Raw genomic sequence first — 98,689 nt, 5'->3', positions numbered from 1 at the left:
CGCTGCATGCGTTGCCGGACTTTTTTGCGTTGCCGGACTTTACTGGGCCGCACTTGTTTACCGGGCCGGACTTGTCTACTGGACCGGAGGCTGCCGTCACATCCGCGCTTTGGTCCTGGCCGTAGCCGGCGCGCTCCAGGGATCCTCCGGCCAGGGATGCCGTGGATACCGTCCGCGCATCTCGGCCCTCACCTGCGCGTAGGGACCGGACCAGAAGGACGCCAGATCATCCGTCACAGCCAGCGGGCGTCCGGCAGGTGAGAGCAGGTGGAACTGCACCCGGATGCGGCCTCCCGCCAGCAGCGGTGATTCCGCCCAGCCAAAGCACTTCTGAAGTTTGACTGCCAGAACCGGAGGTGCGGCGTCGTCCTCTGGCTCCGGGTAGCTGATACGTTCCTGCGTGCCGCTGGGTACCAGGATCTTTTCCGGGGCCAGTTCATCCAGTTTGGCTGCCTCCGGCCAGGGCAGCAGGCGGCGGAGCGGATCCAGCAGACTGATGTCTGCCGCCCGCATTCCTCCGGCCAGCGCTTCCAGCTCCGGTCCCAGCCAGTCCTGAAGATGCTGCAGCAGAGCTGCTTCGGAAACGTCAGGCCAGGGCTGGCCAAGCAGCCGGTGGAGCAGCGCCATCCGGCGGCGGAGACTGTCAGCGGCCCCTGACCAGCCGACGGCACCAAGACCCTGCTCGGCCAGCGCGTGCGCAACGGCCGTGCGCCCCTCAGCGGCGGCCGGGCGGACGGGTGTCGAGGAGAGTTCTATCGCGCCCAGCCGGCGTACCCGGCGGGCGGTGACCTTGCCGCCGTCGAACGCTGCAGCGACCTCCTCGGTGAGCAGGCGGGAAGCTGCCGTTTCGGCGGTCTCCGGCTGCACCGGGGCCGCTGCGCGAATCACCGCACCGGTTCCTGCCGCTGCCTTTCCGGCGGCACGGGAAACGTCCGCGACCGCGAGCCATGCATGCCCCCGGAGCGGACTGTCAGCAGGCAGCCCGGCACGGGTACCCGAAGCCAGCAGGTATTGCTCCCCTGCAGCTCCGTCCACTCGCCGCGCCACCCTGTCCGGAAAGGCCAGCGCCACCAGGGTGCCCACGGCTTCTTCAGTCCCCGGAGTTCCGGCCGGCGCCTTGGCGGGGGCCGGTCTGCCTTCGGGTTGGGCGAGCCGCTCAAGACGCCGGGCCTCTCGGGCGAAGGCATTCGAGCCGGGGTCACGTCCTGAACGAAGCGCGGCCAGGAGCCGGACCAGGTCAGCTCCGGCTGGGCGCCGGTCGCCGGACAGCATGGCGGTGATCTCCGCAGCGGTGCGTGGACCGAGGAGGAGGGATCCCTCCACCAATGCCCGGGCAAGGCGTGGATCTACCGGGATGCTCACCAGCCGATGCCCCGTTTCAGTGGCTTTTCCTTCATCGTCCACCGCGCCGATGCTGCGCAGGACTGCTTCAGCGTCCGCCAGCGCAGCAGCGGGAAGTGCCTGCGGCAAGGGCAGGCCCCGGCCTCCGGGAGTTCCCCAGCAGGCCAGGATCAAGGCGGCGGCAGTTAGGTCAGCCGCGGCTGCCTCCGGCGTGGGATGGGCCGGAGCTGCGGCGTAGGCCGCTTCCGTATAGGCGCGGATTACGGTTCCGGGTCCCTGGCGGGCTGCACGTCCGGCACGCTGCTGTGCTGCTGCGCGGGAGGCACTGACGGTGACCAGACCGCTCATGCCTCGGGCGGCGTCGCGCCTTGGTTCGCGCGCCAGCCCGGAGTCGATGACCAGCCGCACGCCCGGAACGGTGAGGGAGGATTCAGCCAGTGAGGTGGAGACGATGATGCGCGGCTTGTCCCCCGGCGCCCGGCCGGAAACCGCGCGGTCCTGCTCGGACGGCGGGGCCTGGCCGTGCAGCTCCAGCACCTCGGTGCCCGGACCGGCCTCCTGCCGCAGGACCCGGGCCACATGGGCCACTTCCCGCACGCCCGGTGCAAACACCAGCGCGTCAATCGAAGGATCTTCAGCCAGTGCGCGGGCATGGCTCTGGGCTGCCAGCCGCGCCAGGGCGTCCAGGAAACCGGGCGTCACGCCGCGTTCATCCAGCCGCGCGGCTGCCGGCGGCTGCCAGAGGACCTGGAGCGGATGGAGCGCCGAAGGGCAGTCGACGACGGGTGCGGGAGACCCCGGCACGCCCAGCAGTTCGGCGAAGCGCGGCGTGTCCAGGGTGGCGGACATGGCTACGAGGAGCAGGTCCGGGCGGAGCTGGCGCACTTCAGCCAGCATGCCTAGGAGCAGGTCGGTTTCCAGCCCTCGTTCGTGCACTTCGTCCAGTATGACGGCGGAGGCGCTCTCCAGCCCGGGATCGGCCAGCAGCCGGCGCAGCAGAATGCCCGGGGTAACGAACTCGATCAGGGTGTGTGCGCCGGCACGGCTTTCGCCGCGGACCGTAAAACCGGTGCGCTCCCCCACTGCCGTACCGTCCAGCGCGGCAAGCCTGCGGGCAGCGGCCCGCGCTGCCACCCGGCGCGGCTGGGTCACCAGGACGCGTCCTGCCGTGCCTGTCTCTGGCGAACCGGATGAGCCGCGGGCGGCCAGGTTGGCAACCAGCGGCGGTACCAGCGTGGTCTTGCCGGTTCCCGGCGGTGCCTGTACGACGGCGGCCCCGGCGGAGGGCGGGGCGGAGGGCGCGGCGCCCCGGGCATCGTCCGCACTGGCTGCGCCGTCCCAGTTCCCGCCAGGCTCCAAAGCTCTCGCTGCAGCCGGCAGTGACGCAGCAAAAACCAGGCCCCTGCCAAGCGCAGCAAGGTCAAAGGGGCCCGCGGGCAGCGTGCCTTGGGGATTAACAGAGCTCACAGGTCCATTCTCTCCCGGGATTCTCCTGGCGGTTCCCAAGACCGTCCTGTATGAGGAAAGGTTGGGTGCAACCGGGACTACGCCCGCCTGCGCAGTGAGCCCACCGACGCGAAAGAGGAACGAATGACCCCCGAAACGGGAACTGGACCCCAGCCGGGCCCCGAGGAAGTCTGTGCCATCGCCGAGTCGCACGGACTTCAGCTGGATCCCGCTGGCGTGGAGTTCAACGAAGCCGGCCTCGATTACCGGGTGGCGTTCGCTGTCGAGCAGGGAACGAAAAGGAAATGGGTGCTCCGGCTTCCCCGACGCCCCGATGTCGCTGCCAACCAGCCGAGCGAGCAGGCCATCCTGGACTTCGTCCGGCCGCAGCTGCGAGTCGCTGTACCGGACTGGCAGATCCAGGAAGCAGATCTGGTTGCTTACCCGCTCCTTCCGGGAAGGCCGGGACTGACCATCGGTGAAGGCAACCAGCCGGACTGGCACTTCGACCCGTCCTCCGGAGAATACCTCGCCTCACTGGCCCGATTGATTGCCTCCCTGCACAGCTTGGACACGGCTGCGGCAGCAGCCGCCGGCATCCGGTCCGAATCTCCGCAGCAGGTGCGCAGTTACTGGGCCGAGGGGTTGGAAGCGGTGCTGGCGGAGTTCGAGGTCGACGGCGGGCTGCTCGCGGGATGGCGCCGCTGGCTGGACGACGACGGTCTCTGGCCGCAGCGCACCGTCCTCACACATGGTGAGCTGTACCCGGCGCATCTGCTGCTTGATGAGGCGGACCGGATCGTCTCCGTACTGGACTGGACTACTGCGAAGATCAGCGATCCGGCCCTGGAGTTTATGTACGTCCACCTCATCTCGCCTGATTCCTTCGATGAGGTGGTGCGGCTCTACCAGGACGCGACCGGCACTGCCGAGCCGCGTCTGGCAGATCGCTGCACCGCCCTGCTTGCCGCCGGGCCACTGAACTACGCACGGTTTGCGCTGACCACCGGAGAAGCCGAACACCGGGAGGCCGCGCAGGCTCAGCTGCTGGCCGTCTAGGGACTCTGCCTAGCTTTATGCGGGTGCGTCCTCAGCGGGTTCGTCCTCAGCAAGGGCGTTCTCAGCAGGGGCGTCCGCTTCGCTGTCCGGGTGGCCGTGGCGGTGGCCGTCGTCGCCGCGTTCCCCGCGGCGGTCCTTGTAGGACTCACCCTTGCCGGACTCACCCTTGCCGGACTCACCCTTGCCGGGTTTGCCCTCACGGTCAGGCCCGCCGTCGTGGTCCGGCCGGTCCGGCCGAACCTCGTCGGTACCCTCCCCGCCGTCGTTGTTCTGTGAGTCCTTCTCCTGAGCGTCCTTCTCCTGTGAGTCCTTGTCCTGAGCGTCCTTGTCCTGCCTCTCACTGTCCTGGGGCAGGTTCCCGTGATCCCCGTGGTCGGGGCGCTCGCCGTCGAGTTCCGACGTAACCGAGGCGGGCTGAGAGTTATCCGCAACTGCCATGCCCGTGAAGAAAGTGCCGGTCAGCAGTCCGGCAGCTGCCAGACCACTGGCACTCCAGACAATGATCTTCTTGGCTTTGCTGCCAATCTCCATGGTTTTCACCTCGCAAAAAGAGTGTGGATACCTACGCTTTCTATCCAACGCCGTCTTTCTTCGAAGTTTCTTAGAAGCCACGCTCAGTCCAGCGGAAGGCGAACCGTCAGGGATGCACCCCTGCCGTGGCTCGGTTCGGCCTCCACGGTGCCGCCGAACCGATTGGCTATTTCAGCAACCAGTGCCAGACCCAGACCATAGTGGCGGGTGTGACCGCCGGAGGTTTCCCGCGCCGAGGAAAAGCGTTCAAACATCCGTCCACGCAGTTCCTTGGGAAGTCCCGGGCCGTCATCGTAGACGCGGAGGACCCCGTTGCGGCCGCCCGCTGATACCTGCACCCACACTGTGGACCGGGCGTAGTCGGACGCGTTGGCCAGCAACGCAGTAACCACCCGCTGGACTGCTGCCGGGGAGGCACGGACCCACACCGGCGCGCCGGGAACATCAAGCCTGAGCTCGAGGCCGCGGTCCCGCATGGTGGTGCCAAAGGCCTGGGCAGCCTGACGCGCGGCGGCGCCCAGATCAACGGGTTCCGGAGGCCCTGCACGGCGCGGATCGGCGGATTCCAGGAGGTCCTCCAGGATTCCGGTCAGCACGCCCGTGTCCGCAATGATTTCATCCAGGCCGGACTCCACGAACTTCTGCGGACCGGACTGCTCATCTGCTCCTGCCTCCCCAGCCCGGGCATTCAGACGGCGCCGGAGCAGCTGTGCCCGGGTGCTCAGCAGGGTCAGCGGGGTGCGCAGTTCATGGCTCGCATCGGAGACAAACCTGCGCTGAAGCGCCAGCGCCTCCACCAGGGGACGCATCGCAGCCCTCGCTGCCAGGACGGAGAACAGTGCAGCAGCCACCGCAGAGAGCAGCACGGCAGACACGAGGGCCAGCACCAGCCGGTCCAGCTGCCCGCGGGTTTCGGAAGTATCGATGGCAGCCTGGACTATGTCCCTGCCGTCTTTGCGCGTCAACACGCGGAAAGTGGTGCCGGACGCCTCAACGGTTTCCTCAACTTCCCGTCCTCCAGCAGCCACTGAAGCCAGTGACTCCTCGACCGGCAGGCCTTCGGGCATGTCTCTGGACACTGTGAGCCGGCCCCTGTCGTAAACGGCCAGAAAGATGTCCAGCGGCGCATCGCGCGGGTTGTCCAGTGCGGCCGCGGAATCCAGACGATCCTGCAGTGCCCGTTCGGCACCGGCCGCCGCGAGATAGTAAACAACAACTCCGGCCAGCGAGAGAAGCACCACGGTAAGTGCTGTGAACTGCACCGCCAGCCGCCGCGCCGCCCGCCGCGGCTCGGCGTCGTTCCCCCCACCAGCCCCGAAACCAGTCCCGAACCAGCGACGCCTCACGCGAGCTTGCCCAGCCGGTAGCCGATCCCGCGGACCGTCAGGACCGAGGGCCTGCCGAGTTTGCGGCGCAGGTAGTGGACGTAGGTGTCCACGACGCCGGCGTCGTCAGCGTCCGGGAACACAATGTGGTGGAGATCCTCACGGGGAAACACCTGCAGCGGACGGCGTGCCAGCTCCTCCAGCAGCGCTGACTCCCGCTCAGACAGCACCACCACCGCTCCGCCGGGCTGGGTCACGGTCCGGCCGGTGGTATCGAAGACACCGCCGGGTACGGGCAGCACCGGTACCTCCTGTACGGTTCGGCGCCGGAGCGCCCGAAGCCGGGCCAGGAGTTCCTCGACGTCGAACGGCTTGGCCATGTAGTCCTCCGCGCCGCGGTCCAGCCCTTCCACCCGGTCAGAGGGATTACCCAGCGCGGAAAGCACCAGAGCGGGCACCGCGACCCCCTTGCTCCGCAGACGGGCCAGGACATCCAGCCCTTCGATTGCGGGCAGCCCGCGGTCCAGGAGAAGGACGTCGAAGTTCCGGGTGAGGCCCTCGTGCAGGGCGCGCTGCCCGTCATAGGCGCTGGTCACCGAATATCCCTCGGATTCAAGGACCTCCGCCAGCATCTGCGCCAGGCGCAGGTCGTCTTCCACCACCAGGATCCGCGGTTGGGCCTCCATCTTCGCGAGTATAGAAGCGGGCGTAACCATATGTGCGCGGGGAGGCAGGTTTACACTGTAAACGAGACCGGATTCAGCTGTGGTTCCGGCAACACCGTTTGGAGGCATTCCGTGGGCGCACACCAGCCGCTTGGCCCGGCAGCGATTGCCCGGACTGCTGCCCAAATCGCCGACAGCGAAGGGCTGGAAGCGGTCAGCATGCGCCGGGTCGCCGGAGACCTGGGGGTTTCGGCGATGGCGCTGTACCGCCACGTGGCCGGCCGGCGGGAACTGCTCCTGCTAATGGCCGACGCCGTGAGGAGCCCCTCCATGCTGCCGGAGGGGAAACACCGGTGGCAGGACATGCTGGCGCACATGGCCGACACTCTGTGGCAGACCTTCTCTGCCCATCCCTGGCTGCTGGGGATCGTCCTGAGTCCACGTCGCCTGCTCAACCTGGCCGCCCCGGCAGATGTGGAACGCCTGCTCTCCAGCCTCTCGGCCGCCGGCCTGACGGAAGACGAGGGGTTCGACTGCCTGCTCGGGGTCTCGGCCGCCGTCATCGGCACGGTATCCATCGCGGCGGCGGCGGATCCGGTCCCGGCGAATCCGGCGCCGGCGAATCCAGTGGCGGCGGATTCCGTGCCGGCCGGTTCACGGCCGCAGCCAGGCACACCGCGGCTGCACGGCACAGACGACTATCCGCGGGCAGAACGCTTCTCGGGCCGCAGCGTCGATTACGAGTTCGCCCGCCAGTCGCTGGACTATCTGGTGGCCAACTTCATCCGCGGCATCGAATCCACCCACAACCAAACACCGGATCCTTCCAAGGACCCGGGCCTACGGAAGGAAGAACATGCAACTGCAGAATAAGACCGCGATCGTCACCGGCGGCGCAGGCGGCATTGGCCAGGGGATCGTCCGGCGGTTCCTTGCCGAAGGGGCGAAGGTCGCCATCGTCGACATTGACCAGGCGCAGGGCGAGGAGCTGCTGGCCGAACTGGACGGCGAGGCGATTTTCATTGCCAAGGACATCTCCGTCGAGGCGAATGCAGCTGAGATCGTTGCCGAAACCGTGGAGCGCTTCGGCGGTCTGGACGTCCTGGTGAACAACGCGCATGCCTCCAGGCAGGCGTCCATCCTGGAAACCACCAAAGAGATCTGGGACCTGTCCTTCAGCACCGGAACGATGGCCACGTTCTATCTGATGCGTGCTGCATATCCGGAACTAAAGAAGACCCGGGGCAGCATCATCAACTTTGCCTCCGGAGCCGGCATAAAAGGCCTCCCCAACCAGGTTGCCTACTCTGCCGCAAAGGAAGCCATTCGAGCCATCACCCGCACGGCGGCCACCGAGTGGGCAGCTGACGGCATTCGGGTAAATGTGGTCTCCCCTGTGGCTCTAACCCCGGGAATCGTGCAGTGGAGCAAGGCATTCCCGGACGCTTACCAGGAAGTGGTCGACGGCATCCCGCTGGGCCGGCTCGGTGATCCGGAAACCGATATTGCCCCCGTGGTCGTGTTCCTGGCCAGCGAAAACTCCCGCTATGTGACGGGCCAGACCCTGATGGCCGACGGCGGCTCCATCAAGCTGTACTAGACCTGCTGCACTAACCCGGTACTCCCGCAGCCGCATAGCTGGTCACTGCGGAGCTATCGAGAACGAACTCCACCGGCTCGCCGATGCTCAGGGACAGCTCGGCTGCGGCAGCGGGACTAATGTCTGCAGCCAGGCCGGCGCCCCGGACCCGAATCCGGTCACCCTGGGGTTCCAGATCCGTCACGGTAACGCTCAGGATTTCCCGGCCCGGGTCCGCCATGCCGGCTGCGCCTGACCGGCGGACCGCAACGGCCGACGGCGGGAACACCGCCAGGGCGGCCCCGCCGTCCACTACGGCGAGATCCCCGTCCGGCACCGCAAGCTGCAGTCCGCCGGAAATGACCAGACGGCCCCCGCTCAACCTTCCACGGACCAGGTTCAGTCCGGCAAGGCTGGCAGTGAACGGGTTCCTGGGCCGGCGGAGCACCTCGGCGGGCGGGCCGGATTCAACTATCCGCCCTTCCTGCATCACCAGGACCCGGTCTGCGAGGGTGAGAGCATCAAGGACGTCGTGAGTGACGATCAGTGCGCTGCGCCCGGCAAGGACACGCTTAAGCAGCCTGCGCATCAACGGAACCGTTTCCACGTCCAGGGCAGCCATGGGCTCATCCAGCAGCAGCAGGTCCGGTTCCGCGGCGAGGGCGCGGGCAAGGGCAACCCGCTGTGCCTGGCCGCCGGAGAGCTCCCCCGGCCGCTTGGAGGCTAGGCCTGAGGCATCCGTTTCCGCGAGCCAGTGTCTGGCCGCCGTACGGGCTGCCTTTCGGTTAGCTCCCGTGCTGCGCGGGCCGAAGGCAACATTGTCCTCCGCACTCAGGTGTGGGAAGAGCAGTGCTTCCTGGGCCAGGAGGGACGTTCCCCGGCGGTACGCCGGGAGGGATTCCCCTTTGGCGGTATCAAAGAGCGTGGTGCCGTTCAGATTGGCGCGGCCGCTCTGTGCCTGGACCAGGCCGGCGAGCAGTGAAATAACCGTCGATTTCCCGGCCCCGTTGGGTCCCAGCAGAGCCACCGTCTCGCCGTCGCCGACTTCAAAGGCGACGTCGATCCCCCGTTCCGGAATTTCCGCCTGGATCCGCAGCACCATCAGCCCGCTCCCGGGGCCGGGACTGCACGCCTGGCTGCAGACCTGGCGGACGCCGACCGTCCCGGCACGGATCGGTAGGAGAGCCCGACCACGACCACAGCCACCACCACCAGCACAAGCGAGAGCGCCACCGCTGCGTCGGCGTCTCCCTCGCGCTGCAGGTAGATCTCCAGCGGAAGGGTCCGGGTGACGCCCTGCAGGCTGCCGGCGAAGGCCAGGGTTGCACCGAATTCTCCGAGGCAGCGGGCAAAGGAGAGCACCGCTCCGCTGGCCATCCCGGGCAGGACCAGCGGCACGGTAACCCGGCGCAGCACCGTCCAAGGGCGGGCGCCCAGCGTCGCGGCCACGGCTTCGTAGCGGGTTCCGGCGGTCCGCAGTGTTCCCTCGAGGGTCAGGACCAGGAACGGCAGTGCCACAAAGGTCTGGGCCAGGACCACCGCCGCGGTCGAGAAAGCGACCTGGACACCCAGGAATTCGAGCGCTCCGCCCAGCAGCCCCTGCCGCCCAAAGGTATACAGCAGGGCTATGCCTCCGACTACCGGAGGCAGTACCAGGGGAAGCAGCACCAGGGACCGAACCAGCCGCTTCCCCGGGAACCGCAGCCTGGCCAGAACCAGCGCCAACGGAACTCCGAAAAGGATGCAGAGCAGGGTGCTCACCGTTGCGGTGCGCAGGCTTAGAGACAGCGCAGCGAGTGATGATTCCGACGTCACCAGCGGGATGAACTCTGCCCAGTTGACCTCCACCGTGACGGCGGCCAAGGGCAGCAGGAGGAACAGCGCTCCGACGACGGCGCCGGCCAGCACCCAGCGCGGCAGCGGTACCGAACTGTTAGGGGACGCCAAAACCGGCCTCCTGCAGAACTGCCTGTCCTTCTGCGCCCCGGATGAACCCGACAAAGGCAGCTGCCAGCCCTGCATCAGCGGGCCCGGCCAGCCGGACCAGCGGATACCGGTTTACGGCCTGCTGCGCCTCGGGAATCGGTACTTCCCGGACGCTGTCTCCAGCGGCACGTACGTCAGTGACGTAGACCAGACCGGCGTCGGCTTCTCCGGAGACCACCTTGCCCATTACTCCGGCCACCGAGGTTTCTTCGCTTACCGGCGAGAGGTCGACTCCGGCGGCTTCTTCCAGCTTTGCGGCTGCAGCACCGCAGGGAACCTGCACGGCGCAGACCACCACTTGCGGCCCGGCGCCGGCCAGGTCTGCAAAACCCCTGATGCCTGCCGGGTTTCCGGGCGGGACGGCGATGGTCAGGGTATTCGTTGCAATATCCTCGGGTTCTCCGGCTGTCATCCCTCCGTCCACCACCTTGGCCATGTTGGCCTCATCCGCGGATGCGAAAACGTCGGCGGGCGCACCCGCAAGGATCTGGGCCGCGAGGTCCGCGGACCCGGCAAGGTTAAGCCGGACCGCTGTGCCCGGATTCGCCGCCTCGAAGTCCTCCGCCAGCACGGTGAAGGGCACGGCCAGCGACGCCGCAGCAAAGACAGTCAGTTCCCCGCCTTCTCCCTGCGGCTGCGCGGCCTGGTTGGAGCACCCTGCCAGCCAGAGCATGCCTGTCAGCAGCGCAGCCGTGAGAACCTTGCCGGAGCGGCACCGGTTCACGGATGCTTCTTTCCCGGCGGCATCTCAACGATGACGTTGGTCGCCTTGACCACCGCTGTGGCCGTCGAACCGGGTTCCAGGCCGAGCTCCCGCACCGCCTCAGAGCTCATGAGCGAAACCACCCGGAACGGACCGCACTGCAGCTCCACCTGGGCCATGACTTTGTCCATAACGATTTCCGTCACGAGTCCCACGAACCGGTTCCGGGCTGAGCTGGAAATTTCGGTGGGATCATCCGGCAGCTGCGCCTGCCGGCGGGCCAGCTGGGCCAGTTCCAGGCTGTCGATGATCTGCCGCCCGCTGGCGTCCCGGCGCCCGGTCAGGGTACCGTTCTCAATCCAACGGCGCACGGTGTCATCGCTGACGCCAAGGAACCGTGCCGCTTCGGCAACTCTCAGGCTAGGCATGCAACGACCATAAACCGCAGATGCGTTCATTTCCACCGGATCCGGAGATGTTTGCGGTATTTCTCCCGCTGGAGAGCAGGAATCAGGCTTGCGGACAGGGAAGGAGCGGCGGCATGGACGCCGACCAGCAGCTTCTGGGGCGCTTCACCGCCCGGCTGCAGGGCGCGGGCTGTGTCTTCGCGCTGGAAGAAGCGGAATTGCTTCTTCGCGGTGCTCGCTCCGCAGCAGAGGCGGAAGTCCTGCTCCAGCGGCGGCTTACCGGCGAACCGCTCGAGTATGTCCTTGGCTGGGCAGAGTTCCTCGGCCGGCGGGTGAAGGTGGTTCCGGGTGTCTTCATTCCGCGCCGGCGCACCGAGTTTCTCGCCGCTGCAGCACTCGAGTCCGCCAGCGGCCGAAACGCCCCGGTCATCCTGGACCTTTGCTGCGGCAGCGGTGCCCTGAGCACCGTCTTTGCAGCGGCACTCTCCAAGGCAGAGCTGCACGCGGCGGATCTCGCGCCCGATGCCGTCGCCGCCGCGCGCTCAAATTTGGGTGACCAGGCTCAGGTTTACCAGGGAGACCTGTTCGATGCCCTGCCGCGGCAGCTGCGCGGGAGGATCGACGTCGTTGCCGCCAATGCCCCCTACGTCCCTACGGAACAGCTGCCGTTCCTCCCCCGCGAAGCCCGCATCCACGAACCTGCTGGCGCGCTGGACGGCGGCCGGGAGGGGTTGGAACTTCTCAGGCGCATCACGGCCGAGGCGTCGGAATGGCTAAGCCGGGACGGGGAACTGCTCGTCGAGTGCAGCAGCGGACAGGCACCCGGCCTGGCTGAGGATTTCGACGCCGCGGGTTTCCGCACCGCAACCCGCACGGACACGGACACCGGTACAGCGGTGGTGTCCGGCACCCTCAAGGACCGTTCTGCCTAGGCTGCGGAAGCGGACCTTCCGGCCGTGGCAGCGCCGGCACCGGGCTCAGTCCCGGCGTCGGCCGTTGCTTCGCCTTCGGGAGCCGGCTGCCTGTGCCCTGCGAGATACTCCGCGATCCGGTTCACGGCGTCGCGGATGTCTTCCTCCGCCGGCAGGATCACAAACCGGAAGTGGTCCGGTTCCGGCCAGTGGAACGCGGTTCCCTGCGAGACCAGGATCTTCTGTTCCTCGAGCAGGTCCAGGACGAACTGCTCGTCGTCATCGAAGGGGTACAGTGCACGGTCGAGCTTCGGGAAAAGATACATGGCCCCGGAGGCAGGCACACAGCTGACGCCGGGGATCTCGTTGAGCAGCCGGCAGGCCAGGTCGCTCTGCTCCGCCAGCCGTCCGCCGGGCTTCACTAGGTCGTTGATGCTCTGGTACCCGCCCAGCGAAGTCTGGATGGCGTGCTGGGCCGGCACGTTGGGGCACAGGCGCAGCGACGCGAGCAGGTCCAGTGATTCGCGGTAGCCGGCAGTGTCCGCCCGTTTGCCGGTCAGCGCCACCCATCCTGCACGGTAGCCGGGCATCCGGTAGGCCTTTGAGAGTCCGGAGAAGGTCAGCACCGGCAGGTCACCTGCCACGGACGCGGTGTGGATGTGTTCTGCTCCCCGGTAAACGATCTTTTCGTAGATCTCATCGGAGAAGAGCACCAGGTTGTGGCGCCGGGCCAGGTCTGCGAACTGTTCCAGGATCTCCCGGGGATAAACCGCGCCGGTGGGGTTGTTCGGGTTGATGATCACTATTGCGCGGGTGCGGTCGGTGATCTTGTCTTCGACGTCCGCCATGTCCGGCCACCAGTGGTTGTCCTCATCACAGGCGTAGTGCACGGCTTCGCCGCCGGAGAGCATCACCGATGCGGTCCAGAGCGGGTAGTCCGGTGCCGGAATGAGTACCTGGTCGCCGGCCTCCAGGAACGCCTGCAGCGTCATGGAGATCAGCTCGCTGACGCCGTTGCCGACCCAGATGTCCTCTACGCCGATCTGCATGAGGCCGCGGGTCTGGTAGTACTGCGAGATCGCAGTCCGGGCCGAGTAGATGCCCTTGGAGTCGCTGTAGCCCTGCGCTCCGCGCAGATGGTGGATCATGTCCACCACGATCGATTCCGGAGCCTCTAGCCCGAAGGGTGCCGGATCCCCCAGATTCATCTTCAGGATCCGCTGCCCCGCCGCCTCCATTTGCTTGGCGACCGCCTGCACCGGCCCCCTCAGGTCGTAACGGATGTTCTGCAAACGGCTGGAATTCTGCATCGGGGGCATGTTCGGATTTTCCCACCGCGGAGGCCCGCGGCCAAACCGGCCCCCCGAATCTACAGTTTCCGGGTGTGCGCGGACGGCATCCTACGCCGCGCGGGCTGCTGTCTTTTCTACGTCTGCCGCCGCCTCGCGGATACCGCGGATCCGGTCGTACAGGACGGAGAACAGCAGGCCCAGCACTACCGCAATGAGGATAATGACGCCCATGCCGATCAGGCCGGCCTGCAGGCCTGCGGAACCTTCGGCGTCGTAGTAGAGAATCGCCTTGTTGGCGATCGTCATCTGGTACAGCGGTTCGCCCCTGGCAATAAACGCGAAGAAGCCCGGCAGGGTCTCCAGCGGCACCACGCCGGTGGCGGCCGGCAGACCCATGAACACCACGTAGATCAGAGACAGCACCATGCCTGCGCTGCCAAAGATGGTGATGAGCGCGAACGTCACCGCGGATACCGTCACGATGGACAGCCAGGTGCTGAAGAAGAACCAGCCGCCGTGCGGAATGGGCATGCCCACGGCGTTCGCCACCCACATCATCAGCCCGGCGGTTGGCAGTCCGGCGACGACGGCGATCCCCCACTTGAGCAGGAAGTCCACCCAGCGTGCCGGGAGCAGTTTCGGACCCAGGACGTAGCGCGGACCCAGCTCTACAGGCAGCACGCCCACGCGGGAGTCCACGAGGAAATGCAGTGTGACGGAACCGCTCAGGCCCACCACCATCAGCAGGACGGAGTAGAAGAAGGCACCCATGCCCAGCGCGGCGCCGTCGGGCGGTTTCTGGAAGGCTGTTTCGGTGATTTGGATCGGATCGCGCAGCACCTCGGCGGAGGTTCCGTCGATCTTTGGCGCCAGCTGTTCCTGCACCTGTGCGGGGACTCCTGCCTCGGTCAGTTCGGCGTCCTGGCGTTCGGTTGCCTCGCCCTGGGCCTGGCGGGCGGTTTCGTCCAGCTGTTCGCCCACGCTGGTGCTGGCCTGTTTCAGCGCCGGTTCGACGGCCTCGGCCGCGAGCTGGCTCGCCAGCGGACTTGCCAGCGGATTGGTATAGAGCGTGATCTGCGGCCGGCTGGCGTTGCCGTCGGTAAGCGACGATGAAACCAACGAAACAGCAGCTTCAGAGAAGTCCTCGTCCACCACCACTGCGGCAAAAACCTGGCCGGTGCGCAGCTGGTGCTGCGCGTCGTCCCAGCTCAGCGGGCGCAGCTCAATTTCGTCCGACGAGGAGAAACCATCCTCCATGGTCCTGGTGAGGTTCTCGCCGAAGTTCTCCTGGCCGGCGGGGGTGTCCGCACCCTGGTCCCGGTTCACGACGGCGACCGGCAGGTGGTTGAGGTTGCTTTCCGGACTACCCAGCCCGCCGATGTACAGTGCCGAGCCGGCACCGCCGAGGACCAGCAGGACCAGCAGCGGAAGCAGCCAGGTTCGGGGTGAGAAATAGGCTCCCGCGCGGCTGCCGTTGTACTGGGGGCCTGCGCTGGGTTCTGTGCCGCGGCCTGAGCGTGGTTCGTGTGCGGGCATGGGAACTACCTCCCGGGATGCCGCGCGGTGTCACCGCACGTGCCGAACGTTGGGGGAAGCACTGTCCCTATGAACGGTACGTGCAGCCGGGTCAGACGCACAGGCTCGGCACCTCCGGGACCGCTTGTCCGGCAGAAGTTTTCCCTGCCTGGTTGCTGCTTAGTCCGTGCCGCGCGGGCCGTGGCGGTGCGGGTTTTCCTCCGCCAGCTTGGCCAGGATGCGTTCGAGTTCGGTGCGGTCTTCGTCGGAGAGGACGGCGAAGTACTCATCTGCCTGCCGTGCACGGTCTTCCCGCACCTCGGAGCGCATAGTCGCGCCCTGCTCCGTCAGGGTGATGAGGGTGGCACGGCGGTCGGACGGGTCAGGTCCGCGCTGCACCAGGTTCTTAGCTTCAAGCTGGTCCACGACTTCCGTAGCCGACCGGGGTGCAATGCGGAGCGTTTCTGCCAGGTCCTTGAGCCGCAGTCCGCCGTCGTCCCCGCTCCGGGCCACTGCGTTCAGCGCCCTGAACTGGTGGGGCGTCAGGTCGAACGGTGCCAGCTGCTTGATCCAGCGGCCCCTCAGCGCACGGAAGGCGGCGTGCATCAACTCGCCCAGGGTGGCGGAGTCTACGGACTGTTGCGGCATGCTCCCCAGTCTAACCATTCGGTGTGCAGCCACACTGTGAGGTTGCCACGGTACTGCGGTAGAGCGTGGCATGGGTAGGTCCGCGGTTCTGCTGCCAGTTCGCTTTCTGCGCCCTGCTTAGTGGCACAGTCAGCCTGAATGGCCACCCTTGGGGGCCTGCGGATCGGCCGGCACTGGAATCGCCAGGCTCAAATAGACGCTGTTCGGATCCTCCTTGTACCCACCAAAGGGAGGGCACGCCACGAATCCGGCACTTTCATAGAGCCGGCGAGCCGGAGCGAAGAACTCCATGCTTCCGGTCTCCAGCGAGATCCGCTGCACGGAACGGCCAGCTGCATCCTCCAGCAGATGCTCCAGCATCAGCCGGCCGATGCCGCGGCCGCGCGCTGCGGGGGCTGTTCGCATCGACTTGAGCTCCTCGTGCCCCGGCTCGAGGACGGAAAGGGCACCTGTCCCAGCGATGTACTCGCCATCCCAGGCCACCAAAGTCGAACGGACGGCTGGTGGAGAGCACCCAGATCCAGGGCATGCCGGCTTTCAGGAGGTGCAGTGGGACGCAGTTCGTCAAGGTGGGCCTGTAGGAAAGCGGACAGACGCGGATCAGCAAAGTCCGCACGGCGCAGGGAAATCGTCATGCCGTTCAAACTACGGGCCGGCACGCGGCTTTCGCCTTCTGTGACAAACAGCTCACATGTACCCATAAACCACATAATGAGGTAACCTCTACATATCCGGTCGAACGAGCCACCGCCGCGGCGCCCGGAAAAGCACAAGGAGGAACCTTTTGGCCCTACACAACACCCGCGAACGCCCAGGCGGCGGAATGCCCGACGAACCCGGAGCAGTGCCCGGCACCTCCGGACCGGGAGGCCCCGGAGGAGGCGGCGGCGGACGCGGACCTGCCCGACTGAACCCGGCAGATAAGAAACAGCTCAAGCGCCATCCGGTCAGCCTGCGCCGCATCGCCGCACTGTTCGCTCCGCACAAGCGGACCATCGCCGTCGTTATCGCCCTGATTTCCGCAGCGTCCGTGGTCAACCTTGCCCAGCCGTTCCTGGTCCGAGCAGTCATCGATGACGCCCTGCCCAACCAGAACCTCCGGCTGCTGGTCTTCCTCACGGCGTCCATGGTGGGCGTCGCCGCCGTGACGAGCGCGATCGGCGTCGTGCAGACCTGGCTGGCCACCAAAATGGGCCAGCGCGTGATGCACACCCTGAGGGTGAAGCTCTTTACCCACCTGCAGGCGCAGTCGCTGGGTTTCTTCACCCGCACCCGGGGCGGCGAAGTCCAGTCCCGGCTCACACACGACATCTCCGGCATGCAGTCCGTGGTCACCACGACGGCGACAGGCGTGGCAGCGAACCTCACCGCCACGGTCGCCACGGCCGCTGCCATGGTCGCCCTCTCCCCCGGGCTCAGCCTGATTTCCCTGGTTGTCCTGCCGCCCGCCATCTGGCTCTCCCGGAAGGTCGCGAAGCTGCGGCGCACGGTCACCGACGAACGCCAGCGTGAACTGGCTGCCCTGCACACCCAGGTCGAAGAGGGACTGTCCGTCTCCGGCGTCCGCCTCGCCAAGACGCTGGGCACCATCCCGCGCGACGCCGAACGCTTCACCGCCCGCTCGGAAAACCTGGTGGGACTGGAACTGCGCAGCCAGCTGGCCGGACGCTGGCGCATGGCCACGATGCAGGTGGTTTTCGCTGCGATTCCCGCCGTGATTTATCTGGCCGCAGGCTTCCCCGCCACCAGCGGGGGCATGACGATCGGAACGCTGGTCGCCTTCACCGGCCTGCAGGCCGCGGTCTTCCGGCCCGTGATGGGCCTGCTGGACATCGGCGTCCAGTGGGTCACAGCCCTGGCCTTCTTCAGCCGGATCTTTGAGTATCTCGACCTTGAGCCGCAGCTAAAGGCCCCAAAGCATCCTGTGCGGCTGGATCCAGAGCGGGTGCGCGGCGAGGTCCGCTTTGAGGACGTGGAGTTTGCGTACGACGGCGGCGCCCCGGTTCTGCGCGGCGTTCACCTGACGCTGGCACCGGGAACAACCACCGCCGTGGTGGGAGCGACCGGTTCCGGCAAGTCCACGCTTGCCTCGCTGGTTCCGCGGCTGAATGATCCCAGCCACGGGCGGGTCACCATCGACGGCGTGAATGTGGCTCAGCTGGAGCCGGCGGACCTGTCCCGAATTGTGGGGGTGGTCTCCCAGGAGACCTACCTGATCCATGCCTCGGTGCGGGAGAACCTGCTGCTTGCCAAACCTGATGCCTCAGACGAGGAACTGCTGCAGGCACTGGCGGCAGCCCAAATTGCTGACGCCATCGGCGCACTCCCCGAAGGCTTGGACACGCTGGTCGGAGCCCGCGGACACCGCTTCTCCGGCGGTGAGCAGCAGCGGCTCGCGATCGCGCGGACCATTCTGCGCAATCCCCCGGTCCTGGTGCTGGACGAAGCCACTTCAGCCCTGGACAACACCACTGAAGCCCAGGTTCAGCTGGCACTGGAAAGACTCTCTGCCGGACGGACCACGCTCACCATTGCTCACCGGCTCTCCACAGTGCAGAACGCTGACCAAGTGGTGGTGCTGGACGCCGGGCAGATTGTGGAACGCGGCACTCCCGCCGAACTGGCTGCCGCGAACGGGCCCTTCGCCCGGCTGGCCGCACGGCGGTCCGAAGCCGGCGCCCGGGGCGAGGGCGCCGGCGTCGGGCTCTGCGCATCCTGCCGGGGCACGGAGTCACTGGGTCCTGGACGTCCGCCGCTGAGCCGGGCAAGATAACCGGCAAACCGGTGCAGGTCCTCGGTGGACCAGGAGCCCAGCACGGACTCGTCGAGCATGATCCCGGTCTGCACTGCCGTGACCCGCTCACTCGCGGCCGGGGTCAGCACCAGTACCCGGGCCCGCCCGTCGGCAGGATCAGGCTGGACCTCGATCAGTCCCAGTGCCTCCAGCTGACGCGACTGCCGGCTGATGACGCTTTTGTCCGCCATGAGCAGTTCAGCCACTGCACCTGAGTGCAGCGGCCCGGACCGCTTGAGCAGCTGGAGCACTTTCAGTCCGAACAGGGACAGGGCCGGATCCACAGACCGGGCCGCCTCACGCATCCTCGCCCTAACAACCTCGGTGAGCAGGCGCAGGTTTGATTCAACCTCGCGCTGCGCCTGCTCACGGGAGAGCTCCTGGGAAGTCACTTTCCAGCGCGTTCCCCGCCCGGCTGCCCGGCCGGTGAGGACGGGTCAACCAGGCCAACAGATCCCGTAGCGGCAGCAGAGAGAGCATGTTCGGCTGACTCCACCTCCGCAGCGGCGGGTCCTCCGGCGGCTGCCTTGGCAGCAGCAGCCTTCTTGAGCTGAACGGCGTTCTGGCGGCCCAGTTTGGCGTTCGGCAGGAAGATCACGGCGATCAGGGTCACGACGGCCAGGGGCACGCTGTACATAAACACGTGTCCGACGCCGACTCCGTAGGCGCTTTCCACGAGGGCGGCGATGGCAGCGGGCAGTTCGGAGATCTTGGGAATAGTGCCGCTGCCAAGGGCGACGGCTGCGGCAGCCTGGTCCGCAGGAGCCAGGGCGCTGATGCCGTCCTTGATGTGGGTGGACACGATGGTGCCCAGCACCGAACCGAGCACCGACACGCCCACGGTGCCGCCGAGGCTGCGGAAGAAGGTCACGGCGCTGGTTGCGACGCCCAGGTTCTTCACCTCGATGGAGTTCTGTACCACCAGCACCAGGTTCTGCATCAGCATGCCCAGGCCTGCACCGAGCACTGCCATGTAGACGCCCACCAGCATCAGGCTGGTTTCGTAGGTAAGGGTGCCCAGCAGGATCGTTCCGAGGACGGTGAGGACCCCGCCGGAAACCATGATGGCCTTCCACTTGCCCGTCCGGCTGATGACACCGCCAAACAGGGTGGAGGCGATAAGAAGGCCGGCCATCATGGGGATCGTCAGGAGGCCGGACTGAGTGGGCGTGGCACCGCGGGCCAGCTGCATGTACTGGGCCAGGAACACCGAGGTGCCGAACATTGAAACGCCCACGGAGATGCTGGCCACCACGGCAAGCGTGAACGTGCGGTTCTTGAACATGGACAGCGGGATGATCGGTTCCGGGGACTTGAACTCCACCAGTACGGCCGCGATCAGCAGGACCGCGGAGCCGGCGACCATCAGGAAGGACGCCAGGGATGCCCAGCCAAACTGGTTGCCGGCAAGGGTCACCCAGATCATCAGCAGCGATACGCCGCCGGCGATCAGGACTGCACCGAGGTAGTCGATGTGGACCTTGCGCTTGGCGTGCTGGGGCAGGTGCAGGGTGAGCTGCAGCAGGATGATGGCGGCGATCGCCACGGGAAGGGCGATAAAGAAGTTCCAGCGCCAGCCGAAGGCATCAGTGACGACGCCGCCGAGCAGCGGTCCGCCGACAGTACCGACAGCCATCACGGCACCGAACAGGCCGGCGTACTTGCCGCGGTCACGGGGGCTGATGATGTCCGCCATGATGATCTGGCTCAGCGCGGCGAGGCCGCCGGCGCCCAGGCCCTGGAGCACCCGGAAGATGATGAGCGTGCCGGTGTCCTGGGAGAAACCGGCCAGTGCAGAACCGAGTACAAAGATGCCCAGCGCAAGCTGGATGAGCAGCTTCCGGTTAAACAGGTCCGCAAACTTGCCCCACAGCGGCGTCGAAACTGTCGTCGCGAGCAGTGTTCCGGTGACCACCCAGGTGTAGGCGGACTGGTCGCCGTCGAGGTCCGAGATGATCAGCGGCAGCGAGGTGGACACCACGGTGCCCGCGAGGATGGAAACGAACATGCCCAGAAGCAGCCCGGACAGGGACTCCAGCACCTGGCGGTGAGTCATGGTTCCATCGGGCGAAACCGTCCTTCTGGGCGATTTGGCCTTTCCGGGCTTCTTGGGCGGGATGGCGGCGGTTTTAGCTGCGGCGGGCATCGGACTCCTGCTGATAGTTGATTTAAGTCAACTATACAAGTGGTTGCCTTAGACAACTACTTTCGTGCGGAAAAACACAGTGCCGCACTAGGATTCTGCTGTGCAGAACATTCGAATCGTCAAGAAGCCCGGTTATGCCGTCGACTCGGTGGACCGCGCACTGCAGCTGATCCTGTTGCTGCAGGAGAACAGCTGGCTCCGGATCGCCGACGCAGCCCGTGCCCTCGACGTAGCCCCGTCCACCGCCCACCGACTAATGTCCACGCTGGTCTACCGGGGATTCGCCCTCCAGGACGACCAGCGGCGGTACTGCGCCGGCCCGGCCCTGCGCAGCGGGACAGCAGCCGGACCCGGCCGCGCACTCATCGCCGCCGCTCGTCCGCACCTTGAAGAACTGGCCCTCGACATCCAGGAAACGGTCAACCTCGTGGAACGCGTTGGCACTACCGCCAGATACCTCTTCAGCGCAGAGGGACCGCAACTGCTCCGGGTCGGGAACCGTGCGGGAACAGTCCTTCCGGCCCATTTGTCCTCGGCCGGGAAAGCGATCCTGTCCACCCTGGCCGACTCCGCCGTCGGCCACCTCTACACCCGCCAGCCACAGCCCGGGACATCGGGTGCCGTCCGGCTGCCGGAACTGCTGTCCGAACTTCAGGAGGTCCGCAGACTCGGCTACGCCGTAAACATGGGAGGCACGGAGGCGGGACTTGCCGCCGTCGGGGTTCCCGTCTCTGCATCCCAGCGGCACCAGGCATCGCTGGGCATCTCGGTCAGCGCTCCCCTGGACCGCGCCGAACGAATCCGGGATGCGGCCACGCTCAAATCACTCAGGACCGCGGCCAAGGCGCTGGCGCGCAGCCTCGACACGGCAGGACTGGTCCCCGGCGCCTAGTAACATTCTGCTGCGCAGAATCCTTTACCCCACGTGTTCCCTGCGTCACTAATGTTGGCCGGGGCGCCCCGCGGCGCCAGCAACATTTCCGGTCCCCGCAGCGGGTCCGCCAACCGCAGGAGCAAAAGTGCAGTTCTATTCCGACGGCTACCGTCCCGGCGACCCCGATGTCCGCCCACCCGCCCCCGGCCGAGAAAACGGGCAGGGCCCACTGCCCGAAGAAGTCGACGTGCTTGTGGTGGGAACCGGACCGGCGGGTGTGGTCCTTGCAGCCCAGCTCGCCGAGTTCTCCGGCATCACCACACGCGTCGTCGAACGCCGGGAAGGCCCGTTGGCGAAGGGCCAGGCCGACGGCGTCGCCTGCCGGACCGTGGAAATGTTCGAGGCCTTCGGCCTAGCGGACAAGCTGGTCCGGGAAGCGTACTGGGTCAATGAGACGACATTCTGGGGGCCGGCAGCTGCCGGAACCGGAATCGAGCGCACGGGCAGGGTCCAGGACGTCGCCGACGGGCTCTCCGAATACCCCCACGTCATCGTTAACCAGGCCCGGATGCAGGCCTACCTGCTCGAACACATGCGCAACTCCCCCGCACGCCTGGAACCGGACTACGGGCTGGAAGCCACTGGCGTCGTCGTCGGGGACGAGGGCGAGTATCCCGTCACCGTGACGCTGCGCCGCACCGAGGGACCGGACGCCGGTGAGGAAGTGACGGTGCGCGCCAAGTATGTGGTTGGCTGCGACGGCGCCCGCTCGGCTGTTCGCAAGTCCCTCGGCATCCAGCTCCACGGCGACGCCCGGAACCATGCCTGGGGGGTCATGGACGTCCTCGCTGTCACTGACTTCCCGGATATCCGGCTCAAGTCGGCTATCCAGTCCGCAACAGGCGGCAGCATCCTCATCATTCCGCGAGAGGGCGGGTACCTCGTCCGGTTCTACGTTGATCTGGGGGACGTTGACCCCGCTGACCGCGGTGCGCGCGACCGCTTTACGCCGGAAGCCATCATCGACGCAGCGCGGAAAATCCTGGACCCCTACACCCTCGAGGTCCAGGACATCGTCTGGTGGTCGGTCTATGAGGTGGGCCAGCGCCTGGCTGACCGGTTCGACGACGTCCTGCCCGCTGAACGCGGCAGCCGCTCCCCGCGCGTCTTCATTGCCGGCGACGCCTGCCATACCCACTCTGCCAAGGCCGGCCAGGGCATGAATGTCTCGATGCAGGACGGCTTTAACCTGGGCTGGAAACTCGGTGCCGTATTGGAAGGCCGCAGCCCCGCGTCGCTGCTGGACACCTATACCGCTGAACGGCAGGTGATCGCCCAGCAGCTGATCGACTTTGACCTGCTGTGGTCCTCCGCAATGGCAGCCAAGCCAAAGGATCCCGCCAACCCGGACGCCGGAGGGATGGATGCCGCAGAGCGCCAGGCGGTGTTTACGCAGGGGGGCAGGTTTACAGCCGGTTTCGCCACCGAATACGCCGAGAATATGATTACCGGCAGCGCTGCGCACCAGCACCTGGCCAAGGGATTCCCTGTGGGTGAGCGCTTCCACTCGGCTCCGGTCGTCCGCCTGGCCGATGCCAAGCCGGTGGAACTTGGCCACCAGGCCCAAGCCGACGGACGCTGGCGCCTGTACGCCTTTGCAGACGCCGCAGGGCCCTCGGATGCCGAATCAGCTATGGCGGCATTTCTCCGGTTCCTGGAAAGCGATCCGGCGTCCCCCGTGCTGCGGTACACCCCGGAGGGTGCCGATCCGGACGCCGTCTTCGACATCCGCGGCGTCTATCAGCAGGGCCACCGGTTCTTCAGCGTCGCCGACCTGCCCGCCTTCCTGCTGCCGCGGAAGGGACCGTTTGGGCTGACCGACTACGAGAAGGTGTTCGCGCCGGACCCGAAGGCACCTGACATCTTCGATGAACGGGGCATCGACCGGGCCGCCGGCGCGCTGGTGGTGGTTCGTCCGGACCAGTACGTCGCTCACGTACTGGGACTGAACTCCCACGCTGAGCTGGCGGAGTTCTTCGAGGGAATCATGCTGCCGGCACGGCCCTAGGGGTTGGCGTCCCGGGGACGCAGCGGCCAGGCGCGGGTAGTGTCGTAATACCCCGCGCCCGAGGAAAGGACCCCGCCCGTGGTCTCCATCGCCTGGCTCCGCGACGACCTGCGCACTGCGGATAATCCAGCCCTGCTGGCCGCTGCCCACGAAGGCAGCGCCGTCGCTCTCTACGTCCTGGACGGGGAATCACCGGGGATCCGCCCGCTCGGCTCCGCCGCGAAATGGTGGCTCCATCACGCTCTGGTGTCCCTGCGGCAGGACCTTGAGGCACTGGGGATTCCCCTGGTACTCATGCAGGGTGCTGCGGCCGGCACCGTTGCTGAGTTCGTCCGGGAGACCGGTGCTGAACACATCTTCTGGAACCGGCGCTACGGGGGTCCGGAGCGTGAGGTGGACACGGCGGTCAAGGAATGGGCGGCGGAGAAAAGCGTCCATGCCGAGAGTTTCCAGGCGTCGCTGCTGCATGAGCCGTGGACGGTCCGCACCGGCGGGGGCGGCCCGTACCGTGTTTTCACCCCGTTCTGGCGCACGGTATCCGCCATGGATTTCCGGGCGCCGCTGGAGGCGCCGGAGAAAACAAGCCCGCCCAAGAGCGTGCCCGCCGGGGAGAACCTGGCGGACTGGCACCTCCTGCCGGCCAATCCGGACTGGTCCGCTGGTCTGGCCGAAGCCTGGACCCCGGGCGAAGCGGCCGGACTGAGTGCGCTTGAGGACTTTCTGGCCGGACCGGTCCAGGATTACGACGACGGCCGCGACCGTCCGGCGAAACCGGGAACCAGCAGGCTCTCCCCCTATCTGAGGTGGGGGCATGTGAGCCCGTTCCAGGTCTGGCATGCGCTGGCGCGGGTCCGCGGAAAGGGACCGGGGCCGGACGTGTTCGGCACCGAAATCGGCTGGCGTGAGTTCTGCTGGCACCAGCTTTTCCATAACCCGGACCTGGCCACCCAAAACCTGCGGCCCGCCTTCGACGGCTTTCCCTGGGTGTACCCCGAAGGCGCCGGGCAAACCCCGCCCGTGCTGCGCAGCGTAAAAACGGAGCAATCGCCGTCGGAATCCCGGCCGGATGACCTGGACCCGCTGGACGCGTGGAAGGCCGGGCTGACCGGAATTCCCCTGGTCGACGCCGGCCAGCGCCAGCTTTGGCACATGGGCTGGATGCACAACCGGGTGCGGATGGTCACCGCTAGCTTCCTGATCAAGAACCTGGGCATCCACTGGCGGGTGGGTGAGGAATGGTTCTGGGAAACCCTCGTGGACGCAGATCCCGCGAGCAACCCGGCCAACTGGCAGTGGGTCGCAGGATCCGGTGCGGACGCGGCGCCGTTCTTCCGGATCTTCAACCCCGCGACGCAGGCGAAGCGCTTTGATCCCGACAGCGCCTACATTTCCCGCTGGGTGCCCGACGCCCTGACCCCCGCATATCCCGAGCCGCTGGTGGACCTGAAGGAATCCCGCCGGCACGCGCTGGACGCGTACGAGAGCATCCGCTGACTCACTCCCCCAGGGCAGCGATCACGGCGTCGGTGATTTCCTGCGTGCCGGCCGTGCCGCCGACGTCGCGTGTCTTAACGCCCGACGCCGCCACGGCCCCGATCGCTGCCTCCAGCCTGCGGGCCTCACCGGGAAGCCCCAGGTGGTCCAGCATCAGGGCGGCGCTGGCAATCGCCCCGACCGGATTGCTGATGCCGCGTCCGGCGATGTCCGGGGCGGATCCGTGGACCGGTTCGAACATGGACGGAAACCGGCGCTCCGGGTTCAGGTTGGCACTGGCGGCCAGGCCCAGACTGCCGGCCAGTGCTGAGCCCAGGTCGGAGAGGATATCCGCGAACAGGTTCGAGGCGACCACCACGGACAGGCTCTGCGGAGCCAGCACAAACCGGGCGCTCATGGCATCGACGAGCACACTCTCGGTTTCGACCTCCGGATAATCGGCGGCGACCCGTCGGAACACTTCATCCCAGAGCACCATGCCGTACTACTGTGCGTTCGATTTGGTCACAGAGGAGACTTTCGGAACGTCGCGGGTCAGTGCCAGGTCAAAGGCGAACCGGATGATCCGCTCGCAGCCGGTTTCAGTAAAGAGAGCTGTCTGGACCGCCACCTCATTGCCGGGTCCGCGGCCGGAAAGGTTGCGTCCGCCCAGCCCGGCGTACTCCCCCTCGGAGTTCTCCCGCACCACAATCCAGTCCAGCGCCGAGGTGTCCATGCGCAGCGGTGATTCGATGCCGGGCAGGAACTTCACCGGACGGATGTTCGCCCACTGGTCGAAGTTCTGGGTGATGTTCAGGCGCAGGCCCCAGAGGCTGGTGTGGTCCGGAACGTTTTCCCAGCCCACTGCCCCGAAGTAGATGGCGTCCGATTCCTGCAGCATTTCCAGCCCCTTGGGATCCATCATCACCCCATGCTCGGCATAGTACGCACTGCCCCACGGGTAATGGATCCACTCAAATCCGTAGCCGCGCGAACCGTTGGCCATTGCTTCCAACACCTGCTGCCCGGCGGCGATCACCTCGGCTCCAATTCCGTCACCCGGAATCACTGCTATCCGAAATCTGCGTTCCATCTGCACTCTCCCTTCATCCGCACACCCACGCGCGATGCCCATCCCCTGGACCCGGGAGCCTAATCGAATCAGCGTTCCAGCAGAGAAGTTCCCATCTCCATGCCGGGATGCGGCGCGCTGCCCTTCCGGCCCGGACGGGGACGGAACTACCTTTGGCTGCACATCACCCCCGCCGGCCATGGAGGCAAGGATGTCCCAGGATCTCTCTCCCTCGCGGACAGGCGGCGGGCAGCCCCCGGCCCGCACCGACGTCGAAGCGGCACTGCTCGGCGGCCGCACCTTCCGGACCCTGAGTGAACAGACGCTGTCGCCGCGCGAAGAGCGGTTCGAACGGGCCCGGCAGACCATCGGGTTTTTACTTGCCCCGGCGGTGACCATCATCTTTGCCCTCTGGCCGTCTGACATGGACTCCACGCAGCAGCTGCTGGCAGCCATCCTGCTCGGAGTCATAGTCCTGTGGATCTGCGAGCCGGTGCCGATTCCCATTGGCGGACTGATCGGAGTTGCCGCCGTCGTCATTTTGGGCGTGGCGCCCTCGACGGCGGTGCTGGCACCGTTCGGTTCAACCACCATCTTTACCTTCATCGGCGCGTTTATCCTGGCACAGGCGATGCTCAAGCACGGCCTGGCGCAGCGCCTGGCCTTCGCGGTGCTTTCGCTGCCCGGCGTCGGGCGTTCAACATACCGGGTGATCATCGCGTTCGGTGCGATTACCTGTCTGCTGTCGGCGTTCGTGTCCAACACGGCCACCGTTGCCATGCTGCTTCCGACGGCGCTGGGCATCCTGGTGGTGATCGCCAAGCTGATGCAGGACCGCGGTGAGGTCAAACCTGACTTCGACCCGCTGCGGCTGCGCGTGGGGGCGGCACTGATGCTGATGCTGGCCTACGGAGCGAGCGTGGGCGGGCTGCTGACCCCGGTCGGCTCGCCGCCGAACCTGATTGGCCGGGGCCTGATCGAAGAGGCCACCGGGGAACGCATCTCCTTCGCTCAGTGGATGGCCGCGGCCGCACCTCTCTGCCTGGGAATGTTCGTGATCCTCGCACTGGTCATGTTCCTGCTGAACCGCCCGGAAGTGCGCCGGATCGAGGGTGTGGAGGAGTACATCCGGGAGCAGAAGGCCGAGCACGGAAAGATGAGCCGGGCCGAAATCAACACGCTCGTGGCGTTCGGAACAACCGTCGTGCTGTGGCTGACCCCGGCAGTGGCATCGCTGGTGGCCGGCACGGATTCCGAGGTCTACGCGTTCCTGGACGACCGCCTGGATGAAGGAATCGTGGCGGTGCTGGGCGCGTCTCTCCTTTTCATCCTGCCCACCAGCTGGAAGGAACGGAAAGCGACCCTGACGTGGACGGATGCCGCCAAGATTGACTGGGGAACCATCCTGCTCTTCGGCACCGGCATCATCTTCGGTGCCCTGCTGGCGGAGACCGGTTTGGCGGAAACCATTGGCGAAGCAGCGTCGAACAGCCTGGGCATCACCAGCATCTTCGCCATCACGGCCTTCTCCACGCTGCTGGCCATCCTGATTTCGGAGACCACCAGCAATACCGCCTCGGCCGCCGTCGTGGTTCCCATCGTCATACCACTGTGCACGGCCATGGGCCTGGACCCGTTTGTCCCGGCCCTGGCGGCGACCTTCGCTGCCTCGTTCGGGTTTATGCTTCCGGTCTCCACCCCGCAGAACGCCATTGTGTACGGCTCCGGTGCCGTGCCGATCACCCGGATGATCCGCACTGGCCTGGTCTTCGACATTCTTGGTGCGGCACTGATCATCGCACTGCTGCCGCTTATGGTTGGCCTGGTCGGGATCGGTGCATAAGCCAGCACAACGTACCCGCCGGGCTTCCCTCGAGGCCGGGGTTGACTGGGCCTTCTTCATCTTCGGCGGGGCAGCAGCCGTCTGGTTCGCCGCACTGCTCCTGGACGAAAGCCTGAATGTCCGGCGATGGTGGTTTCTGGTGTTCTTCTGGGCTGCACTTGCCTACCTCGTCCTCCCCCGCATCCACCGGATCCTGACCCGGATTTACCTGCCGGACTACTTCATGGGACGCACCCGGACCAGCGACGGACTCTTCGGCGATCCGGTGAACCTTGCCCTGAACGGGGAAACCGGGCAGGTACACACTGCCATGCGGACGGCCGGCTGGACCATGGCGGAGCCAGTCGACCTGGCCAGCAGCCGAAGGATCGTCACCGCCACGCTGCTGCGCCGCAGCTACGACGCGGCACCGGTTTCCCCGCTCTTCCTCTTCGAACGGCAACAGGACTTCGCCTACCAGCAGGAAGTGGACGGGAATCCGGGCAAGCGGCACCACATACGATTCTGGAAATGCCCGGACGGCTGGAAACTCCCCGGCGGCATCGCCGTGGACTGGCTGGCCGCTGCCTCCTATGACCGCGCCGTCGGCCTTTCCTACTTCACGCTGCAGATCACCCACCGGATCAGCGAAGACATCGACGGCGAACGCGACCACGTGGTGCAATCAGTGCTGGGCGCCTCCCCGGCCGCATCAGTCTCCGTGATCCGGGACTTCTCCTCCGGCTACCATTCCCGCAACGGCGGCGGAGACAGCATCCGAACGGACGGCAACCTGCCCGTCATCGACCTCACCCGGCTGCGGCCAACCCCGGTTGCGGCCGGCGCGCATGCGCGCCACCGGCTCCGGCACCCGGCCCCGGTGGTGTTGGGTGCCGTGCTTGTGCTGTTCCGCGTCTTGGCGGCGCTGGCCGTGGCGGGGCTGCTGTTTACCGGTTCGGCGGAACGCACGTGGGTGGCCGACCTGGCGGGAAGCGACCGGGAGCTGTTCAACAGTGCCGAGGTTTACGTTCCGGCCGGCGCCGCCCTGCTGGTCTTTTCTCTTTTCGAGGGCACTCTGGCTTTCCTGATCCTGCGCGGAACCAACTGGGCGCGGCTGACGGCCATGTCCCTGAGCTCGGTGTCCATCGTCCTGCAGGTAATGGCGTTCTTCGCCGGGCAAGCGGCTGAAGTCCCGCAGAGTGACCGGCCGGCTTATGCGCTGGACGTGCTGATCCTGCTGGCTCTCTCCAGCGACCGGGCGCGGAAGTTCTCCCACCTTAAACGAAAGGGGAGAAAACGCGCGGTTGAGCGTTTAAACGAGCCGGTTGTCCCCTTTAGGCGGGGAGAAGGGATCCCCGGACGGAACTAGCTGAGCTTGGAAGCCACCAGTGCGGTGAGATCCACCAGGCGGGAAGAGTAGCCCCACTCGTTGTCGTACCAACCGACGATCTTGACCTGGTTGCCCTGGACCTTGGTCAGGCCGGAGTCAAAGATGCAGGACGCCGGATCCCCGACAATGTCCGAGGAGACGATCGGATCCTCGGTGAACGTGAGGATGCCGGACCAGCGGTCGGAAGCGGCCGCGGCACGGAAGGCCTCATTCACTTCTTCGACCGTGGTTTCCCGGCTGACGGTAACCGTCAGGTCCGTGGCCGAACCGGTGGGGACCGGAACGCGCATGGCGTAGCCGTCCAGCTTGCCCTTCAGATCCGGAAGGACCTTGCCAATAGCCTTGGCTGCGCCGGTTGACGTGGGGATCACGTTCAGGGCCGCGGCACGGGCACGGCGCAGGTCGCGGTGCGGGGAGTCCTGCAGCTTCTGGTCTGCCGTGTAGGCGTGGATCGTGGTCATCAGGCCCTGCTCAATGCCGAATTCGCGGTTGAGCACATCTGCCATCGGGGCCAGGCAGTTGGTGGTGCAGGAAGCGTTGGAGATGATGTTGTGCTTCTCGGGATCGTAGTCGCCGTCGTTCACACCCATCACCACAGTGAAATCCTCGTCCTTGGCCGGGGCGGAGATCAGCACCTTGCGGGCGCCGGCAGCAATGTGCTTCTCGGCGTCGGCTGCCTTGGTGAACAGGCCGGTGGATTCGATCACGATGTCCACGCCGAGGTCGCGCCAGGGCAGGCTGCCGGGATCGCGCTCGGCCAGGACCTTGATGGTCTGGTTGCCCACCTGGAGGTCACCGTCGACGACGCGCACGTTTTCAGCGAGGCGGCCGGCAACCGAGTCGTACTTGAGCAGGTGTGCCAGCTGTTCCGGATCTGCCAGGTCATTGACGGCTACAACCTGGAAACCGTTCTCGCTGTGCAGGGCGGCGCGGAGGAAATTGCGCCCGATGCGGCCAAATCCGTTGATTCCGACTCGAATACTCACGTGAGCCTCCTGAAGGCTTGAGGATTAGATTTAGAGACTAAATATATGAACTAGTACAATTATGCTGTTATTCCCGCCACTCGTCAAAGGGGCCCTAACTTTGGACGTATCCGCCAGCACTCCACAGCTGCTGCGCCGCACCAATCTGCGCTCTGTCCTCGACGTGCTGCGCACTGTTCCCTCCGCCACGGGAACCGATCTCATCGAGGCCACCGGACTGACCCGCGCCACGGTGATTGCGGTCTGCGATGACCTAATTGCACGGGGCTGGGCCCGGGAGGCCCCCTCCCCCCGCCTCGGCGGACAAAAGGGCCGCCCCGCCCGGCGGTTCGAGTTCAACGAGAGTGCCGGATTTGTCCTGGGGCTCGACGTCGGCCTGGCCACCGTCCGCGTGGTGGTCTCCGACCTGGCCGGGAACGTGGTGGGCGGCACCGAGTCGCGCTTCCCGCACCACGGAGGCACTCCGGCCGACCGACGCTCCGCAGTCATCGCAGCGGCCCAGGCCGCGCTAGCCGACGCCGGTGTATCCGAACAGAGCGTCCTGGGCGTCGCCCTGGGCATTGCCGCGCAGGTCACCCCCGAGGGCACCATCGCCCCGGGGCAGGAGCTGGCTCCGATGTTCGACCTTGGGCTGACTCAGGAATTCGGGAACGGCTTCGGCTGGCCCGTGATCGTTGAAAATGACGCCAAGCTGGCTGCCCTCGCCGAGCGGTGGCGCGGAACCGGTGCGGATGAGAGCAACCTCGCCGTGATTCTGGCCGGCGAACGCCTGGGCACCGGGGTGATTGAATGCGGCCGGCTGGTCCACGGGGCACTGGGACGTGCCGGAACCATGGGCGGCCTGGAACTGGTGGAGGGCGTTGGCAACCAGGACGGCATCGCCAAGCTCGCCCGGCTCTGGGGCACTGCTGCGCTGGATGCCGGCCACGAGGGAATGATCCGCCAGCTGGTCGGCACCCACACCAACCGTGTTTCAGCCCGCTACGTCTTCGAAGCAGCAGCGGCCGGCGACAAGACAGCAGCGGAGATCCTGGAACGGATCGGCAAACGCATGGCCCGGGTCCTGGCGCTGGTTTCGACATTCTTCGATCCCCGCCTCATCGTCATCGGCGGTGCCGTTGCCGCCTCCGCCACAGCACTGCTTCCGGTCATGACCGACGAACTGGCCCGGTATGTGCCGGACCCGCCCCGGCTGGCGGTCTCTGAGCTGGGCGAAATGCTGGTTGCCACCGGCGCCGTCCGGCTGGCGCTTGATCATGTGGAAGCCAGGCTGCTTGACCTGAGGCCCGGAGGCGGAGTGCCAGCGGGTCCAGCCCCTGTAGGAGACGGTCCGGCCTAGACTTGCGGTGCACTGGCACCGGCACGCGGAGGACGGATGGAAACGATTGGGCGCACGGAGCTGCTTCGCCGCCGCGCCCACAGCCACGCGCTGAGCAGGCAGGCCCGGCTCGACGGCGCGCCGGCCGCTGCCGAGCGTCTCTTCGCGCTGCAGGGCCAGGACCTCCCCGGAGTGCTTTGGTCACTGGGCGTCCGCACGGGAGCCACCCAGGACGAGGTACGGGACGCGTTCAATGACGCCACACTGGTCCGAACCTGGCCGTTCCGCGGCACCCTGCACGTCCTGGCGGCCGAGGACGTGCACTGGGTCCTGGCGCTGACAGCCGAGCGGACAATTCGTTCCGCTGCCCGGCGGCATGCAGAACTTGAACTCGACGAGCGGACCCTGGCACGGGCCAGGGACGTCGTCGAACAGGTGCTGGCCGGGCGCCGCGCACTCGGCCGCAAGGACCTCCTGGCAAGTTTGGAGTCCGCCGGCATCTCGACCGCCGGGCAGCGGGGCTACCACCTCCTGTGGCACCTTTCAATTACGGGAACCACCGTCCTGGGCCCCTTCGACGGCGCCGAGCAGCAGTTTGTCCTCCTTGAGGAGTGGGTGCCCCGGCGCAGGAAACTCGACGGTGATGAGGCCCTGGCCGAGCTGGCGCGGCGCTACCTGGCCGGCCGGTCTCCCGCCACAACGGCGGACCTCGCCTGGTGGACCAAACTCCCATTGACCGCTATCCGGCGCGGGCTTGCTGCCTGCGGCGCTGAGGTGGAAGAGGTGGAACACGACGGAGCGGCCTACTGGCAGCCTGTGCACCCCATCGAGGGCGCGGACTCGGCACGGATTCAAGCCGCCATCCTGCTCCCGGGGTTTGATGAGTACCTTCTGGGATACACCGGCCGGACCGCTGCGCTGGCTTCTGAACATGCTCCGCTGACCGTCCCCGGCAAAAACGGGGTCTTCAAACCCACTCTTGTGCTTCGCGGTCGTGTCGCCGGAGTGTGGTCCCGGAAGACAATCCGGTCCGGCACGGCAGTCACCGTTAGTCCGTTCGCGCCGTTGGGCATCAGCGACTGGAATGCGGTTGAACGTGCGGCAGCGGGCTACGGCAGGTTTCTGGGCACTCGGGTCACGGTTGAAAAGTCCTGAGCCGGGTCCGGATTCCGGCACCCCTGTCCGGCAGAGCCGCCTCCAGCTAGCGTTGAACGGACCGATTCCGAAGCAGGACTGACCGGAGGGACCGCACCATGGGCAGTGGAGAAGATGGAACGGGAAAGGTCGCAGTCATCACCGGCGCTTCATCCGGCATTGGGGCGGCGACGGCACGGGCCCTGCACGCTGCGGGCTATCGGGTCGCACTCCTGGCCAGGCGGCTGGACCGGCTTCAGGCTCTGGCCTCCGAGCTGGGGCCTGGCGCCCTGGCGGTGGAAGCCGACGTTACCAGCCGCGATGATCTGGTGGCGGCTGCCCGGCGGGTGCGGGCCGAGCTGGGCGGCACGGATGTGCTGGTCAACAATGCCGGCGTGATGCTGCTGGGCCCGTTCGGACCGGAGCTCGACTCCGATTACCAGAGCATGGTCAACGTCAATCTCCTCGGCGCTATCACCACCACGGAAGTCTTCCTGGACCAGCTGCGTGAGCGCAGCGGTGACCTGGTCAATATTTCATCCGTCGCGGGCCGGACTTCCCGGCCCGGTGACGCAGTCTATGCCGCCACCAAATGGGGCCTGATCGGATTCTCCGACTGTCTGCGCAAGGAACTCCTGCCGGACGTGCGCGTCACCGTCATCGAGCCCGGCGCGGTCGCTACGGAACTGCCCGGTCACATCACGGACCCGGAGACCAGGGCACAGACCGAAGCCTCCTACGCCGAGGTCTCGATTACCGCCGAGGACGTCGCCGCAGTGGTGGCCTTCGCTGTCACGCAGCCGGAGGGCGTCGGACTCAACGAGATCACCGTCCGGCCCCGGAATCAGCTTCATTAGTCCAGTCTGGCCAGAAGGGCGTCCAGCACCTGGATCTGGCCTTTGACCAGTTTGGTCTTGGCTTCCTCGACGGTGAACCAGCCGGCGCGGTCAACTTCCGGAAAGTCTCGAAGGTTACCGGAGCCGGCAGGCCATTCAACAACAAATGTGTTGCTGCGGATTTCCCGGTCGGGGAAATCCGCAGCAGCCGCAAAAACCGTAATCGACTTCGCTGAGGACTGCCGGAAGGTTCCCAGCAGTTCGTACTCGACCCCGGGCGCCGGCCAGCCCATCTCTTCGGCGAACTCGCGGAGGGCTGCGGTGAGCGGCGGCTCCGGAGCAGTGAATTCGCCCTTGGGAACGGACCATGCGTGATCCTCTTTGCGCGCCCAGAAGGGGCCGCCCATATGTGCGATCCAAACCTCGACGGCGGCGTCGGCGGCTTCCTCCGGGGTGCGTCGGTAGAGCAGGATTCCGGCACTGGTGCGCATGCAGTTGTGCTCCTTATTCGTTCGATCAGCCAGGCAGGAACAGACAGGCCTGCTGGAGGACTTCCTGAACGTCTAAGCAGACGTGTGCCTATCATTCCAGCATGGCGACGGAACGGTTCCACAGGTCCAGCGCCAGCAGGTGGTCACCTGCCAGTTTGTTGGCCCGGGCAGGCTTGGACCGGACGAAGTACCTGCCGGTTGGGTAGTCAGCTCCCGGAGTGCCTTCAGCGAGGAACACCAGCGTCTTCGCCCCCTTCTCCGGACTCTGCAGGAACCGGCCAAGGATCCCCTGGTAAACCGAGCGCATGGCGGATCCCTCGGCACTGGAGAAACTCGAACCAATGACTCCCGGATGGAAGGCGGTGGAGGTTGCCCCTGCAGCGCGGTAGCGGCGGTCAAACTCCTCGGTGAAGAGGATCTGCTCCAGTTTCGAATTCCCGTAGGCCTTCTGCGGGGTGTAGTCCTTTTCCCCTTCCAGGTCGGTGATGTCCAGTTTGGCGAACAGGCGGTTCGCGGCGCTGGAGGTGTTGATCACCGTTCCCCTTGACTCGAGCAGCCGGTTGGTCAGCAGCCGGGTCAGCAGGAACGGAGCCAGATAGTTCACCTGGAACGTCATTTCATGGCCATCGGCGGTGACCTGCCGCTCCTTGCCGAAGATGGCTCCCGCATTGTTGGCCAGCACGTCGATCCGCGAGTAGCGCTGCAGCAGGTCAGATGCAAGGCTGCGGACCTGGCCGAGGTCGGCGAAGTCAGCGGTGAAGTATTCGCTGCCGATGTCCTGTGCAACAGCCGAGGTTTTCTCCAGGGAACGGCCCACGGGTACTACGTGGTGTCCGTCCCTGGCGAGCCTGCGTGCGGCAGCGGCCCCCACGCCGTCGGACGCGCCGGTGATCACGATGGTCTTGGGTGCCACGGTCCTGCTTTCACTGGATTGCCGGAACGGCCTCACCTTAGTCCCGCGCCTGGATAAAGGCTACAGCCCACCCAGCATGAGGGTGCTCACGGCCGACCGGCCTGTACCGCCCTCCGGGCGTGTAGATTGCCCGCCATGACCTACGAACCCTGGCTGAGGTACTTCCGCGGAAATCCCTCGCGGCAGCAGACCTTCGATGATGCGCTCGACTGGAGCCGGAAAACGCCCTTGACCCCCATCCAGGCCCGCATGATCGCCCGCTCACTCCAGCGGTTCGAGCTGGGCGAAGGCGGCGACGGCGAGAAGCTTCTGGCGAAGGCGGCCCAAGCCGGAGACCCTGTCTACACGGCGGCTCTGAAGCTGTTTGTGGTGGAGGAACAAAAACACTCTGCATTGTTTCTCCTAGCGCTGCAGTACTTGTCCGCCGAGCCGCTGGCGTCCCACTGGTCAGACCGGGCTTTTGTCCTCCTTCGACGGTCCCTCGGGCTGCGGATGGAGCTGATGCTCTTCCTGGTAGCCGAGTCCTTGGCACTTGAGTACTTCCGGGCCCTCCGGGACGGCGCGCCGGATCCGCTGATCCGGCTCTTAGGCGCACGTGTCTTCAGCGACGAGGTTGAACACATCCGCTTCCAGATCCACCGACTGGCCGAAGGGTATGCCGATACTCCGGCTGCGGTGCGCAGGATCGTCCATGCAGGGTGGTGGATTCTCGCGATTGGCGCCGCACTGGTTCTGTCCTGGGACCACCGCGGCGCCCTCCGGGTGTGCGGGGTGCCGCCGCGGCGCTTCCTGCCGGCCGCGCTTCGGGCATTTGCCACCGCTTCGTCGGCAGTTTTGTCTGCCGGGCAGAAGCTTGGTCCGTCTGCGGGCGCCTACACCGACCCCGATATTCCCCAAGCCGGTCCGGGTGCTGATACCGGGGGGGTGAGCCCCGCCGTTCCTGCCGGTCCGGTCTTTCAGGACGCCGGCCGCCGCCGCCAGTAGGCTGCCACCAGTGCACCGGAAACGTTGTGCCATACCGAGAAGACGGCCGCAGGGAGGGCGGCTTCAGGGCTGAAATACTCCCGGGCCAGACCGGCGGCAAGCCCGGAGTTCTGCATGCCCACCTCAACAGCCATGGTGCGCCGCGAAGGGACGGGCAGGTTGAAAAGCCGGGCGGCACCGTAACCCAGGCCCAGCCCCAAACCGTTGTGCAGGACTACTGCCAGAAGGATCAGCCAGCCTGCGGTCAGGATGGCCGCGGCACTTCCCGCCACTACGGCCACAACCACAAAAGTGATCGCCGCGACGGACACCCAGGGAAGGAGCGGAAGGACGCGGTCGACGGCACGTGGAATCAGGTAGCGGATCAGCAGCCCCAACAGCACCGGGATCAGCACAATCTGGACAATCGAGAGGGCCATGGAACCGGCATCGACTGCCATGTACCGTCCGGCGAGCCACAGAGCCAGCAACGGTGTAAACAGCGGTGCCAGAAGGGTGGAAACCGAGGTCATCGCAACGGAAAGGGCAACGTTTCCACGCGCCAGGTACGTCACTACGTTCGAAGCAGTACCGCCCGGAGCGCAGCCCACCAGGATCACACCGGCGGCAAGTTCAGGCGGGAGCTGCAGCGCCCACGCGATACCCAGCCCGAGCAGCGGCATGATGAGGAACTGCGCCACAACGCCTAGGAACACCGGTATCGGCTGGCGCACCACCATGGCGAAATCCGGCAGCGTCAGGGTCATCCCCATGCCGAACATGATCACCATCAGACCGGGGTTGATCAGCGGTGCCAGCGAGGTGAACGGATCCGGGAACGCCAGCGCCACTGCTCCCCCGGCGAGGATCAGCAGCGGAAACACAGTCACGGCTATCCGCGCGCTGCGCTCTTCGGCTGCCCGGACTGGTTTGGGGACGGTGGTTTTCTGGGTTCCAGCCATGGCTAACATGCTGGCACAGCGGCCAGTACCAGTTCCAAAGACTCGCCGCGGGCGGGTGGGTGAGGCTGATTCGTGGCAGGATCTGGATATGTCTGATCGCCTGATGCTCCTTGATACGGCTTCGCTTTACTTCCGCGCCTTCTACGGGCTGCCGGATTCCCTGCGCCGGGCAGACGGCACGCCGGTGAACGCCGTGCGCGGCCTGGCGGACATGATTGCGCGGCTGGTCACCGAGTTCGAACCCACGCATCTGGTTGCCTGCTGGGATGAGAACTGGCGTCCGCAGTGGCGGGTGGACCTGCTGCCGTCCTACAAAGAGCACCGGGTGGCCCGCGTGGTGAAGGACGGTTCCGACATTGAAGAGGTTCCGGATGCACTCGAGGCGCAGATCCCGATGATCCGGAAGGTTCTTGCCCTTGCCGGGATCGCCGTCGTCGGCTTCCCGGACCACGAGGCGGACGACGTGATCGGCAGCTACGCGTCGCAGGCGTCCATGCCCGTCGACGTCGTTACCGGAGACCGGGACCTGTTCCAGGTCATCGACGACGCCAAAGAGGTTCGTGTGCTGTACACCGCGGGCGGGATGAAGAACCTAAAGGTGATGGACGACGCCGCCGTGGTCGCCAAATACCGGGTACTCCCGGAGCAGTATGCGGACTACGCGACCCTGCGGGGCGACAGTTCGGACGGGTTGCCGGGCGTTTCCGGGATCGGTGAAAAGACTGCTTCATCCCTGCTGGCCGAGTTTGGAACCCTCGACTCGCTGCTGCAGGCGGCGGAAAGCGAGGACGGCGGCGTATCTGCGGCCGTCCGGGCGAAGCTGGCAGGCGCCCGGGAATACCTCGAGGCCGCGCCAACCGTTGTGCGGATTGTGCGCGGCCTCGAGCTGCCGTCTCTTGCCGGTGCCCGGCTTCAGCCTCCCGGAGAGGACGAACGGGCCGAACTGACGGAACTGGCAGGGGAATGGAACCTGGGCAGTTCGGCCAGCCGGCTGCTGAAGGCGCTGGGACCGGCGATCTGAGCCGGTTTAGTACTTCGCGATGAAACGCCCGACGACGCCGCCGGCGCGCAGCTTGTCGATCGCCTCCGGGATCTCGGCCTGGGTGATGATGTTCATCGGCGGGTTCAGCTTGCCGGACTTCATGAGTTCGTAAAGCGCTTCCAGGTCCTCCTTGGTGCCGGACTTGGATCCCTTGATGCTCAGCTGGTTAATGATGATCGGGTAGGTGTTGATGGTCGCTTCGAGCCGGCCCATGCCCACCTGTACCAGGGTGCCGAACTCGGCGAGGGTCTCGACGGCCTGCGCCGTAGTGGTGCCGAAACCGGCGTAGTCGACGATCAGGTCCAGGCCCTTGTCCTTGAACTCGGTGATGGACTCTGCGACGCCGGCCAGGCCGATCTCATCCGCGAGCTTGCGGGTCTCGGCGTTGATCTCGGCACCGTAGACTTCGGCGCCGGAAAGGACCGCTACGCGGGCGCCAATGTAGCCCAGTCCGCCAAGGCCAATGACGCCGACCTTCATGCCGGCCTTGGCCCCGCCAACAGCCATGATCGCGTGGTACGCCGTCAGGCCCGCGTCAGTTGCCATTGCGGCAAGGTCGAACGGTACCTCGTCGGGGAGCTTCACCAGGTTGTCATCGGTGGCAACCAGCTTGGGGGCGAAACCGCCGTCCCATTTGCCGTAGCCCAGGGCATCGCCGTCGCTCATGACCGGGGCGAGGCCTACCCGGTCGCCAACTTTCCAGTGCTCCATGCCGGGGCCTACTTCGGTGATGACACCGGCGTTCTCATGACCCATGGTCCGCGGGAGTTCAAAGAACAGCGGCATCCATCCCGGGTCATCCAGTGCGGTGACATCCGAGTGGCAGACGCCTGCTGCCTTCACCTCCACGACCACCTGTCCGGGGCCTGCGTGGGGTTCGGGGACTTCGTTGAGTTCGAGCGGCTTGTTGGTGCCTGTGAACTGCCATGCCTTCATGGGGCATCTCCTTCTCAGTAGCTGTGGTGGAGTCCCTGATCCAGGTACGCTCCACAATTTCACCCTACTCCCGCAGGAGGACCCGAAAAGGCGGTCCGGGATGTGAAGACGAGCACGTCGGGGCCGCTTTCGGGTCAGCCGCCGGGATATCCTGCGGGAAAGGCAACCATGCGCGAACGGGGAGTAATGCACAGACACCGGAGGACGTCCGACGGCAGTTCCCAGATACCCGTTCTTCCAAGCCAGCGCCGGGTGCTATCGGTGCTGGTGGCCGGACAGATCCTCGGCGGCATCGGGATGGGTGCCACGCTCTCACTCGGAGCACTGCTGGCTGCCGCCCTGTCCGGCTCCCCCGCCTGGTCCGGAATGGCAGCGACGATGAGCACCCTCGGTGCCGCGGCCGCAGCCGTACCTCTGGCGCGCCTTGCCCAGGTGCGCGGACGCCGAATCTCACTCTCCGTGGGCGCCCTGATCTCCGCAGCCGGTGCGGTCACCGCTGTGTCCTCGGCCGTGCTCGGAGTTTTTCCGCTGCTGCTGGCGGGCCTGGCACTGCTCGGTGCAGGCAGCGCGGTCAGCCTGCAGGCACGCTTTGCGGCCGCTGACCTGGCCGGACCAGGAACACGCGGGCGGGACCTGTCCATTGTCCTGTGGTCAACCACCATCGGAGCCGTGCTCGGACCGAACCTGTTCGGACCGGGTGAAATCCTTGGAGCCGCACTTGGGCTTCCGCCGCTAACGGGAGCTTTTGTCTTCTCCCTGGCAGCCCAGCTGGGCGCAGCCGCCGTCTACCTGACCGGGCTGCGCCCGGACCCGCTGCTTGCCCTGAAGGCGATCCGTGCGGCGGCGGATGAGTCCGGAGGCACGGCCCCCGCGCCGCGGCGTTCCGGGCTGGCGGTCCTGCGAAGCAACGGCCTGGCCCGGTACGCCGTCGGTGTTATTGCCCTGAGCCATGCAGTAATGGTTGCCCTGATGTCGATGACTCCGGTGCATCTGAGCAGCCATGGAGCGGCGATCAGCGTGGTCGGGTTCACGATCAGCCTGCATATTGCCGGGATGTATGCGCTGTCCCCGGTGTTCGGCTGGCTGTCCGACCGCGCGGGCCGGGTCAAGGTGATTCTCCTGGGCCAGCTGCTGCTGCTTGCCGCACTGATCCTCGCCGGAACCGGATCGGACACCACTGCAGGCGTGACTGCCAGCCTGATCCTGCTGGGACTGGGCTGGTCTGCCTCGGTAGTCTCGGGGTCGGCTCTTCTCTCCGAGTCCGTGCCCGTCGATGAGCGCCCGGCAATCCAGGGGATCTCAGACCTGGGCATGAACACGGCAGGTGCATTGGGCGGTGCATTGGCCGGACCCGTCCTGGCGGCCGCCGGCTACTCAGGCCTGGGCTACGCGGCCGTGGCACTCGTGGCAGTGGTTCTTGCCTGGAGTGCTGTTGGTGCCCGAAGTGGGACTCGAACCCACACACCTTTCGATACTGCATTTTGAGTGCAGCGCGTCTGCCAATTCCGCCATTCGGGCAGGCCCTGTGACGTTGATCAAGCGGATTGATTCCCCGTGTTGGGCGCGAAACCACTCTACATGCAGATAGGCTGTTTTCGTGAACTACCGGCAGCCACCGGTAGTGCTGTCGTCTTTCAAGGAGCATCTGTGTCTGAGTCATCCGAGTCCGTACCGTCCAACACTCCGGCGCGGCGCGTCCTCGTAGCGGAGGACGAGACGCTGATCCGCCTGGACATCGTCGAGATCCTTACCGGTGAGGGCTACGAAGTCGTCGGCGAGGCAGACAATGGCGAGAAGGCCGTGCAGATGGCCAACGAACTGAAGCCCGATCTGGTGCTGATGGACGTGAAGATGCCCGTCATGGACGGCATCAGCGCCGCCGAGTCGATCGTAAAGGCCCGGATTGCCCCCGTAGTTCTGCTGACCGCATTCAGCCAGAAAGAACTCGTGGAGCGCGCCCGCGAAGCCGGCGCCATGGCCTACGTGGTCAAGCCCTTCACCCCGGCAGACCTGATTCCCGCGATCGAGATCGCCCTGTCCCGGCACGAGGAGATCAAGGCACTGGAGAACGAGGTCACCGACCTCAAGGAGCAGTTCGCCACCCGCAAGCTGGTGGAGCGTGCCAAGTCGCTGCTGACCACCAAGATGGGCCTGACCGAACCCGAAGCGTTCCGCTGGATCCAGAAGACCTCCATGGACCGCCGCCTAAGCATGCGCGAGGTCGCCGAAACCATCATCAACCAGGTCAACTAAGCCAGCCGTCCCGGGGACGCCCAAAGTCCCGGGACGGCAAGAAGCCCCCCCCCCGGAGGGGGGGGGCTTCTGTGTGCCCGGCGGGTCCTAGATGGACTTGGCCTTGCCCTTGTTGGATTCCTTGACCGGCCAGGGGCCGACCTTTTCCTTCTCGCGGCGGCGGCCGTCACCAAGCTGGCCGGTATCCGCGGCGTCGCCGACGCGGTGCACCTTGATCAGGTTGGTGGAGCCTGCCTGTCCGGGAGGCGAACCGGCGGCGATGACCACCATGGCGTCCTCCTGCACAATGCCCTTTTCAAGCAGGGTCTGGTCCACCTGGGCCGTCATCTTGTCCGTGTGCTCGACGAACGGCACCAGCATGGGCTGGATGCCCCAGAACAGGGACATGTAGTTCAGCGTGGACTCCACCGGCGTGAATGCGAAGACCGGCTTCTTCGGCCGCAGGCGGGAGAGCCGGCGGGCCGAGTCGCCGGACTGGGTGAACGTGCAGATGCACGCAGCGTCCAGCTGGTCAGCGATTTCGACGGCGGCACGGGTGATGGCGCCGCCCCGGGTGCGGGGCTTGCTGCCCAGCGGGGGCACGCGGTTCAGGCCGTGCTCTTCGGTGGATTCGATGATCCGGGCCATGGTCTTGACCGTGTCGATCGGGTACTTGCCCACCGAGGTTTCGCCGGAGAGCATAACGGCATCGGCGCCGTCGAGCACGGCGTTGGCACAGTCGGAAGCCTCAGCACGGGTCGGGCGGGGGCTGTCGATCATGGACTCAAGGACCTGGGTGGCCACAATGACCGGCTTGGCCCAGCGGCGGGCCAGCTCAATGGCGTTCTTCTGGACCAGCGGAACGTCTTCGAGCGGGAGCTCCACGCCCAAGTCACCGCGCGCGACCATGATGGCGTCGAACGCGTCGATGATCTCTTCAATTGCTGCCACGGCCTGGGGCTTCTCGATCTTGGCGATGACCGGGATTCGGCGGCCTTCTTCGTCCATGATTTCGTGGACACGGGAAACGTCTACCGCGTTCCGGACGAAGGAAAGGGCAACCATATCCACGCCGCGGCGGATGGCCCAGCGGAGGTCTGCTTCGTCCTTCTCGCTCATGGCGGGAACGTTCACGGCAACTCCGGGCAGGTTGATTCCCTTGTTGTTGGAAACCGGACCGGGCACGGTCACCTCGGTGACTACCTTGGTGTCATCGACGTAGGTGGCCCGCAGGCCAACCTTGCCGTCGTCGATCAGCAGGGTGTCGCCGACGTTCACGTCACCAGGCAGACCCTTGTACGTCGTCGAGCAGAGGGAGGCCGTGCCCGGCACGTCCTCGATGGTGATGGTGAACTCGTCACCGCGGTTCAGGTGGTGCGGCCCGTCCGCGAAGCGGCCCAGCCGGATCTTGGGACCCTGGAGGTCAGCGAAGATGCCCACGGGCTTCCCGAGTTCCTCGGAGGCCCGACGCACGTTCTCGTAGGTGTTGTTATGGACCGAGTGGTCGCCGTGGCTCATGTTCATGCGGGCAACATCCACTCCGGCACGGAGCACGGCTACGGTGTTCTCGTAACTGGCTATGGCAGGACCAAAGGTGGCAACGATCTTTGCGCGTCTCATATTTCCTAGCCTAGTCTCCTGTGGGTCTTTATGCAGTCCGGGACGGTCCCGGGCCGCCTGCAGCAGAGGCGCCGGACGAATGTGTCTGGCGCCTCTGCGCGTTTGCTTTCTTACAACGGTGCTATTGCCCGGTCGCTGGGTGCAACGGGTGCCGGCAGGCGGGTGGAACCTTCCAGCCACTTGTCCACTGCGGCTGCGCAGGCCCTGCCTTCGGCGATGGCCCAGACGATCAGCGACTGTCCCCGGCCTGCATCTCCGGCTGCGAACACGCCGGGCGTGGCGGTCATGTAGTAGCCGTCGCGCTTGACGTTGGAGCGCTCATCGAATTCGGTGTGAACCTGCTCGGCCAGCCCTGCCGGTTCCGGGCCGGTGAAGCCCAGGGAGAGGAACACGAGGTCCGCGGGGATGATCCGTTCCGTTCCGGCTTTGGGAAGGCGCTTGCCGTCCACGAACTCGGTTTCGGCGACCTTGACTCCGGTAAGGCGGCCGTCCTCCCCCACAAATTCAACGGTGGACGCCAGGTAAGTCCGCTCGCCGCCTTCCTCGTGGGCGCTGGCCACTTCGAAGAGTGTCGGGAACATCGGCCACGGCTGGTGGGCTGCGCGCTCGGCCGGCGGCTGCTTGCCGATCGCCAGCGTGGTCACGGAGGCAGCCTGCTGGCGGTGTGCGGTGCCGATGCAGTCGGCACCGGTGTCGCCGCCGCCGAGGATCACCACGTGCTTGCCTTCGGCGTTGATCTGGTTCTTCACCTTTTCCCCGGCGACTGCGCGGTTGGACTGCACCAGGTAGTCCATGGCGAAGTGCACGCCGGAGAGTTCACGACCCGGGATGGGCAGGTCCCGGGGAACTGTGGCGCCGGTGGCGATGATGACGGCGTCGTACCGGCGGCGCAGCTGCTCCCAGGAGATGTCCTTGCCAACCTCGACGCCGGTGCGGAAACGGGTGCCCTCGGCACGCATCTGCTCCAGGCGGCGGTCCACCTGCATCTTCTCCATCTTGAAGTCGGGGATGCCGTAGCGCAGCAGCCCGCCGATCTTGTCATCCCGCTCGTACACGGCCACGGTGTGGCCGGCCCGGGTGAGCTGCTGCGCGGCAGCCAGCCCGGCGGGGCCGGAACCGACGACGGCGATCGTCTTGTCCGTGAGCCGCTCCGGTGCGTGCGGGTGGACCCAGTTCTCATCGAACGCCTGGTCGATGATGGAAACCTCAACCTGCTTGATGGTCACCGGCGGCTGGTTGATGCCCAGCACGCAGGACGCCTCGCAGGGTGCCGGGCAGAGCCGGCCGGTGAACTCGGGGAAGTTGTTCGTGGCGTGCAGCCGTTCGATCGCTTCCTGTCCCTTGTCCCGCCAGGTGAGGTCGTTCCACTCCGGGATCAGGTTGCCCAGCGGGCAGCCCTGGTGGCAGAACGGAATGCCGCAGTCCATGCAGCGGCCGGCCTGTTCCTTGAGTACGCCTTTTTCCTGGCGCTCATAGACTTCCTTGAAGTCCATGATGCGCACGGAAACGGGCCGGCGGGGCTGGGTTTCGCGCTCCCGTACTTTCAAAAATCCGCGTGGGTCAGCCACCGGTTACCTCCAGAATCTTGGTCCATGCTTCGGCGCCGTCGGGGTCCAGCCCCGCTTCGGCCGCGGAGGCGCGGGCGTCGAGCACAGCTGCGTAATCGCGCGGCAGTACCTTGGTGATGCGGGAAACCGTGGTCTCGAAGTCCTCCAGCAGGCTCGCTGCCAGGGGGGATCCGGTTTCTTCCGCGTGTTTGATCAGCAGGCCGCGGATGATGTCCGCGTCCTCGGCGTCGGGCTGCAGCAGCAGCAGTTCACCGTTGTCCAGCGCGTCCTTGTTCACCCGTGCCGGCAAGAGGTCCACCACAAACGCGGTGCCCCCGGACATGCCGGCGCCGAAGTTCCTGCCGGTGGAACCCAGGATCAGGGTCTGTCCGCCGGTCATGTATTCGCAGCCGTGGTCGCCGATGCCTTCGACGACGGCGGTAGCGCCGGAGTTGCGGACCATAAACCGCTCGCCCACCTGTCCGCGCAGGAACATTTCGCCGCTGGTGGCCCCGTAGCCAATAACGTTGCCGGCAATGACGTTCCGCTCCGCCGGGAAGACGTTGCTGCGGTCCGGGCGGACGATGATGCGTCCGCCGGAAAGCCCCTTGCCAACGTAGTCGTTGGAGTCGCCGTACAGCCGGAGCGTGATGCCCGCCGGCAGGAAGGCACCCAGGGACTGGCCCGCCTGGCCGGTGAGGGTGATGTCGATCGTGTCCGTGGCCAGGACGTCCGTGCCGAACGTCTTGGTAACCGTATGGCCGAGCATGGTGCCCACGGAACGGTCCGTGTTCACCACGTCCAGAGCGATCCGCACCGGCTGGCGACTGGACAGCGCGTCGGCGCTCATCTCGATCAGCTTGTTGTCGAAGTGCTGATCCAGCTCATGGTTCTGCGGCACCAGGCTGCGCAGCGGCGCACCCGGATCCACTTCATGGCCGCGCAGGATCGGCTCCAGGTCCAGTCCGTCTGCCTTCCAGTGGTCGACGGCGGCACGGGTGTCCAGCATTTCGCTGTGCCCGATCGCTTCCTCCAGGCTCCGGAACCCGAGTTCGGCGAGCAGCTCGCGTACTTCCTCGGCCAGGAACTCGAAGAAATTCACCACGAATTCCGGCTTGCCGGTGAATCGGGAGCGCAGCTCCGGGTTCTGCGTGGCGACGCCCACCGGGCAGGTGTCCAGATGGCAGACACGCATCATGATGCAGCCGGAGACCACCAGCGGTGCGGTGGCGAACCCGAACTCCTCGCCGCCGAGCAGCGCGGCGATAACGACGTCGCGGCCGGTCTTGAGCTGGCCGTCCACCTGCACCACCACGCGGTCGCGCAGGCCGTTGAGCATCAGGGTCTGCTGGGTTTCGGCCAGGCCGAGTTCCCAGGGTGCCCCGGCGTGCTTCAGCGAGTTCAGCGGAGAGGCGCCGGTGCCGCCGTCGTGCCCGGAGACCAGCACGACGTCGGCCTTTGCCTTGGTGACGCCCGCTGCCACGGTGCCGATGCCGGCCTCGGAGACCAGCTTCACATGGACCCGGGCGGACGGATTGGCCCGCTTCAGGTCGTAGATGAGCTGGGCGAGGTCCTCGATGGAGTAGATGTCATGGTGCGGCGGCGGGGAAATCAGGCCGACGCCGGGGGTGGAGTGCCGGGTACTGGCAACCCACGGGTACACCTTCTGGGCCATCAGCTGGCCACCCTCGCCGGGCTTGGCGCCCTGCGCCATCTTGATCTGCAGGTCATCCGCGTTGGTCAGGTACAGGCTGGTGACGCCGAAGCGGCCCGAGGCCACCTGTTTGATGGCCGAACGGCGCTCCGGATCCAGCAGCCGGTCCACGTCCTCGCCGCCTTCGCCGGTGTTGGACTTGGCGCCGAGCCGGTTCATGGCAATCGCGAGGGTCTCGTGGGCCTCCTTGGAGATGGACCCGTAGCTCATGGCACCGGTGGAGAACCGCTTGACGATCTCTGAGACCGGTTCGACTTCCTCCAGCGGAACCGGGGGACGTTCCCCGGTCTTGAAGTCCAGCAGACCGCGCAGGGTCATCAGGTTCTTCGCCTGGTCATCCACGCCCTGGGTGTAGGCCTTGAACACGTCGTAGCGGCGCTCACGGGTGGAGTGCTGCAGCCGGAACACGGTCTCCGGGTTGAACAGGTGCGGCGGTCCTTCGCGGCGCCACTGGTACTCGCCGCCGTTTTCAAGGCTGCGGTGCGGTTCCTCGATTTCATCCGCCGGGTAGGCGTGGGTGTGGCGGGCCGCCGCTTCGGCAGCGATCACGTCCAGCCCGACGCCGCCGAGCTGGGTCTGGGTCCCGTGGAAGAACTCATCCACCAGTTCCTGGCCCAGGCCGATGGCTTCGAAGGTCTGCGCGCCGCAGTAGGACGCCACGGTGGAGATGCCCATCTTGGACATGATCTTCAGGACACCCTTGCCCAGGCCCTTGATCAGGTTGGTCACGGCCTGTTCCCGGGTAACGCCGGTGATGTCGCCGTTGCGGACCAGTTCCTCGCAGCTTTCCATGGCCAGGTACGGGTTCACGGCGGAAGCGCCGTAGCCGATCAGCACTGCCACATGGTGGACTTCGCGGACGTCGCCTGCTTCCACGATCAGGGAGATCTTGGTGCGGTTGGCGCTCTTAAGCAGGTGGTGGTGAACGGCGGAGAGCAGCAGCAGCGACGGGATGGGCGCCCACTGCGCGTTGGAGTCGCGGTCCGAGAGCACAATGTACTGCACACCGCGGTTCACGGCGCCGGAGACCTTTTCACAGATCTCGCTGATGCGTGCCCGCAGTTCCGATTCGCCGCCGTCGGGCCGGTAAAGCCCGCGTACCTTCAGGGCGACCTTCTCGCCTTCCTCATTCTTGAGGTTGGCAATCTTGGCCAGCTCGTCATTGTTGATCACCGGGAATTTCAGCGCGATCTGGTGCGTCTTCACCTGGCCCAGGGCCAGCAGGTTGCCGTTCGGGCCGATCGAGCTCTGCAGCGAGGTAACCAGTTCTTCGCGGATGGCGTCCAGCGGCGGGTTGGTGACCTGGGCGAAGGACTGCACAAAGTAGTCAAAGAGCAGCCGGGGCCGCTTGGAGAGCACGGCGATGGGAGTGTCCGAGCCCATGGCACCCAGGGGCTCGGCACCGGTGCGGGCCATGGGGCCGAGCAGGATGCGCAGTTCTTCCTGGGTGTAGCCGAAGGTGCGCTGGCGCCGGTTGATGGACGCCTTGGTGTGCAGCACGTGCTCACGCTCGGGCAGTTCCTCCAGGGACACCTGGTTTTCCCGGACCCATTCGGCCCAGGGGTTGGCAGCGGCGATTTCGGCCTTGATCTCCGAGTCCTCCACCAGGCGGCCTTCGGCGGTGTCCACCAGGAACATCTTGCCCGGGGAGACACGGCCCTTGCGGACCACCTTGGCCGGATCGATGTCCACTACGCCCACCTCGGAGGCGAGGACAACCAGGCCGTCTTCGGTGATCCAGTAGCGGGCGGGGCGCAGGCCGTTGCGGTCCAGCACGGCACCGACCTGGTCGCCGTCGGTGAAGGAGACTGCTGCCGGTCCGTCCCACGGTTCCATGAGCATGGAGTGGTACTGGTAGAAGGCACGGCGGGCGGGATCCATGGTCGCGTGGTTTTCCCAGGCTTCCGGAATCATCATCATCACTGCATGGGTGATGGGACGCCCGGACAGCATCAGCAGCTCCGCGACCTCGTCAAAGGAGGCGGAGTCGGAGGCACCGGGAGTACAGATGGGGAAGAGTTCCTCGGGGGTCTCCCCCAGCAGCGGGCTCTTGAGCTGGGACTGGCGGGCACGCATCCAGTTGCGGTTGCCTTTGACCGTGTTGATCTCGCCGTTGTGCGCAATGGTGCGGAACGGCTGGGCCAGCGGCCAGGACGGGAACGTGTTGGTGGAGAAGCGCGAGTGCACGATGCCGAGCTTGGTCTTGAACCGCGGGTCGGAGAGGTCCGGGAAGAACGGCTCAAGCTGGGCCGTGGTGACCATGCCCTTGTAGACCATGGTCTTGGAGGACAGGGACGGGAAGTAGACGCCGAATTTGTTCTGGGAGCGCTTCCGGACGCGGAAGGCACGGGCATCCAGATCGGTGCAGCCGTCCTCTTCCGGAGCAAGGAAGACCTGGACGAAGTACGGCATGCAGGCCCGGGACATGGCACCGACCAGGTCGGCCTCCACGGGCACTTCGCGCCAGCCCAGGACCTTCAGTCCCTCGGACTCGGCGATTGCTTCGACGCCTGCGCGGGCAGTTTCCTGCTCGCGCTCTTCGGTGGGCAGGAATGCCGTGCCGACGGCGTAGCCGCCCGCAGCGGGAAGCTCGAAACCGGTGACGGCGCGGAAGAATTCGTCAGGAACCTGGGTGAGGATGCCGGCGCCGTCGCCGGTGCCTTCGTCTGCGCCTACGGCGCCGCGGTGTTCAAGGTTGCGCAGGGCGGTCAGTGCCGCATCCACGATGTCGTGTCCGGGTTCGCCGCGCAGCGTGGCAATAACAGCCAGGCCGCACGCGTCCTTCTCATTCTCGGCACGGTACAGGCCGGAATCTTCCGGGTAGGCCGCGAAGCGCTGGAACGGAGACACCACCTGGGCGGCCTGCGGGGACATTGCGTCAGTCATAGGGTAAGTCCTTCCCCCTGTTGAGCGTTGGGAGGGGACGACGTTGGCCCCACACCGCCGGCATCTACCGTCCGGTGTGTTAGATGATTTTACGGTCGCCTAGGTGTGAAAGCCCTGCATGCTTTGATGGGGCCGGCTCACAATACCTTGAACCGTCCGGTGTCCTGCCGGGGTTGTCCCCGGCACGGTTACCGCTAGCCGCCACCGCGGTGTGGCATCCGGACCGCCGGCGGGTGGTAACCCGCGCTAACCGGTCCTACGTGGCTGGGCCCGAATCTTCGGGCCGCTGAGGCTTGGCGGCCTCGCTTTTTGTCTCTGCGACATTAGCACGCGCGTCACGCGTTTGTGATCCAGATTTCACATTCGGGGAATCTGTTTCGCTCTTGTTATCAAGCGGTGAATTGTTACTGCGGTCAGCGGTTTCAGCGGCAGGAGAGGTGTGTCCCGGCAGCAGCAGGGACGGCTCGGGCTGCCGGCGTGCCCGCACGCTGAGGTAGATGAACATACCGATCGAAACCACCAGGATCAGGATGGAAGTCCATACGTTCAGGCGCTGGGTGACGCCCAGAATGGTGACCATTTCGGCATCGTCAATGCGCAGCATCTCGATCCAGACACGGCCGGCTGTGTAGAAGGCGGCGTAGAGCCAGAACAGGCGTCCGCCCCGCAGCCTGAACCGGCGGTCAAGGACCAGCAGCAGGCCCACTCCGGCAAGGTTCCAGAGCGATTCGTAGAGGAAGGTGGGATGGAACAGCGTTCCCGGGGCAGCGCCGTCGGGGAAGTTCGTGTTGTTGGGATCGATCTCGAGGCCCCACGGCTGATCCGTGGGCCCGCCGAAGAGTTCCTGGTTGAACCAGTTGCCCCAGCGGCCCACCGCCTGCGCCAGCAGGATTCCCGGCGCGGCGACGTCAGCGAAGGTGGAGAGCTTGATCCCCGCCCGCCGGCAGCCGATCCAGGCGCCCACGGCGCCCAGCGCGATGGCACCCCAGATGCCCAGGCCGCCCAGCCAGATCTGCGGAATCAGGGCAAGGTCGCCGTTCGGGCCGAAATACGCGTCCGGTGAGGAGATGACGTGGTAGAGCCGCCCGCCGATGATTCCAAACGGTATGGCCCAGATGGCGATGTCCCAGACCGAGTCAGGCGGCAGTCCGCGCCGTTTCCAGCGCACGGAGGTCATCCACAGTGCCAGGATGATTCCGGCCAGGATGCACAGCGCGTACGCGTGGATGGTCAGCGGCCCGAGGGAGAAGCTGCTGAACTCGGCGGGCGGGCTGGGGATTGCAGCCTGGACTGCCAGGGGCATCGGCATGGTCAGCTCTTTCGGGTTCCGGTACTAAGTTCGCGGGTAAGCGCACCGACTGCTGCCGGTCCGCCGTCGCGGAGGGCCGCGACCAGTGCGGTGCCAACAATCACACCGTCGGCGTAGGCACCGATTTCCCGCACGTGATCAGCTGTGGAGACGCCAAGGCCCACGCAGACGCGTTCGGCGCCGGCAGCGCGGGCGGCACGGACAACGCCTTCGGCGGCGTCGGAGACCTGGTTGCGGGTGCCCGTCACGCCCATGATGGACACGGCGTAGACAAAGCCGCGGCTGGCTTCGACCGTGGCCTTCATACGGTCAGTCGTCGAGGACGGTGCGACCAGGAAGACCCGGTCCAGCCCGTACTTGTCCGAGGCATTCATCCATTCACCGGCTTCATCCGGAATGAGGTCGGGCGTGATCAGGCCTGCTCCCCCGGCTTCGGCGAGGCGGCGGGAGAATTCGTCCACGCCCATGCGCATTACGGGGTTCCAGTAGGTCATCACCAGCACGGCGGCGTCGGTCTCGGCGGTGATGCCGGCGACGACGTCGAATACCTCGGCGACGCGGAAACCACCCTCAAGTGCCTGACTGGTTGCTGCCTGAATAACGGAGCCGTCCATAACGGGATCCGAGTACGGGATGCCGATTTCAATCAGGTCCGCACCGCCGCGGGCCAGCTCAATGCCGGCTGCGATGGTTTCCTGCACGGAGGGGAAGCCGGCCGGCAGGTAGCCGACCAGGGCGGCGCGGCCGTCGGCCCGTGCCCGGTCGATCGCGGCGGCGGACTTGCTGGCGGTCGAGACGCTCACAGCTGTTCTCCTTCTTTGCCGATTTCGGCTTCAGCTGACTTCTCATCCAGCAGGTTGAACCATTCAGCGGCGGTTGCTACGTCCTTGTCGCCGCGGCCTGAGAGGTTGACCATAACGATCTTCTCTGCAGGATCGCCCGCGGCTTCTGCCAGGCGCTGACCCACCTTGATGGCTCCGGCCAGGGCGTGGGAGGACTCGATGGCGGGAATAATGCCTTCGGTGCGGCAGAGCAGCTTGAAGGCTTCCATGGCCTCGGAATCGGTGATCGGTTCGTAGGTGACCCGGCCGATGTCTGCGAGGTAGGCGTGTTCGGGGCCCACTCCGGGGTAGTCCAGGCCGGCGGAGATCGAGTGCGACTCGATGGTCTGCCCGTCTTCGTCCTGCATCAGGTAAGTGCGTGCACCGTGCAGCACGCCGGGACGTCCCAGGGTGATGGTGGCTGCGTGGCGGGGGGTGTCCACACCGTCGCCGCCGGCCTCGAAGCCGTAGATGGCCACGGACGGATCGTCCAGGAAGCCGTGGAAGATGCCGATCGCGTTGGAGCCTCCGCCCACGCAGGCGCAGACGGCGTCGGGCAGTTTTCCGGCCTGTTCCAGGATCTGCCCGCGTGCCTCGTCACCAATGACTTCGTGGAAGTAGCGCACCATCGCGGGGAACGGATGGGCTCCCGCTGCCGTGCCCAGGAGGTAGTGGGTCGTGGAGACGTTGGCCACCCAGTCGCGCAGTGCTTCGTTGATGGCGTCCTTGAGCGTCTGCGAACCGTTGGTCACGGGAATGACGGTGGCGCCGAGCAGTTCCATGCGGGCAACGTTCAGGGCCTGCCGGCGGCAGTCCTCCGCACCCATGTAGACGACGCATTCCAGGCCCAGCAGGGCCGCCGCGGTGGCGCTGGCAACGCCGTGCTGGCCTGCACCGGTTTCGGCGATGATGCGGGTCTTGCCCATGCGCTTGGCAAGGAGTGCCTGGCCCAGGACGTTGTTGATCTTGTGCGAACCGGTGTGGTTCAGGTCCTCCCGCTTGAGGAAGATCCGCACTCCCCCGGCGTGCTCAGCGAAGCGCTTGGCTTCGGTGAGCAGGGACGGGCGCCCGGAGTAGTTCCGGTTCAGCTCAGCGATCTGGGCGGTGAACTCCGGATCGGCCTTGGCCTTCTCGAACGTGTCCGTGAGCTCATCCAGTGCCGAGATGAGGGATTCCGGCATCCAGCGGCCTCCGTATTCCCCGAAGTAGGGGCCGGCGGCGTGGCGCAGGGACGGCCCGCCTGCCAGGAAGGAGTCCGTCACCTGCCCGTCCACCGTCTGCTCTGGCGAACCTGCCGCGGTGGCTGGAGTGCTGTTATCCGGAATCCCGGTCATGGAGCTGTCCTGTCCTGCTCTAATCCGCGGGCCGCTGAGAGCGGTTTACGGAAGGTCTTATAAAAAGTTTGTCCTCAGCGTCCGCTGGCCTGCAGCCGGTCGGCGATTGCCCCGGCTCCGATTTCCATGAACTCCGCAATGGTGGCTGCAGGGTCATTGTGCTTTACGAGCGCTTCGCCCACGAGCACTGCATTGGCGCCGTGAGCTGCATAGTGTTCGACGTCGGCTGCGTCCCGGACTCCGGATTCCGCCACCACAACCGCGCCTGCGGGAATGGATTCGGAAAGCGCAGCGAAAACGGAACGGTCCACGTCGAGAGTCTTCAGGTTACGGACGTTCACGCCGATGATCCGTGCTCCGGCAGCGCCGGCCCGCTGGATCTCTTCGGCCGTGTGCGCCTCAACCAGCGCGTTCATGCCCAGTTCGTGGGTCAGGTCCAGGAATGAACGGAGGTCCTGGTCATCCAATGCAGCCACGATCAGCAGCACCAGGTCAGCGCCGTGTGCCCGTGCTTCCCAGATTTGGTAGGGATCGACGGTGAAGTCTTTGCGCAGCACCGGAATGCTGACGGCTGCGCGGACGGCGTCGAGGTCCGCGAGTGAGCCATTAAAGCGGCGCGCCTCGGTGAGGACGCTGATGACCGACGCGCCGCCCTGCTCATACCGGCGGGCCAGGTCAGCGGGGTCAGCGATCTCGGCCAGCGCACCCTTGGAGGGGCTGGACCGCTTGACCTCGGAAATCACGCGAAGGGTGGCACGGGGGCTGTCATTGCCGCCGAGGGCGGCATAGGCATCAAGTGCAGGAGCGGCCTTGGCGGCGCGCTCCTGCACCTTTTCCAGCGGCTGTTCCTGCTGCCGCTGGGCCATGTCCTCGCGGACACCGGCAATGATGTCGTCGAGAACGGACACTTAGTGTCCGCTGTTCTTCAGCTTCGAGCCGCCGACGCCGTATCCGGCCTTGCGCATGACGAAGCCAACGATCAGGCCGAGGACAATCACGCCAAGGCCGATGTTGAACCAGAGCCAGCTGGCAATGACGAAACCAATGCTGGAAACCAGGGCACCAGCCATCATGATCAGTACGCAGGTCCAGGCGGCGGGGGTGTTGCCGTGGCCGATGGTCTCGTCGTGGATGCTGGCGTGTGCCTCGGCGTCGTTCTCGGGCTTGGTGTCCTGCTGGTCAAGGGCGTTTGTGCTCATGGTAAATCTCCTCGTAAACGGGTCTGGCATCCATTCTGCCATTAGCTGGCAGAAACTCTCGTACTTGTTGCGCCGCGTGCTGCGCGGCCCAGGCTCCGCTTAGCGGAAGTTAGTGGGGTCTTCGCCCTTGGTCAGGCGGTCCCAGCTGTCGATCTCATCGATCGGCGGCTGCGTGGACTTCTCCGTGACTGCCGCGCCGGTGGCCGGCTGTGCTGCGTAGCGGCGGGAGACTGCCCAGCTGCGGGAGGCGAGGGCGAGCCACACGGCCGCGGCCGCGATCAGCACGCCCAGCGCGGCGGCAAGGTAGGGCACGGCGGTGAGGGTGATGTCCGCTCCGGCGCTGCCGCTGACGCCGATTGCCTTGCCGACGGCGCCGGCTGCACCCTGGGCCGGGTCGGTGATGACGGACACGCTGGCCGCGGTGATTCCGATACCGGCCACGAGGAGGACAACTGCGACGATCCAGCGGGCCACTTTCCCCGCAATGGAGGCGGCCAGGGCAGCAGCCAGGGCGACGACGGCGAACGCCGTCACCGCGGTGGCTGCTTCGCTGCCGGCTACGGCGATGTCAGGGGTTTCCACGGCGGCCTGCGGAAGGACGACGTCCAGCCACGTCTGGGTGGTGGTGCCGAACGCCGCGGCGCCCAGCAGGACGGTTCCCAGAACCACCGTGGACTTGCGCCGCCAGCGCGGGGCGGCGGCCGGTTTGGTGCTCACTTTAATTGTCCTGTCTGTTGAAGATCTGCCTGGCGACGGCCGGGGTCACCGGTTCCAGTCCCCCGGCGATCAGTGCGGCGCGCAGCGGTGCTGCGGCCTTGTTCACCGTCTCCAGTGCTTCTGCCTCAAGGTCCGAGTCTGCGACGATCCCGCCGCCGGCCTGCACGTAGGCCTTGCCGTCCCGCAGGAGGGCAGAACGGATGGCGATCGCCATATCCATGTCTCCGGCGAAGTCCAGGTAGCCGACCACGCCGCCGTAGATGCCGCGCCGGTGCGGTTCGAGTTCGTCCAGCAGGCTCAGTGCGCGCGGTTTCGGCGCGCCGGAGAGCGTACCTGCCGGGAAGGTGGCGGAAAGGACGTCGTACGCCGAGTTCTGCGGCGAGAGCTCCCCCACCACTGTGGACACCAGGTGCATGATGTGGCTGAAGCGCTCCACCTCCATGAACTGGGTAACGTCTACGCTGCCCGGGCGGCACACCTTGGAGAGGTCGTTGCGGGCCAGGTCCACGAGCATCAGGTGCTCGGCACGTTCCTTCTCGTCGCCCAGCAGTTCCTCGGCCAGGGCGCGGTCCAGCTCCTGGGTTTTCCCGCGCGGCCGGGATCCGGCGATCGGGTGCGTGATGACTTCGCTGCCGGTCACGGTGACCAGCGCTTCAGGCGAGGAGCCGACGACGGCGAACGGGTTTCCGCGGGCGTCCTCGAAGTTGAACAGGTACATGTACGGGCTGGGATTGGTGTTGCGCAGCACGCGGTACACGTCCAGCGCCTCGGCCCGGCAGTCCATTTCGAACCGGCGGGAAATGACCACCTGGAAGACCTCACCGTCCACGATGGCTTCCTTGCCCCGTTCCACCGCGCGCAGGTATTCAGGCTTGGGCCAGGATTCCTTGACACCGGCGGTGAGGGACGTAACGTCCACCGTGCCGCCGTCGAGCACTGTAACGGCCTGCGGCGACTGCGCGGCGAGGCGGTCCAGCATGCTGTGCAGGCGGGCGACGGCATCAAGCCAGGCATCATCCACCCGCTCGTCGGAGCCATCGAAGTTGATGGCGTTGGCCACCAGCAATACGGTGCCGTCCGAATTGTCATGAATCGCCATGTCCGAAACCAGGTTCATGGCAATTTCCGGCAGGTCCAGGTCATCCACCGGCGGGGACGGGAGTTTCTCCCAGTGCCGCACCGACTCCCAGCCCACAAAACCGACCAGCCCGGAGGTAAACGGCGGCAGGCCCTCAAACCGGTCGGTGGCCAGCAGCTGCAGCGTTGCGGCCATCGCTTCCACGGGGTTGCCGTCCACCGGCACCCCGGCCGGGGGCTCGCCCAGCCAGAAGGCTTCGCCGTCGCGGGTAGTCAGTGTTGCGCGGGAACGGGCACCAATAAAGGAGTAGCGGGACCAGACGCCGCCGGACGCTGCGGACTCCATAAGGAACGTGCCCGGTTCACCGCCGGTGAGCTTCCGGTAGATGCCGATGGGCGTATGCGCATCGGCCAGCACCTTGAGCCGGACCGGGACAACCCGCCGGTCAGCAGCCAGTGCGCGGAATTCCTCCAGGGAGGGAGAGATAACACCTAGATCCTGCATTTATTGGGCTTTCGGTTTGGAAGGGAAGTTTAAGAGGAGACCGGAAGGCCGCGGCCTTCGAAGCAGGTCCTGGTGCCGGTATGGCAGGCAGCGCCAACCTGGTCGACCCGCACAAGCAGCGCGTCGCCGTCGCAGTCCACTGCCACGGACTTCACATACTGCACGTGGCCGGAGGTATCGCCCTTGCGCCAGTACTCCTGCCGGGAGCGGGACCAGAAGGTCACCCTGCCGGTGGTCAGTGTGCGGTGCAGCGCTTCGTCGTCCATCCAGCCCAGCATCAGCACCTCGCCGGTGTCATGCTGCTGGATTACCGCTGCAACCAGGCCGGCGTCATCGCGCTTGAGCATTGCAGCCACGGCAGGGTCCAGTGCGGAGTCCGGGCGGGGGGTCTGGGGGGTGGTGTCTGTTGCCATCGCTACGATTCTAGTGGCTTTGGCCGCACCGGAGCCGAATGGCCGCGTTCAGCGGGCAATGCAGGGTGTTCCATGCTAGTTTCAGCAGTGATGCAATTCGTAGAACCCTCACGTGAAGTCCTGGCCGAAACACTGCTCGCGGCCGGTCCCCACGCGCCCACGCTCTGCGAGGGGTGGGAGACCAGGCATCTTGCTGCGCACCTATACCTGCGCGAGCACCGGCCTGCCTCAGCGCTCGGTTTTTTCGTTAAGCCATTCGCCGCGAAGACGGCGAAAGCCATGGACCACCTTGCTGCCAAGGGCTCAACCTCCGAGGGCTACGCCAAGCTGGTCAAGTCTTTCCGGTCGGGCCCGCCGCTGCTCTCCCCCATGCAGATCAAGTCGGTGGATAACAGTGCCAACCTCGTTGAGTACTTCGTGCACACCGAGGACATCCGCCGCGCCGGGGACCGCTGGGCACCGCGCGCTCTGGATTCTGAATACTCTGAAGCGCTCTGGTCTGAACTGCTCAAGCGCGCTGCACTGCTCTACCGCGGCGTCGACGTCGGCATTGTCCTGGTGCGCCCGGACGGGCCGCGCCATGTAGCCAAGCGGGCAGCCGTTTCGGTGGCGATCGTCGGGGAACCGTGCGAGCTGCTGCTCCACGCACACGGCCGTACCCAGCAGGCCCTGGTGATGTTCGAAGGCCAGCCCGACGCCGTCGCGCTGCTCGAGAGCGCTGAGATCGGCCTTTAGTTATTTCCGCGTCCACCCCTCCTGCCGGTGAAACAGATCGGGAACCGGCCGAGCGTGGCCGCGTCCTGCAGGTAATCCTGCTGGTTGCCGCCAATCTCGTGTTCCTGCTGCTGATCTATCCCATTTCCGCGCTGGCGGCCTTGGACCAGGATATTTCCGAGTTTAACGGGACAGAAGCTGCCCGCGGGTGGTTTCTCCTGTGGCCGGGCATGCTGATCGTGTGGGGTGCCGCATGGCTCGGATTCAGCGTCTTCGCGGCGAAGAGCCACATGCGCCGCGCACTGACCACGTTCAATGTGATTGCCGCCCTTTGGCTGGTACCCGTAACCGCGTACGTGCTGAGCCTCTTCGTCCGGGCTTAGGGACTCATCCGGGATATCCTTGGGAACCCGAACATTCCGCATCCGGCTGCCCGCCGCAGACCCCCATCTCAGTGCAAGGACTCCCACTTCGTGAACAGAAAGACCCTCAAGGACAGCGGTTTTGCCGGTTTTCGGCCGCTCCGGGATCTGGATATCAAAGAATCCCTCGCTGACCGAGGCTGAGCTTGCCGGCGAGTGGGTCACGGATGCGGACATCCTGTTTCTTGGCAAGGCAGACCCAGGCAGCAAAGGCACCGCGGGCTGCGGCGCCAGATCCAGGAATTGGTGGACTTCGGTCAAGGAAAGCCGCCGGGACACTGGGACGGCCGCCTCATCTGGCAGCTCGCGGTTCAGAGCGAGCTACGGGCGCCTGCCTTATGCGAACCTGGTTCCCGCCCGGGCCTGAGCGGCGCAGGCGGGAACACGAGAGTTACCTGACGGGATAGCCCGCGTCTGAGATTGCCTTCTTGACGTCCGCGATGGCGTTGTCCGGTCCGAAGTGAAAGATCGAAGCGGCCAGGACAGCATCCGCACCGGCTGCGATGGCCGGCGGGAAATGCTCGGGTACGCCGGCACCCCCGGAGGCAATCAGCGGCACCTGCACGGCAGCGCGGACTGCCCGGATCATTTCCAGGTCGAACCCGTCCCGGGTTCCGTCGGCGTCAATCGAGTTCAGCAGGATCTCCCCCACACCGCGGTCGGCTGCTTCCTTGGCCCAGGCAACGGCGTCGATCCCCGTGCCCTTGCGGCCGCCGTGGGTGGTGATTTCGAAGCCCGACGGCGTTGAACCGTCGTGCGTGCGGCGCGCGTCCACGGAGAGCACCAGCACCTGCGAACCGAAGTGCCGGGTGATCTCATCAATCACGTCCGGCCGGGCGACGGCGGCGGAGTTGATGGAGGCCTTGTCCGCGCCGTAGCGCAGCAGCCGGTCAACGTCCTCTACGGTGCGGACGCCGCCGCCGACGGTCAGCGGAATGAAGACTTCCTCGGCGGTGCGGGAGACGACGTCGAACACGGTTTCACGGGCCCCTGAGGACGCGGTGACGTCGAGGAACGTGAGTTCGTCGGCGCCGGCGCGGTCGTACCGGTGGGCCAGCTCAACCGGGTCACCGGCGTCGCGGAGGCCTTCGAAGTTGATGCCCTTGACCACGCGGCCGGCATCGACGTCGAGGCAGGGAATAACGCGGATCGCAACGGTCATGACTGCGCTCCCCTAGATCCGGCAGGCGTGGATGGTGCTGACCAGGATGGCGCGGGCGCCCAGGTCGTACAGCTCGTCCATGATGCGGTTGGTGTCCGACTTCTTGATCATGGAGCGCACGGCCACCCAGTCGGAGTCCCGCAGCGGGGAGACCGTCGGGGATTCAAGGCCCGGGGTGAGGGCTGCGGCTTCCTCGACCAGTTCCTTGCGGACGTCGTAGTCCATCATCACGTACTGGCGGGCCACCAGGACACCCTTGAGGCGGCGCTTGAGCACGTCGAGTCCGGCGGGGCTGGCACCCTTGCGGCCGATCAAGACTGCCTCGGACTTCAGGATGGGCTCACCGAAGATTTCCATGCCTGCCGCCCGGAGCGTGGTTCCGGTTTCAACGACGTCGGCGATAGCGTCCGCAACGCCGAGGCGCACGGAGGATTCGACGGCGCCGTCGAGGCGGACCACGGAGGCGTCCACACCGTGTTCGGCGAGGTAGTCGCGCAGCAGTCCGTCGTAGCTGGTAGCGACGCGCTTGCCGTTGAGCTCTTCGAGGGACGCGAAATCGCCTACCGGTCCGGCGAAACGGAACGTGGAAGCACCGAAGCCAAGGCTCATCAGCTCTTCGGCCTCCACCTGCGCGTCCAGGAACAGGTCGCGGCCGGTGAGTCCGACGTCGAGCGTTCCGGAGCCGACGTAGACGGCAATGTCACGGGGGCGGAGGAAGAAGAATTCAATGTCGTTGTCGGGATCGACCATCACCAGTTCGCGGCTGTCGCGGCGCTGGCGGTATCCGGCCTCGGAGAGCATGGCGGAGGCGGATTCGGAAAGGGCACCCTTGTTGGGCACTGCTACACGGAGCATTTTATTTTGGATCTTTCGCTGGAAGTCAGATAGGAACTGGGCCTGCCGGCGGGCCACACACTGTTTGAGCGGTGCTCAAACGAAGCGCGTGGCTAGAGATGCTTGTAGATGTCCTGCAGGGTGAGGCCTTTGGCCAGCATAAGGACCTGCAGGTGGTAGAGCAGCTGGGAAATCTCCTCTGCTGCGGCTTCATCAGACTCGTACTCGGCAGCCATCCAGACTTCTGCGGCCTCTTCGACTACCTTCTTGCCAATGCCGTGGACGCCGGACTCGAGTTCGGCGACGGTGCGTGAACCGGCTGGCCGGTTCTCCGCCTTCTCACTGAGTTCGGCAAATAGCTCTTCGAAGGTTTTCACAGATCAAGGGTACGCTCTGCGTCACAATCTGCCCCATTCCGGCCCGCGTGTGTGACGAAGGACGCTTCCGGCGGGGGTGTGGAGAAGCGGTTGTCCCACCCATGCCCGCGTTCACCGGGCTGCAACGGAGTTTGTACCCGTGGTTTCGACTGCGGGATCCCCCGAGGCATAGGTGATGCTGTTACTCTCCCCTTCGACGTCGATGTCACGGGTTTCCTCGACGCCGACAGTGTTCCCGGTCCCGTCGACGTCAATTTCGGGCACATTTATGAGGTTGGCCTCGTTGTTGTTGCCGTCAATATCGAGACTTTCCGCGTCTTCGCCGCTCACTGTATTGTCATTGCCGCGGATATCGATGTCTTCACACTGACCGGTCGTCTTCACATTTGTGCCATTCGTCTGAACGTCGATATCTCCACCGCCATTGCACGCAATGGTGATGCTGGTGTTCGGTTCAGTAATTCGGTGTTCCTCATCGCGGCTGAGCGTGACCGTCTCGTCGGAGTTTCCCGACGCCGCTGATGTGCCTGAGTCTGTCGGAGACGCGCTCACGCTCTCCGGCGTTCCATTGCTGGTTGAAGGAACACCGGTCTCGAGCGGTTCCGGCGTCGTATTGGTGCATCCGGTGATGAGTGCCAGGCCCGCGACTGCGGTGAGCACGGGCGCGGTGACACGGAAATTGCGGTACATGCGGGTTCTCCTCAGCTAGACGGGGCTGGGTGTTGTGCGGCCTGCCCCAAAGGGAAGCTGCGCTCTTCGGCGGTTCCGCTTCCGGGGCCTTTCCGCTTGCCTGTCCAGTCTCCAACACGTTGGCCGGGACGGCCATGTTGAGGCTCGCCATTCACCACATACTTGGCTGAATCGGACTGGCTTGGACGGAATGGCGCGGTGCGGGTGTTTGGGCACCGAGGTTCCCATCCCCAGGTGCCGGTGTTGCGGAATCGACCACGTAGGCCACAGGAACAACAGGGAGTGGGAACCTTGGCCTGTTTACCCGCGGCGATGGCCGCCCTCGCAGGCCGCCGCGGGGAATCGGACAACCGTTCCGTGAGCGAGCGTTATCGTTGCAGCGTGACGGACAAACGCATCGCCTGGCAGTTCACTGCGCTGACGTTCGTGATCGCCTATGGCTTCGCGGGCGCACTGATCATCGCTGCCCGGTTCGGGTATGAAGTGAACAATGTCGTCACAACGTTGCCCGAATTTCTCGCGAACGTGCCCTTCTCGATTTATATCCTCTCGCCGGCCATTGCTTCCTATCTCGTCCTGAGGAGGGCCGGGAAGGTTTCAGGTCCCGGCGCGTGGCTGAGGATGGTGTTCTTTGCCAAGGGCCGTCCGGCGGCCTATCTCTTGGTCTTCTCGGCACTCGGCGTGTACTTTTCGCTCCACCTGCTTATCTCGGGGCCCTCCGCATATGCACTCCCCTGGTTCATGTTTTTTCTCTCGCTGCCGGGCAACCTCATCATTGGCGGCATGGAAGAGGCCGGGTGGATGACGGCGCTGCAGCCGCAGCTCTACCGCCGGTGGGGCTATTTTGTTTCCTCCCTGGTGGTGGGAATTATCTGGCTGCTGTGGCACGTCCCGCTATTCTTCATACCGGGCACGAACCATGAGTCCGGCGTCATCGACTTCTGGATGTTCGCTGTTCAGATCATGGCGTTCCGCTTCCTCTACGGCGCGATTCTCACTCTGTCGCCCCGTAACGCGGTGTTCCTGTGCATCCTCTTCCACACCATGTTCAACGCTGCCAGCTTCACTCTGGGTGTCCCGCCGACAACGTGGGCGGGCACCGTCACGGCGAACGCAGCTGTGGTGGCTCTCGCCGTCGCCGCGGTGGTGTTCTCCCGCAGGAATGGGAAGAGGGCGCCAGGCAGGCGAACGGGATCCTGACGGTTCAGCGCCCGTTCGGCGCGCTATGCCCGCTGTCCTGGCGGTACACGTAGCTGCCGGAGACTCGAAAGCCCGCCCGGGCGTACAGCGCCTGCGCTTCAAGGTTCGCCGCAGTCACCTGCAGCCAAGAGTCTGTGGCGTTCGCCTCCTTGCCTGCCCCCAACAATTCCTCCAGGACCGCTGCTGCGAAGCCCTGGCGACGCGCTTCGGGGAGTGTAGCCATGCAGTAGATGCCGCCCCGGCCACTGCCTTCCGGCAACGCGAGGCGTCCGACGGCGGCGGGGCGGCCGTCATTGTTTCACACCAGGGCGTACACGGAGGGACAGCCTAAGAGGATTTGCCGGGCTATGCCCTGTTCCGCGTCGCCTCCGCGGCCGTCCACCTGCCACCAAACCTGCATCCAGTCATCCGAGGGCACCGATGACAGTTCCACCGCCGGCGCGCCAGGGAGCAATGCAGGATCAGGGAGATCCTTGGCACTCCGGGTCAGGACTCGGGTTGAGGACTGTCGTGTGAACTCCTCCGCGTCCAGAAGGTTGTGCAGGGCCGCCGCGTCGTCGGCGTCTTCGGAGATTTGGAATATCACCGGCAGCCGCGGCGGCCGTACCAGGACCGTGCCTCGCGAAGCAGACCGGAAAGTTCTTCACCGGAGCGTCCGTTGATTCCCCTCGGCCAGACAGAGTTGGCCCGCTGGGTTACTCCTCCCGCGGCGCGGAGAATCCAGCCGCCGGACTTGGTGCCGGTCCAGTGCCGGCCACGCGGCGTCCATGGCGGACTCCAGCGACAGAGGCAAGGGCTGCAAACACGTGGTGGGCCTACGGAGAGGCATGCTCTGCGTCCTTAGAGTCCATGATCAGGTCCAGGACGAGGGAAGTTACGGCGGTGATGACCGCCATCACGAGCCGCGGCCGGGCCGCTCCGCGACGCAGCAACCACGTTTCCATCCGCTCATCCACCACAAGGGTCAGCGCCAGAATCCCGCTCGAGGCAACGCCCACCGCGCCAGCCAGTGCTGTCAATGCGATCGTTGTTGTCCGTTGTGGACCCGCATTAGTACGCACATAGGAAGGAAGAGGTGCGGGGCAGTCTGCTCCGCCGTCGGAGTTGGCAGTTGCAGGCGTGACAAGATCCACTCTCCCGGCGGCAGCCAGCTCCCGTCCCTGCTGAGCGCCTCTTCGCAGGGCCGCGGCAACTATGACGCCAATTGCGGCGCCGGGGGCAAGAACGTAGGCACGGCGCACTCGCGGGGACCATTCGGCCGGGCTTTTTAGGGTGAGCGCACCAGATATAACGGCCAGCGTGAGCGACAGCGGAAGATTCTTCATGCCAACACGCTACATGCGCCTTTTGAGCCAGGTTTGCGGCCAGAGGCCAGCTCCAGCCACGGGGTGCCTGATCAGCAACTGTTCCGCCGCCGCACCCTGCCTGAGTGTCAGCGCTCCGCGCCGCACAGGCCCGGCGGGGAAACAGCGAGCCCCTGAAGCAGGAAATTGACCGTCTCCTCGCCGAAGTTGCCGAGCTCGGCCTGCAGATCGCGCTGCAGTTCAGTGGCCCATACGTCCAGGAGCGATTCAACGAGTGATACAGCAATGTGCAGCGGCATCCGGCGGAAGACTCCGGCATCCATTCCGGCGGACAGGATGCCACGCAGCAATGCCGAGTCCTCCTCGGTTCCCGCCAGATAGAGCGGCGTTCCGTCCTCGGTTCGGTGCGACACAACGATCTCGAATCCCGCCGTGATCTCGGCACGGTGTGAATCGACGTAGGCCAGGTAGGCACGTGCGTAGGCGCGGAGCTGCCCGGCAGGATCCTTTTCAGCCTGCACCGCCGGCACGATCTCTTCGTACTGGTTGCCAAACACCTCGTCGACGACGCCGAGCAGCAGCGCTTCCTTCGAGGCGAAGTAGTAGACGATCGCGCTTTTCCCGACACCGGCACGCACCGCGATCTCGGACAGTGACGCCCGGTGATAGCCAATCTCGTTGACGGTCGTGATGGCGGCACGAATGATCTGTGCGCGGCGCGCCGTTCCGGTAAAGGTACGCGAAGGATATTCGGGGGGTGTCACTTGGCCATTATCGTCGATGCCAGCGGGCGCCCCTGCTCGATGAAGTCGCAGAGCACACCCGGTGCCGCATCTGAGGCAAGCCCTGCAGCCTGGTCTGCCGGCACATCGGGGATCTCATACGTGGACCAGCCGGCGGCGGTCATCGCCGACACGGTAGCCAGTCCCAGCCTGCGCTGCAGCAATGACTGCCGCACAGCTACTGTGCTCACCGCGTCGCGCCGCAGCGCTGAGGTAGTGCGGCTTAAGAGCCCGGAGCGCACTACCACGTACTCGTCCGCGATGGCGTGGCCGAGCGCACGGTAGGCGACGACGGCGGCGAGCAGCGCGGGTGGCCATGCCGCCGCGGCGGCCCAGGGCATCCACCCCGGTATCACTCCCGTGAGGGCGGGAAGGAGCAGGGCTGCGGGGGCTGCAGCAGAGCCCGCGGTCCCCCACCAGAGACGACGCCGTAGTGCGGTTCGCGGGTGTTTCGTCAGCGTTGCCTCAAAAGGGTTCTCGGGTCCGAAGATCTTCCCTGCCACACGGTGTGACTCGGTTACGGGCCCCCGGGGAAGGATTGCAGTCGGCTCCTGCGGGTCCCATGCGTTGAGGCCCGTGGTGATGACATTGGTATCGGCCATGCGCATCCACCTCCATAGGAGGGGTTCACTGATGGACATGCCGCGCATCCGGAGCTCGTCGCGGAGAACCTCACGCGTACTCAGCAGGCCCCGCCGGGTCCGCAGATGGCTGTGGTCCCCCGTCCTGATACGCGCGAGCTCGAATTTCCAGTAGCTGAGGAGGAAGTTCACTCCGAGTCCTAGTGCTCCAAGAAGACCGGTAACCGCGAGCACCAGGATGGTGATGACGACCCAGCCGAGCGAATCCCAGTCCGCCATGTTGGCAACGACGCCAACAACATCTATTCCAAAGCTTGAAAGCAACCAGAAGCCGCCCCACAGCAGCCCCGCGGCCATGGCGTAGGCCCAGATGCTGAACATGTTGTAGACGGCCCACCAGGGCTTGAAAACGGCAAGGACCTCTGCGGCTCTGTCTCCGCCTTCCCTCTCCCCACGCTTGTCCGTGGTGTCCAGAACGTCGGCGGTGGTGGCGGTCGGCCAAGGTGAGGCCACGGTGGTGTTGAAAAGGTCTTCCCGCAGGGCATCGGCGTCTGCGGCTGACAGCGCGTCCAGGACAAGTGCCGCTTCACCCGCTCCGGCCTGCTGTCCTGCGCCCACCGTGACGATGCGGAGACCGGCAATCCGGTGGCGGAGCTTGGTGGCAATGTCTACGCTGCGCACCCGGTCACGGTGGAGGGTGCGGTGCCGCCGGACGAATACCCCGCTGCGCTGCTCGATGTCCGTGGCAGTAAGGCGGTAGGCAGTGAAGGCCCACCTCAGGATGTCGGCGGCGGCGCCGCTGAGGCCCGCAACAGCCACGAAGGCCAGCGGCCAGAGCGCGGTGAGCGATGGATCAGCGCCGAAAACCCAGATCGCTGCGACCCCGGGAAGCAGCGAGAGCACACTTACCAGGACGTCAACCCACACCACGCGGCTGCTCAGGCGCTGCCACTGCTCTGCCGCCGGCTCGCTCATGTAGCATCCCCTTCGGAGAGTTCGGCTATTACTGCCAGGCGTGCGGCGGCATCTTCGGCAACGCGGCGGTCGAGACCGCGTATGTTGACGGCGCCGGACGAGGACGCCGTTGTCACCCGGAGTGTGGCGAGACCGAAGACCTGCTCAAGGGGTCCGCGCAAAGCGTCGACCGTTTGAATCCGTGACGTCGGGGCCACCCGCCATTCCGTGACCAGCCAGCCGCTCGATGCGTAGGTGGCCCGGTCAGTAACCTCCCATCGGTGCACGCGCCGGCGCCACCACGGTTCTATAACCACGCGCGCCGCCAGGACCAGCGCTGCGGCGGCGATCGGTGCTGCCAGCCAGATTCTGGCCTGATCCCAGAGAACAGCGGCCGCTATCAACACCGCAAGCGGGATCCCGCACAGCAACAGGTTTCGTACCAGCCACCACGCCGTTGCGCGGGGGTCCACCTGATGGGCGGGCGGACGGACCTTTATATTGGGCTTCTCGACCTCCGGAATAGCTGTCATGCCCAGAGTCTAGACCGATCGGTCGAATAATCAACCGCTCGGTCGAAACTCATTCGAACATTTTTTCAGTCCCACGAACATTGCGGACGCGGACTGTCCTTAATGGGTGCCACGATGAGGGCCATGCGCATTCTCATCACGGGATCCACTGGGCAGGTCGGGCGTCACCTGGCCACTGAGCTGCTCGGAGCCGGCCACACTGTCCGCGCCCTTACACGGAGCCCCTCCAAAGCTGACCTGCCGAAAGGGATCGAGGTGGCCGCAGGCGACCTCACCAACACTGCCAGTCTCCTAACAGCATTTGAGGGCGTGGACGCCGTACACCTAATCACTTTTGGCGGGGACGACGGCGAAGATCTGACCAACGGGGCGGAGATCGTTAATCTCGCAGAGCGCGCCGGCATCAGCCGGGCAACTGTCCTTGGCGGCTGGTCCTCCACCTCTGTCGACAACGCACTGAAAGCCAGTTCCATCAGCTGGACCATCATTCAGCCTGCCGAGTTCATGGGTAACGCGCTGGAGCTCGCTCCCGAAATACGAGCCTCACGCACAGTCTCCATGCTCGCCGACTATCCCAGCGCCGTCGTGCATGAAGCTGACATCGCCGGTGTCGCTGCCGCAGCGCTCGCTACGGACCGGCACGCACAAAAGACCTACGGGCTGACCGGACCCGAGGCGCTCACACCGGCCGAGCGAACCAGCCTGCTCGCCGGTGCAATCGGAGAGCCGATCCAATTCGTGCAGCTGAGCGAGGACGAAGAGCGCGAACGGCTTCGCAACTACGGCTACGACGCGGACTACATCGAATTCGGCATCCAGCTGGCCACCCACGCCCCCAGGAACGCCGGCACCGTCCTGCACACCGTCAAGGAAGTCACCGGACGCCCAGCGCGGACCTTTAGGCAGTGGGCACACGAGCACCTCGATCAGTTCCGCGCCATGCACTGATCAGCCAGCCGCCCTTATATGCACAGGCGGCATACGCCGGCGGCCAGCCTGCGTCAGTCGTCGCCGATGTCCGTAAACAGGGCCATGAACGTTGTCCCGGTAGCCTTCAACTGATCCATGAAGTCCGCTGCTTCGGCCGTCGCCACCGCCGCGGAAGCGTCGTCATAGCTGTCGAAGTACAAGTCCACGGTCCGGTATGCCGGGGTGGGTGAGCCGTTCTCCTTGGGCCAGACCTTTCCCGCTTCGAACCGCTGCAGGCGCGGAAGCTCTCGCGCACTGCCTTCGAAACCCTTGTAGTCCGTTTCAAATGCCTCTGGGTCTGCCGGGTTGTCGATGATGAAGGTGATCTTGGTGGACACTGCGTTCTCCTCATTGGTAGGTCTGCGGTAACTGCGCGGATGAGGAGCCATTCTGTGGCATGAACGGGGAGTGCGCCACCGCTTTCCGGCAGAACTTCCTGGAAGGGCCGTCCCCAAGGCAGTGCTGTAAGGCGCAGTCCGGTGTGATGATGGGAGCAAAGACCGTCCTGTCCTGAAAGGGAGCACCACATGGCAGGAGCAGCTCCCGCCCCTGCAGGTAAGCGCAGCCGCCCGCTCGTCGTCGCAATTCTCGCCTCCTTCGTGGCGTTCCTGGACGGCAGCATTGTCACGGTAGCCCTCCCCGCGATCGGCGCGGAACTCGGCGGCGGGCTCGCCACCCAGCAGTGGACCGTCAACGCCTACCTGCTAACCCTCGGCGCGCTGATCCTGCTTGCCGGTTCGCTTTCGGATTCCTTCGGCCGGCTGCGGGTGCTCATCTGGGGGCTGATTGGATTCGGTGCCGCATCGATAGGCTGTGCCCTGGCCTGGGATCCGGAAGTCCTCGTCATCGCACGGGCGATCCAGGGCATGGCGGCCGCGTTGCTGGTCCCCAGCAGCCTGGCCCTGATTACGACGGCGTATGCCGGGCCGGCGCGCGCCCGCGCCATCGGAACGTGGACAGCCTGGACGGGCACCGCGGCGATCATCGGGCCGCTGCTGGGCGGCGTGCTGGTTGACTGGTTCAGCTGGCGCCTGATCTTCGCCGTCAATGTGCTGCCAGTGGCGCTGACCCTGGTCCTGATGCTGGGCCTGCAGGACAGCCCGCGCCGGCGTACGGCGCTGGACATTCCCGGCGCGCTGCTGGCCGTCACCGGGCTGGGCGGGTCGGTGTATGCGCTGATCGAACAGGAACGTCTGGGCTGGGGCGATCCTGCAGTCTACATACCCCTGGTGGCAGGTCTGGCGGCACTCGCACTGTTCGTTCTCCGCGAGTCACGGGCCAGGGCGCCGATGATGCCTCTATATCTGTTCCGTGTCCGCAACTTCCGCCACGGCAACCTGGTGACAGCCGCAGCTTACGGTGCGCTCTCCCTCGGCACGTTTGCGCTAACCGTTTTCGTCCAGGAAGCGGCAGGCTTCACTGCCATCCAAGCCGGCCTTATTTCCCTGCCGCTTCCGGTGGCCATGCTCCTGCTGTCCACTTACTTCGGAAACCTGGCCGGGAAGTATGGTCCACGGATCTTCATGACCTGCGGCCCGGCGGTTATGGGACTTGGTTTCCTGCTGATGCTCACGGTCAGCCCACCGCTGAACCTGCTGACCCAGCTGCTCCCGGGCCTGCTGCTCTTCAGCCTTGGGCTCGCGGTTATGGTAGCTCCGCTGACCGCCGCCGTGCTGGGTGCACTGAACGAGACCGACGCCGGAATTGGTTCCGCCGTGAACAATGCGGTCAGCCGGGTGGCCGGCCTCATTACGGTTGCCCTCATCGGCACCATCTCCGCCGGGTCCCTGGACTACGCAGGCTTCCAGCGGACGGCACTGGCGACGGCGCTGCTGATGTTCGCCGCGGCACTGATTGCGTTCCTGGGAATCCGTACGCCCAAACCCTCGAACTGAGTGCCCGGCTAAAGTCCGGAGTCCGCTTCGAGCCCCGCCCGCCCCCGGTTAGCCCGCCGGTAGCCGGATACCCCGCCCATGATGGCAGCGGCTCCGCCGATCATGCCGCCGACCACCGCACCCTGCGCCATCCCGCCAACGAACCCTTCACCAGGGGTGACGTCAAACTGCAGCGGGCTGATCAGCGGATGCCCCGCGAACACGGCGTAGGACATTGCCGCGAAAGTAAGCACCATACCGATGCCGAAGACGACGATGCCCACCATGGTGGACCTGGCACCGGCACTTTCCGCGAGCTTCTGCGGATTCACACCGCGCCGCTGCGCGTACCAAAGCGCGCAGAGCGACGGAAGCATCGACGTCAGCACCAACAGCGCCGTCGGCAGCAGAAACTGCCCAAAAGCTGCGGCAATGACGGCCCCCAGGAGGCCGGCATAGAGTCCCACCGTCAATCCGAAGGCATTGGACTCCATGAAAACGGACCGCTCCCGTTCGTCACCGTAGGCGGGGCTGTCCAAGTCCATGATTCTCTCAGCAGCTCGGTCAAGCCTGCTCGGCCTGCGTGTCATTTCCTGTCTCCCGCCTCATCGATGAAGAGTTCCTCGACAGTTCCGCCCAAGGCACGCGCAATCTTCAGGGCAAGATAAACAGAGGGGGCGTAATCGCCCTGCTCGACGGCGATAATCGTCTGCCGGCTTACCCCCACCAACTCGGACAGCTCAGCCTGGGTCATGCGCTTCTGCTTCCGGCTCTCCCGCACCGGACTCGCAAAGTCAGCCGTTCGAGGAACCATGCCGCAATGTTAGGAATCCTTGACATGGAAAGTCAAGGATTCCAGACTTTCTCTCGGCTATCCGTCAGGTGCGAGGTTGACGAGCGGTGCTGCCAGCGCGAGCACTATCCGCGCGCCTGCACCAAATTCGCGAACGGCAGCCGGCCGTGGAGCTGGCGGAACTGCCCGTGATACCCCGCGAGGGCAGCATTGAGCTCCTCCGACGGAAGCTCCTTCCAAGCCACCAGCAACTTCCCGGCGCCAGCCAGCTGCCAGACCAGCCGGCCGTCCCAGTGCCCCGGCGGCTTGCCCTTCCCGAAGTCCACGAACTCCTGGATCTGGCGGCGCAGCCCGCGGTTGCCCTTGCTACCGGAACCGGCCTTCCCAAAGAAGAGGACGTCCGCGTCCGGAACCCATTCCTCCGCCAGGACCGCCTGGGACAGGGAGGGGTTCTTCCGCTTGAAGGTGCCGGCGGTGCTCTGGTCGAGGAACACCGGTTCAAACCCTGCGGGACGCAGCACGGCAAAGATGCCCTGCCGCTGCGGGATGCGGTTTATTTCCAAGCCCGCGATGGGCCGGAAGCCGGTAAATCCGTCCGCCTGAAGCGCCTTCTTGTTCAAAACAGTACTCAAGCCCCCGCCCCGCGCAGCGCGTCCACGGTATTCACCGCAGCAGCAAACGCCTCGTAGCCCTTGTCCTCCGACGAACCCTCGAGACCGGCACGGTCCAGGGCCTGCTCCTCGGTGTCGCAGGTCAGCACCCCAAACCCGACCGGCGTTCCGGTCCGGACACTGACCTCGGTCAGCCCCTGAGTCGCCGACGAGCACACGTAATCAAAGTGCGGGGTTCCGCCGCGGATGACGACGCCGAGAGCCACGACGGCGTCGAAGTGCGGTGCCAGCCGCGCGGCAGCCACGGACAGCTCGAATGTGCCCGGGACCCGGATCACCTTGGGACCGAGCCCGGCGTCGGACGCCGCGCGGAGTGCCCCTTCGATAAGTCCGTTCATGACTTCGGTGTGCCAGCTGGCGGCAATAACCGCCACCTTGATGTCCAGGCCCTTGGCTTTGATGCCGCTGACGTCGTTTTCGGGGGCGCCGTGTCCGCTCATGTTTGATGTCCTTTGCTAGAAGAAAGAGTTAACTCTGCTTCACGGGATTGGCCCGGAGCAGGTTGAGGTGGTGGTTCATCCGGTCCCGCTTGGTCTGCAGGTACCGTTCGTTTTCGGCCCGTACCGGCACTTCGGAGGGCACCATCGCTTCCACGGTGACGCCAAACGCCTCCAGCCGCTCGCGTTTAACCGGGTTGTTGCTCAGCAGCCGGATGCGGCCCAGGCCCATTTGGAGCAGGATTTCCGCCGCAGCCTGGTAGTCGCGGGCATCCACCGGCAGGCCAAGCTGCTCGTTGGCCTCAACAGTGTCCGCACCTGCCTCCTGCAGCGCGTATGCCCGCAGTTTGTTCGCCAGCCCGATCCCCCGGCCCTCGTGTCCGCGCAGGTACAGCACGGTTCCGCCGTGCAGGCTGATCAAACCCAGCGCCTGTTCCAGCTGTTCACCGCAGTCGCACCGGTAGGACGCGAACACGTCTCCCGTCAGGCATTCGGAGTGCAGCCGTACCAGCGGCGTACCGTTTTCGGGAGAAGTCCCGGGAGCGGAGACGGCCAGATGTTCGGCACCTGTGCGCGTATCGGTCCACACCTGGGCAGTGAAGTCACCGAACGCCGTCGGCAGCTGGACCACGGGACCCGGGAAAACGTCTACTGCGTCCTTCACCGCCGACCTCCCGAAACTGCCGGGGCACCGGCGTCCAGGTACGCGACCAGCGCCTCGATCGAGACCAGCGGCAGACCATGCTCATCCGCGAATTCCCGCAGGGCGGGCAGCCGCATCATGGATCCGTCGTCGTGCACCAGCTCGGCGATCACACCCACCGGCGTGCAGCCGGCCAGCCGGGCGAGTTCCACCGCCGCCTCGGTGTGACCGCGGCGGCCGCGCACTCCGGCGTCGTGGGCGCGCAGCGGAAAGATGTGCCCGGGACGGTTCAGATCGCCGGCCAGGGACGCCGAATCCGCCAGCACCCTCGAAGTCAGCGCCCGGTCGGCCGCGCTGATTCCGGTGCTGGTGCCCGAGGCAGCGTCACAGGACACGGTGTAGGCGGTGCCCTTGGCGTCCTGGTTCACCGCGGTCATGGGCGGCAGGCCCAGCCGGTCAGCCCATTCCCCGGGCAGCGGAACGCAGACCACGCCCGAGGTGTAGCGCACGGTGAAACCCATCAGCTCGGGCGTCGCGTGCTGGGCTGCGAAGATGATGTCGCCTTCGTTCTCACGGTCCTCGTCATCGACGACGACGACGGCGCCGCCCGCGGCGATGGCCCGGGCTGCCGCTTCGATTGAGTCCAGCCGGATGCTCATGACTGCATCGTCCCTTCATCAGAGGCAGCGGCGGGCGCGGCGAAAGCGAGCAGCCGCTCTGCGTATTTCGCCAGCACGTCCACTTCCAGGTTCACTGCGGAGCCGGTTTCCAGTGCGCCCAGCCCGGTCTCGGCCAGAGTGGTGGGAATGAGGCCCACCTCGAACCAGTGCTTGGGATCCTGCGGCGAGCTGACCGCGGTAACGGTGAGGGAGACGCCGTCGACGGCGATCGACCCCTTCTCCGCGATGTAGCGTGCCAGCCGGGCAGACACACCAAACCGGAGCCGGTCCCAGCTGCCCAGGTCTTCGCGTTCAAGGAGAGTGCCGACGCCGTCGACGTGCCCCTGCACAACGTGACCGTCCAGCCGGCCACCGGCGGGGACACAGCGTTCGAGGTTCACCTTCCGGCCGGGGACCAGTTTTCCTGTGGTGGTGCGGTCCAGGGTTTCGCCCATCACGTCCAGCGAAATCCGCGTCCCATCGAGTGCTGTGGCGGTGAGGCAGACACCGTTGACTGCAATCGATCCGCCCAGGCCAAGCTCGGCGGAAGTGCCCGGAGCGTCAATGACCAGCACCTTGCCGGCGCCGGAACCGTCAGGATTCAGGGAAACAACGCTGCCCTGTTCAGCGACAATGCCGGTAAACACGTTCGGGTCCTTACTGTTGGTCATTCTTGGTTTCTGGCAGCGGTTCAAGGTGCAGGCGGAGGTCCGCTCCCACAGGAACGGCTGCACCTCCCCCGGCTGGATCCCAGCGCCAGCGCTGGGTCTGTGCCATGGACGTGATGCCGAGTCCGGCGAATGCCGGCGTGCCCGCGCCCAGCAGTGCCGGCGCGGTGTAGGCGAGCAGCTCATCGGCGAGCCCGGCACGCAGGAAGGCACCGGCAACCGTGCCGCCGCCCTCCACCATCAGGTGCCGCACACCGCGGGCATGCAGTTCCGCCAGTACGACGGCGGGATCATGCGTGGACAGCTGGAGGAACCTGCCGTCGGTTCCCCGGATGCGCGCACCGGCGGGAACCGTGGTGTGGCCCATAACCACGCGCAGGGGCTGAACCTCTGCATCGCTGCCGTCCGGGTGGCGGGCGGTCAGCTGCGGGTCGTCGGCCTGGATAGTTCCCGTTCCCGCCAGGATGGCGTCCACCCGCAGCCGCAGGTTCTGGGCATCGGTGCGGGCCTCGGGCGAGGTAATCCACTGGCTGGTGCCGTCTGCGGCGGCAGTGCGGCCGTCGAGTGTCTGTGCGGTCTTGACCGTCACGAACGGACGGTTCGCTGCAACGGCTGCTGCCCAGCGGTGGTTCAGGTCCTGGGTTTCTTCCGCGAGCAGACCGCCCAGGGTATTCACGCCGGCGGCGGCCAGCGTTCCTGCTCCCCCGGCGGCGTCGTCCGTAGTATCCGCTGCTGCATAAACCACCCGCGCGATTCCGGCGCGGAGAATGGCCTGCGAACAGGGACCCGTTCTCCCGGTGTGGTTGCACGGTTCAAGGGTGACTACCATGGTTGCCCCGGACACCTCGGTGCCGGCGGCCGCAGCGGCTGCGAGGGCGTCGGCTTCGGCATGCGGGGTTCCGGCGCCGCGGTGGAACCCGGTCGCCAGGACCTCTCCGGAAGGTGCCAGGATCACCGCGCCGACGAGCGGGTTCGCGCCGCGTACGCCCCGGCGGGCCAGCTGGAGCGCCTGCTCCATGGCTGCCAGTTCAGCTCTGGAAAAGTCCATGGTCAGCGCACCGTGGGGTCCGGCATTGAGACCTGCACCTGCGGCTTCTCATTGGCCTTGGCCCGCCACCAGACAAAGAAGCCGGTGAGCGTGAAGATACCGTAAAACAGGTACATAAATGCCGTTGCGTAATAGCCGGCACTGAACAGCAGCGGCACGCCGACAATGTCCACGGCCACCCAGATGAGCCAGAATTCCACCCAGCCCTTCGCCATGCCGTAGGTGGCCAGCAGCGATCCAACGAACGTCCACGCGTCCGCCCAGACCGGCTCGTAGGAACCCAGCATGCCGAACACCGGAGTGAGCGCCACCGTGCCCAGAATCAGGCCCGCAACCAGGCCCAGCCGTGCCCGTCCTGACGCCCACTGCGGTGTAACGGCGTCGGCACCGGAGTTTTTGCTGGCCTGCCAGCGGCGCCAGCCGTAGATGGCGACGGCGATGAACATGATCTGGCGCCCGGCCTGGCCAAGCAGGTTTGCGGTACTCGCGTCTCCGAAGATGGAGCCGAGGAACACGGTCAGCAGCAGGACGTTGCCGGCTATGCCCACCGGCCAGGCCCAGATTTTCCGGCGCATGCCGCCGAGGGCGCTGAGCAGCCCAAAGATGTTGCCAAGTACTTCGCGCACCAGCAGGGATGAGCTCCCCACGGGGATCTGCGCGTCAAAGAGCCACCGCAAAAAATCCAATGTCGTTCCTTATCCCGTAGCGGCGGCTCCGGGGGTACGACAGTGCGGTGCATCGACGCTGAGGGTACCCCTGCGGGTACGCCGAAGCGTCGGGACAACAAACTGTACGTGCTTCTCCCATCCAGACTTTAACTGTCGGTACCGGAATTTCACCGGTTCAACCGTCCGTCCTGCTGAGGGATCCCAGCCGGACGTGCGGGTCGCGGACTATAACCGCCGGTTCGGAATTACACCGACCCCGGAGCACGTTTGTGTATCCACATTCTTGCACAGGTTTAGGATGCAGATTCAAGTTTTTGGGGAGTATGTGACGGGCGTGAAATACGCCGTCATTTTTTGCCTTGCTGCGCGGACGCGTCAGGCCACGCGCAGGTCAACCTCGCCCGGCGCTCCCCCGCCGGTACCAAAGACCAGCTGCCGGTTGGCGACCTTGTCCGTGAAGAACCGGTCATGGCTGACCACCACCACGGCGCCCGGGAAATGCAGCAGGGCCTGTTCCATGACCTGCGTGCTGGAGAGGTCCAGGTGGTTGGTGGGTTCATCGAGCAACAGCACGGAGGCGCCCGAAAGCAGGCACTGGGCCATCGCCACCCGGGCCTTTTGACCGCCGGAGAGATTGCAGATCTTCTGTTTGAGGTCCGCTTCGGAGAACTGGAACATCGCCAGGAACCGGTTCACGGATTTCTTCGTCGCCTTCAGTGCCAGGCTGTCCGGCATCGCGTTCACGGCGTGGGTGACGGTGTCGGCGTCGTCCAGCTCGGCCAGGACCTGGTTGTAAGAGACCATCCCGGCCCCGTTCGCCCAGGTGACCTTACCGGAATCGGGTGTTTCCTCGCCGGTGAGCACGCGCAGCAGGGTGGTCTTGCCGCTGCCGTTGGCGCCCAGGACCACCAACCGGTCACCGCGCTGGATCTCGAAGGAGACGCCGCTGAACAGGGTCCGGTCGCCGTAGGACTTGGACACGTCCTGCACCCGGCACAGGTTGTCTTTCACGTGCAGGCCCGCGTAGATCTCGGTGATGATCTGGTCCACCGGGCGCGGGGCACGGGATCTCTTGATCTTCGCGAGCTTCGCACCCAGGGTCCGGCCGCCGGCCTTCGCCGCTTCCCGCCGGTCTGCGATTCCTTCGGCTTCGAAGGCCAGCAGTTCCGATTCGTGCACAAACTGGGAGGCCAGCGTCTTGAGCCGGAACTGCTTCTGGATGACGTATTCGGCGAAGTTCCCGGGGTATTCGTGCAGGTGGTAGTTCTCCACCTCGATAATCCGGGTCACCACCGCATCCAGGAACGCCCGGTCATGGGAGACGACGACGGCGGCACCGCGGAAGTCGCGGAACCAGCCTTCCAGCCACTGGACGCCCTCGACGTCGAGGTAGTTTGTCGGTTCATCCAGCAGCAGCACATCCGGTGCCTGCAGCAGGATCTTGGCCAGCGCGGCGCGGTTCCGCCAGCCGCCGGAGAGCGCGTCGATGGGACAGGTCCGGTGCGCTTCGCTGAACCCCAGGGTGGTCAGCGCGGCGTCGATCCGGCGCGGGTAGTCCCACCCGTCCTGGTGGTCCATGGCTTCGAAAAGCTCAGCCTGGCGGCGGATGAGCTTGTCCATGGTCTTCTCATCCGGGTCGGCTCCCAGTGCCTCGTCGATCGAAGCCAGCTCCGCCTCGATCCCCTGAATCTCAGTGAAGAGCCCGTTCAGGACTTCCGTGACGGTGGAGTCCCCGGCCAGTTCGGAGAACTGGGAAAAGTACCCGATCTTTAGGCCGTCGTCCACGCTGACGGTGCCGGAGTCCGGCTCCAGCTGCTGCAGGATGAGCTTGAGCAGGGTGGATTTGCCGGAGCCGTTCTTGCCGATCAGGCCCACCCGGTCCTTTGGCTCCAGCCGGAAGAACACCTCGCGGAGGATCTGGTTCTTTTCGAAGCCAACGTTGACGTCCTGCAGCCTGATCAGGCTCATTCGGGTGTGTCCTCTCGGGAAGTAAGCAAGCCACTAATCCTATCGGTCCGGGCCTGTGCCCTGTTCCCGCACAGGGCGGCCGACGCATACTGAAGGCGATACGACCGCTCTCTGGAGGTGCCTCAATGGTGCAGGCAACAACACTGGTTACCGGTCTGGGGATGGGGGAATCCGCGCGCTGGCACTCCGGTGAGTTCTACTTCGCGGACTGGACCGCCGGGACAATTTCCGCCCTGGATGCCGCCGGCAATGTCCGCCGGGTGGCGGGAGTCCCGTCATTTCCAATCACGTTCGACTGGCTGCCGGACGGACGCATGACCGTGGTCTCCGGTTCAGACGGCACAGTGCTGGTGGAGGTTCCACGGGCCGGGCTGGTTCCGATGGCCAGCCTGCGCAGCCTGTCTCCGCACCCGTGGAATGAGATTGCCGTGCACCCCTCCGGCAACATCTACGTCAACGGAATCGGCCAGGACTATGCCGGAGCACCGCAGGAGAACGGGCTAATCGCCCTGATCCGGCCGGACGGATCCATCCAGCCGGTGGCAGGCAACCTCGCGTTTCCCAATGGAATGCTGGTCTCTGCCGACGGACGGTCCCTGGTGGTGGCCGAGTCCAACGCCGGGCGGCTGACGTCCTTTGAGATCCTGCCGGACGGCACCCTTGCCCCGTCCCGGACGTGGGCCACCATCGAGGGCAGCGCTCCGGACGGAATCAGCTGGGACGGCAGCGGCGGCATCTGGTTCGCTGAGGTTCCCGGTGAGCGTTGCGTCCAGGTCCAGGAAGGCGGCGAAGTACTGCAGACAGTGCAGCTGGATGACGGCTGTTTCTCCTGCGCCGCCGGCGGGGACGACGGCGGCCTGCTGTTCATGATGACGGCGCAGTGGCCGCAGGCGATGGATCCCGGCTGGGAAAAGACCGGCCGGGTCATGGTGCAGCGGGTTCGGCCGCCGGTGGTTCCCTAGCCGGACTGGGTTACCGCGGCGGACTGGGTTACCGCGGCGGCCTGCGCGCGGAGCTTCGCGATCGCTTCGTTGGGGTCCGGTGTCCCGTAGACCGCTGATCCGGCTACAAAGACGTTGGCACCGGCCTCGGCGGCACGTTCGATCGTGTCCGGGGCAATCCCGCCGTCCACCTGGATGGCGATCGGCAGGCCGGATCCGCGGACAGCCTCAGCAGCCCGGCGGATCTTGGGCAGGGTCACGTCCAGGAACTTCTGCCCGCCGAAGCCGGGTTCAACCGTCATGATCAGCAGCATGTCCAGCTCGGGGAACATGTCCAGGTACGGTTCCACCGGCGTGGCCGGCTTCAGTGCCATTCCCGCCTTGGCTCCGCGGTCGCGCAGTTCCCTTGCAAGCCGGATCGGGGCGGCGGCCGCTTCAACATGGAAGGTCACGGAGGCCAGGCCGGCTTCGGCGTAGGCCGGAGCCCAGCGGTCGGCGTCGGCGATCATCAGGTGCGCGTCCAGCGGCAGCCTGCTGACTTCCTGGATCCGCTTCACCACGGGCAGCCCGATAGTCAGGTTCGGGACGAAGTGGTTATCCATAACGTCCACGTGCACGGCGTCGGCGCCGCTGATGCGTTCCAGCTCAGCTTCCAGGTTCACGAAGTCGGCGGACAGGATGCTCGGGTTGATGCAGCAGTTGCTCACGGTGCTCTCCTAGGTCAGATCTTCCGGCGGATCAGGGCCAGGAACATCGCATCGGTCTGGTGAATGTGCGGCCACAGCTGTGCTGTTGACTCATGGCCGGCTTCGAGGGAACCGGTCAGGCTGACCGCGTCCAGGGCGGCACCGGCGTCGAGCAGTTCCAAATCGTTGCGCTTGCGCAGCACGTCCGCAACTACGGCCTTGGTTTCGGCCGGGTGCGGCGAGCAGGTCACGTAGGCCACTACGCCCCCGGGCTTCACGGCATCCACGGCTGTGGTCAGCAGTTCGCGCTGCAGCGAACCCAGGTCCCCGACGTCGCCGGGCTGGCGGCGCCAGCGCGATTCCGGGCGGCGGCGCAGGGCGCCGAGGCCGGTACAGGGTGCGTCCACCAGAATGCGGTCGAATGTCTCCGGGTAATCTTCGGCCACGGTGCGGCCGTCTCCGGTGCGGACGTTCCAGGTCTCCCCCGGAACGGCTTCCAGTGCCTGGCGGACCAGCTGCGCCCGGTGCGGGGCCGGCTCATTTGCCAGGATGACCGCACCCTTTTCGTGCGCGAGGGCTGCCAGCAGGGCTGCCTTTCCACCGGGGCCGGCGCACATGTCCAGCCACTTCTCCACGCCGTCCTCGTCTGGTTCAACGCCGTCGAGGTCAAGCTCGGCCAGGGCACGGGCCACCAGCTGGGATCCGGCGTCCTGCACACGGGTGGTGCCGGCGCGCACGGATTCAAGGCGGCCCACATCCCCTGCGGCGAACAGTGCGGAGTCCCGGACCAGTTCGCCGTCGACTGCGCCGGCTTCACGCGCCTCGTCGAGGCTGCCGAGTCCGGGCAGTGCGACCAGGTTCACCACCGGTGCATCGTTGTCAGCCTGGAGCAGGTCGGTGATCTCGTCAACGCTGCGTCCGTGAGCCACGAGTGACTGGCGCAGGGCCCGCACAATCCACTCGGGGTGGCTGTATTCGATGGCCGACCGCTTCACGGCGTCCGGTTCGCCCTCCGTCAGCAGCGCGGTCCACTCGTCCAGGTTCCGCGCCGCAACCTTGCGCAGCACCGCGTTGATGAGCGCGGACGGGCCGGCGCCGATCACGGCACGGGCCAGGCCCACGGTCTGGTCAAGGGCTGCGTGGGCGGGCACGCGCATGGCCAGGAGCTGGTGCGCACCGATCCGCAGTGCATCCAGTACTGCCGGATCGAGTCTCTCAAGCGGGCGGTCCACGCAGCGGGCCAGGATGGCGTCGTAGATGCCCTGTCCGCGCAGTGCACCGTAGGCGAGCTCGGTGGCGAACCCGGCGTCGCGCTTGTCCAGCCGGTGTTTGCGGATGCTCTTGGGCAGCACGAGGTTGGCGTAGGCGTCCTCGCCGGAGACGGCGCGGAGCACTTCGAAGGCAACCAGGCGCGCCGGGTCAGCGGCGCGGGTGCGCTGCGACGGGGCAGCCGTTGTCCGGCTGCGGACGGACGGGCGGCTGCGCTGGTGCCCCTTGGCGTTGCGGTCGCTGCTGCTCACTTAAAAACCACGTCCTCACGCTGGCCCAGTCCGCGGGCCCAGTCGGCCCCGGACATCATTTTCTTTCCTGCGGGCTGGACCCGCTGCAGTTCCAGTGCACTGCTGCCCGTGCCCACCAGGGCAACGGCAGCGCTGCCGGATCCCAGCCGCACCTGGCCGGGTGCCAGATCGGTAACATCCGGACGCGGAACCGCCGCACCGATCTTGAACCGGGCTCCGTCCCACGTGGTCCAGGCACCCGGTTCCGGGGTGACCCCGTTGATCCGGCGGCGCAGGGCCAGTGCCGGCTGCTGCCAGTCCAGGTGACCGTCTTCGATGGTCAGCTTGGGCGCCAGGCTAACTTCCCCGCTCTGCGGAACCGGAACGGCACGGCCGGCCTGGATCGCCGCAAGGGTCTGGGCCAGCAGCACAGCCCCGCTGTGCGAGAGACGTTCCAGCAGTTCCCCGCTGGTCAGGGCAGGATCCACGCTCTCGGTGAGCTGTCCGAAGACCGGTCCGGTATCCAGGCCCTTTTCCAGCAGGAAGGTGCTGGCACCGGTGATCTCGTCCCCGGCAATAACGGAGTGCTGCACCGGTGCGGCGCCGCGCCAGGCCGGCAGCAGGGAGAAATGAAGGTTGATCCAGCCGTGGGCCGGAATGGAAAGCGCCCGTTCGGGGATCAGTGCACCGTAGGCCACGATCGCGGCAGCATCGGGGGCCAGGGCAGAGATGGCGGTGACGGCGTCGTCGTCAATCCTGTCCGCCTTGATAATCGGAAGACCCAGTTCCTCCGCCCGCGCCGCAACCGGCGACGGAGTCAGGATCCGTTTGCGGCCCAGCGGTGCGTCGGGCCGGGTCAGGACGCCGACGACGTCGAATCCTGCCTCCAGCAGGGCGTTCAGGGAGGGGACGGCGACGGCCGGGGTTCCGGCGAAGAGTACGCGCATGTGCTGTCGCTACGCTCCCGTGCTCTGTCCGAAGGTGCCGAAGCTGGAGCCCACGCTCTGGGCGCGCTGGGTGACAGTGCGCTCGGCAATTGCGTCGTAGTCGGCCATACGGATGGCACGGAGTGCGGCCTTGCGCTCCTCGCCCTTGAGCCGGTCGATGAACAGCACACCGTCCAGGTGATCGGTCTCGTGCTGGAACGCGCGGGCCAGCATGCCTTCGCCTTCCACCGTGACGGGGTTTCCGTCCTTGTCCTGGCCGGTGACGCGGGTCCAGCGGCGGCGCGGCACCGGGTAGCCCAGGCCGGGGATGGACAGGCAGCCTTCCACCTGGTCCTCCTGGAAGTCCTCGCTGAGCTCCAGCACAGGGTTCACCACGTGGCCGGACACGCCGTCGATCCGGTATGTGAACACACGGAGGCTGACACCTACCTGCGGGGCGGCCAGGCCGGCGCCTTCGACGTCGTCCATGGTCTCTTCCATGTCCGCTACCAGCTTGGCGAGTTCCGGACCGAAGTCCGTGACTTCCTCGGCACGGGTCCTCAGGACGGGGTCGCCGATGATCCGAATCGTCAGGATTGCCATCTGGAATGTGTTCCTTACTCTCGCGAAGTGCTAAGTCTGGGGCAGAAAGCCCGGTTACCAGTCTAGTTGGAAGCGGGCTGACCGGCAGCGACAGCGTGCGAACCGGCTGCCTGCACCGGCGGCGGGGCAATCGGAAGCAGCGCACGCCCGGCGGCAGCGGCGTCGTAGCTCCTCTGCCAGAGCCTGCGGAGCGCGCAGAACTTGTACCAGTGCTGCGGCAGGACTTCCGGGTTGGCGCGCATGGGACGCACTTCCGTCTGTCCCACGGCAACTCCCAGCAGGACCGGGCTCTGTCCGTAGGCCCACGGCTGCCACGTGCCCGCGGCGGCGTCAACAAGTGACTCCTCGGCCTTCATGCCGGCCACCAGCTGCATGACCACCTTGTCATCAAGCGGCTTGACCTGACCGTCGCGGTCCGTGTTCTTGGTCTTGTAGTCGATCAGGCAGAGCCGCCCGCCGATTTTGGCGACCAGGTCCAGGGTTCCGGCGTAGCCCAGCTCGTGGTTCCAGATGGTGATCTCTGCCGCGACCGGTTCCACCTGGTAAAGCTGCCACCACTCGTCGAAGCGGTCCGCGAACTGGTGTTCCCCGTGCTCGGCCAGCGCTGAGCGTGCCTCCGCGACCTGATGCGGCTGATCCAGTGCACGCAGGGCGACCTGCTCACAGTAGTAGTGCACGCGGGTTCCGCGTTCTGCCGCGGCGTCGCGGTAGCGCTCGGAGGCTCGGGAGGCTTCCTGGACAATGGTGCGCAGCTGTGAGGAGTTGCCGATCGCCGCCGGCAGGCCCGGGTGCTTAACGACGGCGCTGGCCGCCATATAGCTGTGCCAGCCGTCCAGTGAAGTGCTGCCCTGGGCAATGACCGTGGTGATGGACGGAACCGCCGGGGCTTCGGTGAGGGAGCGCGAGTACATGCGTCCGAACTCTGTTGCATGGGCCAGTGCTGGTGCAGTCATATAAACAGTCTGCCATCCGGCACTGACACCGGGGACGCACGGCGGCTGGCGCCCGGGTGTGTGCCGATGTGGACCTGCACTTTCACGACAGGGGGGCCGCGCCCGAGGACAATCTCCCGTACCGGCGCATCCGGTCGGGGGCGTGGGAACCGCTCCTTGCGGACAGTTCAGCAAACTGACCGCGTACCGCCTCGCCCAGCCGCCGGCAGAAGGCTTCCGCTTCCCGGGCGGCGTCAGGCAGTTCGGGCACCACAACGTCGACGATCCCTGCCGCAAGCAGGTCCGGTGCTGCGATGCGCTGCTGGTGTGCCATCTCGGCGGCCCGGGCCGGGGTGCGGTGCATGATCACGGAGGCGCCTTCCAGTGGCAGCGGTGAGAGCCACGCATGCTCGGCTGCTATGACCCGGTTGGCCGGCAGGAGCGCGAGGGCGCCTCCACCGCATCCCTGTCCCAGCAGCACGGCTACCGACGGAGCATCGAGGGTGAGAAGGTCCGCCACGCAGCGTGCTATCTCCCCCGCCAGGCCTCCCTCCTCCGCCTGCCGGGACAACGCGGCGCCCGGCGTGTCGATGACCGTCAGCAGGGGAAGTCCCAGCTCCTGGGCCAGACGCATGCCGCGCCGGGCGACCCGGAATGCCTCCGGACCCAGCGGGCGCCGCAGCTGTCCCAGCCGGTCCTGCCCCAGCACCACGCAGCCGGTACCGCCAACATTGGCCAGTGCAAGCAGGAGCCCGGACGCTGCTTCTCCCTGTCCGGTACCGTTCAGCGGCACCACATCGTCTGCCGCGTACTGCAGGAATCTGGCCGCCCCCGGCCGTCTACGGTCGCGGGATTTCAACACCGAGTCCCACGGGTCGGCCGGGGGCGGGATGAACCTTGCCTGCGGGACACGCTTAGTCGCGGGAGCGGGTGAGAGCACCCGCAGCGCCCGGTCCAGCAGCTCGGGGAGGTCCTTTGCCGGCACGACGCCGTCCACGATCCCGCGTTCAAAAAGGTGTTCGGCCGTCTGGACCCCGGCGGGAAAGGGTTCCCCGTGGAGCGCTTCGTAGACCTTGGGCCCTAGGAAACCGAGCAAGGCACCTGGCTCGGCTATAGTCAGGTGCCCCAGGGAACCCCAGGAGGCCATTACCCCTCCAGTGGTGGGGTTTCGCAGGTACACCAGATAGGGCAGGCCCGCCGCCTTGTGGCGGGTTACCGCCGCAGTAATCGCAACCATCTCCACGAAGGCAGGCGTTCCCTCCTGCATCCGCGTACCCCCGGAAGAAGGTGCCGCAAGCATGGGCAGCCCTTCCCGGGTGGCCCGCTCGAGTGCAGCCACCAGCCGCCCCGCGGCCGCTTGTCCAATCGATCCGCCCAGGAACCCGAACTCAGAAACGGCCACCGCGACACGCCGGCCGCGCACGGTCCCCTCACCGGTGAGCAGGGACTCATCCGTCCCGGAACGGACTGCCGCCTCGGCAAGTTGGCCAGCATAGGCCGCGGTCACATCACCCTGCGGCACCGCCTCATCCCATGATCGAAAGGATCCGTCGTCGAGCACCACCGCAATCAGATCGGCAGCCCTCAGCTTTTCCGCGGCGAGGATCATCGTTATGCAGCCCCTGAGCTGGTTGCCGTGACTGCCGGCTGCGTATTGCCGGTGATCTCACGGTGCAGCATGGTTTCCACCATGTGGGCACTCTTCCAGCCGTGCTCAGTCTGCACGAAGCGGTGATCGTAGTACCCGTAGTGGTGCGCGGTGCCCTCGACCCCGGGAAGGACGCAGGGGTTGTGGAAAAAAGCCCGCACCTGGCATTCGTCGCCTTCGAACCGGAAGCTGGTGTTGGTGATGTAGTGCTGCGTCCAGGAAATATCCCGGAACACGGGCTCGAAAGTCGCAACGATCTCCGCCGGAGTGCCGCGCAGCGGCAGGGAGGCGGTGTAGTCAATGTCTGCGTCCGCGGTGAAGACGGATTTGTAGAGTTCCCAGTCCCCGGAATCCACGCCATTGGCGTAGTTCGCCAGCTGCTGCTGGATTTCCAGCCGTGCAGAAGCTTCAGTCAGTTCCATCGGTGCACTCCTTTGTGTTTTGGCGCTGATTGGGGCAAACTTACTCAGCGGCGGCCCGGAGCACAATACCTTTGGACCAAATCTTTGTTCCGTGATTGTATATGTGGAGGACTACTCCAAAAACCTCCGGGCAGTTCACCGGCTACCCGTGAACTGCCTGGTCGTGCGATAAAATCTGCCCCAGGCATAAACAACCCAGCCGATGCCCACCCGGGTCCCGCTGTATCAAGGCGGGCATCCAACCTAGTGAGGACCCAGATGCCGAGCGAAGCCGCCACCAGCGACACCCACCAGCAGGTTAGCGCCCGTGCTGAGGAGATCCGGGCTGCCGCCGGGACGCTCTTCGCTTCTAAGGGCTACGCAGCAACCACGATGAATGACATTGGCAAGGCTGCAGGAATCCTGCCCGGCAGTGTCTACCACCATTTCGCAGCCAAAGAAGCGATCGCCATTGAGCTCTCCGAGGCCTTCCACGCTGCGCTGCTGGAAGTTGCGCTCCAGTCCCGGCGTCCCGAGCGTATGGCCCTGCCTCCCGAGGAACGCCTGCACCAGCTCGTGACCGACGTGGCCACCGTTGGCAGAGCGCATGCTCCGGCGTTGGGCCTGCGGGTGTTCGAAGCACCGACCGTTGGCTCCGAGCGGTTCCATGCAGCTGTCAACCGCCGTCCGGCCGCGCTCTACAAGGTGTGGCGCGCGGTAATCGATGAGGTCGGCGCACTGGCACCCGACGGTGCCATGGACCGCGAAATGCTCGCTTATGCGCTGCAGGGCCTCTCAGTCACACCCGGTTCCACCGCCGTCGACAACCGGGGCGTGGAGCAGACCTCCCGGACTCTGTGCGACCTGCTGCTTCACGGAGTAGTCCTGGACTGCCCGGACAATGCCACACTGGACGCTTCGGCCCCGCTGGCAGCCGTCAAGGGTGTCATAGCCCGGCAGGTCCAACCGGATTTCGGAGATGAAACCCGTACGGAGATCATCACCGCCGCACGCCACGAGTTTGCGCGGCGAGGTTACGATGCCACGACAATTCGGGATATAGCCGACGCTGCGGGCGTCAGGATGGGAACGCTGTACAGGCGGATCGATTCCAAGGCCTCGATCTTCGCCGAAATCGTGGACAACTACGATGATCGCCTCGATACCCTGCTGCGGACGGCGCTCACCACCCAGGCGCAGTCGGAAGCCGAAACCCTGGACGCCCTCGCCTTCGGCATTGCGCACGCAGCCCGGCAATACAAGGATGAGGCACGCATGATGTCCCTGATCTGGAACCGGCAGCAGGAGTCCCAGGACTCGGTGAGACTTTACCTCGCGCGTACGCAGGAACGCCTGCAGCTGCTTTCCAATACCCTTGGAGCGGGGCAGGAAGAGGACCGTATCCGGAAGCTGGCTTCCCCTGACGTCCTCGCCGGCTATGTGCGCAGCATTATGTGGAACGCACCGCGCTACGAACGCAGCAGCCGCCGCCGCATCCACTCATTCATTCGCGAGCACCTGCTCCGGGGTGCACTCACCACCAGGTGAACACACCCCGGGCAGGTCTCAGGCTCCGTAGCCAGCGAGGTCTGCCGCGAAATCCGCGGCTTCCAGGCGCTTTCGTATCACGCCCAGGAACCGCCCCGCGTCAGCTCCGTCGATCAAGCGGTGGTCATAGGTCAGCGGCAGGGAGCAGACCGAACGGATCTCAATCCGCTCCACCCCTGAGCTGTCCAGCACTGCCCGCGGCCGGCGGACGACGGCGCCGGTCCCCAGAATGGCAACCTCCGGATAATTGATGATCGGAGTGTCAGTGAGGGATCCTGCACCGCCTATGTTCGAGACCGTGATGGTGCTGCCCGTGAGATCGTCCGGGCCCGCCCGGCCGCCGCGGACCTTGGCCGCAGCTTCGGCAATACCGCGGGCAATCTCCGGAACGCTCATCCCTTGGACGTCCCGGAGGACCGGGACAACCAGCCCACGCGGGGTATCCACAGCGATCCCCACCTGTACGCCATCGTGGTACGTGACGTGGGTTCCAGACTCATCTATGGACGCGTTGAACTGCGGAAACTCCAGACACGCCTCCACCAGGGAGCGCACGAAGAAGGGAAGGTAAGAGAGCGAAATGCCCTCAGCTTCCCGGAACTGCCCCTTCACGCGGTTCCGCACCTCCGAGATCCCCGATACATCAACCTCCTGGACAGCTGTGAGCTGCGCACCGATGCGCAGTGATTCACTCATGCGGGCGGCGATAATCCGGCGCATCCGCGTGAGCTTCACGGTACTGCCGGGAAGCGGCGCCTCCGGCCCCCGAATCCGGTTGCCCGAAGCGCTTGCCTGTGCCGTCACCGGTTACTCGATCTCCGCTACGACCGTGCCCACCGGATACGTAGCCCCCTCCGCGGCTTTGATCCGCAGGATTCCGTCGATGGGCGACTCGACGTCAGTGGATGACTTGTCGCTTTCCAGCAGGTACAGCGGGTCGCCGGCCTTGACCTCGGCACCTTCCTCTGCAAACCATTCGGCTATCTCGCCCTCTTGCATGGTGACCCCCAGCTGCGGGATCTTTACCTCGGTTGCCATGTGCCTTCCTTCATTACTGGTAGATATTCGGGTGCCGCTAATCTCGTCCTGCGGGTGGCAGGTCAATCGGCGAGTGGTGCTTCGGGCAGCGGGTAACGGCTGGTAACGGCCAGGAGAAGTGCCTGATCCCCCGTTGCCGGATAGCCCATCAGCTGCTCCTCTGACCGGCGGACGCCCAGCAGCCGGAAGAGCTCCCAGTCACTGGGCAGCTCCACCTCGCACTTGACTTCCGGCCCGCCGAACAGCGCTTGGGATGTAGGAGTTTTCAGCAGCAGTCCCTCCTCGCCTACCAGCCCCAGGTACCGCACCCACGCAACCATGGCCGAAAGCGCCGCTTCGAGCCCGGCCGTGTGGTCCACATATTCGGCCCCCAGCGCCGCCCGCACATCGTGTTCGTGTGTCACCACATCCACCACGAGGGGCCCGGAGGGCTGGCCGGCAAACATTTGGGCCAGCGGCTCAAGCAGGTTTTCCCACTCAGCCGTGATCTCCTCGATCGTGTGGTCGGCCCGCGCGGCAACCTCCCGGTCGATGGTGGCCTGAACGTCATCCCCCCAGCCGAGCCGGTTGACCGAGATATGTGCAACGCTGGTCAGGTGAGCGACCACGTTCCGCACGCTCCAGGCCGGACTGGCCGGGACAATAACGTCTGCCCGGTCTTCCCCCGCCTTGCGCGCTACCGAGATGAGCCGGGCAGCTCCATCCAAATACGCCTGGAGCATTTCCTCGTTGCTCGGCGCCTTATCGAGCACCGGGTCCGGGAGTTGAACACTCATGTCGTGCCTTCCAATCGTTGGGGTCGGTGGGTCAGAACAGGGAACGAACGGCTTGTTCAATACGGCCGGCATGCGGCAGGTACTCCGCTTCCAGGTTCCGGGCATACGGCACCGGAGTTTCGGCGGCACCGACCCTGCGGACCGGTCCGGCAAGTTCGCCGAAGAGCTCTTCTGCAATGGTCGAGGCCAGCTCGGCGCCGTAGCCGCCGCGGCGCACGGCCTCATGCACAATGACAGCGCGCTTGGTGCCGGCCACAGCATTGAGCAGGCCTTCGCGGTCCAGCGGGACCAGGGTGCGAAGGTCAATGACTTCTGCGCTGATCCCGTCCGCCTCCAGCGTCTGGGCAACACCAAGGCAGTCATGCACCTGGCGCCCCCAGCTGACCAGGGTGACGTCGGTGCCTTCGCGGGCCCTCCGCAGCTTGCCCAGCGGAACCCGGTAGTCACCGGCGGGCACATGGCCCTTCTGGGTGTAGTAGAGCATGAACATCTCCACGAAGACGACCGGATCGTCGTCGAAGATCGAGGAGAGCAGCAGCCCCTTGGCATCCGCCGGAGTCGAAGGGATGACCACCTTGAGTCCCGGCGTATGCGTAAGCTGTCCTTCCAGCATGTCCGAATGCTGCGCGCCGAAACCGCCGCCGGCGCCGGTAGTCGTCCGAACCACCAGGGGGACCTTGGTCTGGCCGCCGGACATGTAGCGCAGTTTCGCGGCATGGTTGATCAGCTGGTCGGAGGCCACTGCCAGGAAGTTCATCAGCATGATCTCGGCTACGGGACGCATTCCCGTGATCGCGGCGCCAACGGCAGCACCCATGATGGCCTGCTCCGAGATCGGCGTCGGGCGGACCCGGTCCAGGCCAAACTTCGTGGACAGGCCCTTGTGGATCTTGAAGCCGCCGCCGGCCGGGTCCTGAATATCTTCGCCGAGCTCAAAGACGCTCTCGTCTATCGTCATCGCTACGTCGAGTGCTTCATTGATGGCCTGGACCATTCCGAGGATCCGCTCCTGCGGGGTATCGCCGGTAGTTTCTGGTGCCTGCGCTTGGGTGGTCATGTCTCCTCTTTCAGACGAGGTCGGTGTAGAGCTCGGACAGGTCGGGCTGGGGGCTGGCTTCGGCAAACGCAAAAGCGTCGTCGATCTCCGCACGGTGTTCCGCCTCAATGGCGGCAAGCTGCTCTTCCGTGGCAATGCCCTCAGCGAGCAGACGCTGCCGCAGGGCCGGCACCGGGTCCGCTGCTTCTGCCGCGGAGAACTCTTCCGCCGGCATGTAATCCATCGGGTCCTGCGGCGTGTGGCCGCGGAAACGGTAGGTGTTGGCTTCGATCAGCGTCGGTCCGCCGCCGGTGCGGGCTGCCGCTACCGCCTGGCGAGCGGCCTCATACATCTCCACCGGATCGTTGCCGTCCACATGGAACGCCCGCATGGAATACCCGATGGCGCGGTCGGTGACCTTGGCTGCTGAGGTGCCGAGCACGTATGCGGTGTATTCGGCGTACTGGTTGTTCTGGCAGACGAAGATGACCGGCAGGTTCCAGACCGACGCCAGGTTCATGGCTTCATGAAAGGCCCCGATATTCGTGGCACCGTCCCCGAAGTTCACAACCGTGACCTGGTCGGTGCCGCGCATCTGGGCCGAAAGGGCCACGCCGTTGGCGATCGGCAGCCCGGAACCGACGACGCCGGTGGTAACAATCAGTCCGGACTCCGGATGGGTAACGTGCATGGGTCCGCCCTTGCCCTTGCAGGTCCCTCCCACACGCCCAAAGAACTCGGCAGTAAGTTCGCGAAGCGGCACGCCTTTGGCAATCTGGTCATGGATCCCCCGGTAGATCGTGAGGACGTAGTCCTCCCGGGTGAGCACCTGGGCGATGGCAGAGGGGATGATTTCCTGACCGCGGGGAGAGTAGTACATTCCCGTGGCTTTGCCGGTATTGAGCATCATGATGTAGGTGTCGTCGTACATCTTGATTTTTGATGCTGTCTTGTAGATCTCCAAGAGGACCTTGGGATCAATGTCTGTGGACGGATCCACCTCAAGCGTTACGGTCATGGTCTGCCTGCTCCTGTCGAATTCTGCTCTGGCGCGGGTGCGCCCGTGGGACGTGTAGAGCTCTCCGCCCCGCCGGAGGCCGGCGGGACTCCCAGCCAACCGCAATGCGGAACAATTATTTGGTTTTCTGAACCTATTCGAGAGCCCGGTGTGTGTCAAGCATCACATTTGCCGGAAGCGGTCCGTGACGGCCCGCATACCGGTCAGACAGCAATGCCGATGAGCTTGGTATCGAGATACTCGTCGATGCCCTCGTAGCCGCCTTCTCGTCCCAACCCGCTGGCCTTCACACCGCCGAAGGGTGCGGAGGCGGAGGTCGGGTTGATGTCATTGACGCCCACCATGCCGAAGCGCAGCTTTTCCGTCACCCGAATCGCGGTCGAGAGGTCATTCGTGTAGACGTAGGCGGCCAGACCGTAGTCCGTGTCGTTTGCCTTGGCAATCACTTCATCTTCATCGTCGAACGGCATCACGGCCGCCACGGGCCCGAAGGTCTCCTCGTAGGAGATCAGCATCTCCGGCGTCACATCGGCCAGGACGGTGGGGGCAAAAAACGTCTTCCCGTCCAAGCCGTCCACCTCCATCCTTTTGCCGCCAACCGTCAGCCGGGCCCCTTTCTCCAGCGCGTCAAGGACCTGGGACTCCATTTTGGTGACTGCGCGCTCGTTGATCAGCGGACCTACAGAGACGCCGGGACTCTCACCGGCTCCCACCTTCAGTGCCCGAACCCGCTCGGTCAGCGTGTCCACGAATTTCTCGTAGTGCGAGCGGTGGACGTAGATGCGGTTCGGACTGATGCAGGCCTGCCCGGCGTTAAGGAACTTCACGAGTGCAGCTCCCTTGGCAGCCCGGACTGGGTCCGCATCAGCAAAAACAATGAACGGGGCGTGGCCGCCCAGTTCCATTGAGACCCGCTTCAGGCTTCCGGCGGCTTTGGCGGCAAGCTGCTTTCCAATGGCCGTGGATCCGGTGAAGGTCAGCTTCCGAACCTGAGGCGACTCCACCATGGTGTCCCCCACCGCGGCGGCGCGGCTGGAGGTCACCATGTTCAGCACCCCTGCCGGCACTCCGGCTTCTAGGAGGACTTCCATGGTTGCCACGGCGCAGAGCGGCGTAAGCGCCGCCGGCTTAAGCACAGAGGTGCAGCCGGCGGCCAGGGCAGGAGCCAGCTTGCGGGTGAGCATGGAAATCGGATAGTTCCACGGCGTAATGGCCGCCACCACTCCCACGGGCTGGCGCATGGTGATGAAGCGCTGATCGGCGCGGGCGGAAGGCACCGCCACTCCCCCGATCCGCTTGGCTTCCTCAGCAAACCAAGCCAGGAAGTCTGCCGCGTAGCCAACTTCGTTCATTGCTGCCTTGATCGGCTTGCCCTGCTCGCTGGTCATCAGGGCGGCCAGTTCCTTTTGCCTGATGCGCATGATCCGTTCCGCCTCGGCAAGAACCGCCGAACGCTGGTGCGCCGTTGTACCGGCCCAGGAATCGAAGGCGGCAGCGGCAGCAGCGATGGCCGCAGCGGTGTCCTCCGCGCCGCCGTCCGAAGCCCTGCCGATCACGGCTCCTGTCGCCGGATCGGTCACGGGGAACGTGGAGTGGCTGAGCGACTCGCGCCACTCACCGTCAATCAGGATGGTGCGGGCGGGGTTCTTGGTCACCAGGAGTGTCATCAGGCGTGGGTCCTTTCAGGAAGGGGCGCGGTTTCGGTTGCCAGGGGCGGTTCCTGGACCAGGCACAGCGCATCGACGGCCGCGAATCCGTGGTCCGTAACGACGAGTGGGTTAATATCCAAGGATCCGAGCCAGGCCGTACTGCCGGCGGCGAAGTCACCAACCCGCTTGATCAGCTGTGCAAGCTGGTCAAGATGCCAGGGCGGCTGTCCGCGGAATCCGTGCATCAGGCGGGCATCTTCGAATTCGGCGATGAGCTCCTCCGCTTCGGGCAGGGAAAAGGGCGCCATCCTGCCACCCACACGCTTCAGGACCTCGACCATCACACCGCCGATACCGAAGACCACCATCGGTCCCAGCTCGGTGACCTGGACTCCGATGAAGGCCTCTCCGCGGGCCTTGAGCATCGGCTGGACAGCTACCAGTCCGGGAAGCGCAGCGTTTTCCGCGATTTCCCGCATCCGCGCGACAGCCGCCGACAACTCGTTGGGTCCCACGCCGAGTTCCACAGCTCCGTGTTCGGTCCGGTGACCGACGTCGGCCAGCTTGACCACGTAGGGGCCGCTGAAGGCGGGAGCCGTGATGCAGGCGTCCACTGGCACCAGATGGTAGGGCGCCACTGGAATTCCCTGCGACCTGAGCAGCTCCATACCTGCAGCGAACGGCAGCATTGCCCCTTCAGGAGTGGCAATCGTCCCTGCTCCGGGCCGCGCGACGCTGACGACCTCGATCTCCGCGGCGTCCAGGCGAGCTCGGCGACGGGAAAACTCCCGCATGGTCTGCAGCCCGCGCAACGCGGCACGGGTTCCGTGGCCCACCGCGACGGCGTCGGAACCGGCAGTGATCTGCTGCGCCCAGTTCCCCAGCGCGCCCGAACAGTTCGAAAGCAGGAACGGCTTGCCGAACTTTTCCGCAGCGTCGACGTACTTCTGAAGGAAAGGCCCGGAATACGGGCTCTCGTCCTCATCCGCCATTGGGTGGATGTGCATCAGGGCATCCACCTCTTCGGACGTGGCATAGCGTTCCAGGATCTCATCCCAGTGCGGCATGCCCATCGGCGTAGCATCGAGCGGATTCGGCACGTGGACACCGGGAATCAGATCTTCAACCCAGCCGCGCAGGTGTTCCAGGGCCGGAACCTCGATCTGCTCATCCAGCGCAATGTCCATGGCCATGGACGCATAACCACCCGTCGACGTGATGATCGCAAGGTTGGACTCCGCCGCATGGTACTTCTCGCCCAGCTGGTCGATTACGGCCAGCCGGTCAATGAGCTCTTCAGGATCACGGGCCACACCGATACCGAGCTGGCGGAACGCTACGTCGTATACCCACGCATCACCGGTGAGGGCACCTGTGTGCGAGGCCGCCATTTCCTGGGTCCGCGGGCTCCTGGCCAGTTTCAGGGCGACGATTGGCTTGCCGGCCCTGATCGCCCGGCGCGCTGCGGCAAAGAAGGCCTCCGGCCGCCGGATCTTTTCGATCACAAGGCCGATCGCAGTCGTGTGCGGATCCTGCGCCAGGTAATCCACGTAGTCAGCCAGATCGGTAACCGCTTCATTCCCCGCGGAGATCACTACATTCAAGCCGACCTGCGGCCGGTCCCAGGCTGCCATAACGACGCCGCTGAGCAGTGCGCCGCTCTGGGACACCACTGACAGGCCGCCGGGACGTCGTTTGTGGTCGGCTGCAATCGTCAGGCTGATGCCCTTCGGCACGTTCGAATAGCCGAGGCCGTTGGGTCCGATCACGGGCATACCAGCGGATAATGCGGCGGTGCGGAGCCGCCCCTGAAGTCCGATTCCGGCCTCATCGCCCATTTCTGCGTATCCGCTGGAGACCAGCACAACGCCACCGACATCCAAAGCAGCTGCTTCCTCGACAACTCCTACCGCGATCGCCGCGCTGGTCACGCAGTAGACGGCATCCACCGGACCCTCAATATCCGAAAGTGACCGGAGCGTCGGGTGGCCCAGTACGGTGTCATGTTTCGGGTTGACAAAGTGGATTGTGACGTCCGCCTTCAGCGTGGGCAGGAACGATTTCATCAGCGGTGCGCCGTCGCGGAGCCCCACGACTGCCACATTGCGCGGATTGAGCAGGCGGCCAAGGGCCTCCGACTGGCTGGTCATCGCAGTCCCCCCTGACGGGATTCCTCGCGCGGGCCGCCCGGTACATCCCAGGTGGTCCAGCGGAACAGGGCTCCGTGCGTGGTGGCCGGATCGGTGATCATGGTGTGCTCATCCCGTGCCAGCACAGTGATTCCCTTAGATTCGAAATAGGCCTGGGTCGCGTCGAGGTCCTGCACCCGGAAGGCAGCGGCGTGGTGGATCTCCCCGTTGGCTTCCATATCGGCGGCAGCCAGCGTCCCGCTGGTATTCGGTGTCGAAAGCTGAACGACGGTGTCCCCCACCAGCACATACACGTCATCCGTTCCGGTGAGTTTGGAACTGGATTTGAAGAGCAGTTCCCCGCCGAGGACACCGGTGTAGATGCCGGTGGCGCGGTCAAGGTCCTTGGTTAGGACGGTGGTGTAGGCCAGCCCCGGGGTCTTCACAGGATGATTTTCGATCCACCACCCCGGGTCGAAGTCTGTGCCGTTTCGCCGCGGATCCATAGCACCAACCTGACTGCCCTCGGGGTTGAAGAACTCCAGCTGGGTAACGGTGTCCTTAGGATGCGTCATGATTGCAGAGTTGGGACCCGGGCGTTCGCTGGTCATTCGTCCCCCCTCGACGAAAACCCGGATGCCCGCATCGGTGCAGCGCTGCCAGATTTCACCCGCGTCATCGGTGTACCAGGCGATCGAATGCCAATGGCTTCCGAACCGGTTGTAGAAGCGGCCCAGGGGCATAGCGTCCCAGCCCTCGACGCGGAAGGCTGGCGCCAGCGGTTCAATGACCGTGTCCCCAAGCAGGACCAGGGAGGCATCCCGCTTCTCACCGGGCATGTAGTTGTGGTCCAAAAACCCCCGCCGGACGCCAAAAACGTCGTCGTACCATGCCTCAAGTGCGGGGAGGTCGTCGGTCATATGAATGATGTGGAAGATCTGGCCGATGGCCATAAAGCCATCCCCTTTCTGAATAAATGAATAACCCGAAACAAATATTCGTTCCGCTATTGAAGAAACCTGCCCTGATCGGCGAGAGTTGTCAAGAACCCGCCAAGCCAGGCCACCTACAACCGCAAAGGAACCAGACAGCTATGAGCTCACTCATTACCGCCGAGATGCAGGCGGCCGTCGGGACGCAGATCGGACAGCAGGTGTCCTATCCCGTTTCGGCCTCGGACATACGCCGCTGGGCAACGGCCATCTACTGGCCTTCAGCACCGCCCGCAAAATACCTGAACACCGACGAAGCCGGACTCACCGCACCGGAAGACATGAACCCCTTCGCATGGGCAGCGCTTTCCACCGTCGCTCCCCCACAGGCCTCAGCAGTGCGGGGCCACGACCCCGACCGTACGGAGAAAAGCATCGGGATCAGCGGACCCGGCCTGAAGAAACAGCTCAACGGCGGCGTCAAGATCCGTTACGGCACGCCCATGCGTACCGGCGACACAATCACGTCGGTTCGCATCCTTGCCGGCTACGAGGAGCGGGAAGGCCGGCTGGGCCGGATGTTGTTTACGACCATGGCCGACACCTGGACAAACCAGGAGCAGCAACTGGTCAAGCGCACTGAACTCACCCTGATCCGATACTGACCCGAAGCGAGGAACAATGACCACCACGCCCTTACGCAATCCCGAGCTGCTCCCCGGACTCCAGATTCCGGAGTGGTCCAAGGACACCGGCTTGGACACCTGGAACCGATTCGCGGCCGTAAACGACGAGTTCGTAGCGATCCACATGGACGACGACGCCGGCAGAGCAGCCGGCATGCCGGGAGCCTTCGGCCAGGGGAATCTGCTGATTTCCTATCTCCACGCCGCAGTGCGTGACTGGATGGGCGATGCCGGCCGGATTCTGGAACTGTCAGCACAGTTTCGTAAACCCAACACGAGGGGCCCTATTACTTGCGGAGGGGTAATCACGGACGTAACCGAAACCGGTGCCGGCACCGAAGTACAGCTGCAGCTGTGGCTCAAGGACGCTGAGGGTACGGACCTTGCACCTGCAACCGCTTCGGTCCTCTTCCCCTAGAACGGGAACCGGAAGAAACGGCCGGCAGGATTCCCGGCCGGCCGTTCTTTCGTGCCCCGTCTCGACTCAGTCAGGTATTAGGGCAAGATGCGTCCAGCGCCGCTGTGCCCAATGCGGTTCGCCATTGACGTAGATCCGCTTGACCTGTCCGGGGCCAAAGCCGCTGAAACCTGGCTGCGCCGACACCCACCCCCCGGTTTCGAGGGGTTCAACCTCCAGCTGGAAACCCTTGTCATCCGCATCCGTTGTTACTGTCACAATTGGCATAATCTTCCTACCCGCCTCTCGCTGTGTTTCGTTTCTTTCCTTTGCTTTTGCCTGCCATAAGAAGCTCTCTCCCGGGCAGGCCCCCGGTTGCCCGGGCTACGCACCAGGCAGCCGCTCCCCACGGAATACGAGCTGCTGGACAGTGACGTCACCGGCAAGCTCGATCTGGCAGGCCAGACGGATTCCTTCGGCATCATTGTCATAGGAACGCTGAGCCACTCGCTTCAGCACCCGCTCTTCCTGCAGCCCCGGGACGGCTGGTGAGACGTGCTCTGCACCCGCCAAGATCCTTACGTGGCATCTGGAACAGGTCCCCTGACCGGCACAGACCGTGGGCCAGTCGTAACCTTCCCGATACGCAGCATCAAAAATCGTCTCGTTGTCACGGACTTCGATGACAACCCCGGCAGGTTCGACCCCCACTAGGGGAAACCGGGCGCCTGCCAGGGCAGCGCCGGCTTCCTTCAGCCGTGCATCTGTTCCCTGATGCCCTTCCATGGCCGGGTCAGACGTACTTGGCGAGCTCGCGGTCCAGCGCCTGGTGCCAGTTGATAATCAGGCGTTCAACGTCCACTCCAAGACGGACATATTCCAGCGCCGAAGACCGCAGGCCGGTTTGCATGCGCTCGATGTTGCTGGCGTCCTGCTGGACAAACCACAGTTCATCCCACGTCGGAGCGTCGTCGGCGCCGATCTGAGGCTTCTTGACCGGGGTTCCTGTCGGCGGAATCTCGAGGGCAAAGAAGTCATAGATGCACTTATTGGGGTCTGTCGGATGCGGACGGGACCTGTAGACCAATGCACAACCGAGCATCGCGACGCCGGTGAAGTTGGGAAACATGGACCAGTGGCCGGTGGTATCGGGATGCATGGGCGTCAGCTCAACACCGCGTTTGGCAGCATCAATATAGGCCCGCTTGAAGAACTCACTGAAGAACTCCTGAGCATCCGTCATCTCAAGCAGATCTTCCAGGATTGCGATGTAGTGGGCGTTGGTCTGCGACTGCGAACCCTCCCACATCACCTTCGCGCTCATGTAGAACTTCACAGCCGGAGTCATCTTTTCAGGATCCGCGAACATCTGGTCATCCTGCCCCGGAAGCTGCAGGATTCTCGGCGCACGTGAGTCAGTCCATCCATGCCCCTGCGGGTCCGTCCGGTAGTGCGCGTAGGCAAGGGCGTTGTAGTCCTCGTCGCGGAGAAAACCGGCCATTTCCGGATGGGCCTGCATTACGTGATAAGCCTCAAAGAAGGCTTCCTGGGCAACTTTCCAGTTGGCCTCAAATTCGATCTGGTGCCACCACGTAATGTGTGCCTTTTCGAATCCGTTGCCATCCAGCGGCCCCGCGATTCCGTGAATCGATTCCTCGAAAGGGGCGGCGTCGTTGTCGAGGTTGATCCAAACGAAACCCCAGCGAAGAGCTACCTGAACCTGGGGAAGGTCAACGTCCTCCTGCTTTATGGTCTCCTCACGGAAAGCATCCCTGGCATAGATATAGGTGTTCTTGCCCTCCAGGTTCCAGCGCCACCCATGGAAAGGGCACACCACTTGGTCTGCGCGGAACGTACCCGATCCACAGGCAATCGCAGTGCCGCGGTGGCGGCATGCGTTGTGGAATGCCTTGACACTGCCGTCCTTTTGGCGGATGACCATGATCGACTGGTCGAGGATCTTGTATTCCGTAAAGTCGCCCGGACGAGGGATCTCCGTCTCATGGCAGGCGAGCTGCCATGAGTGCTTCCAGAGATTCTTCTCGACCTCAAAAAACTCCTGGCTGTGGTACCGGGCTGTCGGGATCAGCAACTCGTCAACCACCCGGTACGGAACTTTCGACGTGTCGACCGCGTCATTGACAGCCGACTCGTTTTGAACACTTGTCATCTTTGCCTCTCCCTGCTTCCATCCCGGCCGGCGCCGGTCTTGAACTTACGGGCTGCTGCTCCGGCGGTCCGATGCCATCCGCTGTTGCGCCCGGCCCAATCCGTTCCCGGCGATGCTTCGCCGGATACGACAGACCATACGTGTGATTGGAATCACATGGAATACCTTTGGGCCAAATATTTGTTCCGATTTCTGGCTAAAAAAAGAAGGTCAGTCAGGGATGACCGGCTCATCACCCCACATGCGGGCGGGGGGAACCTCATCCACATCCGCAACTGTGACCGGCCTCGTGTACTGACGTTCCGGTCCGTCGATATCAAAGCTGCGGAACACCAGCCGGTCTCCCACCAGGGTGCCCACATAGGTGCCACCCTCTTCCGTGAAGACGCGGTCGCCGGCAATTCTGCCAACCATCCTCCCCGACGGCACCATCACCAAATTTCCGTCGTTAAGCAGCGGCCTGCCATTCTTCGTCCAAAGCTTCCTCACGGCACTCTCCTGTCGTTGGTGGTCAGTGGATGCATTCTTGCCCGTGTCCATAGACGCGGTCAACAACGCCATGCGATCATCTCGTCCATGGATGCGTGGCGTGACGGACCGGAGCACGCATCAGAATTCGCCCGCTCCGGCAGGCCACTGCAGATGCCGCCCGAACCCCCGTGGGACGACCCGCTGGCACCGGCCCTGGCTCTTATGCTCGCTATTCCGGCTCTACCTGGACACCTGCGGCAGGCACGCGCGGGCGCCCACCCGCTGCACACCACTCTTGAGTTCGGCAGCATCCACACCGTTGGCAGCCCCTTCGCCTCAGTTGCAACCAGACCCTACGGCCGACTGCCCCCCAGCGCCGGCGTAGCACTCCTGGACACCGCGGCACGCTTGTTCGGAACCAGGCTCGCAGCCATTCAGGACCCCGCCGCCAGCGTGGATCCTGCGGCGGCCGGACCAGTGACGCACCCTGCACGCCACGGACAGTCCCAAATGCGCATAGATGGCGTCGAGGTTGCCTGCATTTTTCTCCCCCACGGCGGCGTCTGGACTGCTCTGGCATATCTCCCGGCTGATGCTATCCCGTCCGCACCCGGATGGCCCGGCGCTCTGGTCACGGTCGCAGCACGCAGCATCCCGTTCCCTGATATCAATTTGGGCCATGTCACGGACCTGGAGCCATTCCGATCTCCGGCGAAAGACCACCGCACCTCAGCCCTGATGCCACCCCCTCCTCCGGCACCGCTCAACGAGATTGAGGAACTGATCCTTGCTGCCGTGCGTGAGAGTCCGATTACAGGACGGGGACCCGTGGAAGCACGCAACTGGATTATCGGCCTGCAGGCCCGCTGGCTGGCGGCAAACCAGACCCTAGTACGCTTCGGACGCCAGCCGGCAGCCAGTGCGGCGCGCACCCTCCTGGAACTGCTCGATCAGATGAAGACCCTGGCTTCCGCAGTTTCCTGGTGGCAGGAGGCAGGCCCGGATGCCGTAGCGGAAAGCACGCGCCACGCGGTATTTGGCAGCGACGTCGCGAGTCTGCAGGCACAGAGGCTGTGGGTCGCCACGCACGCAGACCCGGCAGTCAGGACGCAGTGGCTGGATGCGTGGGAGCGGTGGTACCGGCTTCGGCGCCGTCGCGCCCGGTAGCATCTGCCGCGTCGGGCGGTGCGGCCCCCGACAGGAGAGACCCCGTACATGCAAAGAGGCCCCTCGGGAGGGACCTCTTTGCG

94 protein-coding genes, 1 tRNA gene, 4 pseudogenes and 1 riboswitch are annotated in these 98,689 nt (G+C 65.4%); of the genes and pseudogenes, 27 read left to right on the top strand and 72 right to left on the bottom strand.

What is annotated here, in order from left to right; genetic code table 11:
- Positions 1-96 precede the first annotated feature (96 nt).
- Positions 97-2,808: an ATP-dependent helicase HrpB gene (gene hrpB, locus TVC13_RS01055; RefSeq protein ID WP_422399384.1), complete on the bottom strand. Its 2,712-nt coding sequence runs from the start codon at positions 2,806-2,808 to the stop codon at positions 97-99.
- A 123-nt stretch (positions 2,809-2,931) separates the two neighbouring features.
- Here hrpB and TVC13_RS01050 point away from each other — a divergent pair, with 123 nt between their 5' ends.
- Entirely contained in the window at positions 2,932-3,846 is a 915-nt protein-coding gene (locus TVC13_RS01050; protein ID WP_422399383.1) for a macrolide 2'-phosphotransferase, read from the top strand.
- Positions 3,847-3,861: 15 nt separating this feature from the next.
- Here TVC13_RS01050 and TVC13_RS01045 read toward each other — a convergent pair whose 3' ends face one another.
- The 3 genes from TVC13_RS01045 to TVC13_RS01035 form a co-directional block, all read right to left on the bottom strand.
- Positions 3,862-4,377: a hypothetical protein gene (locus tag TVC13_RS01045; protein WP_422399382.1), complete on the bottom strand. Its 516-nt coding sequence runs from the start codon at positions 4,375-4,377 to the stop codon at positions 3,862-3,864.
- A gap of 83 nt (positions 4,378-4,460) precedes the next feature.
- Positions 4,461-5,639: a sensor histidine kinase gene (locus TVC13_RS01040; protein ID WP_422399381.1), complete on the bottom strand. Its 1,179-nt coding sequence runs from the start codon at positions 5,637-5,639 to the stop codon at positions 4,461-4,463.
- A gap of 80 nt (positions 5,640-5,719) precedes the next feature.
- Complete coding sequence (locus tag TVC13_RS01035; RefSeq protein WP_422399380.1) at positions 5,720-6,388, bottom strand: response regulator transcription factor; 669 nt, start codon at positions 6,386-6,388, stop codon at positions 5,720-5,722.
- Positions 6,389-6,499: 111 nt separating this feature from the next.
- On the opposite strand from TVC13_RS01035, the gene TVC13_RS01030 reads away from it, so the two are divergent.
- Both TVC13_RS01030 and TVC13_RS01025 read left to right on the top strand, forming a co-directional pair.
- Entirely contained in the window at positions 6,500-7,240 is a 741-nt protein-coding gene (locus TVC13_RS01030) for a TetR/AcrR family transcriptional regulator (RefSeq protein WP_422399379.1), read from the top strand.
- Positions 7,224-7,967, top strand: coding sequence for an SDR family NAD(P)-dependent oxidoreductase (locus TVC13_RS01025; protein ID WP_422399378.1), 744 nt, complete (start codon positions 7,224-7,226; stop codon positions 7,965-7,967). The genes TVC13_RS01030 and TVC13_RS01025 overlap by 17 nt, the downstream gene beginning before the upstream one ends.
- A 10-nt stretch (positions 7,968-7,977) precedes the next feature.
- Here TVC13_RS01025 and TVC13_RS01020 read toward each other — a convergent pair whose 3' ends face one another.
- The 4 genes from TVC13_RS01020 to TVC13_RS01005 are packed head-to-tail and all read right to left on the bottom strand — an operon-like array spanning position 7,978 to position 11,063.
- The gene (locus tag TVC13_RS01020) at positions 7,978-9,048 is read right to left on the bottom strand and encodes a sulfate/molybdate ABC transporter ATP-binding protein (protein WP_422399377.1); all 1,071 of its coding nucleotides are present in this window, start codon (positions 9,046-9,048) and stop codon (positions 7,978-7,980) included.
- Entirely contained in the window at positions 9,048-9,893 is an 846-nt protein-coding gene (locus TVC13_RS01015; RefSeq protein WP_422399376.1) for an ABC transporter permease, read from the bottom strand. Before TVC13_RS01015 ends, TVC13_RS01020 begins: the two co-directional genes overlap by 1 nt.
- Positions 9,880-10,656, bottom strand: a complete 777-nt coding sequence (gene modA, locus TVC13_RS01010) for a molybdate ABC transporter substrate-binding protein (protein ID WP_422399375.1) — start codon at positions 10,654-10,656, stop codon at positions 9,880-9,882. The genes TVC13_RS01015 and modA overlap by 14 nt, the downstream gene beginning before the upstream one ends.
- On the bottom strand, positions 10,653-11,063 hold the full coding sequence (locus TVC13_RS01005; RefSeq protein ID WP_422399374.1) for a TOBE domain-containing protein: 411 nt from the start codon (positions 11,061-11,063) through the stop codon (positions 10,653-10,655). The genes modA and TVC13_RS01005 overlap by 4 nt, the downstream gene beginning before the upstream one ends.
- Positions 11,064-11,176: 113 nt before the next feature.
- Between TVC13_RS01005 and TVC13_RS01000 the strand changes: the two genes are divergently transcribed.
- A complete protein-coding gene (locus TVC13_RS01000) occupies positions 11,177-11,974 on the top strand; it encodes a putative protein N(5)-glutamine methyltransferase (RefSeq protein WP_422399373.1) in 798 nt (265 codons plus the stop codon).
- Here the strand turns inward: TVC13_RS01000 and TVC13_RS00995 are convergent.
- The 4 genes from TVC13_RS00995 to TVC13_RS00980 all read right to left on the bottom strand — a co-directional run bounded on the left by TVC13_RS00995 (position 11,971) and on the right by TVC13_RS00980 (position 15,891).
- Positions 11,971-13,272 carry a pyridoxal phosphate-dependent aminotransferase gene (locus tag TVC13_RS00995; protein WP_422399372.1) on the bottom strand — a complete coding sequence of 434 codons (1,302 nt, stop codon included), beginning with the start codon at positions 13,270-13,272 and terminating at the stop codon, positions 11,971-11,973. The two genes, TVC13_RS01000 and TVC13_RS00995, sit on opposite strands and share 4 nt — an antisense overlap.
- Before the next feature lie 81 nt (positions 13,273-13,353).
- Entirely contained in the window at positions 13,354-14,781 is a 1,428-nt protein-coding gene (locus TVC13_RS00990) for a YhgE/Pip domain-containing protein (RefSeq protein ID WP_422399371.1), read from the bottom strand.
- Between the two features lie 159 nt (positions 14,782-14,940).
- Positions 14,941-15,408 carry a MarR family winged helix-turn-helix transcriptional regulator gene (locus TVC13_RS00985; RefSeq protein ID WP_422399370.1) on the bottom strand — a complete coding sequence of 156 codons (468 nt, stop codon included), beginning with the start codon at positions 15,406-15,408 and terminating at the stop codon, positions 14,941-14,943.
- Positions 15,409-15,537: 129 nt separating this feature from the next.
- Positions 15,538-15,891: a GNAT family N-acetyltransferase gene (locus TVC13_RS00980; RefSeq protein ID WP_422399369.1), complete on the bottom strand. Its 354-nt coding sequence runs from the start codon at positions 15,889-15,891 to the stop codon at positions 15,538-15,540.
- A gap of 340 nt (positions 15,892-16,231) precedes the next feature.
- Here TVC13_RS00980 and TVC13_RS00975 point away from each other — a divergent pair, with 340 nt between their 5' ends.
- A complete protein-coding gene (locus tag TVC13_RS00975) occupies positions 16,232-18,181 on the top strand; it encodes an ABC transporter ATP-binding protein (RefSeq protein ID WP_422399393.1) in 1,950 nt (649 codons plus the stop codon).
- A gap of 131 nt (positions 18,182-18,312) precedes the next feature.
- Here TVC13_RS00975 and TVC13_RS00970 read toward each other — a convergent pair.
- Together TVC13_RS00970 and TVC13_RS00965 are read right to left on the bottom strand one after the other, a co-directional pair.
- Positions 18,313-18,507, bottom strand: a pseudogene (locus TVC13_RS00970) (MarR family transcriptional regulator); the annotation flags it as partial.
- An 83-nt stretch (positions 18,508-18,590) separates the two neighbouring features.
- Positions 18,591-20,258: an MFS transporter gene (locus TVC13_RS00965; RefSeq protein WP_422399368.1), complete on the bottom strand. Its 1,668-nt coding sequence runs from the start codon at positions 20,256-20,258 to the stop codon at positions 18,591-18,593.
- Between the two features lie 190 nt (positions 20,259-20,448).
- On the opposite strand from TVC13_RS00965, the gene TVC13_RS00960 reads away from it, so the two are divergent.
- The 3 genes from TVC13_RS00960 (at position 20,449) to TVC13_RS00950 (ending at position 24,784) form a co-directional block, all read left to right on the top strand.
- The gene (locus TVC13_RS00960) at positions 20,449-21,240 is read left to right on the top strand and encodes an IclR family transcriptional regulator (RefSeq protein WP_422399367.1); all 792 of its coding nucleotides are present in this window, start codon (positions 20,449-20,451) and stop codon (positions 21,238-21,240) included.
- A gap of 127 nt (positions 21,241-21,367) precedes the next feature.
- Positions 21,368-23,290, top strand: a complete 1,923-nt coding sequence (locus tag TVC13_RS00955; protein ID WP_422399366.1) for an FAD-binding monooxygenase — start codon at positions 21,368-21,370, stop codon at positions 23,288-23,290.
- Between the two features lie 78 nt (positions 23,291-23,368).
- On the top strand, positions 23,369-24,784 hold the full coding sequence (locus tag TVC13_RS00950; protein WP_422399365.1) for a cryptochrome/photolyase family protein: 1,416 nt from the start codon (positions 23,369-23,371) through the stop codon (positions 24,782-24,784).
- 1 nt (position 24,785) lies between these two features.
- Here the strand turns inward: TVC13_RS00950 and TVC13_RS00945 are convergent.
- Positions 24,786-25,856, bottom strand: a pseudogene (locus TVC13_RS00945) (tartrate dehydrogenase).
- A 190-nt stretch (positions 25,857-26,046) separates the two neighbouring features.
- Here TVC13_RS00945 and TVC13_RS00940 point away from each other — a divergent pair.
- Positions 26,047-27,678 (top strand): SLC13 family permease, encoded by a 1,632-nt coding sequence (locus TVC13_RS00940; protein ID WP_422399364.1) that lies wholly within the window; start codon positions 26,047-26,049, stop codon positions 27,676-27,678.
- Positions 27,671-29,026 (top strand): LssY C-terminal domain-containing protein, encoded by a 1,356-nt coding sequence (locus tag TVC13_RS00935; RefSeq protein ID WP_422399363.1) that lies wholly within the window; start codon positions 27,671-27,673, stop codon positions 29,024-29,026. Before TVC13_RS00940 ends, TVC13_RS00935 begins: the two co-directional genes overlap by 8 nt.
- Here TVC13_RS00935 and gap read toward each other — a convergent pair.
- Positions 29,023-30,033, bottom strand: a complete 1,011-nt coding sequence (gene gap, locus TVC13_RS00930) for a type I glyceraldehyde-3-phosphate dehydrogenase (protein ID WP_422399362.1) — start codon at positions 30,031-30,033, stop codon at positions 29,023-29,025. The two genes, TVC13_RS00935 and gap, sit on opposite strands and share 4 nt — an antisense overlap.
- Before the next feature lie 100 nt (positions 30,034-30,133).
- Between gap and TVC13_RS00925 the strand changes: the two genes are divergently transcribed.
- The 3 genes from TVC13_RS00925 to TVC13_RS00915 all read left to right on the top strand — a co-directional run bounded on the left by TVC13_RS00925 (position 30,134) and on the right by TVC13_RS00915 (position 33,342).
- A complete protein-coding gene (locus TVC13_RS00925) occupies positions 30,134-31,372 on the top strand; it encodes an ROK family protein (RefSeq protein WP_422399361.1) in 1,239 nt (412 codons plus the stop codon).
- Between the two features lie 36 nt (positions 31,373-31,408).
- On the top strand, positions 31,409-32,506 hold the full coding sequence (locus TVC13_RS00920; protein WP_422399360.1) for a winged helix DNA-binding domain-containing protein: 1,098 nt from the start codon (positions 31,409-31,411) through the stop codon (positions 32,504-32,506).
- A gap of 98 nt (positions 32,507-32,604) precedes the next feature.
- On the top strand, positions 32,605-33,342 hold the full coding sequence (locus TVC13_RS00915) for an SDR family oxidoreductase (protein ID WP_422399359.1): 738 nt from the start codon (positions 32,605-32,607) through the stop codon (positions 33,340-33,342).
- On the opposite strand, the gene TVC13_RS00910 is transcribed toward TVC13_RS00915, so the two are convergent.
- Positions 33,339-33,812, bottom strand: coding sequence for an NUDIX domain-containing protein (locus TVC13_RS00910; RefSeq protein WP_422399358.1), 474 nt, complete (start codon positions 33,810-33,812; stop codon positions 33,339-33,341). The genes TVC13_RS00915 and TVC13_RS00910 overlap by 4 nt on opposite strands.
- 91 nt (positions 33,813-33,903) lie before the next feature.
- The gene (locus TVC13_RS00905; protein ID WP_422399357.1) at positions 33,904-34,725 is read right to left on the bottom strand and encodes an SDR family NAD(P)-dependent oxidoreductase; all 822 of its coding nucleotides are present in this window, start codon (positions 34,723-34,725) and stop codon (positions 33,904-33,906) included.
- Positions 34,726-34,860: 135 nt separating this feature from the next.
- Between TVC13_RS00905 and TVC13_RS00900 the strand changes: the two genes are divergently transcribed.
- The gene (locus TVC13_RS00900) at positions 34,861-35,709 is read left to right on the top strand and encodes a ferritin-like domain-containing protein (RefSeq protein ID WP_422399356.1); all 849 of its coding nucleotides are present in this window, start codon (positions 34,861-34,863) and stop codon (positions 35,707-35,709) included.
- On the opposite strand, the gene TVC13_RS00895 is transcribed toward TVC13_RS00900, so the two are convergent.
- Complete coding sequence (locus tag TVC13_RS00895) at positions 35,682-36,650, bottom strand: bile acid:sodium symporter family protein (protein WP_422399355.1); 969 nt, start codon at positions 36,648-36,650, stop codon at positions 35,682-35,684. The two genes, TVC13_RS00900 and TVC13_RS00895, sit on opposite strands and share 28 nt — an antisense overlap.
- A gap of 88 nt (positions 36,651-36,738) precedes the next feature.
- On the opposite strand from TVC13_RS00895, the gene TVC13_RS00890 reads away from it, so the two are divergent.
- Entirely contained in the window at positions 36,739-37,671 is a 933-nt protein-coding gene (locus TVC13_RS00890) for a 5'-3' exonuclease (protein ID WP_422399354.1), read from the top strand.
- A gap of 6 nt (positions 37,672-37,677) precedes the next feature.
- Here the strand turns inward: TVC13_RS00890 and TVC13_RS00885 are convergent, their stop codons facing one another.
- Positions 37,678-38,628 (bottom strand): zinc-binding dehydrogenase, encoded by a 951-nt coding sequence (locus TVC13_RS00885; protein WP_422399353.1) that lies wholly within the window; start codon positions 38,626-38,628, stop codon positions 37,678-37,680.
- Positions 38,629-38,796: 168 nt separating this feature from the next.
- On the opposite strand from TVC13_RS00885, the pseudogene TVC13_RS00880 reads away from it, so the two are divergent.
- Positions 38,797-39,993 (top strand): annotated as a pseudogene (locus tag TVC13_RS00880) (MFS transporter); the annotation flags it as partial.
- Between the two features lie 68 nt (positions 39,994-40,061).
- Here the strand turns inward: TVC13_RS00880 and TVC13_RS00875 are convergent.
- Positions 40,062-40,146, bottom strand: a tRNA-Leu gene (locus tag TVC13_RS00875).
- Positions 40,147-40,275: 129 nt separating this feature from the next.
- Here TVC13_RS00875 and TVC13_RS00870 point away from each other — a divergent pair.
- A complete protein-coding gene (locus TVC13_RS00870; protein ID WP_422399352.1) occupies positions 40,276-40,881 on the top strand; it encodes an ANTAR domain-containing response regulator in 606 nt (201 codons plus the stop codon).
- A gap of 87 nt (positions 40,882-40,968) precedes the next feature.
- On the opposite strand, the gene pyk is transcribed toward TVC13_RS00870, so the two are convergent.
- The 11 genes from pyk to hisI form a co-directional block, all read right to left on the bottom strand.
- Positions 40,969-42,480, bottom strand: coding sequence for a pyruvate kinase (pyk, locus tag TVC13_RS00865; protein WP_422399351.1), 1,512 nt, complete (start codon positions 42,478-42,480; stop codon positions 40,969-40,971).
- Between the two features lie 110 nt (positions 42,481-42,590).
- On the bottom strand, positions 42,591-44,048 hold the full coding sequence (locus tag TVC13_RS00860; RefSeq protein ID WP_422399350.1) for a glutamate synthase subunit beta: 1,458 nt from the start codon (positions 44,046-44,048) through the stop codon (positions 42,591-42,593).
- Positions 44,041-48,627 carry a glutamate synthase large subunit gene (gene gltB / locus TVC13_RS00855; protein ID WP_422399349.1) on the bottom strand — a complete coding sequence of 1,529 codons (4,587 nt, stop codon included), beginning with the start codon at positions 48,625-48,627 and terminating at the stop codon, positions 44,041-44,043. Before gltB ends, TVC13_RS00860 begins: the two co-directional genes overlap by 8 nt.
- Before the next feature lie 256 nt (positions 48,628-48,883).
- On the bottom strand, positions 48,884-49,936 hold the full coding sequence (lgt, locus tag TVC13_RS00850; protein WP_422399348.1) for a prolipoprotein diacylglyceryl transferase: 1,053 nt from the start codon (positions 49,934-49,936) through the stop codon (positions 48,884-48,886).
- A 2-nt stretch (positions 49,937-49,938) separates the two neighbouring features.
- Positions 49,939-50,739, bottom strand: a complete 801-nt coding sequence (gene trpA, locus TVC13_RS00845) for a tryptophan synthase subunit alpha (RefSeq protein WP_422399347.1) — start codon at positions 50,737-50,739, stop codon at positions 49,939-49,941.
- The gene (gene trpB / locus TVC13_RS00840; protein WP_422399346.1) at positions 50,736-52,091 is read right to left on the bottom strand and encodes a tryptophan synthase subunit beta; all 1,356 of its coding nucleotides are present in this window, start codon (positions 52,089-52,091) and stop codon (positions 50,736-50,738) included. The genes trpA and trpB overlap by 4 nt, the downstream gene beginning before the upstream one ends.
- Before the next feature lie 74 nt (positions 52,092-52,165).
- Complete coding sequence (trpC, locus tag TVC13_RS00835; RefSeq protein ID WP_422399345.1) at positions 52,166-52,999, bottom strand: indole-3-glycerol phosphate synthase TrpC; 834 nt, start codon at positions 52,997-52,999, stop codon at positions 52,166-52,168.
- Complete coding sequence (locus TVC13_RS00830) at positions 53,000-53,290, bottom strand: HGxxPAAW family protein (RefSeq protein ID WP_422399344.1); 291 nt, start codon at positions 53,288-53,290, stop codon at positions 53,000-53,002.
- A 99-nt stretch (positions 53,291-53,389) separates the two neighbouring features.
- Positions 53,390-54,007, bottom strand: coding sequence for a Trp biosynthesis-associated membrane protein (locus tag TVC13_RS00825; protein WP_422399343.1), 618 nt, complete (start codon positions 54,005-54,007; stop codon positions 53,390-53,392).
- 1 nt (position 54,008) lies between these two features.
- On the bottom strand, positions 54,009-55,589 hold the full coding sequence (locus TVC13_RS00820) for an anthranilate synthase component I (RefSeq protein ID WP_422399342.1): 1,581 nt from the start codon (positions 55,587-55,589) through the stop codon (positions 54,009-54,011).
- A gap of 29 nt (positions 55,590-55,618) precedes the next feature.
- The gene (hisI, locus tag TVC13_RS00815) at positions 55,619-56,002 is read right to left on the bottom strand and encodes a phosphoribosyl-AMP cyclohydrolase (RefSeq protein ID WP_422399341.1); all 384 of its coding nucleotides are present in this window, start codon (positions 56,000-56,002) and stop codon (positions 55,619-55,621) included.
- Positions 56,003-56,092: 90 nt separating this feature from the next.
- On the opposite strand from hisI, the gene TVC13_RS00810 reads away from it, so the two are divergent.
- Both TVC13_RS00810 and TVC13_RS00805 read left to right on the top strand, forming a co-directional pair.
- A complete protein-coding gene (locus TVC13_RS00810; protein ID WP_422399340.1) occupies positions 56,093-56,737 on the top strand; it encodes a TIGR03085 family metal-binding protein in 645 nt (214 codons plus the stop codon).
- A gap of 98 nt (positions 56,738-56,835) precedes the next feature.
- The gene (locus tag TVC13_RS00805; RefSeq protein ID WP_422399339.1) at positions 56,836-57,099 is read left to right on the top strand and encodes a hypothetical protein; all 264 of its coding nucleotides are present in this window, start codon (positions 56,836-56,838) and stop codon (positions 57,097-57,099) included.
- Between the two features lie 430 nt (positions 57,100-57,529).
- On the opposite strand, the gene hisF is transcribed toward TVC13_RS00805, so the two are convergent.
- The 4 genes from hisF to TVC13_RS00785 all read right to left on the bottom strand — a co-directional run bounded on the left by hisF (position 57,530) and on the right by TVC13_RS00785 (position 60,201).
- A complete protein-coding gene (gene hisF, locus TVC13_RS00800) occupies positions 57,530-58,300 on the bottom strand; it encodes an imidazole glycerol phosphate synthase subunit HisF (RefSeq protein WP_422399338.1) in 771 nt (256 codons plus the stop codon).
- 12 nt (positions 58,301-58,312) lie between these two features.
- Positions 58,313-59,155 (bottom strand): ATP phosphoribosyltransferase, encoded by an 843-nt coding sequence (gene hisG / locus TVC13_RS00795; RefSeq protein WP_422399337.1) that lies wholly within the window; start codon positions 59,153-59,155, stop codon positions 58,313-58,315.
- Between the two features lie 92 nt (positions 59,156-59,247).
- Positions 59,248-59,511: a phosphoribosyl-ATP diphosphatase gene (locus TVC13_RS00790; protein WP_325789804.1), complete on the bottom strand. Its 264-nt coding sequence runs from the start codon at positions 59,509-59,511 to the stop codon at positions 59,248-59,250.
- 111 nt (positions 59,512-59,622) lie between these two features.
- Entirely contained in the window at positions 59,623-60,201 is a 579-nt protein-coding gene (locus TVC13_RS00785) for a DUF3060 domain-containing protein (protein WP_422399336.1), read from the bottom strand.
- Positions 60,202-60,582: 381 nt separating this feature from the next.
- Between TVC13_RS00785 and TVC13_RS00780 the strand changes: the two genes are divergently transcribed.
- On the top strand, positions 60,583-61,401 hold the full coding sequence (locus tag TVC13_RS00780; RefSeq protein ID WP_422399335.1) for a type II CAAX prenyl endopeptidase Rce1 family protein: 819 nt from the start codon (positions 60,583-60,585) through the stop codon (positions 61,399-61,401).
- A 4-nt stretch (positions 61,402-61,405) separates the two neighbouring features.
- Here TVC13_RS00780 and TVC13_RS00775 read toward each other — a convergent pair.
- The 6 genes and pseudogenes from TVC13_RS00775 to TVC13_RS00750 form a co-directional block, all read right to left on the bottom strand.
- A pseudogene (locus tag TVC13_RS00775) lies at positions 61,406-61,684 on the bottom strand (GNAT family N-acetyltransferase); the annotation flags it as partial.
- Between the two features lie 15 nt (positions 61,685-61,699).
- Positions 61,700-61,987, bottom strand: a complete 288-nt coding sequence (locus tag TVC13_RS00770; RefSeq protein ID WP_422399334.1) for a hypothetical protein — start codon at positions 61,985-61,987, stop codon at positions 61,700-61,702.
- 229 nt (positions 61,988-62,216) lie between these two features.
- A complete protein-coding gene (locus TVC13_RS00765) occupies positions 62,217-62,420 on the bottom strand; it encodes a hypothetical protein (RefSeq protein WP_055241465.1) in 204 nt (67 codons plus the stop codon).
- A gap of 413 nt (positions 62,421-62,833) precedes the next feature.
- Positions 62,834-63,469: a TetR/AcrR family transcriptional regulator gene (locus tag TVC13_RS00760; RefSeq protein ID WP_422399333.1), complete on the bottom strand. Its 636-nt coding sequence runs from the start codon at positions 63,467-63,469 to the stop codon at positions 62,834-62,836.
- The gene (locus TVC13_RS00755) at positions 63,466-65,043 is read right to left on the bottom strand and encodes a PH domain-containing protein (RefSeq protein ID WP_422399332.1); all 1,578 of its coding nucleotides are present in this window, start codon (positions 65,041-65,043) and stop codon (positions 63,466-63,468) included. Before TVC13_RS00755 ends, TVC13_RS00760 begins: the two co-directional genes overlap by 4 nt.
- Positions 65,040-65,555 (bottom strand): PH domain-containing protein, encoded by a 516-nt coding sequence (locus TVC13_RS00750; protein WP_422399331.1) that lies wholly within the window; start codon positions 65,553-65,555, stop codon positions 65,040-65,042. Before TVC13_RS00750 ends, TVC13_RS00755 begins: the two co-directional genes overlap by 4 nt.
- 123 nt (positions 65,556-65,678) lie before the next feature.
- Here TVC13_RS00750 and TVC13_RS00745 point away from each other — a divergent pair, with 123 nt between their 5' ends.
- Positions 65,679-66,503 (top strand): NAD(P)H-binding protein, encoded by an 825-nt coding sequence (locus TVC13_RS00745; protein WP_422399330.1) that lies wholly within the window; start codon positions 65,679-65,681, stop codon positions 66,501-66,503.
- Positions 66,504-66,556: 53 nt separating this feature from the next.
- Here the strand turns inward: TVC13_RS00745 and TVC13_RS00740 are convergent, their stop codons facing one another.
- Positions 66,557-66,862: an EthD family reductase gene (locus TVC13_RS00740; protein WP_422399329.1), complete on the bottom strand. Its 306-nt coding sequence runs from the start codon at positions 66,860-66,862 to the stop codon at positions 66,557-66,559.
- 189 nt (positions 66,863-67,051) lie between these two features.
- Here TVC13_RS00740 and TVC13_RS00735 point away from each other — a divergent pair, with 189 nt between their 5' ends.
- Positions 67,052-68,419 carry an MFS transporter gene (locus TVC13_RS00735; RefSeq protein WP_422399328.1) on the top strand — a complete coding sequence of 456 codons (1,368 nt, stop codon included), beginning with the start codon at positions 67,052-67,054 and terminating at the stop codon, positions 68,417-68,419.
- An 8-nt stretch (positions 68,420-68,427) separates the two neighbouring features.
- Here the strand turns inward: TVC13_RS00735 and TVC13_RS00730 are convergent, their stop codons facing one another.
- The 10 genes from TVC13_RS00730 to TVC13_RS00685 all read right to left on the bottom strand — a co-directional run bounded on the left by TVC13_RS00730 (position 68,428) and on the right by TVC13_RS00685 (position 75,953).
- Positions 68,428-68,943, bottom strand: coding sequence for a hypothetical protein (locus tag TVC13_RS00730; protein WP_422399327.1), 516 nt, complete (start codon positions 68,941-68,943; stop codon positions 68,428-68,430).
- A 41-nt stretch (positions 68,944-68,984) separates the two neighbouring features.
- On the bottom strand, positions 68,985-69,212 hold the full coding sequence (locus tag TVC13_RS00725) for a helix-turn-helix transcriptional regulator (RefSeq protein WP_422399326.1): 228 nt from the start codon (positions 69,210-69,212) through the stop codon (positions 68,985-68,987).
- A 104-nt stretch (positions 69,213-69,316) separates the two neighbouring features.
- A complete protein-coding gene (locus TVC13_RS00720) occupies positions 69,317-69,823 on the bottom strand; it encodes a hypothetical protein (RefSeq protein WP_422399325.1) in 507 nt (168 codons plus the stop codon).
- The gene (gene ribH, locus TVC13_RS00715) at positions 69,820-70,302 is read right to left on the bottom strand and encodes a 6,7-dimethyl-8-ribityllumazine synthase (protein WP_422399324.1); all 483 of its coding nucleotides are present in this window, start codon (positions 70,300-70,302) and stop codon (positions 69,820-69,822) included. Before ribH ends, TVC13_RS00720 begins: the two co-directional genes overlap by 4 nt.
- Before the next feature lie 28 nt (positions 70,303-70,330).
- Positions 70,331-70,963 carry a GTP cyclohydrolase II gene (gene ribA, locus TVC13_RS00710; RefSeq protein ID WP_422399323.1) on the bottom strand — a complete coding sequence of 211 codons (633 nt, stop codon included), beginning with the start codon at positions 70,961-70,963 and terminating at the stop codon, positions 70,331-70,333.
- Positions 70,960-71,601: a 3,4-dihydroxy-2-butanone-4-phosphate synthase gene (ribB, locus tag TVC13_RS00705; RefSeq protein ID WP_422399322.1), complete on the bottom strand. Its 642-nt coding sequence runs from the start codon at positions 71,599-71,601 to the stop codon at positions 70,960-70,962. Before ribB ends, ribA begins: the two co-directional genes overlap by 4 nt.
- Positions 71,598-72,248 carry a riboflavin synthase gene (locus tag TVC13_RS00700; RefSeq protein WP_422399392.1) on the bottom strand — a complete coding sequence of 217 codons (651 nt, stop codon included), beginning with the start codon at positions 72,246-72,248 and terminating at the stop codon, positions 71,598-71,600. Before TVC13_RS00700 ends, ribB begins: the two co-directional genes overlap by 4 nt.
- A gap of 10 nt (positions 72,249-72,258) precedes the next feature.
- The gene (ribD, locus tag TVC13_RS00695; RefSeq protein WP_422399321.1) at positions 72,259-73,317 is read right to left on the bottom strand and encodes a bifunctional diaminohydroxyphosphoribosylaminopyrimidine deaminase/5-amino-6-(5-phosphoribosylamino)uracil reductase RibD; all 1,059 of its coding nucleotides are present in this window, start codon (positions 73,315-73,317) and stop codon (positions 72,259-72,261) included.
- Between the two features lie 2 nt (positions 73,318-73,319).
- A complete protein-coding gene (pnuC, locus tag TVC13_RS00690) occupies positions 73,320-74,003 on the bottom strand; it encodes a nicotinamide riboside transporter PnuC (RefSeq protein ID WP_422399320.1) in 684 nt (227 codons plus the stop codon).
- A 104-nt stretch (positions 74,004-74,107) separates the two neighbouring features.
- Positions 74,108-74,254: riboswitch (FMN riboswitch) on the bottom strand.
- 106 nt (positions 74,255-74,360) lie between these two features.
- On the bottom strand, positions 74,361-75,953 hold the full coding sequence (locus TVC13_RS00685) for an ABC-F family ATP-binding cassette domain-containing protein (RefSeq protein ID WP_422399319.1): 1,593 nt from the start codon (positions 75,951-75,953) through the stop codon (positions 74,361-74,363).
- Between the two features lie 125 nt (positions 75,954-76,078).
- Between TVC13_RS00685 and TVC13_RS00680 the strand changes: the two genes are divergently transcribed.
- Positions 76,079-76,915, top strand: a complete 837-nt coding sequence (locus TVC13_RS00680) for an SMP-30/gluconolactonase/LRE family protein (RefSeq protein ID WP_422399318.1) — start codon at positions 76,079-76,081, stop codon at positions 76,913-76,915.
- Here the strand turns inward: TVC13_RS00680 and rpe are convergent.
- The 7 genes from rpe to TVC13_RS00645 all read right to left on the bottom strand — a co-directional run bounded on the left by rpe (position 76,912) and on the right by TVC13_RS00645 (position 83,610).
- Positions 76,912-77,601 (bottom strand): ribulose-phosphate 3-epimerase, encoded by a 690-nt coding sequence (rpe, locus tag TVC13_RS00675; RefSeq protein ID WP_422399317.1) that lies wholly within the window; start codon positions 77,599-77,601, stop codon positions 76,912-76,914. The genes TVC13_RS00680 and rpe overlap by 4 nt on opposite strands.
- 14 nt (positions 77,602-77,615) lie before the next feature.
- Positions 77,616-79,100, bottom strand: a complete 1,485-nt coding sequence (locus TVC13_RS00670) for an RsmB/NOP family class I SAM-dependent RNA methyltransferase (protein ID WP_422399316.1) — start codon at positions 79,098-79,100, stop codon at positions 77,616-77,618.
- On the bottom strand, positions 79,097-80,026 hold the full coding sequence (fmt, locus tag TVC13_RS00665) for a methionyl-tRNA formyltransferase (RefSeq protein WP_422399315.1): 930 nt from the start codon (positions 80,024-80,026) through the stop codon (positions 79,097-79,099). The genes TVC13_RS00670 and fmt overlap by 4 nt, the downstream gene beginning before the upstream one ends.
- Positions 80,027-80,035: 9 nt before the next feature.
- The gene (def, locus tag TVC13_RS00660) at positions 80,036-80,608 is read right to left on the bottom strand and encodes a peptide deformylase (RefSeq protein WP_422399314.1); all 573 of its coding nucleotides are present in this window, start codon (positions 80,606-80,608) and stop codon (positions 80,036-80,038) included.
- Positions 80,609-80,670: 62 nt separating this feature from the next.
- Entirely contained in the window at positions 80,671-81,561 is an 891-nt protein-coding gene (locus TVC13_RS00655; protein WP_422399313.1) for a cytochrome, read from the bottom strand.
- A gap of 82 nt (positions 81,562-81,643) precedes the next feature.
- Positions 81,644-83,149: a carboxyl transferase domain-containing protein gene (locus TVC13_RS00650; RefSeq protein ID WP_422399312.1), complete on the bottom strand. Its 1,506-nt coding sequence runs from the start codon at positions 83,147-83,149 to the stop codon at positions 81,644-81,646.
- A 2-nt stretch (positions 83,150-83,151) separates the two neighbouring features.
- Complete coding sequence (locus TVC13_RS00645; RefSeq protein ID WP_422399311.1) at positions 83,152-83,610, bottom strand: nuclear transport factor 2 family protein; 459 nt, start codon at positions 83,608-83,610, stop codon at positions 83,152-83,154.
- A gap of 258 nt (positions 83,611-83,868) precedes the next feature.
- Here TVC13_RS00645 and TVC13_RS00640 point away from each other — a divergent pair, with 258 nt between their 5' ends.
- Positions 83,869-85,137, top strand: a complete 1,269-nt coding sequence (locus tag TVC13_RS00640; RefSeq protein WP_422399310.1) for a TetR/AcrR family transcriptional regulator — start codon at positions 83,869-83,871, stop codon at positions 85,135-85,137.
- 18 nt (positions 85,138-85,155) lie between these two features.
- On the opposite strand, the gene TVC13_RS00635 is transcribed toward TVC13_RS00640, so the two are convergent.
- From TVC13_RS00635 to TVC13_RS00600, 8 genes are all read right to left on the bottom strand, one after another.
- Positions 85,156-85,872, bottom strand: coding sequence for a 2-oxo acid dehydrogenase subunit E2 (locus tag TVC13_RS00635; protein ID WP_422399391.1), 717 nt, complete (start codon positions 85,870-85,872; stop codon positions 85,156-85,158).
- Between the two features lie 72 nt (positions 85,873-85,944).
- Entirely contained in the window at positions 85,945-86,175 is a 231-nt protein-coding gene (locus TVC13_RS00630) for a biotin/lipoyl-containing protein (protein ID WP_422399309.1), read from the bottom strand.
- A gap of 62 nt (positions 86,176-86,237) precedes the next feature.
- Positions 86,238-86,951: a maleylpyruvate isomerase N-terminal domain-containing protein gene (locus tag TVC13_RS00625; protein ID WP_422399308.1), complete on the bottom strand. Its 714-nt coding sequence runs from the start codon at positions 86,949-86,951 to the stop codon at positions 86,238-86,240.
- Positions 86,952-86,982: 31 nt separating this feature from the next.
- Complete coding sequence (locus TVC13_RS00620; protein WP_422399307.1) at positions 86,983-88,008, bottom strand: alpha-ketoacid dehydrogenase subunit beta; 1,026 nt, start codon at positions 88,006-88,008, stop codon at positions 86,983-86,985.
- A 10-nt stretch (positions 88,009-88,018) separates the two neighbouring features.
- Positions 88,019-89,005: a thiamine pyrophosphate-dependent dehydrogenase E1 component subunit alpha gene (locus TVC13_RS00615; RefSeq protein WP_422399306.1), complete on the bottom strand. Its 987-nt coding sequence runs from the start codon at positions 89,003-89,005 to the stop codon at positions 88,019-88,021.
- Positions 89,006-89,208: 203 nt separating this feature from the next.
- Complete coding sequence (locus TVC13_RS00610) at positions 89,209-90,672, bottom strand: NAD-dependent succinate-semialdehyde dehydrogenase (protein ID WP_422399305.1); 1,464 nt, start codon at positions 90,670-90,672, stop codon at positions 89,209-89,211.
- Positions 90,672-92,804, bottom strand: coding sequence for an acetate--CoA ligase family protein (locus TVC13_RS00605; RefSeq protein WP_422399304.1), 2,133 nt, complete (start codon positions 92,802-92,804; stop codon positions 90,672-90,674). Before TVC13_RS00605 ends, TVC13_RS00610 begins: the two co-directional genes overlap by 1 nt.
- Positions 92,801-93,736: a VOC family protein gene (locus TVC13_RS00600; RefSeq protein WP_422399303.1), complete on the bottom strand. Its 936-nt coding sequence runs from the start codon at positions 93,734-93,736 to the stop codon at positions 92,801-92,803. The genes TVC13_RS00605 and TVC13_RS00600 overlap by 4 nt, the downstream gene beginning before the upstream one ends.
- A 140-nt stretch (positions 93,737-93,876) precedes the next feature.
- Here TVC13_RS00600 and TVC13_RS00595 point away from each other — a divergent pair, with 140 nt between their 5' ends.
- Together TVC13_RS00595 and TVC13_RS00590 are read left to right on the top strand one after the other, a co-directional pair.
- Complete coding sequence (locus TVC13_RS00595; protein WP_422399302.1) at positions 93,877-94,380, top strand: FAS1-like dehydratase domain-containing protein; 504 nt, start codon at positions 93,877-93,879, stop codon at positions 94,378-94,380.
- Positions 94,381-94,396: 16 nt separating this feature from the next.
- Positions 94,397-94,819 (top strand): hypothetical protein, encoded by a 423-nt coding sequence (locus TVC13_RS00590; protein WP_422399301.1) that lies wholly within the window; start codon positions 94,397-94,399, stop codon positions 94,817-94,819.
- 66 nt (positions 94,820-94,885) lie between these two features.
- Here the strand turns inward: TVC13_RS00590 and TVC13_RS00585 are convergent, their stop codons facing one another.
- From TVC13_RS00585 to TVC13_RS00570, 4 genes are all read right to left on the bottom strand, one after another.
- Entirely contained in the window at positions 94,886-95,086 is a 201-nt protein-coding gene (locus TVC13_RS00585; RefSeq protein ID WP_422399300.1) for a hypothetical protein, read from the bottom strand.
- Positions 95,087-95,182: 96 nt separating this feature from the next.
- A complete protein-coding gene (locus TVC13_RS00580) occupies positions 95,183-95,584 on the bottom strand; it encodes a 2Fe-2S iron-sulfur cluster-binding protein (RefSeq protein WP_422399299.1) in 402 nt (133 codons plus the stop codon).
- Between the two features lie 7 nt (positions 95,585-95,591).
- A complete protein-coding gene (locus tag TVC13_RS00575) occupies positions 95,592-96,968 on the bottom strand; it encodes an aromatic ring-hydroxylating oxygenase subunit alpha (protein ID WP_422399298.1) in 1,377 nt (458 codons plus the stop codon).
- A gap of 210 nt (positions 96,969-97,178) precedes the next feature.
- The gene (locus TVC13_RS00570; protein ID WP_422399297.1) at positions 97,179-97,457 is read right to left on the bottom strand and encodes a hypothetical protein; all 279 of its coding nucleotides are present in this window, start codon (positions 97,455-97,457) and stop codon (positions 97,179-97,181) included.
- Positions 97,458-97,610: 153 nt separating this feature from the next.
- On the opposite strand from TVC13_RS00570, the gene TVC13_RS00565 reads away from it, so the two are divergent.
- Positions 97,611-98,606, top strand: a complete 996-nt coding sequence (locus TVC13_RS00565) for a hypothetical protein (RefSeq protein WP_422399296.1) — start codon at positions 97,611-97,613, stop codon at positions 98,604-98,606.
- Positions 98,607-98,689 lie beyond the last annotated feature (83 nt).

This window comes from Arthrobacter sp. 3Tela_A (assembly GCF_049311025.1).
GTDB lineage: Bacteria > Actinomycetota > Actinomycetes > Actinomycetales > Micrococcaceae > Arthrobacter_B.
Note: the sequence above shows the minus strand (reverse complement) of the source record. Positions and strands in the feature narration are given on the sequence as shown.

Excerpts from the sequence above, each read along its gene's own strand:
- def (WP_422399314.1), bottom strand. The coding sequence starts at position 80,608 with ATGGCAATCCTGACGATTCGGATCATCGGCGACCCCGTCCTGAGGACC.
- TVC13_RS00610 (WP_422399305.1), bottom strand. The coding sequence starts at position 90,672 with ATGACACTCCTGGTGACCAAGAACCCCGCCCGCACCATCCTGATTGAC.
- ribH (WP_422399324.1), bottom strand. The coding sequence starts at position 70,302 with ATGAGCGGACACGGCGCCCCCGAAAACGACGTCAGCGGCATCAAAGCC.
- TVC13_RS00620 (WP_422399307.1), bottom strand. The coding sequence starts at position 88,008 with ATGACCACCCAAGCGCAGGCACCAGAAACTACCGGCGATACCCCGCAG.
- TVC13_RS00730 (WP_422399327.1), bottom strand. The coding sequence starts at position 68,943 with ATGGACTTGGACAGCCCCGCCTACGGTGACGAACGGGAGCGGTCCGTT.
- ribB (WP_422399322.1), bottom strand. The coding sequence starts at position 71,601 with ATGAGCATCCGGCTGGACTCAATCGAAGCGGCAGCCCGGGCCATCGCC.
- TVC13_RS00640 (WP_422399310.1), top strand. The coding sequence starts at position 83,869 with ATGCCGAGCGAAGCCGCCACCAGCGACACCCACCAGCAGGTTAGCGCC.
- hisG (WP_422399337.1), bottom strand. The coding sequence starts at position 59,155 with ATGCTCCGTGTAGCAGTGCCCAACAAGGGTGCCCTTTCCGAATCCGCC.
- TVC13_RS00975 (WP_422399393.1), top strand. The coding sequence starts at position 16,232 with ATGCCCGACGAACCCGGAGCAGTGCCCGGCACCTCCGGACCGGGAGGC.
- trpB (WP_422399346.1), bottom strand. The coding sequence starts at position 52,091 with ATGACCGGGATTCCGGATAACAGCACTCCAGCCACCGCGGCAGGTTCG.
- TVC13_RS00785 (WP_422399336.1), bottom strand. The coding sequence starts at position 60,201 with ATGTACCGCAATTTCCGTGTCACCGCGCCCGTGCTCACCGCAGTCGCG.
- TVC13_RS01035 (WP_422399380.1), bottom strand. The coding sequence starts at position 6,388 with ATGGAGGCCCAACCGCGGATCCTGGTGGTGGAAGACGACCTGCGCCTG.
- TVC13_RS00915 (WP_422399359.1), top strand. The coding sequence starts at position 32,605 with ATGGGCAGTGGAGAAGATGGAACGGGAAAGGTCGCAGTCATCACCGGC.
- gltB (WP_422399349.1), bottom strand. The coding sequence starts at position 48,627 with ATGACTGACGCAATGTCCCCGCAGGCCGCCCAGGTGGTGTCTCCGTTC.
- TVC13_RS00910 (WP_422399358.1), bottom strand. The coding sequence starts at position 33,812 with ATGCGCACCAGTGCCGGAATCCTGCTCTACCGACGCACCCCGGAGGAA.
- TVC13_RS01045 (WP_422399382.1), bottom strand. The coding sequence starts at position 4,377 with ATGGAGATTGGCAGCAAAGCCAAGAAGATCATTGTCTGGAGTGCCAGT.
- TVC13_RS00595 (WP_422399302.1), top strand. The coding sequence starts at position 93,877 with ATGAGCTCACTCATTACCGCCGAGATGCAGGCGGCCGTCGGGACGCAG.
- pyk (WP_422399351.1), bottom strand. The coding sequence starts at position 42,480 with ATGAGACGCGCAAAGATCGTTGCCACCTTTGGTCCTGCCATAGCCAGT.
- TVC13_RS00650 (WP_422399312.1), bottom strand. The coding sequence starts at position 83,149 with ATGATCCTCGCCGCGGAAAAGCTGAGGGCTGCCGATCTGATTGCGGTG.
- TVC13_RS00965 (WP_422399368.1), bottom strand. The coding sequence starts at position 20,258 with ATGACTCACCGCCAGGTGCTGGAGTCCCTGTCCGGGCTGCTTCTGGGC.
- TVC13_RS00575 (WP_422399298.1), bottom strand. The coding sequence starts at position 96,968 with ATGACAAGTGTTCAAAACGAGTCGGCTGTCAATGACGCGGTCGACACG.
- TVC13_RS00605 (WP_422399304.1), bottom strand. The coding sequence starts at position 92,804 with ATGACCAGCCAGTCGGAGGCCCTTGGCCGCCTGCTCAATCCGCGCAAT.
- TVC13_RS00580 (WP_422399299.1), bottom strand. The coding sequence starts at position 95,584 with ATGGAAGGGCATCAGGGAACAGATGCACGGCTGAAGGAAGCCGGCGCT.
- TVC13_RS00995 (WP_422399372.1), bottom strand. The coding sequence starts at position 13,272 with ATGCCCCCGATGCAGAATTCCAGCCGTTTGCAGAACATCCGTTACGAC.
- lgt (WP_422399348.1), bottom strand. The coding sequence starts at position 49,936 with ATGCCGATGCCCCTGGCAGTCCAGGCTGCAATCCCCAGCCCGCCCGCC.
- TVC13_RS00625 (WP_422399308.1), bottom strand. The coding sequence starts at position 86,951 with ATGAGTGTTCAACTCCCGGACCCGGTGCTCGATAAGGCGCCGAGCAAC.
- TVC13_RS00565 (WP_422399296.1), top strand. The coding sequence starts at position 97,611 with ATGCCGCCCGAACCCCCGTGGGACGACCCGCTGGCACCGGCCCTGGCT.
- TVC13_RS00890 (WP_422399354.1), top strand. The coding sequence starts at position 36,739 with ATGTCTGATCGCCTGATGCTCCTTGATACGGCTTCGCTTTACTTCCGC.
- TVC13_RS00745 (WP_422399330.1), top strand. The coding sequence starts at position 65,679 with ATGCGCATTCTCATCACGGGATCCACTGGGCAGGTCGGGCGTCACCTG.
- TVC13_RS00940 (WP_422399364.1), top strand. The coding sequence starts at position 26,047 with ATGTCCCAGGATCTCTCTCCCTCGCGGACAGGCGGCGGGCAGCCCCCG.
- TVC13_RS01000 (WP_422399373.1), top strand. The coding sequence starts at position 11,177 with ATGGACGCCGACCAGCAGCTTCTGGGGCGCTTCACCGCCCGGCTGCAG.
- TVC13_RS00655 (WP_422399313.1), bottom strand. The coding sequence starts at position 81,561 with ATGACTGCACCAGCACTGGCCCATGCAACAGAGTTCGGACGCATGTAC.
- TVC13_RS00985 (WP_422399370.1), bottom strand. The coding sequence starts at position 15,408 with ATGCCGCAACAGTCCGTAGACTCCGCCACCCTGGGCGAGTTGATGCAC.
- TVC13_RS00755 (WP_422399332.1), bottom strand. The coding sequence starts at position 65,043 with ATGAGCGAGCCGGCGGCAGAGCAGTGGCAGCGCCTGAGCAGCCGCGTG.
- fmt (WP_422399315.1), bottom strand. The coding sequence starts at position 80,026 with ATGCGCGTACTCTTCGCCGGAACCCCGGCCGTCGCCGTCCCCTCCCTG.
- TVC13_RS00990 (WP_422399371.1), bottom strand. The coding sequence starts at position 14,781 with ATGCCCGCACACGAACCACGCTCAGGCCGCGGCACAGAACCCAGCGCA.
- TVC13_RS00615 (WP_422399306.1), bottom strand. The coding sequence starts at position 89,005 with ATGACCGTAACGCTTGAGGTGGATCCGTCCACAGACATTGATCCCAAG.
- TVC13_RS00895 (WP_422399355.1), bottom strand. The coding sequence starts at position 36,650 with ATGGCTGGAACCCAGAAAACCACCGTCCCCAAACCAGTCCGGGCAGCC.
- TVC13_RS00900 (WP_422399356.1), top strand. The coding sequence starts at position 34,861 with ATGACCTACGAACCCTGGCTGAGGTACTTCCGCGGAAATCCCTCGCGG.
- TVC13_RS00590 (WP_422399301.1), top strand. The coding sequence starts at position 94,397 with ATGACCACCACGCCCTTACGCAATCCCGAGCTGCTCCCCGGACTCCAG.
- TVC13_RS00820 (WP_422399342.1), bottom strand. The coding sequence starts at position 55,589 with ATGCAGGATCTAGGTGTTATCTCTCCCTCCCTGGAGGAATTCCGCGCA.
- ribD (WP_422399321.1), bottom strand. The coding sequence starts at position 73,317 with ATGGACTTTTCCAGAGCTGAACTGGCAGCCATGGAGCAGGCGCTCCAG.
- TVC13_RS01020 (WP_422399377.1), bottom strand. The coding sequence starts at position 9,048 with ATGGTGCTGCGGATCCAGGCGGAAATTCCGGAACGGGGGATCGACGTC.
- TVC13_RS00750 (WP_422399331.1), bottom strand. The coding sequence starts at position 65,555 with ATGACAGCTATTCCGGAGGTCGAGAAGCCCAATATAAAGGTCCGTCCG.
- TVC13_RS00645 (WP_422399311.1), bottom strand. The coding sequence starts at position 83,610 with ATGGAACTGACTGAAGCTTCTGCACGGCTGGAAATCCAGCAGCAGCTG.
- TVC13_RS00725 (WP_422399326.1), bottom strand. The coding sequence starts at position 69,212 with ATGGTTCCTCGAACGGCTGACTTTGCGAGTCCGGTGCGGGAGAGCCGG.
- TVC13_RS01025 (WP_422399378.1), top strand. The coding sequence starts at position 7,224 with ATGCAACTGCAGAATAAGACCGCGATCGTCACCGGCGGCGCAGGCGGC.
- TVC13_RS01050 (WP_422399383.1), top strand. The coding sequence starts at position 2,932 with ATGACCCCCGAAACGGGAACTGGACCCCAGCCGGGCCCCGAGGAAGTC.
- TVC13_RS00885 (WP_422399353.1), bottom strand. The coding sequence starts at position 38,628 with ATGAAGGCATGGCAGTTCACAGGCACCAACAAGCCGCTCGAACTCAAC.
- TVC13_RS00630 (WP_422399309.1), bottom strand. The coding sequence starts at position 86,175 with ATGGCAACCGAGGTAAAGATCCCGCAGCTGGGGGTCACCATGCAAGAG.
- TVC13_RS00830 (WP_422399344.1), bottom strand. The coding sequence starts at position 53,290 with ATGAGCACAAACGCCCTTGACCAGCAGGACACCAAGCCCGAGAACGAC.
- TVC13_RS00585 (WP_422399300.1), bottom strand. The coding sequence starts at position 95,086 with ATGCCAATTGTGACAGTAACAACGGATGCGGATGACAAGGGTTTCCAG.
- TVC13_RS00735 (WP_422399328.1), top strand. The coding sequence starts at position 67,052 with ATGGCAGGAGCAGCTCCCGCCCCTGCAGGTAAGCGCAGCCGCCCGCTC.
- TVC13_RS00680 (WP_422399318.1), top strand. The coding sequence starts at position 76,079 with ATGGTGCAGGCAACAACACTGGTTACCGGTCTGGGGATGGGGGAATCC.
- TVC13_RS00600 (WP_422399303.1), bottom strand. The coding sequence starts at position 93,736 with ATGGCCATCGGCCAGATCTTCCACATCATTCATATGACCGACGACCTC.
- TVC13_RS00685 (WP_422399319.1), bottom strand. The coding sequence starts at position 75,953 with ATGAGCCTGATCAGGCTGCAGGACGTCAACGTTGGCTTCGAAAAGAAC.
- hisF (WP_422399338.1), bottom strand. The coding sequence starts at position 58,300 with ATGACCGTTGCGATCCGCGTTATTCCCTGCCTCGACGTCGATGCCGGC.
- hisI (WP_422399341.1), bottom strand. The coding sequence starts at position 56,002 with ATGGCAACAGACACCACCCCCCAGACCCCCCGCCCGGACTCCGCACTG.
- TVC13_RS01005 (WP_422399374.1), bottom strand. The coding sequence starts at position 11,063 with ATGCCTAGCCTGAGAGTTGCCGAAGCGGCACGGTTCCTTGGCGTCAGC.
- TVC13_RS00920 (WP_422399360.1), top strand. The coding sequence starts at position 31,409 with ATGGAAACGATTGGGCGCACGGAGCTGCTTCGCCGCCGCGCCCACAGC.
- TVC13_RS00810 (WP_422399340.1), top strand. The coding sequence starts at position 56,093 with ATGCAATTCGTAGAACCCTCACGTGAAGTCCTGGCCGAAACACTGCTC.